This is a genomic window from Microvirga sp. VF16, assembly GCF_016864375.1.
Taxonomy (GTDB): Bacteria; Pseudomonadota; Alphaproteobacteria; order Rhizobiales; family Beijerinckiaceae; genus Microvirga.
This window is the reverse complement of sequence record NZ_CP069354.1, coordinates 2,410,800-2,525,327: the sequence shown is the minus strand read 5'-3', so window position 1 is coordinate 2,525,327 and position 114,528 is coordinate 2,410,800. Positions and strand designations below refer to the sequence as shown.

Genomic DNA, 114,528 nt, shown 5'->3' with positions numbered 1-114,528 from the left:
GCGGCGCAAAAGGCTGGCGATCGTCTCGTCAACCGCCCTTCCCTTGAGATGCGGCTGGCCGAGCGCGAGCGGACGTCGGAGGATGAAGTCGACCGTATGTGCCGGGTTGAGCGACGCGAACGGATCCTGAAAGATCATCTGGATGGCGCGCCGGTATTCCTTGAGGCTGACGGCCCCCTTCTCATTCAGGTCCTTGCCGCGAAACAGGATCTTTCCGCCATCCGGCTGATACTCGCGCATGACGAGGCGGGCGCAGGTGGTCTTTCCGCTCCCGGATTCTCCGACCAGCGCCACGGTTCGTCCGGGATGCAGCGCAAAGGTGATGTCATGGGCGGCCCGCACGGCCTTGCCGCCAAGCCCGAAGCTTTTGCTCACCCGTTCAAGTGCGATGATCGGCTCCTGAACCATCATCCTGATGCCCTTTCCAGCTTGATCGGATCCCCGTGCAGTGTCGGGAACGAAGCCCAGAGCTGCTTCGTGTAGTCATGCTGCGGCCGGTGGAAGATCTGTTCGGACGCGCCCTGCTCGACCAAGTTCCCGCGCAGCATGATGCCGATCCGGTCGCAGAACTGCACCATCAGCCCGAGATCGTGGGTGATGAACAGAACCGAGAAGCCGCGGCTGCGGCGCAGCTCGTCGATCCGCTGCAGGATCTCACGCTGGACGACCACATCGAGCGCGGTCGTCGGCTCATCCATCACCACGAGCTTGGGATCGAGAGCCATGCAGATGGCAATGACGATGCGCTGGCGCATGCCGCCCGAGAATTGATGCGGGTAGTCGCGCATGCGCTCAGGCGGAATATCGACGAGCCTCAGCATCTCGGCCGCGCGCTCCCGCGACTGCGCCTTCGAGTACCCGCGATGCCGCTTCAGCAGGTCGTGAAACTGAGCTTCCACCCTCAGGACCGGATTGAGGGAATTCATGGCGCTCTGGAACACCATGGCGACCTTGTGCCAGCGGAACTCCTTGAGGGCCTTGTCGTCGAGGTCGAGGACATCCTGCCCCTCGAAGAGGATCCTGCCTTGCCGAATGAGAGCCGGCGGCTTGTGCAGGCGGTTGATCGCATAGGCGATCGTGCTCTTGCCGCAGCCGGACTCGCCGGCCAGTCCGAAGACCTCGCCTGGAGCGATATCGAAGCTGACATTGTCGACGGCCCGGAAATCGGTCTTCGCTCCGATGTAGTCGATGGTGAGATTCTGTACGGAGAGCAGAGGATTGGCGATCATAGACGGCCCTCCCTGCGACGCATCATCAAGGACCAGCGCGACAAGGTATTGCCCGTGCGCAGGCGCGGATTGGCGATCTCATCGACGGCAAAGTTCAGCAGCGACAGTCCCGCTCCCAAGGCGATCAGGGCGAAACAGGGGCTCAGGATGTCCCACCAGGCTCCCACCTGCAGCGCCGAGGCATTCTGAGCGTTGAACAGCATCATGCCCCAGGAGACGGTCTTGGGATCGCCAAGCCCCAGGAATTCAAGGGTGGCCTCCGTGATGACCGCGAAAATCACGCTGCCGACGAAGTTGATCCCGACGATGGAGATCACATTGGGAAAAATCTCGAACAGCATGATGCGCCAGGACGGCTCGCCCAGCATCTCGGCCGACTTCACGAAGTCCTTCTGCTTGACGGACAAGGTCTCCGCACGCGTGACCCGCGCGCCCCAGGCCCAGGACGTGACACCGAGGATCAGGGCTATCACCCAGGGGCTCGCCTGTCCGATGAAGGCCGCGAGAACGAGAAGAAGCGGCAGGTTCGGCACCACGAGCACCATGTTCGTCAGAAAGCTGATGACCTCGTCCGTGCGCCCTCCCCTGTATCCTGCCACGATCCCGAGGACGGTTCCGACGGCCGTGATCAGCAGGCCGGCACCGAAGCCGACCGCCAGCGAGGTACGGGCACCGTAAAGGAGACGTGAGAACACGTCCTGTCCGATGCGCGTCGTCCCGAGCCAATGGTCCCAGCTCGGCGGCTGGTGCGGGCGCCCGACGCGCCGGGTCGGATCGTACTCCGTCAGCCAGGGCGCCGCGATCGCCAGAGCGACGATGATCGCGACGATGACGAGGCCAACCAGAGCTTTCTTATTATGTCCAAAACTTCTCAGAACCGCCCCCATGTCAGGCCCTCCGCAACCGCGGATCCAGCAGGACATAGCTGACATCCACGATGAAATTGGCCGTGAGCATGGCAAGGGTCATGATCAGCAATTGTCCCTGGATCACGGGATAATCCCGGGCGAGGATCGCCTGATACAGGGTGTTGCCGAGCCCTGGATAGTTGAAGACGACTTCCGTGACGAGGGATCCGCCCAGCACGGTCCCGATGGCGATGGCGAGACTGCTCACCGTCGGCAGAAGCGCATTGCGCGCCGCATACCAGAACATCACGCGACTGTCCGACAAACCCTTCGCCCGGGCCATGACGATGTAATCCTCGCCCAGAAGATTGATCATGTTGTTGCGCATGGTCACCACGAACCCGCCCGTCAGCACGATGGACAGGGTCAGGACAGGAAGGATGCCATGCCGGACGATGCTGGACAGATATTGCCACGAGAAAGCGGGATCCAGTCCGGGGTCGGCCGCATAGCCGGTCGGAAACCATTTGAGCTCGAAGCCGAAGATATAAAGGGCGACCAGCGACAGAACCATGGCGGGCATCGATGTCGCCATGATGGCCCCGACGGAGAAGACGACGTCGAAGGTGCTCCCACGCCTCCAGGCTGCCATGATGCCGAGCACGGTGCCCAGAGTGAAGCTGATGAGTGTCGCGGTTCCCATCAGGCCGACGGTCCAGATCAGCGCGCGGCCCAGCAATTCCGTCACGGGCAGCGGGAAGTATTTGATGGATCGACCGAGATCGCCCGTGAAGACACTTTGCAGATAAGTCAGATATTGCTGCCAGAGAGGACCGTCGACAAACCCGAAGGTCAGCTTCAAGGCTTCGAGGTTCTCAACGGAGAGATCGCTCCCCGCGCTCGAAAACATGATCTCGATCGGATCACCGGGCATGAGCCTGGGCAGAAAGAAATTGACGGTCGCAGCGGCGACAAAGGCCGCAAGATAAAATCCCAGGCGCCTGAAAAGAAAAGCCATCGAAACCTCAAATTGGGGAAGCGGACAAGCCGCTTCCCCACTGCGCTAGAGCATCGGACCCAAAAGTGGATTTGCACTTTTGGGATCCATCCGATGCTCTCTTCTTTGATGTGCGCATCGTTCGGCGCGGAAAACCGGGGCCACTTTTCACTGGCGTGGCCCTTCGGGTCGCTGACGCGGCCCTCTGGGTCCGCACGATGCGCTAGATCACTTGACCGGCTTGAGCGCCAGGAGATGGAGCAACCGGGCCGGGTTCTGGCGCGAGATCGTCGGGTTGACGAAGGGGTTCTCGCCGCTCGCCCAGCCCGTGAAGCGCTTGGTGTTGTACTGATACCAAGTGGCGCTGTTATAGACAGGGAAGAACGGGAGATTTTCCGCCACGATCCGCTGCGCGCCGTTCATGATGGTCTTCTGCTGGGCCTGATCCGGCGTCTGCGCGAATTTCACGATCAGACCTTCGAGCTCATCGTTGAACCAGCGCTGCGCCGTGAAGCGCGTCTTGCCGGCATCGGCCTTGGTGAAGGCGCGCTGATACATGTAGTAAGGGGTGGCCGCGACCGGAATGCTGTTGATGGCAGCATCGAAGGAACCGCTGATCAGGTTCTGCGACCAGACGGCCTCCTCGGGCGTTCCCATGCTGGCATTGATGCCGGCTTCGCGCAGCCCTTCGATGGCGATCTGCACTGTGTCGATCCAGTCGCTCCAGGAGTTCGGCACGATGATATTGAAGGCGATCGGCGTGCCATCCGGGTTGTCGCGGAAGCCATCGCGGTTCTTGTCGACATATCCGGCCTTGTCGAGCAGCGCCTTGGCGCCATCGAGATCATAGGTCGTGTATTTTCCGAGCTCCGCCTTCACCTTCGGATCGGACCAGATCTTGTAGACTTCGCCGAAGGCGGTCGGGTCTTCGTTCAGCGTCGGGTAGCCATAGCCCGCCACGTCGACCATGGCCTTGCGGTCCAGGGTCATGCTGACCGCGCGGCGGAAGTTGAGATCCTTGAACGCCTTGCGATTGTTCTCGTTGGATGTCTCCTGATTGAGCAGGAACTCCACCATGCTGCCTGCCGCATACCAGTACTTGTGATGCTGCGGGTCCTTGGCGACGAAAGTCTTCTTCACGTCGGGCAGGAAGGCCACGCCCCAATCGAGCTGACCGCCGGCGGACGCCGCCAGGATCTGATTGTTGTCGGCGAGCTGTGGGAAGCGCATGCAGTCGATGGCAAGACGGGCCGCATCCCAGTAATGCGGGTTGCGGCATTGATCGTAGGTCTGCGGGGTGAAGCGCGTCACCTCGGTCATCGGGCCGCTGCCGACCGGGGTCTCGTTGGCGAAGGTGACAGGCTCCTTGATGTCCTTCCAGACATGCTCGGGCACGATCGGGAGTGCGATCAGGCGGTCGACCGCAAGCGCGCTCGGCTGGCGAAGCGTGAAGCGCACGGTCTGCTTGTCGACCTGCTCGACCCCGCTGATGAACTGCCAGATCGAGACGAAATCCAGCGCCGGATATTGCTTGATGTAATTGTAGGTGAAGACGACATCTGACGCCGTCAGCGGCTTCCCGTCGGACCATTTCAGGCCATCCCGCAGCTTGAACTCAATGCTCTTGAGATCCTCGGCGAGCTTGTAGCTCTCCGCAAGGCGGTAATTCGGCCTGTTGTCGTCGAAGCGGTTGAAGACGATCAGCGGCTCGTAGATGAAGTCGAGCGTGCTCTGCCGAGCCGATGTCTGATTGAACGGATTGAAGTTACGCACCCATGTCGTTGCAGGCTCGACATTGACCGTGAGCACGGTCTGGGCGGCGGCGGGCAGTGTCAGGGCACCCAGCATCGTCATTGCCAGGAGTGCTGAAGATCGTTTCATTGATTTTCCCTCTTTTTATTCAACTTATTACGCCCTGGACAGCTCTATTGCGGAAGACGGGCGAAGATGTCTTCGACCTCCGCATGAAGCTGCCGAACATCGACTTTGAGCGAACCGAGGCGCCGCTTTCCGGCCTCGATCCGTGCCAGGGATTCCGCCGAAAGCGGACGGGCGGCCCTCGCTGCCGCAAGGCTCTCCGCCGTTGTGCCATGGCTGTGCAGGGCAATGTCGCATCCGGCATCGAGCGTCTGGCGAACGCGCTCCGGCAACGGTCCGCGCAGCGATTCCATGAACAGGCAATCGGAGATGAGCACGCCCTGATAACCGAGTTCGCCCCGTATGACGTCGTTGCAGATGACGGGCGAGATCGAAGCCGGCCGTTCCTCGTCATAGGCTGCGTAAACCACGTGGGACACCATGGCCCAGGGCGTGTCGATGAGATCCAGAAACGGCTTGAAGTCCGTTGCCGCGAGGACAGCACGGCTTTCGCGTACTACCGGGCGCTCTTTATGACTGTCGGCCGTGGCGCGTCCGTGGCCGGGAATGTGCTTCATGATCGGCAGGTTGCCCACCTCGAGCAGGCTGTCGACGACGACACGACCGAGCGCGGCGACCCGCTCGGGATCCGGGCCGAACGAGCGTGCTCCGATCACGGCACTGGTGCTCTCGAAGACCAGATCGAGCACGGGCGAGCACCCGCTCGCCAGTCCAAGCTCCGTCATCATGGTCCCCATGGCGTGCGAGGAGAGGCGTAAGGCGTGCTTGGCGAGATCCATGTCATGGTCGGCAAGACGAGAGAAGTCGCGGAACGAGCGGAACGACGGCCATGGGCCGGCGTCGAGATGCTGCACGCGCCCACCCTCCTGATCGGTGAAGATCGGTGCATCGTCCCGTCCGACGGCATCACGGAATTGTGCCACCAGGGCCTTCACCTGATCCGGCGTCTTCAGGTTGCGGCGCCCCACGAAGAGGCCGTACGGATTTGTCTCACGAAACAACGCGACCTCGTCGGCATCGAGAACCGGGTTCGGAATGCCGACGAAAAGAGCAAGTGGGACGTTCTGGGACATCGGACTCTATGTGTTGGAGGTGAAGTGCTTCGCACGCGACAGCGTCTATGGAACGGCGGCCGGTTTGGGTGTTCTCAGCATGTTGGTGTAGATCCCCTTGCCTGAGGCCGGAATCTCAATCGCGCCGACGGTGTCGATGTAGAAGCGCGTAGGACCGGGATCGCCGATGATGGCATAGGCATAGCCCATGCTCTTCATGGTAAGCAGCGTACTGTGCAGCAATGCGGCGCCGATCCCTTTGCCCCGAGACGCCTCTGCGACCCCGGTGGGCCCGAAGAAGCCTCGCGCAATCGCATCGTAGCACGCAAATCCGACAAGCTCGTCCTTGCTCAAGGCGATGAGACAGGAGGACGGCTGATGTCCGATGGCGACGGCGGCTTCACTCGCCCAGTTCTGGCTGAAGTGCCGTTGGATCCAATCGACGACGATGTGTCGTTCAGGCGCAAGGACCGGCCGGATCGTCAGATCCGTTCGCTCGGTTGGCTGCCCGAGGCTTTCAAACCCTGGAGCATATAGACTGACAAGCAGGTCACCCATGCCTATTCCACAATTGCATCATATCTGTTTTTATAGTGTACTATTAGGATCAACTCCGCCCATTCCGTCAAGCACGTTCTCCACTGCATCAAGCGACCCGACGAGCCTTTAATGGATTTGTTCGGCAAGAGAGGGCGCACGCCCAGGCGCGTTGCAAACGCAGGTTTGGCGGCAGTCAAGGAGGAAGGCCGTCAGGTGCGGGACGATCGTCTTTGACGGCGGTCATCCGCAAGAATGGGTCATCGGAGCATTGTTCGACGCCAAGCACCCGGGCTTGCGGCAACGGAACGGGTAAAGACGCGTGTGAAATAACTCTGCTCGCCAAAGCCGCAGATGAGGGCGATGTCGACCAGAGCAAAGTTGAGGACAGCAGAAGGCTTTTGGGCTCCCGCAGGCGAATATGCGTCAGATACTGATGCAGACTCATTCCCGTCGAGCGGCGGAAGGCCTCGGCAAAGTAGCTCCGCGTGAGGCGGCATTCGCTTCACGAGCCTCATCCCGAGGAGACACGTATAAAATGCTCAGCGTCGCTCGATATCAACGCACCGTGATGATGGCCGCATCCGACCATGATCTGACGTCCGGCAAGTCGCTCGTAATACCGTAATAACAGCAAGGGTCACTTGTCTTGCACACTTTTACCATTCATCGTCAGCATGCTCCACGGGACGACAGAATCGTCCAAGCCTGTTTCAGGTTCTGCAAGATTTCACCTCGCAATCAGGGGATCACTTTGCGGCATCCCCTCAGCAACAGGACTGGCCATGCCCATCAAAGCGTCTCCCACTCCCGGTTCAACGCTCGTCAGCCCCACCGATCACGCGCTGATCCTCATCGATTTCCAGTCGCAGATGTCGTTTGCCACGAAGTCCATCGACGCGGTGAATTTGCGCAACAATGCTGCATTGATCGCTGAGGCTGCGGCGGGCTTCAAAGTTCCGACGATTCTGACGACGGTTGCGGAAAAGAGCTTCTCGGGACCGATGTTTTCCGAGATTACCGATGCTTTCCCGGATCAGAAGCTACTCGATCGCACATCGATGAACACCTGGGAGGATTCCGCTGTCATCGACGAGGTGAATCGAATCGGGAAGGACCGGTTGGTCTTCGCCGGACTTTGGACGTCCGTCTGCATCGTCGGGCCGACGCTCTCGGCGCTAGATCAGGGCTTTGAAGTCTATGTCGTCACCGATGCCTGCGGCGACGTTTCGACGGAAGCGCATGAGCGGGCGGTTGAGCGCATGATCCAGGCCGGCGTCAGGCCGATGACCGCGCTGCAATACCTGCTGGAACTGCAGCGCGACTGGGCCCGCGCCGAGACTTACGACATGACGACCGGCATCGCGAAGAAGTTCGGCGGCGCCTACGGGCTCGGCATCATCTACGCCAAGACCATGTTCGGCGCGAGCGAAGGAGCACACGGCTCCGCCTCATCGGTCGCGGCCGAATAATCTGCCATCCTGGCAGGTGCGGGAGATATAATCCGGACCTGCCCTGCAACTTCACCATCACCTCGTCTGCCTTGATCGGCAGAAACGGGTGTAAACCTGGTATGTCCATGACTCACAATCGTCGCACGATTGTCGCCGGGATTGGTGCATTCGGGGCTGGATTTGCTCTTCCCAAAGGCTTGGAGGCCCAGACGATGCCCACGTCCGCCGACCTGATCCTGTTCAACGGCAAGATCGCAACCCTTGATCGCCAGAAGCCCGAAGCATCGGCGGTGGCCATCCGGGATGGACGCTTCATGGCGATCGGAGACGAGAGCGAGGTGATGCCTCTCGCCAGCCCCGAAACGCAGCGCATCGATCTCAAGGGACGACGCGTAATCCCGGGGCTGATCGACAGCCACATGCACATCATCCGCGGCGGTCTCAACTACAACATGGAGCTGCGCTGGGATGGCGTCCGCTCCCTATCTCAGGCCATGCGGATGCTCAAGGAGCAGGTGGATCGCGCGCCGGCCCCGCAATGGGTGCGTGTGGTCGGCGGCTTCAGCGAGCATCAATTCGCCGAAAAACGCCTTCCGATTCTCGACGAAATCAACGCTGTCGCTCCCGACACACCCGTTTTCATCCTTCACCTGTATGACCGTGCCCTGCTGAACGCAGCCGCCCTGCGTGCTGTCGGCTATACCAAGGACACGCCGAACCCTCCCGGTGGCGAGATCCAAAGGGACGCTCAAGGCAACCCCACGGGCCTGCTGATCGCAAAGCCCAATGCCACGATCCTCTACGCCACCTTGGCGAAAGGCCCGAAGCTTCAACCGGAATACCAGAAGAACTCGTCGCGCCATTTCATGCGCGAGGTAAACCGGCTCGGCGTGACCGGCGTGATCGATGCCGGCGGCGGATTTCAGAATTATCCGGATGACTACACGATCATCGAGGAGCTGCATCGCGAAGGGCACCTGACGGTGCGCCTCGCCTATAACCTGTTCACCCAGAAGCCGAAGGAAGAACTGAAGGACTTCGATACCTGGGCGAAGCAGGTCAAGCCGGGCCATGGTGACGATCTCTATCGCCACAACGGCGCCGGCGAGATGCTGGTCTATTCCGCCGCTGATTTCGAGGACTTCAAGGTCGAGCGTCCCGACATGCAGCCATCCATGGAGGGAGACCTTGAACCGGTCGTCCGTCTCTTGGTCGAGAACCGCTGGCCATGGCGCCTGCACGCCACCTATAACGAAACGATCACTCGGGCCCTCGACGTGTTCGAGAAGGTGAACCGGGATATCCCCTTCGATGGCCTGCATTGGTTCTTCGACCACGCCGAGACCATCGACGACCGCAACATCGACCGCATCGCGGCTCTCGGCGGCGGCATTGCGGTCCAACACCGGATGGCGTTCCAGGGCGAGGACTTCGTGGAGCGCTATGGCGACAAGGCTGCAGAACGTACGCCGCCGATCCGCCGCATGCTGGAAGCAGGCGTTCCCGTAGGCGCGGGCACCGATGCCACCCGTGTGGCTTCCTACAACCCGTGGGTTTCCCTGTCCTGGCTCGTGACGGGAAAGACCCTCGGAGGGCTGACGCTCTATCCGGCTGCGAACCGTCTCGACCGGGAAAGCGCTCTGCACCTGTGGACAGAGGCCAACACCTGGTTCTCGAACGAAACCGGCAAGAAGGGACAGATCAAGGCGGGACAGCTGGCGGATCTGGCCGTCCTGTCCGACGACTATTTCTCGGTCCCGGAGGATGCGATCCAGGACATCACGTCCGTTCTCACTCTGCTCGGTGGAAAGCCGGTGCATGGCGATGCCGAGTTCAAGGATCTCGCGCCGTCCCTGCCCCCGCCGATGCCGGACTGGTCACCGGTGCGAACCTATGGCGGATATCAGAAACGGGCCGACAAGCCCGACGAACGCCGATATGCGTTTGCTGCGGCGGCGTGCGCCTGTGCCAATAGTTGCGGAGTGCATGGCCATTCCCATGCCAGTGCCTGGGGCGCCAATCTGCCAGCCTCCGACACCCGCTCCTTCTGGGGCGCTCTCGGCTGCTCCTGCTGGGCGTTCTGACATGACCGATATCCGGAGCACGGTCACCGAAGGAACACCTTCTCCCCCGCCTGGTACCTTTGCGCCACTGCAGCACCGTCTCTTCGCGGTGATCTGGATTGCCACGGTGCTCGGCAATGTCGGCACCTTCATGAGGGACGTGGCATCCGCCTGGCTTGTCACGGAGATCTCCGCCTCTCCGGCCTCGGTCGCGATGATCCAAGCCGCCGGAACCCTTCCGGTCTTTCTGCTGGCCATTCCAGCGGGCGTCCTGTCCGATATCCTAGACCGCCGCCGCTTTCTGATAGCCATCCAGGTCATGCTCGGAACGGTAAGCTCCCTTCTTGCCTTCCTCGCCTGGTCAGGAACGGTCTCTGTCGAGACCCTCATTGTCCTCACCTTCCTCGGCGGAGTGGGTGCGGCGCTGGCGACGCCCGCCTGGCAGGCCATCACGCCGGAACTCGTTCCGAGATCCGACCTCAAAGGTGCCGTCGCCCTCAACTCGCTGGGCATCAACATCGCCCGCTCCGTCGGTCCGGCCTTGGGAGGTTTTCTCCTCGCTGCACTTGGAGCAGCAACCGTCTACGGTCTTGACGTTCTCACCTATATCGTTGTCGGAGGAGCTCTGCTCTGGTGGCGGCGCGAAGCCGATGTGGATGACGGCCTGCGGGAGCAGTTCGGAGGAGCCCTGCGGGCAGGGTTGCGTTATGCCCGGGCCAGCCACGATCTCCACCGTATCCTGTGGCGGGCCGTGCTGTTCTTCGCCTTCGCCAGCGCCGTCTGGGCACTCCTTCCCATCGTCGCGCGCCAGGAGATCGGAGGAGGCCCGAGCTTCTACGGCCTGATGCTTGGCAGCGTCGGAGCCGGTGCCATCGCGGGCGCCATCCTGCTTCCGCGGGCCCGCGCCCGCCTCGGGCAGGATCGTCTCATCCTGCTGGCGTCGCTCGTGACGGCAGGCTCGACCGCCCTGCTCGCTCTGACGAATTCCGAGATCGTGGCAATCATCGCAACCTTCGTACTCGGGATCGCGTGGATCGCGATGCTGACCACGCTCAACAGCATCATGCAGGCCATCCTGCCGAACTGGATCCGGGGGCGCGGCCTGGCGATTTATCTCACCGCGTTCAACGGTGCCATGGCGGCGGGCAGTCTCGGCTGGGGTTTTCTCGCTCAGGAAATCGGCACGGACGCAACCCTGATTGCAGCCGGCATCGGCCTTGCCCTCACCGCAGCACTGGCCCACAGGGCTCCCCTGCCCAGCGGAGAGGGCGACCTGACGCCCTCATTGCACTGGCCGGAGCCGGCCATGGCAGAACCCGTCGCGCATGACCGGGGACCGGTCATGATCACGGTCACTTATCGCGTCTCGCAAACGGATCGTCCCGCCTTTCTCAGAGCCGTCGAGCGTATGTCCGAAGGGCGTCGCCGCGATGGCGCCTATGCCTGGGGCGTCTCAGAGGATGCGGCCGATCCCGAGCACATTGTCGAATGGTTCTTCATCGAATCCTGGGCCGAGCATATGCGTCAGCACAAGCGGGTCTCGAAGGCCGATGCAGATATCCAGGTCGCGGTCAGGCGATTTCACCAGGGAGCGGAGCCTCCCCTCGTCCAACACTTCCTGGCGCTCGACAAGCCAGGCCGGCAACAACGTTGAAGCAAGCAGAAGGAGAGCACCCCATGGGAATGATCACGACGAAAGACGGCACCAAGATCTTCTACAAGGACTGGGGATCCGGGCAGCCGATCCTTTTTTCGCACGGGTGGCCGCTCACGGCCGATGCCTGGGACGGTCAGATGCTGTTCTTCGGCCAACAGGGCTATCGCGTCGTCGCCCATGACCGCCGCAGCCATGGCCGCTCGGACCAGACCTGGGACGGCAACAACATGGACCGGTATGCGGATGACCTGGCCGAATTGATCGAGAAGCTCGATCTGAGAAACATCATCATGATCGGCCATTCCACCGGCGGCGGCGAGGTGGCGCACTACATCGGCCGCCACGGTACCGGACGCGTCGCGAAGGTCGTTCTCGTCGGTGCGGTGCCGCCGCTGATGCTGAAGACCGACGCCAACCCAGAAGGCACGCCGATCGGCGTCTTCGACGGCATCCGCAAGAATACAGCCGACGACCGATCGCAGTTCTTCAAGGACCTCAGCCTTCCATTCTATGGCTTCAACCGCGACGGCGCGAAGGTCAACGAAGGCTTGCGCGAGTCTTTCTGGCTTCAAGGCATGATGGCCGGCATCAAAGGCGCTTACGACTGCATCCACGAATTCTCGGAAGTCGACTACACCGAGGACCTGAAGAAGATCGACAAGCCGACCCTCTTCATCCATGGCGATGACGACCAGATCGTCCCGATCAAGGCTGCAGCGGAAAAGAGCGCGAAGATCGTCAAGGGTGCCCAGCTCAAGATCTATCCGGGCAGCTCGCATGGCTTGGCGCAAACCGAGGCGGATAGGTTCAACGCCGACGTCCTCGCGTTCATCAAAAGCTAGCGCATCGTGCGGAAAAGTGGATCCGGTTTTCCGCGCCGAACGATGCGCCGCTTATAGGAGGGAGCATCGGACCCAAAAGTGGAATCCACTTTTGGGTCCGATGCTCTAGCATGAAGGTCTTGCTCGGACTGCTCCTCGCCTTCGGTGTCGGAATCGTGTGCCGTCTTGCTGAATTGCCCCTTCCGGCACCTTTGGCTCTCACGGGAGCGGCCCTCGTTCTGGCCATGTCGGCCGACTACCAACTCGTGGATCGCCTCGCGCCCCAGCGCGAAAACTGCGGTGGACCCGATGGTCGCACACGAGCCGCACGCATCGCGTCGGAGCGGCAGGCGGATTGACACATGGTTGCGCTTCTTGCCGGATTGCTGATGGCCTTTGCCATTGGAGCCTTCTGCCGCTGGTTCGACATACCGTCCCCTGCCCCTCCTAGGGTAGTCGGAGCCCTGCTGGTGGTTGCGATGACCATCGGCTTCCTGCTTACCGGGCACGTCCTCGAGGTTCGGTGAGCACGCGGCATTGCACCTCCGATCGCAGGCGGATCATAAGGACGACGGGGTGGCGGGCTCAAGTGACGCCCTCTGGTCGCAGGGGAGCGGTCATGCTCTAATAGGCCAGTGGCCCGCCCTACCGAGCCGAGGAGCCAGGAGGCCGTCATGCGGCCAGATCTGCGCGCGGACGATCCGCCTCGCGAGGCAGAACCTTTCATCGGTATACCCGGTCGTCCCTTAGAAGGGGACCTCGTTGCTGCACTGATGCGTCGCCACGAGGTCGCGGCAGAGCGACTGATCGGGTGGCTGCGCATGGCGATCGGCATATGCGTCTTCGTGACAGTGATTGCTGCAGACCGGGTGCTGCTTCAATTGACAAGCGTGTCGCTCGACCTGTTCGAGCGGAATGCCTGGATTGCTTCGCTCGGCTTCCTGTTAGTCGGTGCGGCCAGCATCGTGCTTGCGGTGCCACAGCGCTGGCACCACGGGTTCGCCTACATGTTCATGATGCTGGATGTCGGGCTCGTGCTCATCATCACGTTTCTTGCCATTGGCGAGCGCGGGTTGCCCGGCAACGCCCTGCCGTCCGCCCCTATCGCCTGGGCGGCACCGCTGGTTCTGGCCGTTGGAGCCCTACGCTACGACGTCAAGGTCCAGCTCTGTGCCATTGCACTTCTGGCGCTCGGCCTGATGGGGATCGCCATCGCGCTGGACCATCGCCTGGTCCTGGACGCTGCCGCTGTGGAGGCGCCAGCGTGGCACAGGCTGTTTTCGATGCCGGTCAATGTGATGCGGTTCGAGCTGCTGCTCCTGGCCGGAGCAGCCACAGCCTTTGGCATCATCCGCTCGCGACGGCTCTTGTCCTCCGCAGTCAAGGATGCCATCGGGCGTGCCAGCCTCTCACGCTTCCTCCCGGCCGAGATCGCACCCCGGGTGGCGGCGGGCGACGTCGATCTACGCCGTGGTCGCCGCCAGAGGGCCGTCATCGTCTTTGTCGACATCCGAGACTCGACCGGGATGGCGGAAGGTATGGATCCGGAGCGCCTTTCGCAATTCTTCACCGCCTTCAGGACCCGGATCTTGGGCTGCGTGCGCAAGCACCACGGATTCGTCGACAAGTTCATCGGTGACGGAGCCCTGATTCTGTTCGGCGTCCCAGACGAGAACAGCGACGACGCGGCACGCGCTCTTGCTTTCGCACACGACCTCATACGGATCGTCGAGGCTTGGAATGCGGCTCGCGAACTGCCTCATACCGTGCGAATCGGGATCGGCATCCATGTCGGCGAGGTCTTTTGCGGCATTGTCGGCGACGAGGAACGGATGGAGTTCACGGTGCTTGGCGATGCGGTGAACGTCGCCTCGCGTCTCGAGCAAGCGACGAAGCGGTATGGAGAGATGATCCTGGCCTCCGGTGCCGCCGTCGAAGGCTCATCGGACCGCGCCGCCTGGCGGGAAATCGGTCGCGAGCCTCTCGCCGGACGCAAGGAACCCGTAGCGATCTTTGCCCCTGCGACTTCCATCATGACCGGAGATGGCGGCATTCCTGTCGGTCCTCTCGGTTCGCAAAGCCCAGCTTAGGCTGAAAGGCTCATGCAACCCATTGCCTGCATCGAGGAGAAGCGCTTATCGATGCGACATGCGGCATAATCCTTTTGTCAAATTTTCCTGCTCAACTGATCATCATTAACCGTTGACTTGGCAGAACCCGAGGAGAGTGGAATGACGCCGAAGCCGTGCATCGTGTTAGGCGCTCCGGTACAGGAGGGCGCCGGCAGGCTTGGCTGCGATATGGGCCCGAGCGCTTATCGGACCGCCGGCCTGATTACCGAACTGCACAACCTCGGCTATGTCGTGGAGGACCGAGGCAACATCGTGCCCCGGCCGCTCCGAGACCTGCAGCACCCGAACGTGGCTATCAAGTCCCTGCCGGAAACCGTCGCCTGGACCGAGGCCCTCGCCGAAGCGGCCTACCTTGCGAGCGGTGACGGCATGCCGATTTTCATCGGCGGCGATCACAGCCTCTCGGCCGGCTCGATGACTGGCCTAGCCCGTCGCGCGACGGAAGAGGGGCGCGAGTTCTTCGTTCTGTGGCTCGATTCGCATCCCGATTTCCATACCCTCGGCACGACGACAAGCGGCAACCTGCATGGCGTGCCGATGGCCTACGCAACGGGCCTTGATGGGTTCGAAGGCTACTTCCCCGCTCTTGCCGCTCCGATTAAGCCTCAAAACGTCTGTATGATGGGCATCCGTAGCGTCGATCCGGCAGAGCGCGCCGCGTTGAAGACGGCTGGTGTGACGATCCACGACATGAGGGCCATCGATGAGAACGGCATCGCTCCGTTGCTTGATTCCTTTCTCGCGCGTGTTGCGGCGGCAGATGGTGCGCTCCATGTGAGTTTCGACGTTGATTTCCTTGACCCTGGCATCGCGCCCGGCGTCGGGACCACCGTTCCTGGCGGCGCGACCTTCCGCGAGGCGCATCTCATCATGGAGATCCTTCACGATAGCGGCCTCGTCGGCAGCATCGACCTGGTCGAACTCAATCCCTTTCTCGATGAACGTGGGCGCACGGCCCTGCTTATGGTCGATCTTGTCGCGAGCCTGATGGGACGGCGCGTTCTCGACCGCCCCACCCAGAGCTACCGTTACACGCCCAAGGTCGGTTGAGCCAATCAAGGTCCGCTTGGTGCCACGGTGCAGCACTTTACCGTCCTGGCATGTGAATGGCTCGGAATGCGCTTATTGTAGAGATACGCGCCATCGCCTGTAGCGGCGCGGTCATGGTTTTTTCCAGCACCGCGACTGACATGCAGGATACCAAGGGCATCGGCCACTAGGATTCCTCCTAAACGAGCCGACGGTGGAACCGCGTGAAAACGAACCGCTGCCTGCCGCCCGACGGGGTCTGATGATCCTCCTCGAACGCTTCAAGCAGATCAAAGTCGGGACCGAGAAGGGCCGCAATGTCATCCTGGCCGGCCCGCAATACAGGCAAGCCGCTGCATCGCTCCGGCCCGCCCAAGGCGAAGCCCGAAATTATGACGAACCCGCCCATTTTCACGGAGTGGCGAAGCGCTTCCGCATAGGCAGCGCGATCTCCCGACTCCGTCAGGAAATGCAGCACCGCCCGGTCATGCCAGAGGTCGACCACGAGATCGGGCTCCCATGTGGTGATGTCGGCAACGATGAAGCGAACACTGCGCCCGTCGCCGCCGAGGCGCACCTTGAGCCTTTCGAGGGCTGCGGCTGATACATCGAGTAAGACAACATTGTTGAGTCCTTCGGCGAGAAGGACATCAGGGAGGTGAGAGACCCCGGCCCCGACATCCAGGATGCATGCATCCTTCCGGAGGTTGCAGGCATGGATCAGGCGCAGTGAGGTCTCTGGTCTTGGCTGGAACCAGCTGACCTCATTCTCCACCTTCGTCGTGAAGACCTTGTCCCAGTGCTCGCTCCGTGCGCCGGTCATCACCGCCTCCCGGGGTATGCGTTCGAAACGATGACAGCGGCGACCATGACTTTCCAAGCTCCGGCTATGGTAAGCACCAATGAGATCAATCCCTCACAATGGCTCTCGTGGACGGCTCTCTTGGACCCGCCCGTTCGACGCCAATTTAGGACACATCCCCGCCCGAATGAGGGCTGACCGGGATCGGCACGGCGTAAAGCTCCAGGCGATGACTAACGAGCCGATATCCGAGCTGTCTCGCGATCTCTTCCTGTAACCTCTCAATCTCGGCGTTCCGGAACTCGATGACGGCGCCGGTTTCAAGATCGATCAGATGGTCGTGGTGCTTCTTCGACGCCCATTCATAGCGGGCATGACCATCACGGAACTCACGCCGCTCCAGAATACCCTCTGCCTCCAAACGTTTGACCGTGCGGTATATGGTGGCGAGCGCGACATGCGGGCACTGGGCGACGACACGGCGATGCAGTTCGAAGACGTCCGGATGGTCTTGAGCCTCCGAGAGAACCTGGGCAATCAAGCGGCGCTGGCCTGTCAGCCGCATTCCCTTCGCCCGGCACTGTGCCTCGATGCGGTTCGTCTGCAGCACGACGGCGATCCCATGAGCGCCTCGAGCACTTGCACGGGACCTGCTGACACTGTTCCCCCTGTCGCTCGGGTTTCGATGATCAGACTGCTTCGTCTCGCGAGCGGCCATGGCCATTCCTCGCTTGCTAGACCTTCACCAATACGGCAGTGGCATACATCAACGACAGACCGGCCACGAGTCCGCCAATGGCGGTGACCGGAACCGACCCGCTCTTCCATCGGTCGTCCAGGCGGTAGAGATAGGCGCCGACTTCTACGATGACCTGAAGGATGGCCCCGGCCCCAATCGCCAGCGCGAGCGCCGCCCAGAGCGGGCTGTAGGCAAGGCTACCGAGCCACATTCCCAGGATGGCCGGAGCGCCCGCCAACAGCGCCAGGCCGACGAAGGCTGACAGAGGCGGCGGCTCCTTCACAAGGGGCACCGCGATTCCGATGCCTTCGGTAACGTTATGAAGGGTAAAACCAAGCACGAGAAAGATCCCCAATCCTGCCGCCCCGGCCGCGAAGGCGGCGCCGATGGCGAGCCCCTCGCCGAGGTTGTGCAGGCCAATGCCGATGGCGATGTATGTCGCCAGCGCCAGCCCGGTGGGAGCACCACGGCGTCGGCCGATGACCCAAAGCAGAAGGAAACTGATCAGGGCCGCGAGGACCACCATCACAGGCCCCTGGAAAGCGGCTGCGGCCTCGCCTGCCAATTCGAGCGCATCCTCAAGCGAGTCGGCGAACAGGAAGGCGAGCAGGCCGATCGTGAGGGCGAGCAGAAAGCCCATGCCCTGCGATCCGACTCCGCGCAATGCCGGGTAGAACATCAGCCCGATGGCGACTGGGACGATACCGACAAAAGCTCCCAGCATTGCCTGCGGCACAAGCTGACTCGACTGAAACTCCGGCGTCCGCACCGCCACCGGGACCTCATGATCGAATGTGGTTCCCGTCTTCGTCACGACCCGAACCACGTGTGCGTCGCCAAGGGTCCAGGGGAAAGGGACGTGAATCCATGCGGTGGCGAGCCTGGGGAGGTCACCAGGGGGGGCCTGGGTGAAGGTCCAGTACGCATCATCGACCTGGACCTGCGCGATGGTCATAGGCTCGGAGCCGCCCGCCCGCACGAGAAGGTGGATGCCGGTGTTATCGAGGATACGACGCTCGAACGTCAACCGTTCGACGGGCGGTGCGCCGTTATTGAAGGCGCGCAACGGATCTGACAGCACAAGCCATGAAGCCGCGAGCCCCAGCAGGACCAAGGGCAAGGCGATCCACAACACGATGGCGTATCCCGGTCGCGCTCTGGACGCACCTGGGGCACCAACAGTTTCCGGACCCGCGATATCGTTCATGCGGCAGCCTCCACCACATCGAACATGCCCATCCAGCCGAGCTCGGTGAACTCTGACTGGTGAGCGTGAAACATGTACAAGCCGGTCTCATGGTCTCGGTAGGCGAACTCCACGATACCGCGCTGGGCCTGGCATTGCATGACCGTGTCGACAGTGCGCAATGTCGGCGTCAGGGTCGTACCGTGGTCGTAATAATCGAAGAAGTTGCCGTGCAGATGAAGCGAGTTGATCGGATCGAACTCGACTACGTTGACGAGGTAGATCCGTACCGGCTTGCCGCGAACGACGGTGATCGGGTGCTTGGCATAATGATGCGCAACTGTGTTGACGGCATAGACCTCGTTCTCGCCATCGAAGTTGGTGTCGAAGGCGTTCATCACCATGACGAACTCCTGCCAACCTTGGTTCTCTGGTGTGCCGAGAAGGCGTGAACGGGCAACTTCAGCCAGTTCGGGATGACGGGTCGGGTCGGGATCGATGACGAAGGCGCCGTACATGCCCTTGTGGATGTGCCGCTTCAACGGCAGCGAGTGGCAGTGATAGAGGTGGCAGCCGAAGGGAAGCGCATCGAACTCATACGTGAATTCCTCGCCGGGACCGATCTCGCCCGCACCAGGAATTCCGTCCATCCGTGCCGAATGGATGCCATGGAAATGGATGGAGTGGCGATGTGACCCGTTGTTGTGGAAGACAATGCGAACGCGGTCGCCTTCGGTGACGCGGAGGCTCGGGCCAGGTACCCGGCCATTGTAAGTCCAGGCTGGGAAAAGAATGCCCGGCGCGATCTCGATCTCCTTGTCCTCGCCGATGATCTCAAAGGTGCGGAGCGTGCGGCCGTCCGGCAGCGCCGAGACAATTCCGGTATCCCAGTCGGTCAGGAGCGATGAGGGGTCGAAGCCATTGCGGGTGGCATCGACATCGCCGACGGTGATCATGTTGCCATGGGCACTGTGAGAGCCATCCGGTGTTGCGTCTGTCGTCACAACAGAGTGGTCACCATGGTTCTCGTGCGATGTTCGACTGCCTGCGGCAATGCTGCCAAGCATCGAGCCACTCGCAGCGGCTGCACCGCCCCAAAGGAGGCTACGTCGACTGAGAGACTCCCGAAGCCAGGCGCGCATGGCTGCTCAGCCTTTTTGCTTTTGCAAAGCATTTGCAATTATAGCTCAATTTTTGGCCTGATTCAATCCGTTTGGCGATGCCTCAACCAGGGATAATGACTGGCGCGTCATGCGGAGCCGAGGCGTAGGCGCTGAATCCCCTGCTCTACAAAGGATTTGCATAGGTCGGGCAGGCAGTCCCAAAGGGCTTGCTTTGGTTTCGAGCGCCGTCTTAACCTTTGCGCCCGATTATCGCGACCCTATGACGGGTATTCGATTTCGAGAGCTTCCAAATTCTAGTGTATCGTTGATACGGAAAACCGGGTCCACCTTTCTGCACGGTGCGCTAGGAAAAGATACACACCCCGCGAAGAAGCGAGCGTCCACGAAGGGGATCCGGCGCGCGCTGCCAGGAATCCAACCGCGCTCCTGACGCCAATCTCCAAGCAACAAATCGAATCCGTGCACCCAGAGGTCACGACGGAACCTTCCGATTCAATATCGGATTACCGCGCAGGAACCTTCACGGAGATCCGACCGGCACCTACGCATCGTCAACGCAGACTGATCTCCACTCCGCTGACATTGGCATTGAATTCCAGCCCGATGTTGCGGCCGCGCAGTTCGAGAACAACCCCTCTTGCGTTCTGCAATCGGATGCCAGACGCGCCGCCACCGGCGGCGACCCCTGCTCCGACGGCCGTATAAGTACCGGCGATATCGGTTGCTCGGCGCAAATTGTAAGCCCGCCCGACTAAATCCGCCTTTGACACTCCGATCGTCGCGCCGACACTCAAACCGCCGACTCTCAACGGGTAGCGGCGACCATTGAAGACGAGCGTTCCTCGACCGCCACCGACGCCGACAATAAAGCCCGCTTTGGCAATCTCAATATGGACGGTTCCGGTCGCAGCCCATGTCGGTTTCGTCAGTACCGGCGCTAGCGATGCTGCAAGTGCGATCAAACCAAACCGAAGAGCACGTTGGAATTTGAGCATGGACGCCTTCCCTCCTCGCCAGCAAGGTGAACTTGAAACTCGTCATGCATCCATGCACGCACTTGGCCCTTCGGATGTCGCCAACTGGAGGGTCTCAAGTTTGTATGACTAGCACTGAACGAGCGATCCTGGTCGATGCCGGTATTTGCAGTTCCGCAGCGGTCGTCCCCACCGGTTGAAAGGCCGAGAGTTCCCTGCGCGGTTGTTCAGTTTTCAGTAATGCCGATCCATAGCCAATTTGCTTGACACTTTGGGACTGCGGCTTGGCATTTCGAGACATCAATACAGCTTTTGCATGATAGTTTCAATGATCGACAAGGCTTCTCATAAGTATTGATTGCTGCTCTGCAGAGATATGCTTAGTATCTAGGCCGTTCTAGGCAGAGTGCCTACTGGCAACACAAACTGCCAGTGGATCAAGGGGTTTTCATGAAAACGATCTTCCTTGCACTGGTAGCAAGTGCTTTTCTGACGGGCTGCATGTCCAGCGCGGAATCTGAATCCCATCTACCAAACTACGTTACGTCTCAAGCCTTCCAGGCCCCGGCAATCCGCAACGACACCTATGGCGGTGCTGCAATGCCGATGCGCGGCCTTCCTCGATAAACGAACGGTTCTAGATCATTGAGCGGCGCATCGTGCGGAAAAGTGGACCTGGTTTTCTGCACCGAACGATGCGCTCTTCAAAGAGTGGAGCATCGGATTGAATCCCAAAAGTGGATCCACTTTTGGATCCGATGCTCTAGGCTTCGTCATACGACCAACATTCGTCCAGCAAACAGGGATTCCTACAGACGGGCTGGTTTACGAAGTCATTGACCGAAGATCACGGGTGTCGCCGGGGCGATGCTCACCGCCCTCCCCTCTGATTCCGGTCGCGCATGGCCTGTCTGAGCACCTCAAAGATGACGGCTGTTGACCATCCGAACAACAGCACCCCGTTCATAGCCGCCATGGGTCCGAGCAGACGCCAGCGCTCCACCGGGACGACATCGCCATAACCGAGCGTCGTATAGTTGACGAAAGCGAAGTACAGGACATCGGCCCCGACAGGCGCCACGTCTAAGATCGCATAAGCAAGAGACCACGCTATCACTTCGGCGACATGCGCGACCATCAGAATCCCGACGGTTGTAACCATGACGGCGGCAAGCCAACCCTGAGACCGGCGGTGTTCCCACTTCAACGTCCTGCGAGCAGCACTCACCACCATTGCCATCACGATTGCATGAATGGCGATGTTACAGAGGCTGATGGAGCCACCCATGAGAAGCTGTCGCAGCATATCAATAACTATGGCGAAGCAACGGGAACCAAGTATAGTACGGTCGCGATGATGATGTAGAGAGCCAGTAGCTGAGCGCCCTTGAACCAGTTGGATTGACCGGTGGTCGCAACCGTCGCTCCGAGGAGCACTGCTCCGAACAACATCCACATCTCCGCTTGCGAGAAGACTAGTCTGAACTGTGTCTGCCCCATGGCTGGTGCGACCAGCACCAGCATAGGAGCAACGAACAAGGCGATCTGCACACAACTCCCCAGGGCTATGCCGATGCTGAGATCGACCCGGTTAGCCCTCCCCATCGCAATAGCAGATCCGGATTCCGCCGCGCCTCCAACGAGAGCAAGCACGATCACTCCCATGAACATTTGCGACATGCCCAACGCGTGACCAGCCTGCTCAGCGGCACCGACGAGGATCTCACTCATCCATGCGGCGCCGAGCGAAGCGAACAGCAATGTGGCAATGCCCCGCGCGAGACTGGAATGCTCGCCAGTTTCCTCGTCCGAGGTGAGAGCGTTCAATTCGACGAACGTCTCCGGATGGGTTCTCAAGGAATAGAGCAGGAACAGCCCATAGAGTCCAAGAAGGACGATCGCGACCACGAGGTCGAGCGTGGCGTGTACACCTAGGTGCGGCTCCGCTTCCAGGGCACGATGGAACGCACTCGGGAGCGCTAGGCTGATCCAGGCCAGCACCATGGTCGACGAATAGGTCCGGATGGCATTCGGGTTGTATTCCTGATTGTGATGGCGAAGGCCGCCAAGCAGGAAAGCGAAGCCGAGGGCCACCAGAAGGTTGGCGAGCAGCGCTCCGATGATCGAGGCACGGACCATTTCCAGCAGGCCAGCCCGCAGAGCGGCCAGGGCAATGATCAGTTCCGGAAGATTGCCGAAGGTGGCATTGAGGAGACCTCCGATGGTGGCGCCCGTGTGAACAGCGATCTGCTCGGTGCTCTGGACGATGAGCTTCGCAAACGGCACGATGGCCAGAGCGGCACAGAAGAAGACGACGCCAGCCGGGACAACGCTGGCGAGATCGAGGGCGGCGGAAACGGGCGCGAGAGCCAGAAGCCACAGGAGGGAGGGCCTGTGCGGCGATGGCTCGATCACCGGGTGCTCCGGTCCAAATGGCTTGCCCATCATGACTTCTTCCGTCGCCTCTTCCACTTCAAACTGGCAATCCCATTCATCGTCCGTTGACTACGGCGACGGAGCGGCCCTCCGACCTGGAGTTGAGCGACGTCAGCCGTTCTCAACCAAGGCCGCCGTCAGTCATCATTACCAACCACAACGAACACCGGTCGCAATTTTCGCAACAACAGCGGACATAAGGATACACTTCGTCACCCGCCTTCGATTTCATCCTGGTCTCGCCGTAACTCCGCGTTTGATCTGTCGAGGCGAGCATTTGACAGCTTTTGCCGTCAACGCATCACCCCAGACTATCGGTGGTTCGCCAAGCGGTCGGCGTTACGCCCGACCAGCGTCGGAAGGCGCGAGTGAAGGCGCTCGCCTCCGAATAACCCAGTGCCGCCGCGATCTGTCCGAGCGGCACCTCGGTGTCTTCCAACAATTGACGGGCGATCTCGAACCGGATCTCGTTCGTGATCGACCGATAACCCATGCCGCTGCCCTTCAGGCGACGGCTCAGGGTGCGGCGGTGAATCGCCAGCAGACCGGCAACGTCGTCTGCCGAACAGCGACGGCTGGTCAGCCGTGTGCGCAGCAATCGCCGGATGTCGTCTGAGAACTCAGATCCCGATCCACCCTTCAATTGGCCGATCCTCTCTTCCAGCATCGCCCGGAGCATGGGATCGGCGCCGCTGATCCGCACATGCAGATCTCGGGTCGGAAAGGCAATCGCGGCCATCTCGTGATTGAATCGAACCGGAGCCCGGAAGTGACGCCGGAAAGGCTCGGAATCGACCGGAATGGCGCGCGGAAGAAACACCTCCGTTGGATGCCAGGCGGATCCGCACAGGACGCGCAGTACATTGACTGAGGCTGCGATTGCACCGTCCGAGATCTGGTCCGCACTCTGACTCTCGGACCGGTACACGGCGTAGCTGAACAGCGCCATATCCCCGCTGATTGCCAGCGACGGGACAGCAACCCGGTCCTGGATGCTCAGATTCGATACCAGCGCCCGCAACGCGTTGATGACGGTCTCCGAATGCTGCATCAAGCGCCCGACCATGCCGAACGACAGGATGGAGGCACGCTTGCCGACCAGAAGTCCGAAATGAGGACAGTTGGTGCGAGCAACGCACAAGGTGAGCAGCCGACCTAGGGCCGCTTGGGGAATGACGTTCGTCGCATCGTCGAAGAGCCGCGGATCGAGGCCTGCATCCCGGATGACAGGATCGGGATCGACACCCAGCTCGCGCAGGGCCGGTCCGATCTCTTTTGCAATGCCAAGGTGGATGTAGCCAGGAGGAAGCGTCCATCCCGCCGGCGATATCGATGGGGTATTCAGTCCCCTGATCCTCGTTGACGGGAGCACGATGTCGTTGGTCATCGCTTCCTACCTTGAGCGCGTCGTGCGGATCGAACCGGATCCGCCATGCTATCAAGGCCCGAGGCTATCTGACGCCGCATGGTCAGGGTATCGGTAAAAACCCTGAAAATCCATTGGGTCATTACCCTGCGGCAGCTAGGGCATATCCTGGTAGCTGCACGTCGAAGAAGCGATGCGTCCTCGATCAGCGCGGGCAGACGTCCCAGAATCCCTGGCTGCGCTGAGGATTGGTGTAGTACCAGCAATATCCTGAAGCCGGCGCCTGCCCGGCATAGGCGGTCGCTGCCGCCGCCGTGACGAAACCGAGTGCGGCCCCGGCCGCGATGGCTCCACCCGGTCGCCACCAGTAGGATGACGGCCGATACCAGCCGCCTGGCGGCACAGGTGGCCGATAGCCAGGGCGAACTGCAACGTTGCCGCCGGGACCGCGTGCGACGGCACCACCATAAGCCCCTCGGGCAGCGACCCCGCCCTGCGGGCCGCGCGCGACAGCTCCGCGAGGACCTCTCGCCACCGCACCACCGCGGGGCCCGCAGACAGCCGCCCTAGCGTATTGCAGCTCCCGCTCCTGAAGGATTTCGAACAATCTCAATGCAGGTTCCGTGCGGGTTCCGTCCGCCATCGGGGAGTTTGCCACGGCCGGAGCCGATATGACTGGAAGCAGAGCGAGTGCCGCAGCCGATCCAATCGCCCTGAAGGCATACCATCCTGGATTCTTGCTGTGCATGGGCCTGTCCCTTGGCGATCTAACTCAATCGCTCCCATATCGCTGCTACCGAAGCGGTGGCGCGTAGAGTATGCCTCCCATGCTCCAGAGCTGGTTCAGTCCACGCGGGATGCCGAGTCGCGAATCGACGCCGAGATTCCGCTCGTAAATCTCGGCATAATTGCCGACGGCCCGCACGGCGCGCAGCGCCCAGGTATCATCCAGTCCCAGCATCTTGCCGAAGCTACCCTCCAGGCCCGCGAAGCGGCGCACATCGGGCTTGGCGGAAGTCGCTGCCTCGTCGGCATTACGGGACGAGATCCCGATCTCCTCCGCATTCACGAGGGCGAAGTTCACCCACTTCACAATGGTGAACCAAGCGAAGTCATCCGCGCGCGTCACCGGTCCGAGCGGCTCCTTCGAGATAACGTCCGGAAGGATGATGGCGTCGCCAGGGCGAGGAAGCTTCAGGCGTTCTGCGTAGAGCGCGGAGTGGTCCCGCGTCAGGACGTTACACTGACCGGACTGGAAGGCATTAAGGGTCTCTGAAGCAGTCGGAAAGGCGCGCTCCTCGAAGGTCATCGAGTTGGCCCGAAAAAAGTCGGCCAGATTGAGCTGACTTGTCGTTCCCGTCTCGACGCAAACCCTGGCACGATCGAGTTCCAGCGCCGAGGTCGCATTGAGATCGCGCATGATCATGAAGCCCTGTCCGTCATGGTAGGTGATGCCGGCGAAGGCCAAACCGAGGCCCGCCTCCCGCTCCAGAGTCCAGGTTGAATTCCGTGATAGAAGATCTACACGGCCCGCACGGAGGGCATCGAACCTCTCGCCCGCGGATAGCGGAACGAACGAGACTTTCGTTCGGTCGTCAAAGATGGCACCCGCGACGGCGCGGCAGAAATCGACATCGAAGCCCGACCACTCGCCCTGACCGTTGCGCTCCGAGAACCCGAACAGGCCCTCGCTGACGCCGCATTGCAGGACGCCGCGCTGCTTCACGGTCTCAAGAGTTCCGGCTGCCGCAGGCAGAGCCGAAACGCCGAGCACGAGAGCTACGAGACATGCCAAGGCCCAGCGGATATCAACTTTGGCTGCGTTCACCGTCATCTCCAATCTCCGTTCCGTGATGCATCGCAATCCCGGGCTAGAACGCCCGCGCTAGAGCATCGGACCCAAAAGTGGACCCACTTTTGGGATCCAATCCGATGCTCAATCCCTTAAGCGGCGCATCGTTGATGCGGAACCGGAGGTCCGCGTCAGCGAAAACCGGATCCGCTTTTCGCTGGCGCGGCCCGCTGGGTCCGCACGATGCGCTAGAGACTGGCGCCATGCCGCACCACGACCTTGGTGCCGACCGGCACCCGCTCGTAAAGATCGATGATGTCGCCATTGGCCAGCCGGAAGCAGCCCGACGAGATGGCATGGCCGATCGTCTCCGGCTGGTTGGTGCCATGGACGCGAAACACGGTCGATCCGAGATACAGCGCGCGGGCACCCATCGGATTGCCCGGGCCACCTGCCATGAAGCGCGGAAGGTAGGGTTGACGCGAGATCATCTCAGGCGGCGGGCGCCAATCGGGCCACTCGGCCTTGCGGCTGACTTGCACCAATCCAGACCACTGAAAGCCTTCGCGTCCGACCCCGATGCCATAGCGCAGGGCCCGGTTGTTGCCCTGGACCACATAAAGGAACCGTTCCGATGTGTGGATGACCAAGGTGCCGGGCGGCTCGCTGGACCTGAAGAACACGATTTGTCGGGCATAGGGTCCGTCCGTGATGACGACCTCCTCGGTCGAGATGCGCCCCGGCTCGTCAAGGACCTGGAGCGTCTCCCGTGAGGATGGCGTCGCCTGTGCTTCGGCCCGCTGGAAAGGAAGGCAGGCTGCCAGCACGCCCCATGCGACCACAGCCCAATAGGCCAGCGCTGGCCCGCCGAACTTCATTCGCAACTTTCGCAAAGTGCTGTCCTCCGCTTGCTGGGCAATCGATCGTCAGGCGCTGCAACGGACGTACACGAAGGTCCCGTAGCGCCGGTTCGCATCCGGATCGACGAAACGCATGAGCATGAGATTATCCGTCGCCGACAGGATCTCGCGATCCTGCGGGTCGCCTGGCGGTGCTTCGAAACCAAGGTAGGTTCGGCCCGATCTGTCCCCCTTGAGCCTGAGTTCATAGAGTTTCGAGTCGTCGGCAACATGCATCATCACGCCGTCGGTCGGCCCCTTCGCAATTGTGTAAGGCAAGTTGCACTGGGCACGCGCCTCGCGCTCGGTCCTCTGTCGATCCTTGTCGGTGTGGAACGACGCGACACCCCATCGGCCGATCAGTCGCTCGCGTGCAAAGGCCGCGGGAGCCTCGACATTGGCGGAGGGGGATGCCTCGCCTCCTGAAGAGACGCAGCCGGCGAGGATCGGCACAACGGCCGCCGCCACGACGAGCCCGCGAAGGACACCTTGATGCCACAGGAGAAACCTGAATTTCTCTGACGAGCTCACGGCCCCGCCGAGGTCACCATTACTTTTCATGCTTATGCCCGTGAGAGGTACTTCCGGTGGCACGTCCTGCTCCTGCGTCCATCAACTTGCACACGTCGGTGAGGCGAAAGCGGAAGGCCCGTCCCGAGGACCGACCCCTCAGTCCGCGCCGCACGAGATTACGGATCGGTGTTGTCCGTGCTGACCGCTTCCCCTTGCACTTGGTGCTCATTCTATCTGGGAGCCCAGACACTATGCAGGTTCACGCCTTCGTGCTTGACAGTTCGAGACGTGTGCTTGGCAGTTTGAGACAGTGGCGCATATCCTGCGGCCACGGCTCGGTGGCCCAAGATCACCCGCCCCCTCGTCTAGGGCAATGTTCGTCAAGGCGCGGCTATTTCATTTGCCAGCGGACGACCGGCTTCGAAATCCGAGATGCTTGCAAGGGTTGTCTCCAGAATTGTTCCGATAGCCTCGCGCGTAAAGAACGCCTGGTGCCCGGTGAGTATCACGTTTGGAAAAGAGACAAGCCGCTGGATCACATCGTCCGGGATCACGGTGCTCGACAGGTCTTTGAAGAAGAGGCCGGCCTCCTGTTCGTAAACGTCGATCGCAATCCCGCCGAGTTGGCCGGACTTGAGCGCTTCGATCGCCGCCTCAGTGTCGACGAGCCCGCCGCGGCTCGTGTTGATCAGAAGCGCCCCTCTCTTCATTCGAGCCAGCGAACGGGCATTGACGATATGATGGGTTTCCGGCATCAACGGGCAGTGCAGCGAGATGACGTCCGCTTCTTCGACCCCGTCGGCAGCGACGTAACGACCGCCGATTTTCTCGAACTCGGGCGAGTGTCTCACGTCATAGCCAATCACCTTGCAGCCAAATCCGGCCATGATCCGGGCAAAGATAATCCCGATCTTCCCAGTGCCAATCACAGCCACGGTCCGGCCGACGAGATCAAAGCCCATGAGCCCGTCGAGTTCGAAATTGCCCTCGCGCGTGCGATTGTAGGCCCGCGGGATCTTGCGGTTGAGCGCAAGAAGCAATCCGACGGCGAATTCGGCCACGGAGTTTGGAGAATAATCGACGACACGCACGACCGTGACGCCGAGATCCTTCGCTGCCTTGACGTCGATGTGATTGAAACCGGTCGAGCGCGTTGCAACCAATTTCGTGCCGCCGGCTGCGAGTTGTTTCAGAACATTGCCATCGACGGAATCGTTGACGAAAACACTGACTGCCGGGAACCCCGCTGCTAGAGGTACCGTCTCAGGCCCGAGGAGCATGTCATAAAAGACGAGGTCGTGCTTATGACTCGCGTTCAACTCATCTAGCAGTATACGCTCGTATTTCTTCGCGCTGAACATGGCAACTCGCATCGCACACCTCCATCCTGAGACCATCACGGTGCAGATCCTGGCTCCGCAGGACCATACAAAAGCACAATGTTCAACCCAATGCGGGCTTGCGCTAGGGTGTCGCGCTTCCACCTAAGGGCAACGGCATCATCTCTCATATCATCACGCGTTGCGGAGTCATAAAGTGGCAGTTCGCATTCCTCAGAGCTTATCGACCAGCTTCCAGCGGGAAACTGGCTGGAGCGTCCTCGAGTACGAGTTGCAGGGACAGAAGGCGCAAACTCTGGGAGCCCTGGGCGCTCAGGTCGAGCAGGCCCTTGCTGCATTACGGGCCTTTGATGCCGGAACGCACGGATCGGACCGGGACCATCGGCGTGTTGCATTGCTGGACGAGGCTGCCGACCGTGTCTGGGTCTTCATGATCCAGCGGGAACTGTGCGGGCTTCGGAACTGGGAGGCTGTGGTGAGGGACTACAGTATTCCACGCGAAGTCCTAAACCGGGTTGGGCAGGTCAAGCGCAAGCCAGACTAGAGCCGTTTCCACTGACGTGGAATCATCTCTGCTTCTTGGTTTGCCGCATTCTTTGACGGCGAACCGGATCCACTTCGCCGAAAAATGCTCTAGATTACCAAGACCCGTTGAAACCATCATTCCCTGCGCCTCGATGTCCGCAGGGCTCAAAGTATTCAGTTACCCGGCAGGGGAACAGCCAAGCCCACCTTGACGCGGTCCATGGCGACAAAGGTGCGGAACCTCTTCACGTTGTTGTTGCCGAAGAACAGGCGACGCGTGAGCGCCTCGTAGGCTGTCATTGTCGGCACCACGACCACCAGCACGAAGTCAGCCTCTCCGGTGACGTAGTAGCACTGCTGCACCTCCGGAACCAAAGCGAACTCCCGTTTGGCGGCATCGATCAACTCCGCCGTCTCGCTGATCACCTCGACCTCGACGAAGATCGTGATCGGCTGCCCGACCTGGGCCGGATCGATGACCGCGACATTGGCCTGGATGACGCCGGCCCCCTCCATCCGTCGGATGCGGCGCTGCACGGCCGGGGCTGACAGGTTGACGGTTTCTCCGATCACCCGCTGCGGGGTGGAATTGTCCCGCTGCAGGATGTTCAAGATGGCCAGATCGAAGGCGTCCAGGGTGACCGGAGATAAAGGCTTGGACACTGGGGACTCCATTCATGCGAAAAAATCTTGCGTTCGAGGGGCGTAAATAGAGCGCCTTTCTCATGCTTGGTGCAATATCTTCTCGCCATCTTAGCCAAGGACAGCGATGTTTCTTCCCAACCAGCACCCCGACTACCGCAAGCCTCTTGACCTGATCGATGCCGAAATCTTGGGCGTGAAATCGGCCGAGGACGTCGAGCGGTATCTTGCCCATCGCGACAACCATGTTCCGACGCCCCTGCACGCGCTCATGGCCCTGGCCGGCGAACTCGGCGTGGGCGCCATCCACATCAAGGATGAGGGCTTCCGCCTGGGCCTCGGCAGCTTCAAGGCCTTAGGCGGCTCCTACGCGGTCATCCGGCTCGTGCTGGAGGAAGCCAGTCGCCAGCTCGGGCGGCCGGTCGATGTCGCTGAGCTGCACGCACCCGAAATTCGTGGCATTGCGTCCGGGATGACTGTCGCCTGTGCCACCGACGGCAATCACGGCCGCTCGGTTGCTCAGGGGGCGCAACTTGTCGGCGCCAGGGCTGCCATCTTCGTTCATTCCGGCGTCAGCGACGAACGTGTGGCGGCCATCGCTCGTTTCGGGGCGCACATGATCCGGGTCGAGGGCACCTATGACGACTCGGTCGCAGAGGCTGCCCGTGTCGCGTCCGAGAAGGGTTGGACGGTCGTTTCCGACACCTCCTGGCCGGGCTACGAACGCATTCCTGGACTGGTCATGCAGGGCTACACCGCCATGGTGCGTGAGGCCCTGCGCCAGCTTCCCGAACCGCCGACCCATGTGTTCGTGCAGGCCGGCGTCGGCGGTGTCGCGGCTGCCGTCGCGGGCCATCTCGCGCTCGTGCTCGGCGACCGGCGCCCCACCTTCATCGTGGTCGATCCGGCACGCGCCGCCTGCCTCTTCGAGACCGCCCGCGCGGGCCATCCGGTCAAGATCGAGCATGGCGAGCCCACGGTCATGGCGATGCTCGAATGCTACGAGCCGTCCCTGGTCGCCTGGCGGGTGCTGTCCCGCGTCGCCGACGCCTTCATGACCGTCGACGAGGAGGATGCGGTCGCGGTCATGAACCGCCTGGCTCATCCACAGGGGAGCGATCCGGCCATCGTGGCGGGCGAGAGCGGCGGTGCGGGTCTTGCCGGCCTCGTTCGCGCGGCCGAGAGTCCAGAGATCAGGGCTGCGCTCAACCTCACTGAAACGTCCCGCGTGTTCGTCATCAACACCGAAGGCGCCACGGATCCAGAGCGCTATACCGAATTGGTTGGAAAGCGACCGGATGCTGTTCTGACCAGAGCCGCAAACCGAACCGTAGGATTGCACGCATGACCGCGCTCTCGATCAACGCGGAGCGCCTGCTCGGCCGCCTCCGGGAACTCGGGCAGATCGGCAGAGACGGTGACGGCCGATTGGTGCGGCTTGCTGGCTCCGACGCCGATAAGGCCGGGCGCGACAGCTTTGTTGCCTGGATCCGCGATGCGGGCCTAGAACTTGCTGTCGACCGGATCGGCAGCATCTTCGGGATCTGGAGACATGCTGATAATGCCGACAGGGCCCCCATCCTGCTCGGCTCGCATATCGATACCGTCATCAATGCCGGCATCTATGACGGCTGCTATGGCGTGCTCTCGGGGCTGGAGGTGATCGAGACCTTGAGGGCAGCCGGGTACTCCTCTGCCCGGCCCATCGCGGTCGCAGCCTTTACCAACGAGGAAGGCGTACGTTACGCGCCCGACATGATGGGCTCGCTCGTTTATGCCGGGGGATTTTCGGTCGAGGAAGCACTGGCGACAATCGGCACCGATGGCACCGTTCTCGGGGCGGAGCTGGAACGGATCGGCTATGCCGGCTCCGTTGAGCCTGGCTTCCTCAAGCCGCATGCCTATCTCGAGCTGCATATCGAGCAGGGACCCGTGCTGGAGCGCGAGGGCGTGCCCATCGGCGCGGTCGAGAACCTTCAGGGCATTTCCTGGCAGCGCGTCACCATCGAGGGTGAGGCCAATCACGCTGGCACGACGCCGATGTCCATGCGCCGGGATGCCGGCCATGCCGCGGCCCGCGTCGTCGCCTTCCTGCGCGACCGGGCCCGCAACGCAAACACACCCACCGTCGCCACGGTGGGCTGCATGAGCTTCGAGCCGAATGCGATCAACGTCATTCCCTCCCGCGCCGTCTTCACAGTAGACCTGCGCGATCCCGATGAAGGATGTCTCCAGGCAGAGGAAGCGGCCCTTGCCTCCTACTTGAAGGAATTGGCGGCGGCTGAGGACGTCACGATCTCGGTCGAGCGGCTGGCGCGATTCGAGCCAGTGACATTCGACAGGAGGATCGTGGAGCTGGTGGAAGATGCTGCCCGGAGGCGCGGACTGGCCTCGAAACGGATGACCTCGGGCGCAGGCCACGATGCCCAGATGATCGCCCGGATCGCGCCCTCGGCCATGATCTTCGTGCCGAGCATTGGCGGGATCAGCCACAATCCGCGCGAGCACACGCCGGATGCCGACCTCGTTGCGGGCGCCAACATCCTGCTCGACGTCGTCACCCGCCTTGCGGCCCAATAAGGAGAAACCCATGTCCATGGATCTGAGCGCTCTCGAACGGGACATGACTGCCTGGCGGCGCGATCTGCACGCTCATCCTGAGTTCGGGTTTGAGGAGAAGCGCACGAGCGCCTTCGTCGCCACGAAACTAAGGGAGTTCGGTCTCGATGATGTCGCCGAAGGCGTGGGCGGCACGGGAGTTGTGGGCACGCTCAAACGCGGCAGCGGCAACCGGGCTATCGCGCTTCGCTCCGACATGGATGCCCTGCGCATCACCGAACAGGGAACGCAGGATTACCGCTCGCAGGATCCCGGCACGATGCATGCCTGCGGGCATGACGGCCACACGGCCATGCTGCTCGGCGCCGCCAAGCTCCTCGCCGAGGAAGGCGGCTTCGACGGCACCGTGCGCTTCGTCTTCCAGCCTGCCGAGGAATGGGGCAAAGGCGCGCTCGCCATGCTGGCCGACGGGCTGATGGAGCGCTTTCCCTTCGACGAGATCTACGGCCTGCACAACATGCCGGGTCTTCCGGTCGGGCACTTCCAGACGCGTGTGGGACCGATCATGTCGGCGGAAGACAATTTCGAGATCGTCCTGAAAGGCGTCGGGGGTCACGCCGCACGCCCGCACTGGGGCAACGAGGTTCTGGTCGCAGCCTGCGCCACCGTGATGAACCTCCAGACCATCGTGTCCCGTCGTCTCAGCCCGACCGACATCGGCGTCGTCTCGGTAACCGAGCTGATCACCGACGGCACCCGCAACGCATTACCCGGGCTTGCGAGCATTCTTGGCGACGCCCGCAGCTTCCACGCCGAAATCAGTGCCGAGATCGAGAAGCAGATGCGCATTATCGCAGAAGGGACGGCCCTGACCTACAACGTCGCCACTGAGGTAACCTACACGCGTGAGTTCGTGCCGCTCCTCAACAATGCTGCCCTGGTGGACGAGGCTTTCGCAGCGGCCCGGACAGTGTTTGAACCGGAGCATGTCTCGACCGCCCGCGAGCCCATGACGGGATCGGAGGACTTCGCCCAGTTCCTGCAACATGTGCCCGGCTGCTTCGTGTTCGTCGGTAACGGCAAGCATTCCGCGCCCCTGCACAATCCCGCTTATGACTTCAACGATAAGGGACTGCTTTACGGCGCACGCTTCCACGCCGCCATCATCCGACAGCGTTTGCCATCGGTGTGACGGATCCAGCCTATCGAAGCCGAGGAGAAACCGCATTTTCGGCGAAGCGGATCCGCTTCGCCGAAAATGTCCTAAGCGGCGTCAGGGGGCCTCGACCTGCGCGACACCATCGCGAGCGGTGACCTTCCCGCGCTTCAGCACCATTTTACGCGGACGGCGGCTGACGACGGCTTCGGCCAGTGTCTCACCGTCGAGCAGAACGAGATCCGCCCAGCAGCCCGGTTGCAGGCCATAATCGTCGATGGCCATCATCCGTGCACCACCGAAGGTGCAGGTGTCGAGCGCGAGCGCGACCTCATCGTCGCGCCGCAGGTTGTTGCGCAGGCCGACGAGGAGCGCGCGCTCCAACATATCCGGATTGTTGTACGGCCCCCAGGTGTCGCGCACGCCGTCGGAGCCTGCCGCGACGACGATGCCCGCTTCCGTCAGCCGCTTGACGGCGGGAGCCGGCCTGGAGGCGGGTGCCGTTGTCAGAATGTGGATCCGCGCCTCAGCCAATGCATCGATCAGCGCCGTAACATACTCTTGATCGGTCATGCCAAGGCAGAAGGCATGGCTCACGGTGACCTTTCCCTGCAGGCCCAGGGCCTTCGTGCGCTCGATGATCAGCTCCATGGAGAACGCCCCCAACTCCGCCGGCTCATGGAGATGGATGTCGACCGGCACGCCATAGCGCTCGGCGAGACCGAACACGACGTCGAGATGCCCCTTCGGATCACGATCGATCCCGGCGGGATCGAGCCCGCCGACGACTTGGGCGCCGAGCTGCAGCGCCTTCTCCATGAGTTCGACCGTGCCGGGCCGGATGAGCATGCCGCTTTGCGGAAAGGCTACGAGCTCGATATCGACGATGTCCCGATAGCGCTCCCGCGTCTTGAGAACGCCCTCGATGCCTGCGATTCCGACTTCCGTGTCCACGTCCACATGGGTCCGGATGTGCGTCGTACCAAGGGAGGCGGCGAGCACCGCTTGGCGGGCCGACTGGCGGGCGGGATCGATGCCGAGAATTCGCCGCTGCGTTCGCTCGTTCTCGATCTTGTCGATAAGCCGAGGGCCGACCTCGTTCCGGTACCAACCCATGCCGAGGAGCGTCTTGTCCATGTGCGTATGGGCTTCGACCAGCCCAGGAATCAGAATGGCCCCAGCGCCATCCAAGACCTCAGCGCCTTCCTCGACATTCCGGCCGTAATCGGCAATCCGCCCATTGCGGATCGTCACGGAGGTTGCCTCGCTGCCCATCGGGCGGACGTTGCGGATCACCAGGGTATTCATCAAGGCCCTCGCTTTTCAGATCTCGACTAGTGCGGCACTCCTTTAAGATATTGCCGCGCTGCAAAATTTGTATACAGTTGTGGATACACAAACCAGTGAAATCTGCCCTTCCTGAGCAAAGAGTTTTGTGGAACATAGTTCGTCCCCTGAGTTGTCCAGCAAGCTTCGATGAACGCGCCCGTTAGAAAGCCCAAATCAGTCACCGGCACCCGGAGCGACTCCGTCTATGCCGGTCTTCGCCGTGCGATCATCGAGCAGGCCCTGATGCCGGGCGACAAGCTGACCGAGGACGTGATCGGCGACAGATTCGGCGTCAGCCGGACGATCGTCCGGACGGCCCTCGCGCGCCTTCATGCCGAAGGGCTTGTCGACATGCAGCCCAACAAGGGCGCCACCATCGCCCAGCCCAGCCTGTCGGAGGCCCAGGACGTCTTCGAGACGCGGATGTGCCTGGAGCGGCAAGTCCTTGTCCGACTTGCAGAAAAGGTCACGGACAAGGATATCGAACGGCTGGAACAGCACGTGGCTCTTGAGACGAAAGCCAACGCTCACGATGGACCGGCAGCAATTCGTCTGGCGGGCGAATTCCATATTCTGCTGGCATCCCTGTCAGGTAATCGTGTTCTTGCACGATATGTGGACGAGGTGGTTTCGCGCTGCTCGCTGATCCTGGCGCTCTACAGCCGGCCCCATTCCTCGGATTGCTCGATCAACGAGCACCAGCAGATCATCGACGCCCTCCGCGCCCGGGACAGCCAAGCCGCCATCGACGCCATGGATCACCACCTTAGGGCCGTCACCGACAGAGCGCTTCTGTCCTCCAATTCCGACAAGCATCGCGACATTCGTTCCATCCTTGACCGCTACGCTTCCTGACAGCCGGGCGTAGCGCCTTCCAGAACAATCAATAGCCGTCGATAGCCCCTCAGGCGCAGGGTGCCGGCTCTCGGCTGCCCGCATTTCATTCCTGGATGACGAAAATTTCGCCGTTGGCGGAATTGACGCTTCAATTTTTGTATGCAATTTTTTTCCATCATTGTATCCAATAAAGAATCCAATCCAGAGGATCTGTGGAGGCCAAAAAATGAGAACCAGATTTGCTGTCAGCCTGACCGTCGCCGTCGGCGCCCTCATGGGGATGCCGGCAGAGGCCAAGACCCTGAGGTGGGCCTCGCCCACGGACATCACGACGCTCGATCCCTATGCTCATACGGAGAGCTTCACGACGAGCATGCTGCACCATGTCTTCGACCCACTGGTGCGCCGCAGCCGCACCCTGGAGCTGGAGCCCGCCCTGGCGGTAAGCTGGAAGACGGTGAAGCCCGACACCTGGCGTTTCGAGCTGCGCCGGAACGTGAAGTTCCACAATGGCAATCCCTTCACGGCGGACGATGTGGTCGCCTCGATCAACCGCATCCTCGATCCCGGCGCCCGGGCCCGTGGCAACCTCGCGACCGTGGTCAAGGCGGAAAAGGTCGACGACTTCACGGTCGATATCGTCACGCAGGGACCCTACCCGCTCCTCCTCAACGATCTCGCCGGCATCTACATCCTCGACAAGGAATGGATGGAGGCCAACGGAGCCCTGAAGCCTGGCAATATCGCAACCGGCGTCACCACCGCCGCCTCGACCACCGCCATCGGCACAGGACCATTTAAGGTTGAATCCTACAAGCCCGATGCCGGCACGACCTTCGTGGTCAACCCCGACTGGTGGGACAAGCCCCAGCACAATCTCACCCGCATCGAATTCAAGCCGGTGAAGTCGGACGCCACCCGCGTCGCCGCGTTGCTGTCGGGCGAGCTCGATCTGATCGCACCCGCACCTCTCCAGGATCTGCAACGGATCTCCTCGTCCCAAGGCTTCAAGGTGATCGAGGAGCCGTCCCTGCGCCTCATCATGCTGTCGCTCAACTTCCGCCCTGAGCTGAAGGCGATGCCGGGGCAGAAGAATCCGCTGCGCGACCTCAAGGTGCGCCAGGCCATGTGGCACGCCATCGACCTGGAGACGATCAAGAAGCGCGTGATGCGTGACAAGTCGCGCAATACAGGTACGCTCGTCGCACCGCCCGTCCCGGGCTATGCGAAGGAGAACGACACGCCCCTGGCCTATGATCAGAGCAAGGCTAAGCAGCTCCTGGCGGATGCCGGCTACCCGAACGGGTTCAAGACCAAGCTGAACTGCCCGAACGATCGCTACATCAACGACGAGCAGACCTGCGTCGCCATCGCGTCCATGTGGGCAAAGGTCGGGATCCAAGCCGAGCTCCAGACCGAGTCCCGTGCAACCTACTTCCCGCGCCAGGATCGCGGTGAGTTCGACGTGTCGATGGTAGGCTGGGCGACCCTGCCGCCCATGGACGGGTTCAGCGTCCTTTCATCCCTGCTCACCGAGCAGAAGGACGGTTATGGCGGCTCGAATGCCGGCGCCTACAGCAATCCTCAAGTCGAGGAGCTGACCCGCAAGGTTGCCGTCGAGCTCGACGAGACCAAGCGCCGGGCCATGATGGTGGAGACGTTCAAGGTCGCGCGGGACGATGTGGCGTACATCCCGCTCCACCAGCAGCCCGTGGCCTGGGCTGTCCGCGACGGCGTCGACGTTCCGCAGTTCCCGGACGAATACGTCCGCCTGTGGTTCGCCACCGTCAAGTAAACCCGCAGCAGGAGACGCGCGGCTCGCCTGATCGAGGCGGGCCGCCGGGGAAACGCCCATGTTCAAAGTCCTCCTCTCCCGGTTGGGCCAAGCCGCTCTCGTCATGCTCGTCGTGTCGGCGGTGTCGTTCGTGATGTTCCGCTATGTCGGCGATCCTGTCGCGACCATGTCGCGCGAGAACGCCTCCGTCGAGGAGAAGGCGGAACTCCGACGCTCCCTCGGCCTCGATCAGCCGCTGGTCGTCCAGTATGGCCGCTTCCTGAGCCGTACCCTGAGCGGCGACCTGGGGATCAGCTATCGTAATCAGCGCCCGGTCACGGAGCTGATCGCCGAACGGCTTCCTGCGACGCTGGAACTCGTGATCGTCGCGACGATCCTGTCGCTCGCCCTCGGCATTCCGCTCGGAGTGCTCTGCGCACTCAAACCCAACGGTGTCGCTGCGCGGCTGGTTCAGGCCCTTTCGCTCATAGGCATATCAACCCCCACCTTCGTGACCGGCATCGTGCTGATCCTGGTCTTCGCCGTATCTCTCGGCTGGCTACCCTCCTTCGGACGCGGTCAGGTCATTAATCTCGGCTGGTGGTCGACAGGTTTTCTCACAGTCAGCGGCCTGAAATCGCTTCTCCTGCCCGGCATCACGCTCGCCCTTTACCAGCTCACCCTCATCATGCGTCTGGTGCGGGCCGAAATGATCGACGTGCTGTCCAGCGACTACATCCGCTTCGCAAAAGCGCGTGGATTGCCGACCCGCTACATCCACTTCCGACTAGCTTTGAGAAACGCCCTCATGCCGGTCATCACGGTCACCGGCCTTCAAATCGGCTCGCTCATCGCCTTCGCCATCGTGACGGAAACCGTCTTCCAATGGCCGGGCATGGGCCTTCTCTTCATCCAGGCCGTGAGCTTCGTCGATATTCCCGTCATGGCGGCGTACCTGCTGTTCGTCGGTCTGCTCTTCGTCCTCATCAACACCGTCGTCGATATCCTCTACGCGGTGGTCGATCCTCGCCTGCGCACGAGGTCCGCATGAAAACGCTTGCCTCCACTCCCAGCCTGTTCATCCGCCTCGGCGCTCCGATCTCGGTGATCGTTGCCGCGATCCTGGCCCTGGTCCTCGTCGCCTGCGCGCTTCTGGCTTCCTGGATCGCGCCATACGATCCGACCGATCTTGCCTCCTTCGAGCTGATCAACGCGGAGCTGCCGCCCGCCTTTACGGCCGATGGCGATCCTCGCTTCCTCCTTGGCACCGACAACCAGGGCCGCGATCTTCTCTCGGCCATGCTCTACGGCGCGCGCGTGTCCATCGCCATCGGCGGCGGTGCGGTTCTGCTCGCGGCCACCCTTGGTGTTACGCTGGGGCTTCTCGCCGGCTATTTCGGCGGCAAGGTCGATGCCCTGATCATGCGGATCGCCGACGTGATCCTGAGCTTTCCCACCATCCTTTTGGCGCTTCTGGTGAGCGGCATCGCTCGGGCAATCTTCCCCGGAGCGGCGACGGCGGAATGGGCACCGATCATCCTGATCTGCGCCATCGCCATTCACGAGTGGGTGCAATATGCCCGCACCGTGCGGGCGGCCACCATGGTCGAGACGGCGAAGGATTATGTCCGCGCAGCCAAAGTCATCGGCCTGCCACCACGGCGGATCATGCTGCGGCACATTCTGCCGAATGTGATGAGTCCGGTCCTCGTCATCTCCACCATCAATCTCGCGGCGGCGGTGCTCACCGAGGCGACCTTGTCCTTCCTCGGGGTGGGCATGCCTCCGACCTACCCCTCGCTCGGCACGCTCATCCGGATCGGTAATGAGTTCGTCTTCTCAGGGATATGGTGGATCGCCCTCTTCCCGGCCCTGGCCCTCGTGATCCTCGTCCTTGCCGTCAACATCGTCGGCGACTGGCTCCGCGATCGCTTCAATCCCAAGCTGAGGGTTAAACGATGAACGCGCAATCCACCCCCGTTCTCGCGATCGACAGCCTTCGGGTCGAATATCCTCTCGCCAATGGAAGCGTTTTCACGGCCGTCGAAAACGCATCCCTCGTCATCCGTCCAGGTGAGATCCATGCACTGGTGGGCGAGTCCGGCGCCGGCAAGACGACCATCGGCAACACCGTGATGGGGCTCCTCGAAAAACCTGGACGCATCGCCGCCGGCAGCATCCATATCGACGGCAAGAGGTTCGACGCCGCCAGGGGCTCGGCCGAGGGCATCGTGCTCGGCCGCGATGTCGGAGCCGTGTTTCAGGACCCGATGACGAGCCTGAATCCGCTCTTCACGATCGAGAACCAGCTGACCGAAGCCATGCGCTTCCACCTCAGGCTCGACAAGGCAGCCGCCCGCTCCCGTGCGCTGGAGCTGCTCGAGGCCGTGGGGATTCCCGAGCCGAAGCGACGTCTCAAGGCCTATCCCCACCAATTGTCCGGCGGTCAGCGCCAGCGCGTCGTGATCGCAGCTGCTCTATCCTGCAATCCTAAACTCGTGGTCGCGGACGAGCCGACGACAGCGCTCGACGTGTCGGTCCAGGCTCAGATCCTGAAGCTCCTGCGGGACTTGGCCGACAGCCGCGGCATCGGCATCCTGCTCGTCACCCACAACATGGGCGTCGTCGCTCAGATCGCCGATCGCGTCACGATCATGCATCGCGGCAAGGTCGTCGAGACCGGGATGACGGAAGAGGTTCTGCGCCGGCCCAAGGCCGCCTATGCCAAAGCGCTGATCGGCGCCGTGCCGCGCATCGACCAGCGCCTCGACCGCTTCCCGGTTCTGGGTGACGAGGGCAAAGGTCGCGCGGAGCAGGCCCGTGAGGAACTGCGCGCGAAGGCCGAACGCTCGGACGCGGCCACCAGCGAAGCACCCATCCTGTCGGTCGAGAGCCTGTGCGTCGACTACACCACCAGCGGCTGGCTTCCGGGCTCGCAAGGTCATCGCTTCCGCGCAGTGGATGGCGTCTCCTTCTCCGTTCGCAGCGGCGAAGTGTTCGGCCTTGTGGGCGAATCCGGCTGCGGCAAGACGACCATCGCCAATGTCGTGTCGGGCCTCGTACGCCCCACAGCGGGCCGCGTGCTCTATCGCGGCCAGAGCATTGCCGGCGAGGGCGCGACTCGCCGGGTCGGGCCCCTGCGTCAGGCGATCCAGATGATCTTCCAGGATCCCTATTCGTCCCTCAACAGCCGCATGCGGATCGGCTCGATCCTGTCCGAGCCGATCCTGTTCTATCGCCTCGCTAATACTCGCGCCGAGGCGGCGGGCGACGTCGCCCGCCTTATCGAGGCGGTCGGACTCGAGGCGGAAGCCACCGAGCGCTTCCCGCATGCGTTTTCCGGCGGGCAGAGGCAGCGCCTCTCGATTGCACGGGCACTGGGCGCGCGTCCGAAGCTGATCGTCTGCGACGAGCCGACATCGTCCCTCGACGTTTCAGTGCAGGCGCAGATCCTGAACCTGCTGAAGGACCTGCGCGACGCCACCGGCCTGACCCTTCTGCTCATCAGCCACGATCTCGCCGTGGTGCGCCAGATGTGCGACCGCGTGGCCGTGATGAGACAGGGACAGCTGTTGGAGCAAGCCGATTCCGAAACCCTCTTCGACGCGCCACAGCATCCCTACACCCAGGAACTGCTATCTCTCGTTCCCACCCTCGACCGTATTCGCGGCGAATCCAAAGCAGCCTGACCGACCGGAGTTTAGTGCATGGCCGATATCATCATCACCAACGGCATCGTCGTCACGATGGACCCGCAGCGCCGTGTCATCGAGAACGGTGCTGTTGCCATCGAGAAGGATCGGATCGTCGCCGTCGGCACCACGGAAGAAGTCCTAGCCGTCCATCAGGCCTCGACGATAATCGATGCCAGCCGCAAGATCGTCATGCCCGGCCTGATCGACGGACATGCCCATGCGGGTCACGGCTTCATCAAGACCATGGGTGGCGGCAACGGCGACGATTGGTACGAGGCCTGCCATCAGGCCTACACGGTTGCCTCGACACCGGAATTCTGGCGGGCCGAGGCCCGTCTCGCGGCGCTCGAGCGCCTGCGTTTCGGCGTGACGACGGGTGTCTCTCTCCTGGGCGGCGGCGACACGATCCTGCGCACCGACGAACCCGTCTATGGCAATGCCCATTGCGAAGGCGTGCGCGAGGTTGGCACCCGCTCCGTCGTCGCCGTCGGCCCGACCCGGCCACCGCATCCGCGCACCTATGCGCGCTTTGTCGACGGAAAGGCCGTCGAACGTCCGGTAACCTTCGAAGAGCAGTTCGAGACCTGCAAGACTCTGATCGAGACCTGGCACGGCACCCATGGCGGGCGGCTCAGCATCGCATTGATCACGCCGACCTTGCGCGCCGAGCACGCCGACGAGCTCGGACATGCGAACCTGGAGGAGGCCAGGCGCCAGGCGCGCATGACGGCCGATCTCGCACGCGAGGCGGGGCTCGTCTTCACGCAGGACGGGCACACGAAAGGCAGCGTTGCCTATGCGAATGAACTCGGAATCCTCGGGCCGAACTCTCTCCTCTCGCACTCCACGAACCTCACCGACGATGAGATCCGGATCGTTGCAGACACAGGCACCAGCATAGCCCACAACCCGAGCGCAATTGCGTCCATTCTCGGCCGTTGCCCGGTTCCTGAATTGCTGGAGGCGGGAGCCAACGTGTGCCTTGGATCCGACGCCACGGCACCCGACCGTTCCGGCGACATGTTCCGCCACATGCAGCAATGCATGCATTATCACCGAACCTATTTCAAGGATCCGACATGGCTTCCGCCGGGCCGGGTACTGGAGATGTGCACCATCGATGCTGCCAAAGCGCTCGGGATGGAGAAGGAGATCGGGTCTCTCGAAATCGGCAAGAAGGCCGATGTGGTGCTGCTCGACCTGCGGCGTCCGCATCTCTATCCGCTCAACATGCCGGTCTTCCGACTCATCTATTTCGCTAACGGCAACGACGTGGATACCGTCATCGTGGACGGCCGCATCGCCCTTCAGGACCGCAAGGCCGTCCTCGTCGACGAAGGCGAGATTCTCGACGACGCGCAGCGCGAGACCGAGGAGATGCTCGACCGCACCGGCTTCCGGTACATGCTGGAAACGCCCAAGATGTTCTGGCGTCATGTGAGGGCAACGGACCAGATCGGAACCTGATGCCCTGAGTTTTCCGGCGCGCTTATATGCGCCGCTTCTTGCGACTGCAACCGAACCAACCGTGCCGGTCATAATCCTGTGGCTGGAGGGATAAGTCATGCTCACGCGAAATGATCTCGAGGCGAAGAGGGTGGAGGCACTGCGCAGAAAAGCGCGGCACGGCTCTCTTGTCGTCTCCTTCACGATGGCATGCGTCATCCTAGCCGCGATAAACCTGCGCCCTGCCCTTACCTCGACTGCGACCATGGTGACCGAGATTCAGCAGAGTCTTGGCCTGAGCGGCGCGTGGATCGGCATTCTGACAACCATGCCCGTGCTCTGTTTCGGCATCTTCGGGCCGCTCGCACCGTTGCTTTCCGCAAGGTTTGGCCTTGAGCGCGCCATTGCGCTGCTCCTCACGGGCCTTGCCGCCGGGCTTGTCCTTCGCGTGTTGCCCAATAGCATGGCCCTCTTTGCAAGCACTCTCCTAGCCGGCGCGGCCATCGGCATGGCAGGCGTGCTGCTGCCCGTGGTGATCCGTCGCCGTTTTCCCCACCGCCTTGGGCCGATGACGGGCCTCTATACGATGATCCTGAGTGTGGGCGGTGCCAGCGCTGCGGGCCTTACGCCGATCTTCGAACGGGTTTGGCAATCATGGACACTGGCTCTGGCGAGCTGGAGCATCCCTGCCCTCGTCGCCGGTCTGCTGTGGAGCGGCCTCGCCTTTTCCCGGTCCGCAACGACCGGCACCGCGCCTCTTCCGCGCTTCTCGCTGCTGCTGCGCGACCGCCTTGCCTGGTATGTCACGGCCTTCATGGGGCTCCAGGCAGGTCTCGCCTTCATCGTTCTGGGCTGGCTGCCGACATTGCTGCGCGACCGCGGTCTCGACGTGCTGAATGCCGGCGTCGTCACCTCCGTGTCGATCCTGGCCCAGACGGTAACAGCCCTGCTCGTCCCATCGCTCGCAACACAGCGCGTTTCACCGCGGCTGCTGATCGTGCTTGTTCTCTCCGCCACCTGCATCGGCTTTCTAGGACTGCTCTACGCCCCGCTTCCGACGCGGCATCTTTGGGCGCTGATCCTCGGATTGGGCCAAGGCGGCCTGTTCGGTCTCGCGCTGCTCTTCGTCACCCTCCGGGCTCCGACCGCAGAGGTGACCGCGATGCTCTCGGGCATGTCGCAGAGCATCGGCTATCTCGGCGCATCCCTGTGTCCCTTCGCCGTCAGCCTGCTGCGGGGCGGGCCCGATCCCTTCATCGGCCCCGCCGTCATGGTGGCGGCGGTCACGGCTGCCTGTACCTGGTGCGGATTCAAGGCTGCCGCCCCGGCTTACGTGCTGCCGCACCTCAGACACGGCTGATTGACCCGGGCACTTTCTCGCATCTGCTTTACCAAGAGAGTCCATTGAGTTTCGGCTAAGGTATCCGTGCGCTGTCCTAGAAAACCGACCCAGAGCGTTTTTCGGCGAAGCGGATCCGGTTCGCTGTCAAAAAATGCGGCAAACCACAGAGAAGAGATGATTCCACATCAGTGGGGACAGCTCTAGCAGTCATTAGCGCATTGTACAGAACAGAGGATTCGCATCAGCGAAAAGTGTCTCCAGTTTTCCACGCGAGACGATGCGCTCTTCAAGAAGGGAAACATCGGAATAAACCCCAAAAGTAGATCCGACTTTTTGGTCCGATGCTCGAGAGCCAGGATATCGAGAAGCAGCTCAATCCTGGCTCAAGGAATGCGTCAGGTCCACTGTCGAACCTACTCCTCACGGAACGCTTTGGTCATATTGTCGGTGATGGGCTTGGTGAGATAGGAGAACACCGTGCGATACCCTGTTCGAATGAGGCCCTCCACCGGCATGCCTGGGACAAGCTTCAAGCTCCCGAGGCGGTCCCGCTCACCATCGGCAAAGGCCACCCGCACCGGATAATACTGTATGCCGGAGCGCTCGTCCGTCACCAGATCGGCCGCAATCAGGCTCACCCGGCCCTTGAGTTCCGGCGTGGTCCGCTGATTGAAGGCCGAGAGCCGCAGCACCGTATCCAGTCCGGTCTGCAGTTGATCGATATCCTGGGGCGACACCTTCACCTCGATCGAGAGTTCATCCGCCTCGGGAACGATCAGCATCAGCGGTTCCCCGGCATTGATGACGCCGCCAACCGTATGAACGATCGACTGGTGCACGACGCCGTCCTGGGGAGCGCGGATGTCGATGCGTTTCAACTGGTCCTCTGCGGCAACCTTGCGTTCGACGAGCTCGGCCATCTTGGCCTGAACCTCTCGCAGTTCCTTGGAGACCTCGCTTCTGAGATCCTGCTCGATCTGGATGATCTGGAGCTCCGTCTCGCTGATCCGGCCTTTGGCCTGTGCGATGTTCGAGATGAGCTGTCCGCGTTCTCCGCGCAGGCGTGTCTCTTCCCGCTTGAGCGCCGTCACCCGGGTGATCGGAACCAGATTTTTGCGCCAGAGCTGTTCGACACCGGTCAGTTCGTCCTGGATCAGTTGGATCTCATCGGCCTTGGCCGAGGCCTGCAACTTCAATCCATCGATCTGCTCCTGGAGCTGAGCGATGCGCTCGTTGAACTGCGCCTTCTGACTGGTCCGAACCGCGCGACGATACTCGAAGACATGAATTTCGCCCTGGATCAGCTTTGCAAGCTCCGGGTCATCAAGGCGGCTTTTCAACCCGGATGGAAAGGCAACTTTCTCTATCCCGTCGCGCTCGGCTTCGAGCCGGCTCTGGCGAGCGGCCAACTCGTCCAGGCTCTTGGCCACCATCGCAAGATTGGCTCGTGCCACCGTTTCATCGAGACGGATCACGACATCTCCGGATCTGACTCGGTCGCCGTCGCGAGCAAGGATCTCACCGACGACGCCGCCTGTCGGATGTTGGACCTTCTTGACATGGCTGTCGACCACGATCGCGCCCGGCGCCACTACGGCGCCGGAAAGCTCGGTTACGGCCGCCCAACCGCCGAGGCCGCCAACAAGGAAGAAGGCGGATGAGAGGCCGAGCAGCGAGTAACGGCGGATCGCCGTGCGGGCACTGACCTTGTTTGCAGACTTCATGACATCCCTCGAGATTTTAGACGACTTTCAGCGGAGCGACGGAAGCCACCCGTGGCTCGGGTGCTTGCGAAGCCGGAACCGGACGCAGCACCTTGCTCAGCACCTCTTCCTTCGGGCCGAAGCTTTGCACGCGCCCCTCGCCCATCACGAGCACCAGATCGACGCCGGCCAGCGCGCTCGGTCGATGGGCGATGACGATGACGATGCCACCGCGCGCCCTGATGCTCATGATCGCGGCCGTCAGAGCCTGTTCGCCCTCGTTGTCGAGGTTCGAGTTCGGCTCGTCGAGCACCACCAGGAAGGGATCGCCATAGAGGGCCCGTGCGAGAGCGATGCGCTGACGCTGTCCGCCCGATAGAGCGGTTCCGGCCTCGCCCACCTGGGTCTCGTAGCCGTCCGGGAGCTGGAGGATCATCTCATGCACATTGGCAGCCTTGGCGGCGGCGAGGATCGCCTCGGATTTTGGATTGGGCTCGAAGCGGGCGATGTTCTGCGCCACGGTACCGGCGAAGAGCTCCACATCCTGCGGCAGGTACCCGATGTGACGCCCGAGATTCTCCGGCAGCCATTGCTCCAGCGCTGCACCGTCAAGGCGGACCTTGCCGCGCCAGGTCGGCCACACGCCGACGATCATGCGGGCGAGCGAGGACTTGCCGGACGCGCTCGGGCCGATGATGCCGAGCCCGCTGCCGGCCTCCAGCTCGAACGCCACGTCCTGGACGGCAAAGCGCTGTCCACCCGGAGCACCGGCTCCTGCGTTCTCAATCGACAACACGGACTGGGGCGCCGGGAGTTTCAGGGGCTCCTCGGCATGTGAGTTCTCCTCAAGCAGAGTCTTGAGCCGCCGCCAGCCCTGGCGGGCACTGACGAAGCCCTTCCAGTTGCCGATGGCGAGTTCGACCGGCGCCATGGCCCGCGAGGTGAGGATCGAGCTGGCGATCATGATGCCGCCCGTGGCCTGGCCGTCGATCACCAGATAGGCACCGAGCGCAAGCACGGCCGATTGCAAGAGCATCCGCAGCACCTTCGACAGGGCGCCGAAACCGCCCGCCACATCGGAGGTCCGCTGCTGGTGAGCCAGATAGCTGGCATTGGCGTCGCCCCAGCGGACTCCAATCCGCTGGGCCATGCCCATCGCCTGCACGACCTCCGCGTTGCGGCGTGCACCCTCCGAGATTCCGTTGCGGACGAGGGCCGCACTCACGGCGGCTTTCGAGGCCTCCTTGGTCAGCAACTCGGTCAGCAGGGTGATGACCACGAGAAGCGATGCACCGCCCAGCGCCGCGAAGCCGAGCCAGGGATGGAAGGCGAAGCAGATGAACAGGTAGAGCGGCATCCAGGGCAGGTCGAACAGCGCCGACGGCCCGCCGCCGGCAAGGAAGGCCCGCAGCTGGTCGAGGTCGCGCAGGGGCTGCTGCCCGTCGCCATCGACCTTGCCCTTGAGAGGCGCCTTGAGCTGGCCCTGGAAGATCTGCTGGCTCAGATCCTCGTCGAGCGCTGCGCCGACGCGCGCCATGATCCGGCCGCGGAGCATATCGAACAGGCCTTGAAAGAGATAAAGCACCACGATGATGACGGAGAGGCCGACCAGCGTCGGAATGCTGCGACTGGGCAGAACCCGGTCATAAACCTCCATCATGAAGATCGAGCCCGAGAGGTAGAGCAGATTGATCAGGCCACTCAACACAGCGACGCCCAGAAAGGCACCGCGACAGGAGGCCAAGATACTGAGACGTTTTTTAAGCGAGCCGGTCATCGCCATTGCCTCGACGGATGGTGTCGTTGTGGTGCTTCGATTGAGTCTTGAGAAACTCACACCGATGTTTTGATAAGGATCCCGCCGGGAGCGTTGGGGGCATGCTCCCGGCGGGGCCATTCGATCTCAGGCCAACCGCATCAGAAGACGAAGTCGCTGTTGTCGAGATCGGATACCTTGACGCCCTTCAGGACGAGGATGTCGGAGCCGTGCACAATCTCGACGTTGTTGCCCGATTGCATCAGGCTCAGGTCGGACAGGCTGTCCACCCCGGACAGGCTTCTCGCATCGATCTTGTCGTGACCGTTGCGGAAGTCGGTGACGGTGTCCCAGCCACCGTTCTTCTCGAAGACGAAGGTGTCCTGGCCTGAGCCGCCGGTCAGCTTGTCATTCCCGGCCCCGCCCTTAAGGAGGTCGTTGCCAGAGCCGCCCTCGAGACGATCGTCGCCAGAGCCGCCCTTGAGGCTGTCATTGCCCGAGCCGCCATAGAGACGATCCTTGCCTTTGCCGCCGTCGAGATGATCGTCGCCGATCATACCCTTGAGCGTATCGTGGCCGTCTTCGCCCCAGAGCCGGTCGTTTCCAGACCCGCCATCAAGCTGGTCATTGCCAGACCTGCCGTAGAGCTTGTCATTGCCCGCTCCGCCGGAGAGCCGGTCGCTGCCTGCCCCACCGTCGAGTCGGTCATGGCCTTCCTTGCCCCAGAGCCGGTCGTGTCCAGACCCGCCGTAGAGCTTGTCGTGGCCGTCCTGACCCCAGAGCCTGTCATGGCCGCGACCACCCCACTTGACCTCGTTCACCGGACCTTCATCCACAGGAACCTCAACCGGAGGCTGCTGAACCGGGGGCTGCTGGACGGGCGGCTGCTCGACCGGAGGCTCCTCGACCGGCGGCTCCTCGACTGGAGGCTCCTCGGCCGTGCACTCCCGAACCATGGGCCGCTCGGAGCACGTATAGGTGATTTGATGGTCGGTGCTTGTCAGTGTGGTGATGCCCTCGTCGTCAGTCTCCTCCGTATAGTCGTCAATCGACATTCCCGGAGGCAGCTCGATCACATCCTGAGCGCGTAGTGTGCCCACGATGGTGTCCTTGCCGCCGTTGGAGCGGAAGACGATCCGGTGTGCCGAGGCCAAAGCCGAGATGTCCACCGTGTCGTCACCGGCAGTGCCGTCGATGGTGATCGTGTTCAACGCCAGACTGGTGGTCGTGAAATCACCGAAGATCTGCACCGTGTCGCCCGCGCCGGCACCTTGCGGGCCGCCGGGAACCGGGTCGGCCGTCTGGTTGCCGATGCGGATCTCCTCGATGTTGTCGAGCTCCGCGATGATCGAGGTGGTGCCCCCCACAGTACGGGTGACGACGATTTCCGTGTTCGCAGGCAGGCTCGGCATGCCGAGAACCTGTTCCCAATAGGCCTTCGTGTAGACCCGGAAGGTTTCCTGCTCACTTGCTCGCGTACCGACGGCGAACGTGTCAGTACCGAAGCTGCCATCGACCTTATCGTACCCGTCCGTATCGCCGGACCCATTGGCGTTCCAGACGATTCTGTCGTTGCCGGTGCCGGCGTTGACGACGTCATCGCCGGTACCTCCGGTGATCGAGTCATTGCCATCACCGCCATCGAGGGTGTCGTTACCCGAACCGCCGTTGACAGTGTCAGCTCCGCCGCCAGCAGCGACGATGTCGTTGCCGCCATTTGCGTTGAAGGTCGTACCGTTAGCATTACCAAGGAGGATGTCACCAACAATGGTGCCGTCGATTGATCCGGCGGTATCCCAAACGATGTCAACATCGGCAGAAGAGGTGAGGCTGCCGTCGCTGATCGTGTAGGTGAAGTCCTTGGTGTCATCGGTATCGGTTCGTGCGGCAGTAACGTCTCCCGAGGATGCAAAGGTGATGGAGAAGTTCGCGTCGTTCTCGGTTGCTCCGGTGACGTTCAGGACATTGCCCTCTGCATCCGTGTCGTTGGCCAGCATCATCCACTCAGGCACCAGGATACTCCCGGCGATGTTGGTGAACACGTTGTCGGTTACCGCGAGTGGAGCGTCGTTCAGCGCAGTCACGTTGACGGTCGCTGTGGCGACGTTGCTGTTCAGCAGGCCATCATTGACGGTGACCTGCAGGATACGGGCAGTCGTTGCCGGGTTCTCCGAGGTGTTGGAGTATCGCACCTGTTGGATCGCCGTCCGGTAGTTGGCGATGGATGATGTGCCGGTCAGATTCAGGATGATCTGTCCGGGAACAGTGGTGCTGTCGATCGACAACCCGATACCGCCTGGAAGACCGCCGGCGACCGACAGGACATCACCTGCGCTGGCATTGGTGAGAACGACCCGTGCCGAATTGATGGTTGTGCCATCATCTGTAATCACTGCACCGGCAGCAATTGCAATGGCAGGGCCATTTTCTGTGTAGGCGGTTACGTAGTTGTTACCCGGTGTCCCAGGAACAGTCGTGGTCGTGGTCGTAGTCGTAGCAATGTTGAAGTTGTCGATAGTGACTCGTTCGTTCGCGCCGTTGATTGCCGTTGAGACAAATCGGATGGCAGAATTTGCGCCAGCTCCGGTCAGGTTTAGATTGAAGGAACTTGATCCTGCGCCAGTGAAGAAGTTTCCGGAGTTGCTGTTGATCGTCTGCAATACGGTGTAGTTCCCTACTGCGAATGATCCGGTCTGAGAATATTGCACTTCGACCGTCTCGCCGGCGTCGAGATTCTCAATACCGTTCAAGCGATCATAGTCGAACGACAATGTCGCGTTTGTGACACCGCTGAGATTGACAGTGCGCGTGATCGACGCACCGTCGCCGGCGAGGAAGCGCAACTCGTTCGTGCCATTGCCAGCTCCTGCATCGATCTGGATCTGGCCCGTCGTCACGCCGTCGTCGTCATTGGTCTCGTCCCAAGGAGTTGCTGTCCAGTTCACAGAGCCGTTGCTGTTGCTGTGCGAAGCTGTGTCAAATGTATCGCGATAGGCCTGTGGGGTCGTCGTGGTGTTGGTGACGGTGACGTCGCCATGAAGATCCAGCGTCGGCGCCAGCAGCGAGATGTCCTGATCGGTGAAGTCCAGGATCTCGACATTGCGGATCGTGTCCCTGCCGTCGGTCGCGAGGCCGCGGACATGGTCCACGATTACCGTGCCGTCCGGATTGAAGGTGATGTCGTAATCGGCACGCGCACCGGAGAACACGGCCCTGTCGACATCGGCGATGCCGTCGCTGTCGGTGGTCTCGCCGAGCGCTTCCTGCGTCGTGCTGTTCCTGATCGTCCGCACGATGGCGAGCTGGCCCGGATTGATCGTGCCGTTGAACATGCTCGCCGCAAGGGTCGTCATGCTCTTGTGCAGCGCGATCGGTGTGCCGGTGTGCTCCGTATCGCCGGGTGCGAAGACTCCGATCTGCACATCGAGCCAGCTGTCGCCGTCGATGATGTCGTCGCCGGCCTGGCCCGTGATGCGGTCGCTGCCGTCGCCGCCCAGGATAATGTCGCCACCGTCGAACGACGTCACACCGGCGCCGAGCAAATCCTGAAGCCCCTTGATGAGAGCGATGCCCTCGGCGTCGAGCACGCTACCGAGATAGCCTGTGCTGCCACCTTGAGACAGAGGAGCACGGTCCGCAGCCACGTCGTTCGTGCCAGTCAGAATGTCGTTGAACTTCGTTCCCGAAAGGCCTTCCACCGACTCGTACTCATCCAGCGCTGCATTCTGCGGCACCGTCGGCGCCTCGTCGAAGATGATCGGGATGGAGAGGTCAGCGTTCACTCCGAGCGTATTGTCCTTGTAGGTCGCCCAGTCGAAGCCGGACATACCCACCATCTTGCCGCGGCCTGCGCTGCCCACCATGATGTCGTCGCCGCCTTCACCGATGAACTCGTCGAAGCCGCCATCGCCAAGGAACACGTCGTGGCCGTCGATACCATCATGCGCGAAGACTTCGTCGAAGTTGTCGCCCGGGGCACCGTCGAAGGTACCGGTTTCGATCCAGTCATTGCCCTCGTTGCCGAGGATCCGTTCGGCATTCTTGTTGCCGTAGATGAAGTCGTTGCCGGTACCGGCGAAGACTTCCGAGCCCATGTCTGTGCCGAGGAAGATGAAATCCTGGCCGTCATTGCCCATCACCAGGTCAAGGCCAGGACCGGCATGAACCACGTCGTTACCGGCGCCGGCCTTGATGTTGTCGTCACCGCCGCTGTCGACGATGATATCATCGCCGTCACCACCATTGATGATGTCGTTTCCGAAGTTGCCCTCGAGACGGTCGTTCCCTTTATCGCCGTAGAGCGTATCGTCACCAATACTGGCGATGATCGTATCGTTCGCGTCGGTGCCGCCGAGCACAACATGCTCGTCGCCGTTATAGCGCAGATAGTTGGTATCGGGTCCGGACGTTGCCGGATTGTTGCGAATGACCACCTGGCTCAGAATGCCGCCGCCTGTTGGATCGCCGGTCTCCAGGTCTCCATCACCATCAAGGTCGTTGAACTGCTTGGTTGCATCGACCTCGAGGATCAGGCCCGGTGTCGAGAACACGTCTGACGGCAGATGGGTCGCGTCGGTATTGCGCATGATCATGGCGGCGAAGGAATTATTCTCCATCTCGCCGAACAGATGCAGGCCGTCGAGACGCTGCAGGTAGTAGAAGCGGTCGCCGCTCTGAAGCTTCTCCATCTGAACTTCGAAGACGAAGTTGAAGGTGGAGCCGAGCATGCCGCCGAAGGGCATGATCTCTTCTGCAAGACCTCCGATCCAGAGGTCGACATTGTTGAGACCGCCGAGCGAACCGCCGGCATATTCACCGGTTGCATTGAGGAAATCGGCTGCATCGGCCGGGACCTCCAGGCCCCCGAACGACTGACCAAGGATCAGTGTCATCGCGGCGTCGCGCTTGCCCTCAACCGTGGTTTGGCTGGTAATCAGCTCGTGCGTTCCATAGGCTGCTACAAAGTTGATGATCGAGGCCTCATGCTTGAGATGCCCGGCGAAATCGACCCAACTCTCATAGGGCTTGAGCAGTACATCCTGGTTGGTGGCGGCATAGAATTGAGCGCGCGCCTCGTTGAGAGATGGCACGCCGGTGTCCCGGCCGCGGGCGAGGTTGATGGTCGCAAGATCGAGCGGCAGGCCGAGCAGGTTGTTGCGCAGCGCGGTCGTCACGAACTCGTCGATCTCATTGCCGACCTGCCGGGTCATGCCCCGGATGATGGCGCCGGCCGCGATGTCGTCGGTGATCGCATGATTGGAGTCGAAGTTGACCGGATTGAGGAAGCCGTCGATGAGGCCGATGTGGTTTCCAACGAAGGTGGGGCTAAAGCGGTCGATGGATTCGGTCAGCATCGAGTGACCGAACCGATACACGACATGTGCGAATTCCGCGATGATATCCGGGTTGATCGTGGTGTCGAACCCGTCGGGAACGAGGAATACGTTGATGTTGGGCTGGACCTTTCGGGCGAACTCCTCGAACACGAGATGCTGATACTGCATTTCGGTGCCGAATTTCGCCGCCTGGAACAGGCGCTCGCCATCCCAGACGAGACCGGTAAGAGAGGCTGGGACCTCGGTCACGTCGGACGCCAACCATTCGTTGAGGAAGGCCACGGCTTCGGCCTGAGAGGCACCATTGTCCAGCATTTCCTGGGCGTCGGCCAGGACGACCTCCTTGGTGTGCTCGACGAGCCGGTTATGTTCGGCATGGAACACATGGTGGACCGCCGTCAGGCCGATATTCTCGTTGACGCGGCCGTCGCCGGCGATGAAGTGCGCGTCAAGCAGTTCGTTGTCGTACTCGGTATCGCCGTTGCCCGGGTTGCCCAGGCCAATGGTGATATCGCCGTCGGCAATCTTTCCGATCGGGACAGCCTCATGGGCGATGTCCGCGAGGAAAGCGTGACCGGTGCGAAGGGCTCCCGCGACCGTCGGGTCGACCGGGCTGCCCGGCGTTCCGGAGATGACGATATCGTCGGCCGTGTTCGGGATGCCGTCAGCACCAATGCCTGTGATCACCTGCGCGTAGCCGGCCGCATTGGGGATGAAATTGCCATACTGGTCGGTTCGCAGGAGCGGCACGTTACCGACATCGAAGTCGGTCAGCTTGATGCCGAGCATGAGCGCTTGGGCCTTGACCTCGCCCCAGGTGGCCATGCCGCCATTGGCACCTTCGATCAGCATGCCGGTTGCGACGGGCCTCCCGTCTTGCACCTCATATTGACGCAGAAACACCTGATGCGAGGCATGCGAGGTGTAGGTCTGGTTCTGGTCGACATACGACGTTGTTGTGTTCACGGGACCGACATCGTCGGCCGTACCCATGATGTTGTCTGCTCCGGCAGAAACCGTCGCACGCGTCAGAACCATGAAATTCGTGTGGCTGCCTTCGACATAGAGCGGATCATCCGGCTGCAGCGGAATGAAGACGGTGCCGCTGCCGCCCTTGTTGACGAGATCGAGCCCGTGATCGAAGAACTGGCCGAACAGGGTGAACCATGAGTTGAACGGCGCCGACAGGCCTTCGTCCGGAGCGACCGCGGGAAGGTGCACGTTGTCGCCATCCATTGCGATGCCGAACGGCACAAGCGCCGTGTCACGCACGACCCGGGCAGCGTTCAGATTCGTCACCGTTACGGCATGGGCCGCGGTGGCCTCAGCCCACGCATCAAGGGCAGCTTGCTCCTCGGCGGACGGTTCGGTGTCGGGATCACCATCGCCCAGCTCCTCTGCCGCAGCTTTGGCATTCTGCATGACGACACGGGCCTGGTATTCCGCATCCCAGGCCGGCTTGAAGGCCTGGTAGATGGCCGTCACAGCCGGCAAGTCGGCCATCGGGTTGGCCGAACCGGCGCGTTCCAAGGCCGTCAGGATTGCTGCCGGATTTCCCAGTGTCTGATCGACGAGCAGATTGGAGATGGTGCGCAGGCTCGAGTCGAAAACGAGGGAATTAGGATCGTTCGATGGATTGTAGTTCGGGGCCGTCGGCATCGTGGGAGCCGGGCCAGGGCCATCGGGATCGAAGGTCGTTCCGTCTGCAGGACGATACACCGGCGTGAGCTGTTCGGGGAACGCGCGGCCCGCTGCACCCCACTGCTCCTGACCGGGGAGGAGGTGGTTGTAGGAACCGTCCACAGTCCGCAAACCCCATGCCACGTTGTAGGCAGGGATCAGGCCGTCCTCGCCATACAAGGGCTGACCCGCGGCATGCGCTTCAGCGATCTTGATTTGAGCGAGAATGAAGTCCAAGTCCGAACGAATATAGGCGACCATAATAAAGCCCTCAGCCCTATGTAATTGAGAAGGACACAATCATAATGAGCAGAAAGTCAGGCTTTTACTATTTTGACTGAGGTCTAACTCATGTTTTTCTAACGTCTTTACTCGACAGGACCAAAGTTAGTTGCGACGTCAGACTTTGGTTTGTCTCACTCGGATGCTTTCACGGCGCGTTCGGCTGGGAAGCAACTGCACGTCTGACTTTCAGTAAGAAAGGAGCGCCCTGGCCTTCGCCAGACCTCGCCCTTATCAACACTGGTTTGTAGCCACCAGGTCGCCTGTGAGCTCACCTTTCACCATATCGAACGATTGAGCGAACTGACTTCGCGGATCCGAACCGCTCCCGCCCTGACAATGACAGCGGGCCACCTCATGGAGTTGAGCATCAGCTGAGACCTCTACGCCGGTCTTAACGCTCCCGCTTTTTCCTCACGGGTGATTGGTCATAAGCTCAACAGCATCCTGCCTTTTGGGCTAGCTCTTTTTCGCCACCGAATGAGGTTCATAGTTCTCTTCATTTATATTGTTCTTTCACAAGAACATGGACATCATCTTTGGAATGGCTCAATTTTACGATCAAAAGGAGATAAGGCCATAGTACTCGCCGCATACACCGCGGTAGATAGGGCTCAACCTTCAAAGCCGATACATAATTCAACCAGCAAGACTCCAAAGAATGAAAAGATTTGACTGGGCAGTGATGACACTCGCTGCCCCAATATAATACGCGTGTTCAATACATGTTCGTCTTGGAGAGGAACTCAATGTTAAAGACGATTCGGGTAAGTATTGTCGACGATCAGCCTCTTTTTCGAGACGGTGTAATACATACTCTTAAGACGCAATTGGACATGGAAGTCGTGGGACAGGGAGCTTCGAAAAGAGATGCAATGCGAATAGCGCAGGAGAGCACACCAGATGTGATCATCATCGGCATGAGTTTACCGGATGATGGGCTTGAAACTTTCGACGCGATCATGACCAGTTACCCACTCGCCAAAGTATTGCTCCTCTCAGACATGTCCGACGAAGATCGGATCTGCGAGGCCATAACAAGAGGATTGCATGGCTATCTTCCGAAAAGCACTGGCGGCGCCGGACTGGTAGATGCAGTGCGAGCGTTAGACCAAGGCATAGGCTGTATCTCACCGACCCTTGCTCCAAAGCTCTTGATGTACAAACAGACCGCTCCAAACACGTCAAAACCCAGGGACCGGCTTAAAACCCTTACACCGAGGGAGCGGCAAATCTTATCAATGCTAACTGGCCTTAGTAACAGACAAATTGGTGACAAGCTCGAATTGAGCGAAGGCACCGTCAAATACTACGTCACGAGCATCATGAACAAGATTCAGGTCCGCAATAGGGTAGAAGCTGCTCTATTTGCTCGATCACAAGGTGTCACGCATCAAGGCTGTGATGAAGAGTACACAATTAGTGTCGATTTCGGGAACCTTGACACTAACGTGGTAGAATATCGATCTGACAATCGATTATCATAATTCTGACGAGACGGTACACGTTTTGATATCGCAGAAAGGCTTTGATTGGGCAGCGACATATCGAACTTCCGAAAGAGAACTGATCCATACCCTGCCGGCAAAACTTATTCCGCCGTTCTCCATGGGCGCAGATCCAAAGACCGAAGAAGTCTTCAAGGCATTGGTCTTTCGCCAACGCCGAGTCTCAGACATCGACGGGTCCAATAGACTACGCCTTCATTACTTGGGCGATAGCTTACCGAAGCGGTTGGCAGGATAATCCAGGAAATTCAGTGTAGCTTCACGCTGCTCTCGAACTCACCCCATAGCTGCGTGGGGATCAGCGCTGCCCCGACACGGTTCGTAGCGCTGAATTTCTTCAGGATGTTGGTCACGTGGAACTCGATCGACTTGTCCGTAAGATCCAACTTCTCGCTGACTTTACGAGTGGTCAACCCTTCGGAGATCAAGCTCAGTATACGTTTCTCAAGCTCAGAAAGCGATAAAAGCGGGTTTGCCTGCACCTGCGCATTATTCGACAATAAGCGTAATGCGAGGTCAGGAGACATGAATGATCCGCCGGCCTTCACGCTTGTCACGGCCATAATTATATCTCGAGCATCGATCCCTTTGAGGATATAGCCCACGGCGCCAGCCTCAAGTGCGCGCATCACGTCGTCGTCGTCCGCTGAAACAGTCAGCATTACGACCCGGGGAGCACTTGGAAGATCTCGGATCGCGCGTGCTGCCTCTATTCCATTTCCAGGCATCGATATGTCGAGCAAGATGAGATCAGGTGCGTGAATTCTCGCAAGCTCGATCGCATCCGTCGCTGAGGCACCTTCGCCAACGATCTCGATCATGGGGTCAAGTGCGAGCGCCCGTACAAGCCCAGCCCGCAACAGCGCATGGTCATCCACCACAACAATACGGGTTTTTTCAACCATCTTGGCTTTCCTCAGCGATAACAACGGTCATTTCAACTTTGGTCCCCCCACCCGCCCGCTGGCTCACGCAAAAGACACCGCCCAAGCTCTCGACTCTTTCTCTTAATCCGATAAGACCCAAGCCGAAATCCAGACCATTCATGCCGCTGGTGCTCATTCCTCCATCATCCTGCACGACTAGATTTAGAGCGGCGTCATCGAGCCTGCACATCACTGTCTGACCGTTGCCGCTCGCATGGCGGAAGGCATTGTTGAGCCCCTCCTGGAGGAAACGGTAAGCGCATATTTTGATCGCATCCGTGAGGACACCTGAAATCTCACCGCAATGAACGACAACCTTCGTTCCAGTGCGCCGCTCGTGATCAGAGACCACTCGTTTGATGATATCAGGGAGCGGCAATCCTTCTATCTCCGGCAGTATCAGTCCTTTTGATACAGTTCGGATGTCACGAAGAGCATCTGAGAGGACGCAGCTCAAGGCCCCCAGCTCCTTCTCCCGTTCCGCGGGTGCTTCGGCGCGCCTAACGTGCTCCACGGATAGGGCTGCCAAACCAATGAGCTGCGCAGGACCATCATGTAAATCCGCACCAATTCTCCGCAAATTGTTCTCGGTCAGCTCGGCAACCCGGCCAGAGGCACGCTGGGCCCGATCCTTGAGGATGCGGTTGTGTCGGTACATTTGTTCAATTTCTACCAATCGCTCTTCGAGTTGCCGCTTCTGGAGCAGGATAAGCTGGTTGCCCCGGTAGACGATACCGAACAGACCTATCATGATAAGCGAGGTTGCCCCCCCGATTGCCAACCAACTTTTGAGACGCAGCCACCAAAGCTCGCGCTCGAGGGATGCAGGACTCTCGTGAATCTCAGCGACGGCAATGACGCGGCCTGAGCGATCCTCGCGAATGGGAATGTAGATTTCTAGATACTTACTGCTGATCGCCCGGATCAGATGTTCTCGAGCATTCAAATCGATGTACTGTGCAGAAACCTCCCCTTTCAGGGCTCTTACAAGTCCGTCGGGCGGAGGGAATCTCTGACCAACCAAACCTGGTGTCGTTGAATAGGCGACGAGTCCACCCTCCCTCCAGATCTCTAGATACGGGAACCGCTGCCTAAACTGATCTGCTCCAAGTAAACGATCCAACTCGGCTGCCTGCTTGGCAGGCAAGACTTTCTCTGTCACCAGGTCTTGAGTGAGCGGCTCGAGAATGCTGTCCAGGAGGAGAGCCGTTGCAGAGGCAGTGTTCTCGATTGTTGCTTTCGATACAATCTCGGCCGTGAACAAGCCAGCGGCCATCATTGCCACAAGCATAATGACGCTGCCAGTCAGTGCGAACTGGCGGGTCAGGCTCGCGGGAACTCGACTTAGACTCCGGCCGTGCGTCCTTGTCGGTGACACCCACTCTGACATCGTTGCCCCGAATGTGGCCCCAGGAAGCGTGAAGGTACATAGGGGTAAGTTTTCCTGCAATCGACCTTGGTCGGATACGGGACTGGACTTTCGTCCAGACGAGTAGCCTTCCTTGCAATAGAGATGCAGAACAAGACGGATCGAGCTTCTGCGGGAATCTCCAAAAGTTCTGTCTATATAATGCTTTAGCACCGAGTTGGGCCGCGCCGATTTGTCGACTCAGCCTCATATGGCCAAAGATGGGATGCTTGATTTGCGAGATATCTCTGTCGAGTTACTCCTTTCGATCGCGCTATGCTGTTCGTGAAATGGGCGCTACCCCGGCACCCGGAAACATTCTTCAGGCGCGCTTCCCGGGGATCATAAGCATCATTCGGACCTCTCAGCGGCACCTATCGGAACAGACCGTTTCCCACCCGGCAGACTTTAGTTGGCACTCCATCGGACTTCAGTCCGTATTGCACCCCACCGCTGATCCACTCATCGTTAAGATGGTCGGAAATGGCTGTTGTCACGGGGGCTTCAATGGTTGCAGACAGACAATGCAGTGGTGCACTTCCGTTTCCACGATGCTGGGCAAACCTCACTGACACTTTCGACACAAGGGTCACTCCAGACTTAGCTTCATTACCTCCAGGGCTTTCAGGATGGACTTCGGTAACGGCCCGATCCGGAGCAACGTCTCCAGATTATGGTCAATTCTTCACGTCAGCCCTCGAGCGCCTGCAGGCCGAGCGGCGCTACCGCGTTTTTGCCGATATCGAGCGCTTGGCCGGCCGCTATCCGCAGGCGATCTGGCATGCCCCGGACGGTCCCCGTCCGATCACCGTCTGGTGCTCCAACGACTATCTCGGCATGGGCCAGAACCGGGACGTCACCCGCGCCATGGTCGAGGCCGCCTGGCGCCTCGGCACCGGCGCCGGCGGCACCCGCAACATCTCCGGCAACAGCAATCCCATCGTGACGCTCGAGGCCGAGCTCGCCGACCTGCACGGCAAAGAGGCGGCGCTGGTCTTCACCTCGGGCTATGTCTCGAACCAGACCGGCATCGCGACGCTGGCCAAGCTGATCCCGAACTGTCTGATCCTGTCGGATGCGCTCAACCACAACTCGATGATCGAGGGCGTGCGCCAGTCCGGCTGCGACAAGGCGATCTTCCGCCACAACGATCTCGAACATCTGGAGGAGTTGCTCCAGGCCGCCGGCGAGAGGCCGAAGCTGATCGTGTTCGAGAGCGTCTATTCCATGGATGGCGATATCGCGCCCATCCGCCAGATCTGCGACCTGGCCGAGCGCTATGGCGCCATGACCTATATCGACGAGGTCCATGCGGTCGGCATGTATGGCCCGCGCGGCGCTGGGCTGGCGGAACGCCTCGGGGTCATGCACCGGATCGATGTGATCGAGGGCACTTTGGGCAAGGCGTTCGGCGTCATGGGCGGCTATCTGACCGGCACCCGGGCCGTGATGGATGCCATCCGCAGCTTCGCGCCCGGCTTCATCTTCACCACCGCCCTGCCCCCGGCCGTCGCCGCGGCCGCCACCGCCTCGATCCGGCACCTCAAGAGTTCACGGACAGAGCGGCAGGCCCAGCAGCTTCAAGTCGCCAAGGTCAAGGAAGCGCTGATCCACGCCGACCTGCCGGTACTGGCGACCCCCACGCATATCGTGCCGGTGATGGTCGGCGATGCGGAAGCCTGTAAGGCGGCCTCGGACCGGCTGCTGAACAAGCACGGCATCTATATCCAGCCGATCAACTATCCCACCGTGCCCCGCAGCACCGAGCGGCTGCGCATCACGCCCGGTCCTCTGCACTCGGACGATCACATTGCGGCCCTCACGGAGGCCTTGACTGACACCTGGAAGGCGCTCGGCCTCTCCTTCCGGGGACTCGTGCTCGATGCGCGAGAGCGCATGAAAACAGCTCGGCGAGTGGGGCGCAGACAGTGATCCGTACTGCTCTTCTCCTGCTCACAACACTGACCGCCGGCGGTCTCTGGTACGTGTTGGCAGGAGCGGAAGGACAGGCCTCGGCTCGAGCCTCCGTGGCCAAAGTACTAGGGACCTCAAGTCAGACTTCCGAGCCTCCGGCATCAGTCCAGACTTCGCTCTCGCAGAAGAGCCCACCTTCAGTCGCCGTGATCACTGCTCCTGTCCGGGCAAAGGCGATACCTATCACACGGACGAGCATCGGCTGGATCGAACCAACGGCACGGGTTACTGTGCGGGCCCGCATCGATGGCACCATTGTTGAGCGGCACATTCATGACGGCGCAGAAGTTGCTGCTGGGGATCTTCTGTTTCGCCTTGACGATCGCGAACTCCAAGCGCAGATCGCTCGCGGCGAAGCAGTTCTGAATCGCGACCGAGCCGTGCTGGCCAAAGCGCAGGCTGCGCTCAAGCGAACCCAGGAGTTGCTGGCCCGCTCCGTCGCCACCCACACCCAGGCCGAAGAGGCCGCCGCCGAGGTCAGGATTGCCGCGGCGAATGTTGCCGCGAGTGAGGCGACCCTGGACATGGATCGGACCAGGCTGGGGCACACTCGGATCACTGCCCCGATCAGTGGACGTGCCGGTGTCGTGCAGGGGAGCGAGGGCCATGTCGTGCGCGGCTCCGATCCATCCGGGGATGGATTGGTCACCATCACACGGATATCACCCTTGCAGGTCTCGTTCTCCTTGCCTGAGCACGACCTTCCTTTGCTACGTGCGGCCCTTGCGGGCTCCGAGGACAAGGGCCGCGTTCGAGTTTTTGCCGGTCGGGACGGTCAACTCTCCGCAGAGGCGGAGCTGACATTCATCGACTCGTCGGTCGATGTCGGTTCAGGCACCATTCTCGTCAAGGCCACCCTGAAGACCTATGACGGACTATGGCCAGGTCAGTATGTTCGTGTTGAACTGACGCTCGGTATGAATCCCCAGGCGGCGGCCGTTCCCCTTGTCGCGCTGCAGACGGGACACAGCGGCCCTCATGTCTTCGTCGTTGGAAGGGGCGATATCGTCGAGATGCGGCGGGTTCAGCCTCTCGATACAAACCATGACGAGGCCGTCATCACCGAAGGGCTCACGCCCGGCGAGCGCGTGGTGGTCGAAGGCCAGGCTCGCCTGCGCGACGGCAGTTTGATTGTGGAGGCGGCCTTGGCCCCAGCACCGGTGTCTCAGGGCTCCCGCACCGCCGATGCCCGGCCCGTGCGCCCATGAATGTTTCGGCCCCCTTCATCAGACGGCCCGTTGCCACACTCCTGCTGACTGCGGCCCTGACCCTTACCGGACTTCTTGCCTATCGGCATCTCTCTGCTGCCGCCCTGCCCCGCATTGATATCCCCACCATTTCCGTCTCGACCTCGTTTCCCGGTGCGAGCCCCGAGACCATGGCGACCAATGTCTCGACGCCATTGATCAAGGAGTTTTCGACCATCCCGTCCGTTCGGGAGATCAGTGCAACCAATATTCAGGGCGCGTCCTCGATTACTCTGGAGTTTGCGCTTGAGCGCGACATCGATATGGCGGCGGCAGATGTCCAATCCGCCATCGCCCGCGCGCAGCCACAGTTGCCGATTGAGATGGCGAGCCCGCCAATTCATCGCAAGCTCAACCCTGCGGACGCTCCGGTCGTGCTGATTGTCCTCAGAAGCGACACGTATCCTCTGTGGCGGCTCGATGCGTTCGTTCGTACCGTGATCGCCCCACGCTTGTCTGCGGTTGCCGGGGTCGCCCAGGTCACAATATCCGGCAGCCAAAAGTATGCGGTACGCATCCAGCTTGATCCGCTGACCCTAGCGGCCCGTGGCATCGGCGTGGACGAGGTGGAGCGCGCCGTCCGCGCCGCCAACGCCCAGACGCCCGTCGGCTCTCTCTCAAGATCAGACCAGAAGCTCACCATCGAGGTCTCAACCCAGCTCGGTGACGCACGCGCCTGGCGCGATCTCATTGTCGCGAACCTCAAGGGACGGCCTGTTCGCTTGGGCGACATCGCCAATGTGATCGACTCCGTTGAGGACGATCAGCGCGCCAGCTGGCACAATGGCTCACCCGCGCTAGTTCTGGCAGTGCAGCGCCAGCCCGATGCCAGCACGATTGAAGTGGTGGACCAGATTCGGGCAGCCCTGCCCGGTATCCAGGAGGAGCTCGGGCCTGGCGTATCCCTCACGACGATGAATGATCGCTCTGTTTCGATCCGCGCAGCCATCCAGGATGTCACCTTCACCTTGGTGCTCACCATCGGTCTCGTCTGCGCCGTCCTTTATCTCGGCATCGGCCGTCTTGCCACAACTCTGATCCCCAGTGTCACCATCCCGGTCTCGATTGTGGCCACCTTTGCGGCCATGTACGCCCTCGGTTTGTCCCTGGACAACATCACGCTGCTGGCCCTGACCCTTTCGGTTGGTCTCGTGGTTGATGATGCCATCGTGGTGACCGACAACATCGTACGGCACATTGAGGCTGGAACACCGCCCCACACGGCAGCCCTGAAGGGAGCGAGGGAGGTTACCTTCACGGTCATGTCGATCACTGCATCGCTCATCGCGGCGTTCATTCCATTGCTGCTGATGGATGGCGTGGTCGGGCGCATTCTCAGCCCATTCGCCATCACGGTCTCGATCTCCCTGGCGATTTCCGCTCTGATATCCTTAAGCCTTAGTCCAATGCTCGCCGCCCGTCTGCCCGGTGCCAGACAGCAGGAAGACGACCGCCACAACCTGGCGTATCGTGCGATGTCGGGACTGACACACTGCTATGGCGTATGCCTCGGCTTGGGCCTGCGGTTTCGTTTACTGATGCTGATCCTGTTCCTCGTCAGCCTTGTCGCCGCCGGCTGGATGTTTCGAACCATTCCCAAAGGCTTTCTCCCGCAGGAGGATATCGGACAGGTCATGATCTCGACCCGCGCGCGCCAAGACGTCTCCTTCCCGGCCATGGTCGAGTTGCAGCGGCAGGTCGAACAGGTGCTGCGCGCCTCCCCTCACGTGGCCGAGGTGGTTTCAGAGATCGGCGCGACAGCCACCACAAGCCTCAATGAAGGGCGTCTGTTTGTGGAGCTGAAAGCCAAGGCCGAGCGGCCACCACTCTCGCAGGTGCTGATGGATTTGCGCCGGGATCTGGATCCGCTACCCGGAGTCGAGAGTCTTGTCACAACTGCCCAGAATGCCCGGATGGGAAACCAGTCTGGCCGAAGCGCATACCAGCTTACAGTGCAAGCTCAAACCCTTGCTGAGCTGCAGCACTGGTCCGCACGGCTCGCTCATCGGATGAGCCAGGATGACATGTTCATCGCCGTCCAGGCGGATGCACAGGAGACAGCCCTGCACGCCGCCATCCGCGTCGACCGTGATAAGGCACGCCAACTCGGAATCACGACCGAGCAGTTGCGCTCCACTCTGCACACCGGTTTCGCTACGCGGCAGGCCGCGACGATCCGCGACAGTGCGGACAGCTATCAGGTTCTGATCGGGTTTGATCCCCGCCTTGCCCGAACGATGAACCCACTCGAGCTCGTGACCATTCGGTCGGCAAGCGGCGTTCTGGTCCCGCTTTCATCCTTTGCCACCATTGAGCGAACGGCGAGCCCGCGCTCCATCACCCAGCTGGGGCAGCGGCCGGTCGTGACGATCTCCTTCGATACACCGACGGGGGTTTCGCTTGGTGAAGCCGTAAATCGGATCAAGGCTCTCAAGGTCCAAGAGGGCGTTCCTGCAAGTGTAACGACCGGATTCGCCGGAACGGCTCGCGTCTTCCAGGACATGGTGCACAATCAGCCGCTGCTGCTCGCGGCGGCGATCCTGACGATCTACATCGTCCTTGGCATGCTGTACGAGAGCCTTGTACATCCCATCACGATCCTGGCTGGGTTGCCGGCCGCCGCCATCGGAGCGGTCGCCGCTCTCCACCTATATCAGATGGAATTGGACATTATGGGGCTGATTGGCATCCTGTTGCTGTTCGGGATCGTCAAAAAGAATGCCATCATGATGGTCGACCAGGCGATTGTCCGTCAGCGAGAAGGCCTCTCACCGTCTGATGCAATCCGGGAGGCCTGCCTGATCCGCTTTCGCCCGATCATGATGACCACTGCCGTGGCGCTGGCTGGTGCCATTCCGATTGCCATTGGTTATGGCGCAGGCTCTGAGCTCCGTCAGCCGCTTGGAGTCGCGGTAATTGGGGGCTTGGTCGTGTCACAGTTGCTCACTCTCTACATCACGCCGGTACTGTACCTTTACCTGGAGAAGATCTCTGACGCTGCACGGCGACTGTTCTGGATAAGCAAAAGACACCCAGCATAGCGGAAGATTCTATGCGGGTCGGATGTCGGTCCTCGTACATCATCCGGCTTAGGCGGGCACCAATCGAGCAAAGATGCTGACGTCCAGAAGCGTTACGGCCGATCGGTATGAGGTAATGGCGCCTCCGCATGCACGCGTGGGGGTCCGCTCAGAGGAGCCTCACTCTCCTTCGCAAGGGCTTCAGCTTCGTGGCGGTGTCCAAGGATTTCATAGCCGAGAACTGTGACGGCCGGTGCGAACATAAGGATCACAAGGCAAATCGCCATGTCGACACCGGCGAATGCCACAATCACCGCAAGCGTCGCTACCGCGGCGGTTCCGACCAGCAACCAGACATGAAAGGGATCGAACCGGCCGACAAGATAGGTGTAGAGCGCATAGATCGATCCGAGAAAGACGCCGACCGGAATGGCGACACTAAGCACCGTCGCAGGCGCGCCGATATGGGCCTTGTGCTCAAGAAAGTAGGCTGCAACATGCAGCCCGGCGCCTGTCGCAACGATGGCGGTAACGATCACCATTTGACCGTAGCCCCAGACGAAGGACCGGTTGCGGTGGGCGTGGAGGATCTGCGCCGACGGCAGCATATAATAGACCCACCACATGCCGAAGGTAAGCCCAATGCCAGCGAGACAGACCAGCGCCGCATCTACGGTCCACCCCTGTCCCTCGACCACGGCCGACAGCGTCGCGAGCGTTCCCACGACCCCCTCGCCGAGGGCGATGATCGCAAACAGGCCGTGGCGTTCGACAATATGATGGACATGCCAGGGCGTGCCTCCGTCCCTGTTCTCGGCGATTAAAGGTCCCGCCAGTTCGATGAGCGCGAGGGTGCAACTGAGGATCAAGGTCACGCCGAGCGAGAAGTCGAAAAAGATCAGCACCGCCCAGCCGAGCTGGGCGATCGAGATGGCGACGGCATAGGTCAGGCAAGCACGGCGCCGGGCGGGGTCCTGCTTGGCCGCACGCAGCCATTGGAACACCATGGCGACGCGCATGATCACATAACCGAGCACCATCACCGAGTTGTCGAGGTGTTCGCCGTGCTCAATCGACGCGAACATGCGCGGCAGACCGATGGCCAGGATCAGCACGCCGATCATCTGCACCATGGTGACGAGGCGAAAAATCCAGTCATCCGTATCATAAGCCGAGGAGAACCAAGAGAAATTGACCCAGGCCCAGCAGATGGAGAAACTCGCGAAACCGAAGCCGATCAGGGCAGCGGCGTAGTGGCCCTCCGCCAGCGCATGGGCGAATTGGGAGGCCGCGAGCCCAAAGCTGACGACGAACGTCAGGTCGAACAGGAGTTCGAGCGGGGTCGCGACGCGGTGAGCCTCGTGCGGGTCGCGGCCGCCCATTGGTCGGGTATGATGGTGGAGTGTCTCGGAGCCGGTCGGCGTGGCGTTCATAAACCGTCTCTCGTTGGTGTCCCTAGGGGCAACGCATTTGCGAAAGCGGGGACCGTCACGGGCCAAGGAACCCGACGTTCCGCGGTCCCGATTCTAAAGTAGGCCTAACTGTTTGGCCACAGGGACAGCGCCGGCCAGCCTGCCGGCGGTACGGGCCTGCATTGCGGACGAAATTGCCCCGTGACTGTTGCCCTGCCATTTAACGATCTCTGAGCTACGGCCTTTCTCCGGTTGGCTGCAAGGCAAGAACGGCTTACTGAGGGAACGGCACCCGCGTCCATAACTCGTTGAACGCAATGCTGTCGAAGAACGCTGACGCATTGGTGATCTTTCCATCGCGCAACTGAAGGAACCAGGCATAAGTATTGGCATAAGGTACGCCATCCTTGGCCGTGCCACTCGCGTCGAAGAAGACGATCACGGTATCGCCGTCTGCGTACATCTGGCGAATGGTCGGCTTGAGACCGACGCTCATGCGCGCGTTGAAGGGCCGGATGACTTCGCCAATGAAGGCTTCACGGCTGCCATAGGTTTTCGAAGCCAGCGAATTCCCGGTTATAGTCCACTTCACATTGTCCGCAAGCAGGTCGTAGGGACTGCCGGTACCGGCCGCCCAAGCGTCGAACCCAGGCTGGATAATTGCCTTGTTTGCAGCTTGAATATCGCCTGTCTGGGCTAGGCTGTCTTGAGCACCGGCGATCGGCACCAATCCAGCTACGGCGAAGGCCATGGCGCCGCTGACAGTCCTGCGCTTCGCCGGTTCTGGCATTTTCGTGCTCATCTCTCGGTTCCTTTCAAAAAAGGTCTTGTGACTACCTCGCCCTCTGAAAGTCGCATCGTCTTTAGAACTGCCGGCGGCGGAGATGGCCCGCCGCCGAAAGGTCAGATCTGATTGTCCCAGGCTGCGAGCTGATGGTTTCGCAGCATGTCTTCGATCTTTTTCGGCACCACGTTGCGGAACTTGCCGCTATCGGCGGGAACGATCTCGATCATCCGGTCGATCATTTCCTGCGGGTCCATGCGTCCTTCCGGCGTGGCAAAGAAGTCGTCGAAGCCCCTGCGCAGATCGGCCCGCTTGGTGAAATGCTTATCGTCGTCCAACCAGCGGAAGGGGTTGTCGGCCATCGTCTCGTTGTAGCCGGTGTAGTACGCGCCGGGATTGATCGTCTGGACCTTGTACCGTACGGCGAAAGCTCCTGTTGCAGCGCCTCGGCGATCGATTCCAGCGCATGCTTGGTCGAGACATAGGTTCCCAGTTGGCCGGCGTGAACAGGCCGCCCATGGACGAGGTGAAGACGACCTTGCCCCTCTTGCCCTCCGACACCCAGCGGCGCACGACACCCTGGGTGAGCACCAATGGCAGGAAGACGTTGACCTCGTAGTTCTTGCGGACGAGATCGACGGGTATCTCCCAGACAGGCCCGGCCTCACCCATGCCAGCGTTGTTCCAAAGCACGTCGAAGTCCCATGTCTGCGCCTGGGCGATGTCATAGGGATCCGTCAGGTCGAGGCGTTCGACCCGGAAATTCTGGAGCCCCAGCGCCTTGGCTTCCTCGCGCAGCGGAGTGACCTGCGACGAGACCTGGGTGGTGGCGATAATGTTGTGGCCGTTCTTCGCCATGCCAATGGCGGCGCCCTTGCCGAAGCCGGCCCCCGCGCCGGTGATTAGAATGGTCTTTGACATACGTTGCTCCCGTGGTTTTGGAAACGGAGGTGAAAGCGGGCTCGTCTCAGCGAGTCAGAGCTTCGAAGGCCGCAAAGCCCGCGTGCGCGACTTCAACATCCTGCGCGACAGTGCCGCCGGATACGCCCAGAGCTCCGATGACCTCTCCATCCGGTCCCCTGAGCGGCATGCCGCCGCCGAACGGAGCCAGGCCGCCATTTGTCAGTTCCAGCCCTGGGGCAGGAGCGCCCGGCTTGCAATACTCCCAGACGGCCTCGCTGTTGGCCTGAAACAATACGGCCGTCGAGGCTTTGCGCATGGCAATGTCGATGGATGCCAACACCGCCCCATCCAGGCGCATGATATCGACGACTCAACCCGGTTGAAGGACGAACGGCCTCCTTGCCAGGGCCCTGGCGCAAGTCGTCCCCTTTCGGAGCACTTCCGATTGGCGTGGAACCGGAGGCTGGGCGCGATGCGTTGAAGCTGTGCCATTCCACGCGCGGGAGGTCCGCATGATCCGCTTCGTGTTCACGGTCGTGGCGTTTGCGTGCAGTGTGGCAGTCACGGGCTCCGCCAGCGCGCAGACCGGTGCCTTCCCTGGCCGAGAGCCCGCCAGCTTCTTCGAGCGCCTGTTTGGTGGGCCGATCTCCCCGACCGCGCGGCGGCTGGTCGCCTGGGCCGGCGCCCAGCGTCCCGGCACCATCGTCATCTCCACCAGTCAGCGCCGGCTCTATTTCGTGCTCGGTACCGGACAGGCCATCCAGTACGGCGTCGGCGTCGGGCGCCCGGGCTTCACCTGGACCGGAATCAAGACGGTCAGCATGAAGCGGGAATGGCCATCCTGGAGCCCTCCGGCCGCAATGCGCCGCCGCCGCCCCGATCTGCCGGGCTACATGGAAGGTGGCTTGGGCAACCCGCTGGGCGCCAGGGCGCTTTATCTTGGCTCTTCCATGTACAGGATTCACGGCTCCAATGAGCCGGAGACCATCGGTTATGCCGTCTCGTCCGGCTGCATTCGGATGACCAATGCCGACGTCATCGATCTCTACAACCGGACCCGCATCGGCACCAGGGTCGTGGTATTGCGCTGACATACGCTGGGATGGAATCTTGTTTCTCTCGCCAGTATTCAGCCGACAGACGTGTGGACCGTGCCGGCAGCCATCCCTGACAGGCTGACGTTCAACACTCCGCCAGCAAGATATCCAGATCGGCCGTGGAGCGTTTGCCGAGGTCATCGGCGTTGGTGTCCAGGAATTCACTGGCGGCTCGACGCCCCTCCGCTCGCAGCATCGACACGAAGTCCCACTCGCCATTGAGCTTCGACGATGCCCCGAATTCCGCCAACATGTCGCTCCTGATCCGGTGCGTCCGCATCTGTGCCCAGCGAGCCCCCTCTCCCGTCCCAGGATCAGCCACCTGGCGCAGAAGGGCGATCATGCGAAGTTCCTTCATCAAGGGAGAGTTGAATGAAATCTCGTTGAGGCGGTTGAGGATGTCGGTGGCCGTGCGCGGCATCTCCCTCCGCTCGGGCGGATTGATCTGCACCAGGATGGTGTCATGCGCGTCGCTCTCACGGACCAATGGCGTGATGGTGGGATTGCCCGCATAGCCACCATCCCAATAGAACTCGCCGTCAATTTGAATGGCCGCGAACATGGTTGGAAGGCAGGCGGACGCAAGAAGCACATCGGGCGTGATCTCGCCATTCCGGAAGATACGCCCGCGCCCGGTTCGAACACTCGTCGCCGTGACGAACAACTGGATCGGGGACTGGCTCAGACGGTCGAAATCGACGCTCTCGGCCAGAATTTGGCGCAGCGGATTGAAGCCCGATGGGTTGAGGTCGTAGGGTGAGAGAAGCCTTGATGCCAAGTCCATTGCGACATAGGCCGGGGATGTGTCGAGCGTCCAGCGGCCCATCAGGCGGTCCAGCGGAGATCGTTGCAAGGGGCTGAAGGCCGCGGCGCGCGACACCCGCCGCCAGTATCGGTCAAGCGCATGGCGGGCTCCTTCGGCACCACCCTCGAGCCAGCCATCGGCCAGCACGGCGGCGTTCATTGCACCGGCCGATGTGCCTGAAATGGCCGCGATGCGAAGCCAGGGCTCCTCGAGAAGCCGATCCAGAACCCCCCAGGTGAATGCACCATGAGATCCCCCACCCTGGAGGGCAAGATCGATCAGGACCGGACTTCGTTTCATTGGGTGTCTCCGCCGAGCCTGAAACTCTGAGGAAGATCCGCTCCAAACGTCGTGTCAGCAGGCTGCGACAGGTCAAGTCGCCGCGGCGTCAGTGCCGTGGCATGTCGAAGCCAGCCTCATTTGTTCTGTCTGGAAAGCTATCATGAGAGCGTCGGCCTGGATACGCTCGGCGCCATCATCCTGCGCCAGAAGCTGCCTCGGCGAGAGCTCGAATCTCGACTGGCAACATGCCAGCACGTCCGATCCGTATCGAAGTCTGCGTCGGAGCCAATCATCTCAGCCGTCAGTTGCTGGCTTTGATGTCAGTGGACATTATGGCGAGAGACTCGAGCCTTCCGGGTGTCTCGCAATGTCAAGCCGATGGCCCTGACGGTCAAGCGGACGGTGCAGAATGGCGTAGTCTCATCCTCATACGGTCGCCGTCGAAGAGAACCGCCGGTGCGGCAAGGAACCGTAACTCGCTCAGACGTGCCCATGTTGAGGAGGATAATTCATGCCTCACATATCCGCCTCCCTTGTTGCCCTTATCGCTATCGCATCCGCAATCATTCCCGTGCATGCGGAGGCTCAATCCCGCGATCGACTGGTTGGTCAGAGCAGTCCTCTTGTCCTGAGAGTGAGACCGCGCGGCTCGTCTGGTCAGATTCCTTTGTATCTCGTCGGTTCAACCTACGAGCCCAGGAATGCCTTTGATCCGATCGAGCTTGTCCCTCCGCTTGGCCCTTCGGCCAATAATCTCACGATCGTTCTGCCGATCTCGTCCGCGAGTTGTCGCATCACGCAAGTAAATGCCAGTCGGTTCGCCAGTCCCGGCTGCCTAAGCCGGAACCAATGATGATCCACAGGCCGACATTCGGGCAAGGCGTACTCTAGGCAAGTAGAGTTCATTGAACGCGGCGGCATTGTTCGGACGTGGCATGCCCCCGCGTGGGCCGCCCATGCAGCGACCCGAGCAGCAAGCCCCAGGTGACGGATTGGTCCGCTATCGTGCGCACTCCACGGGCACCCGATAGATGCCATCAACGAGTACCGTACGGCCGGGCACCCCGTTTCTGCCTTCTGCAGACAGCATGGGATAATCTCAGAGTCTACGGATGTTGTCGCAGTCACCATATCCAGAAAGCAACACTCAAGGGTAAACCTTCTGGTTCTCCCCACCGCTCTCGATTCCTGCCTTGACCGCGGGTGCTGCCTCGGCTGCTATGAGCAGGCTGGGAGAGACAAGGGATCAGCAATCCAGGGGGAGCAATGCGTTACCTTCCGCAGTGGCTGTCGTGTAGCATCATGGTTCCGGTTGGCCTCCTCATCGGAGGCGCAAGCAACGCCTTCGCCGCAGACTTGGGGACTCCTGCTCCACCGCCCGTGATCGAGGCTCCCCCCGTGCCGGGGTGGACCTTCCGCTTCGTGCCCTATGGCTGGCTCACCGCCTTGGACGGCACCCAGACCGTGCGCGGACGCTCCGTGAAGGTCGATGCCAGCTTCATCGACATCGTCGAGCACAGCGACACGCTCGTGGCCCTCATGGGCGACTTCGAGGCCCGCAACGGCCCGCTTGCCCTCTTCACCGATTTGGTCTGGAGCAAGATCGGGTTCGAGGGCGGCGATCTCCGCACCCGCGCCCTGGCGCCAGGCATCACGGGAACGTTCGGCGCCTCGCTCAAGCTCGACATCGAAATGGCCATCGCCGAGGTCGGCGCCGCCTATGAGGTCGCCCGCTCCGGCCCAGTTGCTTTCGATATCCTCGGTGGCGCCCGCTACTGGTACCAGGAGGCGGACCTGTCGTTCGCCATCGCGGGCACGGTCGACATCGGCGACCTCCAGGTCGCAGGGGCTCGGGCCTTCGCCCGCTCCGGTTCGGTCGACTGGCTCGACCCCATGATCGGCGCACGGGTGCGCTACACCGTAGCGCCGGGTCATGAGCTCCTCCTGCGCGGCGACATCGGCGGCTTTGGCGTTGGCAGCGATTTCTCCTGGCAAGCCATCGGCGCCTATGGCTTCGAGTTCGGCACCTACCAGGGCATCACGTTCTCGGGCGTGATCGGCTACCGGGCGCTCTACGTCGACTATGTTCAGGGCGAAGGTCGGCGGCGCTACGAGTTCGACATGCTTCAGCATGGACCCATCCTTGGCCTGAGTATGCGGTGGTAACCCGACATGCCCGGAATGGCTGGATCTCCAACGCCGTGCTTAGTGACCTGTCGGTCAGCAAAGGGGAAAAGCAGGAAGTTTGGGTGAGCGGCAGGAAGGTCCACTTTGAGCTTGCCAGCGAACAGTTTCAGAGCCTTTCGCACCTGCTGAAAGTCCGCTTTCGGGACTGATTAAGGTGAAGACGAGCATGCACGTTCTACCCCGTGCCGAACGCGCCACTCAAATTCCCCGCTGCGTGTTACGACACTTCCGAATTTTCATTCAGTTCTCCTATTCGCTCCTGGTCGACACCCGAGCTCGGAGAGACCTGCAGGAAATCCGTCAAAGAGGCTCTCACGTGATCCATGGCGATGCGGGCTGAGGGCGTCATCCGCTTATGTTGCGGGACCAGAATCCCCAGGCCACTTCCGGCCAGTTGAGGTTCTGCCAAGGGCACATGAACAAGCTCCCCCCGTCTGATCTCGTCCAGAAATCCGATGGGGCTGAAGAACCCGATGCCGAGATTTCTCAGAATGACTTGCCGCATGAACTCGATCGAATTCGAGACGATGCGCGGCTCGAGCCTGGCTCCGGACTGGGCAAACTGCGTCGTCATGATCGCGTCGAGAAGCCAGCGGTCGTGCAGCATGACCACCGGGTGCTTGGCGCATTCGGTCAGCGTCACATTCTTGCGACCGGCCAGTGGATGATCCGGCCGCATCACGGCACCGACCGAGGTGGCAAAGGTATCCGTCACCTGGACGCCTTCGAAGCGCCGGTCGGTGAACAGCACTCCGAAATCGGTTCGGCCCGATCGCAGCTCCTCCGCAATGTCACTTGGGTTCACGACGAGCACCGTGAACGTGACTTGTGGGTAGGCGGTTGAAAGCTCCTCGACCACGCGCGGCATAAACCGCAGCGCCAGGGACTCGAGGGAGATGATCCTAACGTGGCCGGTAATGACGCCGGACAGGCTAGCCATCTCCGCCTTGATCCGCTGAAAGTCCGACATGGTGTCGCGGATGTGCCGGAGCAGAACCTCGCCGGCGGCGGTTGGAACAACGCCGTTGGGACGGCGCTCGAACAAGGGCGTCCCCAGATCCTCCTCGAGCTTGAGGATCTGCCGGTTCACCGCCGACGAAGCGACGTTGAGGGCCTCGGCAGCACGGCGAATAGAGCCGAGCCGGGCGACCTGATCGACGTAACGTAGGACGGCGGCGTGCATCAGAGCCTCCTCGGGGGCGCTGCTTTTTCGGCATCGCCTCTGGCGAAATTTAATGCTTCCGGAGATCGCCTGCGCAATCGATAATTCGTCCTGCACCACCCAGAAAATCAGAAAAACACCAGAGACAGGTGCGTGAGCCCAGATGCGGCCGGTCGGCGGCTGCCAGGCAGGAGGAAAACATGAAAGACGGAACTCGGCTTTCACGCCGTACGGTCCTCAAGGCATCGCTTGCTGGACTGGCCATGACCCCCGGATGGGCCCGCTTCGCCCATGCCCAGCACAAAACCACAACCGTCAATTTGCAGCTCGGCTGGCTGGCCAACAATAACCAGCTCGGCGAGGCCTGTGCCAAGAACCTCGGCTATTACGAGGAGGAAGGCATCAACCTCGTCATCCAGCCGGGCGGCCCGAACATCGATGGCGTCGCCGTCGTCGCCTCCGGCCGGCACGAGATCGGTCAGGTCTCTTCGAGCCCGTCCCTCATGCTGGCGGCCTCGCAGAAGATTCCGGTCAAGTGCATCGCGGTCGGGGCACAGGAGCATCCTTACGCCTATTTCTCCCTGCCGAAGAACCCTGTGCGGACACCGCAGGATCTGGTCGGAAAGAAGGTCGGCATCCAGGCGACCGCCCGCGTTCTTCTCAACGCTCTGCTCAAGAAGCACAACATCTCGGAAAAAGATCTCCAGATCGTCGTGATCGGCTCGGACATGAGCCCTCTGCTGACGGGGCAGGTCGACGTGGTCTCCGGATGGCTCACGAACACGACAGCCCTGAAGCCCCTCGGGCCCGACCGCATTGACCTTCGTCTGTGGGACGCCGGCGTCCGCCTCTATGCGCTGCCATATTATTCAACCCAGAGCCTGATCGAGAAGAAACCCGACATGCTCGCGGGCTTCCTCCGAGCCACGGCCAAAGGCTGGGCTTACGCCCGTGCGAACACCGACAAGGCGGTGGACTTCCTGGTCAAGGAATATCCGAATCTCGTCCGCAATGACGAGCTGGAGGCGAGCCAGAGCTTCCTGAAGTTCGCCTTCAACGGCGCAACCAAGGCCAATGGCTGGGGCACCTTCGATAAGGGGGTATGGCAGGAACAGATCGGTCTCTACGACGAGCTGAAGCAGTTCACCGCCGGTGCGCCGAAGCTCGATGACGTCGTCACGACCGCGATCCTCGAGAAGAGCGCGGACGGTCGTCCGAAGATCGGGTGAGGATGCCATGCTGAACACGATGAGCTATCAAGCCCAAATTCATCCTTCGCTGGCCGCCACTGCCCTTCCGGCCGTGGAGTGCCAAGGCGTGACAGTGCGCTTCACGACCGAGCGCGGCACGGTGACAGCGTTGGAGAACATCGACCTGACGGTGCCTCAGGGCAGCTTCCTGAGCCTGCTGGGTCCCTCGGGTTGCGGCAAGTCCACTCTGCTGCGCGTCGTGGCCGACCTGATCGCTCCCACATCCGGCAAGATCCGGGTGAATGGGGAGGCTCCCGAGGTCGCCCGCCGCAACCGCGAGATCGGCTTCGTCTTCCAGGATGCCGCTCTCCTGCCATGGCGGACAGCATTGGAAAACGTCATGCTCCCACTCGAGGTTGGAGGGGTGCGGCGGTCGAGCAACCGTGACCCGAGAGAACTCCTGGCCCTGGTCGGTCTCTCGGGTTGGGAGGAAGCATATCCGCATGAGCTCTCCGGCGGCATGCGGCAGCGCGTGTCGATTGCCCGTGCTCTCGTGTCAGGACCGAAGCTCCTCCTGATGGATGAGCCATTCGGCGCTCTCGACGAGATCACCCGCGACCGGCTCAACGAGGAGCTCTTGCAGGTCTGGGAATCGACCGGAACGACCATTCTGTTCGTCACCCACTCGATCTACGAGGCGGCGTTCCTGGGTCAGGAGGTTCTCCTTCTGGCAGCGCGTCCTGGCCGCGTGCGCGAATTGGTCGACGTGAACCTTCCTACCCCCCGGCGCCTGCCTCAACGGGAAACCGCCGAGTTCGTCGAACTCGCCGGACACCTGCGCCGTGTTCTGGAGACGTGCTGATGAGCCAGACAGTCCTTTCTCCTGCCGTATCCGCGGTCAACTTCGGTGGTGCCTTCGCCAACGACGAAGCGGAACAGGCACGCTTCATTGCCGCTCAGCGGCGCCTCGCCTGGCGCAAGCGGTTATTGCCCATCGTCGCTATCTTAGGACTGATCGTCCTCTGGGGTGCGGTGGTCGCGGTGTTCGACGTGCAGCCGTTCATCGCTCCATCACCCTGGGCCGTAGCAAGCGTTCTGGTTGCGAAGGCCGACATCCTGTTCGCCAACCTTGTGCCGACAGCAACCGAGGCAGTGCTTGGATTTCTGCTCGGCAATCTGATCGCAATCGTGATCGCAACCGCATTCGTCTACAGCAAGGCTGCGGAGGAAGCCTTCTTCCCTGTCGCCGTGATGATCAACACCATTCCTGTGGTCGCCAAGGCGCCCATCCTGGTGCTGCTGCTCGGCAACGGAATGGAACCGAAGATCGCTATCGCGGCGCTGGTTTGCTTCTTCCCGACGCTGGTGAACATGACCCGCGGCCTGCGTGACGTGAATCCACAGGCGCTCGAACTCATGAAGGTTCTCTCGGCCAGCCCGCGCGAAGTCTTCTGGAAGCTTCGGGTCAGAAACTCGCTGCCGTACCTGTTCTCGGCGCTCAAGATCGCCGCCTCCATGGCCGTCATCGGCGCCATCGTCGGCGAGTGGATCGGCTCTACGAATGGCATCGGCGCTCTGATCATCCAGGCCACGTACAACTTCGACTCGCCGCTGCTCTACGCCACGATCGTGGTCGGCTCCACCTTCTCGGCCGTGTTCTTCGGTCTGGTTTCGATGCTGGAGCGTCGCCTGCTGAAGTGGAACACCGCCCGCGCGAACTGATGCGCCGGCCCTGCAACAAGGACAAGTACAATGACTTCGACTCGTGACTTCATCTCTGAAGACGGTGGCTCTGTGCCTGTCGCCGCTCGCGCCAATCTCGTCGTGGTCGGTGGCGGACCGGCAGGTATCTCCGCTGCAGTGGCGGGCGCCCGCCAGGGCCTCTCGGTCATCCTGCTGGAACGCTATGCCTATCTCGGCGGCCTTGCCTCCGGTGGCATGGTTCTCGTCCTTGATGACATGTGCAATGGCACCGAGATCAGCGTTCGGGGCCTCTGTACCGAAATGATCGACCGCATGGAGCGGCTCGGGCTTTGCGTCACGCCACCGGAGGAAGAACGCGTTTCGGATTGGAATCTGTGGCGCAAGTGGTCCCGCTGGGGGGTGTTCGACTTCCACTCGCACCAGAAGCCGCAGCCGATCTGCTACGCCGCTGCCTTCGATCCCGACGGGTTCAAGCGCGTCGCCAACGATATGGTGGCGGAAGCCAAGATCCAGCTGCGCCTGCACTCCTGGTTCTCGAAGACCATCGTCGAAGACGGTCAGGCGAAGGGTGTGATCGTCGAGAGCAAGGAAGGACGCCAAGCCATCCTGGGCGACGTCATTGTCGATGCAACGGGTGACCTAGATGTCGCCGCCTCTGCCGGCGCACCCTTCATCAAGGGTAGCTACATCGTCACGACCGTGTTCCGCCTTGGCGGCGTGAATGCGGAAGAGGCGGAGCGGTTCGAGTTCGAGGAGCCCGACGCCTTTCACGCCATCGACCGTGAAGCCAAGAAGATCATGGGTGGTTCCTGGGACAAGTGGTGGCTGAAGACTCCGCTGCCGGGAATCGTCTGGTGCAACTGCCCGCACATGGTGAACCATGACGGGTTGAGCGTCGCCGATCTGACCCGGGCCGACTTCGAGGGCAGAACCCGCATCGCGGCGCTGCTGGAGTTCGTCCGCGCCAAGCTGCCGGGCTTCCAGAACGCCTTCATCGTCGATGTGGCGCCCCAGCTCGGAATCCGGCAGACGCGGCTCCTGGAAGGGCAGTACGTGATGACCAAGGAGGATGTGGCACAGCGGCGCCATTTCCCGGACAGCGTGGCCCGTGGGCGCGACTACTACTATCCTTACCGCTCGCTTCTGCCTCAGGGGATCGACCAGCTGTTGGTCGCAGGGCGTCACTACTCGGCGACCTCGTCGGCGCAACGCATCTCGCGCGAGATTCCCCCCTGCATGGCCATGGGCGAGGCGGTCGGCGTGGCAGCGGCGGTTGCGCTCGAAGCGAACACCTCCGTTGGTCTCATCGATGTGAAATCCCTGCAGGCCCGCCTGAGGGCGCAGGGCGCCGACCCCGGCGATGTTCCCGCGTCAAACGCGACAACTGAAATTGTGGAGGCCGCAGAATGAACGCCCATACCACTACGCCTGTGGCGCAGCCGCTCACCGGTATCAAGGTCATCGACTTTACGCAGGTGATGCTTGGCCCCTGCGCCACCCAGGTCCTTGCCGATTACGGCGCGGACGTGATCAAGATCGAACGGCCCGGTGCGGGCGACCTGTCCCGGACCTCCATCGCCGATGATCCGGACGGATTGAACAATCCGGTGTTCTGCAGCCTGAACCGGAACAAGCGTTCGATTGCCCTCGACCTGCGCAATCCGGCCGGCAAGGAAATCGTGTACAGCCTGATCCGCAACGCCGACGTGGTGGTCAACAACTTCCGCGCCGGCGTGATGGAGCGCATGGGCTTCGGGTATGAGGATCTGGTTAAGATCAATCCCCGGATCATCTGCGCCTTCGGATCGGGTTTTGGGCAATCTGGTCCATTGTCCCACAAGGGCGGACAGGACGTGCTGGCTCAGGCCCTCTCGGGGGTCATGGCGCGTCGAGCCGATCCGAGCCTGCCGCTGTCGATCTATCCGACCGCGCTCGCCGACTACACGGCCGGAATGCACCTCGTGCAGGCCATCCTTCTCGCCTTGCTGCAGCGGGAAAGGACAGGCGCGGGTCAGCAGGTGTCGGTGTCGCTCTATGACTCCATGCTGGCCATGCAGATGCAGGAAGCCGCCATGTGGCTCCAGCGCCGCCGCGACCTGAACTGGGCGGCCTTCCCGCTGACGGGTGTCTTCGAGACGACCGATGGTGCCCTCGTGCTCGTCGGCGCCTTCAAGGCCAATCCGCTGCGCGATATCTGTGCGGCCCTTGAGCTTCCTGACCTGTCCGAGGAGGCACGGTATGCCACCTTCGCCGGACAGGTCGAGCACAAGGCGGACCTGCAGGCCCGGTTCCGGGAGCGCTTCCGCTCCAACACCACGGCCTTCTGGCTCGCGCGGCTCGAGGAGCAGGACCTGTTGTGCGCTCCGGTCCAGAACCTTCCGGAGGCGCTCGCGTCGGAGCAGACGGCTACGAATGGGACCGTCATCGAGCTCGACGCGACGGCCGAGGGAATTAACGAACCTGTGCGGCTGATCGGGACGCCGCTCACCATGAGCGCCTGCGGCTTCCAGATCCGCCATGCGCCCCCGAGCCTGGGCGAGCATGGGGAGGAGATCCTGCACGAACTGGGCTACGACAGCGCGCGTATCGAAGACCTCAAGCGTGAAAGGATCGTAGTATGAGCGTCCTATACGAGGTCACGAACGGGGTTGCCCGTGTCACGATCAATCGTCCTGATCGGATGAACGCGGTCGATCAGGAAACCGAGGCCGCCTTGATCGAAATCTGGGAGCGGATCCAGCGCGATCGCTCCGTCCGCGTGGTTGTGTTGACCGGTGCCGGCGAGCGTGCGTTTTCGGCCGGTGCCGATGTGAAGTCCGGCAGCGGTTCGTCCGGTCTCGAGTACTGGGCGGCGCCGCGGCCAGGCGGGTTCGGCGGCATTGCCCTGCGCGATACGCTCGATGTTCCTGTCATCGCACGAGTCAACGGCCACGCGCTGGGTGGAGGGTTCGAGATGGTGCTCGGCTGCGACATCGTCGTGGCCGCCGAGCATGCGTCGTTCGGGTTGCCCGAACCCCGGATCGGACGGTTGGCCCTCGACGGCGGCATTGCGGTTCTGCCGCGTCGGATCCCTCACGTGTGGGCGATGGGGATGCTGCTCACCGGCAGGCGGGTCCCTGCCACGGAGGCCCTGCGCTTCGGCCTCGTCAACGAGGTTGTCGCCGGAGCGGAGCTCGATGAAGCCGTGGAACGCTGGGTGAACGATATTCTGGCCTGTGCGCCACTCTCCATCCGCGCCATCAAGCAGATGGTTCGCGCAGGCAGCCGCCTGACACCGCAGGAGGCGCAAGGCCTGCGCTTGCCCGCCTTGGTTGAGGCCCTGCAGTCGCAGGACCAGGATGAGGGGGTGCGTGCGTTCCAGGAGAAGCGCGCCCCGGTGTGGCAGGGCCGATAGGGAGGCTCCGATGGCCTATGTGATTGCATCCGCCTGCATCGACGTGAAGGACGGGGATTGCCAGACAGCCTGTCCCGTGGAGTGCATCTACGAGGGCGGGCGGATGATGTACATCCATCAGGACGAGTGCATCAGCTGCGGTCTCTGCCTGTCGGTTTGCCCTGTACAGGCGATCTTCGATGAGGCCGATCTGCCACCGCACGAAGCAGGGTTCCAGGCGATCAACGCGGAGTTCTTTGGTCCTGACGTGACCGGCTGGGGCAGTCCCGGCGGTGCTTCGCCGAAATTTATCACCAACCGCGATCATCCGATCGTGTCTGTTTACGCGGCTTCCTCGGCTTCTATTGACGCAGCCTGAAGGCCGGGTTCACAAGAGGGCTCAAGACATGCTCGATTCCAAGACATCCGAGGCTATCCCGGAATGCGGTACAGGGCGGCGTTTATCTGGCGTGATCGCGGCCATTGCGACCCCGATCACCTCGACAGGCGAACCCGATATTGATCGCTTCATCGCTCTCGCCGAGCATCTCCTGTTTCACGGCTGTGACGGACTGAATATTCTCGGCACCACAGGTGAGGCCACATCGTTCACGCGTGAGCAACGTATGGCTCTGATGTCGGCAGTGGCCGATGCAGGCCTGCCTCTGCATCGACTGATGGTTGGCACCGGCGCGGCAGCAATCAGGGACGCACTTGTGCTGACCCGACATGCCGCAGAGATCGGCTTTGCGGGCGCCCTCGTGCTGCCACCGTTCTATTACAAGGGTGTGTCGGATGACGGGATCATCCGCCTCATCGAGGCGATCGTCGAGGAAACCCGATTTCGGCCCATTTCGATCTACCTGTACCATTTCCTCGTAATGTCAGGCGTGCCGTATACGGTCGATTTGGTCCAGCAGCTTCGATCCGAGTTCGGCGAGCGCATTGCCGGCGTGAAAGATTCCTCGGGCGATCTTGATTATGCACGACGGGTGGCGGCACTCTCTCCGAGCCTGCAGGTCTTCCCGTCCAATGAAGCGGTCCTGCTCGAAGCGCGTGCTGGCGTATTCGCCGGATGTATCTCAGCGACTGCCAACCTGAACGCGGATCTATGCGCACGGGCCTTCCATGACGGTGACGAACGGGCCTTGGCCGCAGCGGTGTCAATCCGGCGGATTTTCGATGGCCGGCCTCTCGTTCCCGGAGTCAAGGCCGTCCTGGCCCATATTCATCACGATCCGTCCTTGGCGGTGCCGTTGCCGCCGCTCGTTCCATTGAGCGAGAATGAGCGCCAATCCGTCGTGGAGGCATTCGAATATCATCGGAGCGTGCCGCATTGAAGAGTTGACTTGCCTATGCCGGTCCTCGCCCGACTGCCGGTACGGTGCGTATCGGCCTGATCCTCCAGTTCGGATCCTTCATACCTCGTTGGCACTCCAGGCTTAGCTCTCAGGCTTGCCCTCCACCTACGCGATTGAGCGTGATCAGTCGATCCGGGCCCATTTCCTCAAGTGAGTTGATGCCGAGAAGACCCATGTTGCGGTTGATCTCCGTCGACAGAATACTGATTGCTTGGCTGACACCAGCCTCGCCTCCGATTGCTGCCGCATAAACGAACGGGCGGCCGACGAACACGAACGTTGCGCCGAGGCCAATGGCTTTCAGCACATCGGAGCCTCGCCGTACACCGCCGTCCATCATGACTGGGATTGCCGCTCCCACGGCATCCGCAATGTCCGGCAGGACGCGGAGAGGCGAGACCGCGCCATCGAGTTGCCGGCCACCGTGGTTCGAGACGACGATGCCGTCGACGCCGCTGTCCCGGGCAATGCAGGCATCCTCCCTGGACATGATTCCCTTGACGACCAAGCGTCCCTTCCACCGATCGCGGATCAGTTCCAGATGATGCCAGTTCAAGTGGTCCTTGGCGCCGAAGTCCCGCATCACGCTCTTGGCCAGAATCGGTGCGCCACGCGTCGCGTGGGAATTCTCGAAGTGGGGCATGCCGTGCCTGAGCAACGTTCGCAGGAACGTGTTCAGCGTCCAGTTCGGCCGTATCATGCCATCCCAGGCAAGGCGTAAACTGGGACGAAGCGGAGTGGAGAAGCCGCTTCGAATGTTATTCTCGCGATTGGCCAGAACTGCCGTGTCCACGGTCAGCACGAGTGTCCCAAAGCCCGCCTTCTCCACCCGCTCCAGCAGAGCGAGGATCCGGTCCGGTTCACCCGGCAGATATGCCTGAAACCAAGCCGCAGGATTCGCCTTGACGACGTCCTCTAGACGAATGAGGGAGGATCCACTCATGATCATGGGGATATTCGCCTGCCCGGCTGCGCATGCCAGGACCAGATCGCCGCGGTAGGCGGACAAAGCGCTGATGCCCATGGGAGCGATCCCGAAGGGAGCCGCGTATGTGCGGCCGAACAGTTCGACGCTCTGCGTTCGCTTGGACACGTCGACGAGCACCCGCGGGGCAAAGCCGAACTCCTCGAATGCCGACCGGTTATCGCGGAGGGAGGCATTGGTTTCGGCGGCGCCCGAGACGTATCCGAAGATCGGCCGCGGCAGGTGGCGGCGTGCCGCAGATTCGAAGTCGTCGAGTGCCAGAATCCGGCGAAGGCGCCGCGGGAGAGCGGCAGGAGGCGTCCGCACCGTAGCCTGGACAGGCGTTGCTTTGAGGTCCGCCGTGGAACGGTCAAGACCGCGCGGCATGTCAGAAATCCCCATGGCCTTCTTGTCTTTGATGTCTCGTGGATGAGGGACAGAGCCGTGCCTTCGCAAAGCTTACGCCGCTTCGAGTGGAAGGCCCGGCTGGGCGGTGGCTCCAACCACGAATTGTTTCAGGCCTCCTCCTCAACGAAAGCTTCCTCGCGGGTTTTGCGGATGGCTGGCACCAGGAGCAAGATGAACAAGGCCACTGACGCAATGAGGAGGGTCAGGCTGATCGGCCGCTCGATGAAGACACTCGGGCTTCCCTGCGAGATCAGCATGGCGCGTCGCAGATTCGTCTCTAGCAGAGGTCCCAGGACGAAGCCGAGCAACAGCGGGCCGGGCTCGCATTTCGCCTTGCGGAAAAGATAACCGAGGAAGCCGAAGCCGACCGCGAGAGCGACGTCGAACGCCCGGTTGCTGACGCTGTAGACGCCGACGCAGCAGAACAGCAGGATCGCCGGGTAGAGCAGACGGTACGGCACCGTCAGAAGGCGAACCCACAGGCCGATCATCGGCAGATTGATGACGAGCAGCATGAGGTTTCCGATCCACATGCTGGCGATCAGTCCCCAGAAGAGATCGGGCTGATTCTGCATGACAGACGGACCGGGCGTGATGCCATGGATGGTCATGGCGCCGAGCAACATCGCCATGATCGCGTTTGACGGAATGCCAAGCGTCAGCAACGGAATGAACGATGATTGGGCGCCGGCATTGTTGGCCGCCTCCGGAGCCGCCACACCTTCAACGGCCCCCTTGCCGAACTGTTGCGGGTTGCGGGACATCTTCTTCTCGAAGGTGTAGGCGCTGAACGCACTGAGCGTCGCCCCGCCGCCGGGAAGAATACCGAGAAAGGTTCCAAGGCCCGTTCCCCGGAGAACCGCGGGCCAGGCTCTACGGAAGTCCTCGCGGGTCGGCCAAAGACGGGTGATCTTGGACGCGATCAGACCGCGGAGTTCCGGGGATTCGAGGTTGATGATGATCTCGGCGATCCCGAAAAGCCCGACGGCAATGACGACGAACTCGATACCGTCAAAGAGTTCCACGGCACCGAAGGTGAGGCGCTCGGACCCGCTGTTCACGTCCGTCCCCACCCATCCGAGAAGAAGGCCGATGCAGATCATGCCGATGGCTTTGATCACCGAACCGCTGGCGAGAACCGTTGCGCACAGCAATCCGAAGACCGTCAGCGAGAAATACTCCGCCGGCCCGAACGAGAGCGCAAAGCCCGCGAGAGTCGGTCCCGCAATCGCCAACCCGATGGTCGCGACGGTTCCCGCGAAGAACGAACCCAGGGCAGCGATGGCCAGGGCCGCCCCTGCCCGGCCCTGCTTGGCCATCTGGTAGCCGTCAAGTGCGGTCACCACCGATGACGCTTCGCCTGGCAGGTTCACCAGGATGGCCGTCGTCGATCCGCCATACTGCGCGCCATAGAAGATACCCGCGAGCATGATCAGCGCCGCCAGCGGCGGCAAAAAGAATGTGATCGGCAGGAGGATTGCCAGGGTTGCCGTCGGGCCGATTCCTGGCAGGACGCCAATGAGCGTGCCCAGCAGGGCGCCAATGAGACAAAACAGAAGATTGGTCGGGGTGACAGCCGTGCTGAACCCGAGAATGAGTGAGTCGAACAATTCCATCAGAACGGCCCCAACGGCATCTGGACGCCCAGTCCAATGATGAAAACGAGGATGCCGAAAATCGTCAGCACCACGATGGAAGCGGCGATCTCGCGAAGGCGCGTCTCAGGATCGGCCAGACTGCCGATGCCGATGAGCCATGCGGCCGCGATGATGAAGCCAAGGGATCCCGCTGCGTAGGCAAAACCCGCGACCGCGACGAGAATGATCAGGAGCGGGCGCAGCCGAACGACACCGAGAGGTTCGCCGGAGCGCAGGAGTCCCATGATTGTCACCCCGAGGCCGATCAGCAGGATCAGCGCCGAGACGATCAGCGGAAGGTAACCCGGACCCATCATGGCGGCATTGCCCATCCTCAGGTCGCGCCCGGCCCAAAGGCCGAGCGCTCCCACGACGATGAAGATCAAGCCAGCAAGAAGATCAGGTTGGTTACCTTTCCGCCCGAGTGTCGAGCGGCTGGCCATTATTGCACCCAGGGTGTCTTGTTCCAGATGTCCTGGAACGCTTGGAGGCGCTTCGGCATCTGCTGCTCCCATTCCTCGCCCGACAGATAGGCGAGCGGAAGGGCAAGCTTCTTGGCCTGTTCCTTGAACTCAGGATTGTCGACGACCTTCTTCACCGCATCCGAGAACTTGGTGCGGATGTCGGCTGGCACGTCCCGGCGCGCGGCAAGACCACGCTCCGAGCTCATGAAGACCTCGATCCCCTGCTCCTGAGCCGTCGGGACGTCCGGCGCCTCAGGAGAGCGCTTGTCGCCAAAGTGGGCTAGCGGACGAACGCTGCTCGTGTCGCCGCTCGCGAACTCGCTGACGTTCAGGCCGCCCGTCGTGATGTGATTGCCGAGAAGTGCGGTTCTCGTTTCACCCGCGCCGGGGAACGGCACGTGCGTCAGGGACACGCCGGTTGCCGATTCCAGCAGGATCATGGCCAAGTGGTCATCGGTGCCGACGCCGGAGCTGCCGACCGACACGGACCCAGGTTTCGCCTTGGCCTGTGCAACGAGTTCCTTGAGCGATTTGATCGGGGAGTCGGCCTTCACGACGTAGGCCGTCGGATCGTCGACGATGCGCGCCACGGCCTGGATGCTCTTCGGATCATACCGCAGCTTGCGCTGCACCTGCATCGACAGGTAGCCGGGCGTGTTGATGAACGAGAAGGTGTAACCGTCCGGCTTGGCCTGGGAGAGGTAGGTATAAGCGATCTCACCCGAAGCGCCGGGCTTGTTGACGATCACGATTTTCGCGCCCAGTTCCTTCTCCAGGTACGGCTGCATCGCGCGAGCCATGACGTCGGTGCTTCCGCCCGGGGCGAACGCCACGACGATCTCGATGGGACGGTCTTTCGGCCACTCGGCGTAAGCGGCCGTTGCGGTGGCGCTCACGGCGAGCGCGCCGATGCACAGCGTTTTAAGAACCTTCAGCACAGTTTCCTCTCCTTATGATCACTGCTGATCGGGTTTATTCGCCTCAGGCGCGAGCAGATGCGCGTGGCCTGCGGGTCGAATTCTGGTCCTCGGTCTTTCCGCCGAGCTGTCGTGTGAGTTCGTTGGCAATGGATCGCAGCGGCTCCAGATGGCGCGCAACAGCGTCTCCATCGAACCGTCCCGTCGGGCCCGTCACGGCAAGGACCCCGGCGAGCTGTTGGCCAATTCGGAACACTGGATAAGCGACGCTACCGACTTGCGGATCGCGCTCGCCGAACGTTGCATAGAAGTAGTCGCCACGGATTTGATCGTAGATTTCCCCGGGCTCGCCACTGAAGGCGAGGAGCACGCGTCCGGGCGCACCGCGGTCGAGAGGCAGCAGATCACCCGTCCGGGCATGGTGTCCAATGGATTGCGGCGAATCCACGCGGAACAGGCAGACGCGCATGTTGCCTTCCCGAACGTAGAACGCCGCGCTTTCCCCGGTCTCCTGCGCCAGGCGCCGAAGTGCTGGCTGAACGTAGTCCTCAATCCGGAAGCCAGCTTGGTAAAGGGTTCCCAATCGAGCGAGCTTCGGTCCCAGACGCCAGGTCGCATCGTCGTTGCGGACGAGGTATCCGGCCCGAGCAAGTGACTTCGTGAAACGGAGAACAGTCGGCTTCGAAAGGCCAACCCGTCGTGCCAACTCCGCCAGACTGAGGGATCGGTCGTCAATCGTGAACGCATCGAGCACGGACAAGGCACGCTCGACTGCGATCACCCCACCCTCTTCCCGCGCTTCGATATCCAAGGCTTGCCTTGCCATGATCGTTTCACTCTGCGTAACGCCATTTCTCACTATGAAATACCGCGGAAATGTGCTTCTGTCAAAGCATGCCTTCACGCAAGAAAATTTCGTGGGGCGACTGTCATGTGTTCATCAAGCTTTTGAGGCCTGAAGACTGCGCTGCAGTTCGACGGAAAGACAGGCCGTGAAATGGGAGAAGAAAGTGCTGGTAAATCAGCCTGAGGAAGCGGCGCCGATGGTGACGGCGCAATCAGACCAGCGGCGGGCCGTGCTCATCACAGGCTCCGCCCTCGCAGGGGAAGCTGTTGCTGCCTTGGAAGCGCATTGCCTGCAGACCTACTACTGCCCGCCCTATGCCTCATCAGACGACATTGCGAAGCTCGCGGCAGAACTCCAGATCGAGGGACTGATCGTCCGGCAAGGACAGGTCAATGAAGCAGTCATTGGCGCTTCGCCGCGTCTCAAGGTGATCGCAAAGCATGGTACTGGAGTCGACAACATCGACCTTGAGGCCGCCGCCCAGCGTGGCATCCCGGTTCTTCGGGCGCTCGGCGCCAACGCCCGTTCGGTGGCAGAACACACCATCGCCCTGATGATCGCCTTGCTGAAGGACATCGTGCCGCTGGACCGAGCGGTCAAAGGCGGTGAATGGCCCAAGGCAAGTTATGTCGGGCGCGATCTTGCGGGTGCGAAGTTAGGTCTGGTGGGCTTCGGCGCGATTGGCCAGGAAGTTGCGACGCTGTCGCGCGCATTGGGAATGATCGTCACGGTCTTCGACCCATACACGCCCGAACTGCCGCAAGAAGTCAGGCGTGAAACGGATCTCGACACACTCCTCGAGACATCGGACATCGTCAGTCTGCATTGTCCGCTAACGGCGGAAACGCGCCACCTCATCAATGCCGAACGTCTCGACAGAATGAAACCGAGTGCCTTTGTCGTGAACACGGCGCGTGGAGGCATCACCGACGAGGATGCACTGGTTAAGGCATTGCGCAGTGGCACCATAGCGGGAGCTGGGCTCGACAGCTTCGCGGAAGAGCCACCTCCAAAAGACAGCCCGCTCTGGTCACTCCCGAACATCATCGTGACGCCGCACACGGGCGGAGCGGCAAAGGGCGCCATGCGGGCCATGGCGGAAACAGCCGCGCGTCACATCATCAGCGTCCTGGACGGTGATGGCCCCGACCTCAAGAGTGTCGCGAATCCGGCGTTCCAGGCCGCCGCACGCTAGCCGAGCCGACACGACGCGGCTCCATCATCCCGATCTCCGCGTCGTGTTCAGAACCACACAAGATCGTGAAAGGGAGCATTTAGAGTGACCATCGGATTCAGAGTTCTACCCCGCCAGCGAAGGGTCGATGTGGAAATTGTCCAGCAGTTTCGGGAGTTGCCCGTGGCCAACGTGAGCGATGTCATGTCGCGCATGACGGCTGGCGGCACGCGGCTGCGTCCTCTCCATGCCGGCGGCGTTCTCGCCGGCCCTGCGCTGACCGTGAAGACCCGTCCGGGTGACAACCTCATGGTGCACAAGGCTTTGCAGATCGCAGAACCGGGCGATATCATCGTCGTCGACGCCGGAGGTGACCTGACGAACGCCATCATCGGCGAACTCATGCTTGCCCACGCCGAGAAGATCGGCCTCGGAGGAATCGTGATCAACGGTGCAGTGCGCGATTACGGTTACATCCGCGTCGGCAAATTCCCTGTCTTCGCGGCAGGCGTGACGCATCGCGGTCCCTACAAGGACGGCCCGGGCGAAATCAACGTACCAATTGCCATTGATGGAATGGTCGTTGAACCCGGCGACCTGATCCTCGGCGACGACGATGGCCTGCTCTGCGTCCCCTTCGGCGACACGGCAACGATCTATGCAGACGCCAAAGCAAAGCAGGAAGCCGAAGCGAAAATCATGGCGGCAACCCAGGAAGGACGCGTGTCCAAGCCATGGGTGGATGAGACGTTGAAGCGACTGGGGTGCGAAGGAATCTAGAGCATCGGTCCCAAAAGTGGATTCGCACTTTTGAAATCCAATCCGATGCTCAATCCCCTAAGCAGCGCATCGTTCGAAGCAGAAAACCGGATCCACTTTTCACTGGCGTGGCCCTTCGGGTCCACACGATGCGCTAGCCTCTGATGTCCGAACGACCGGCTGCTTCAGCCGGTCGCTCCCTTCATGCTCCCGAGTCCATTTCAAACTCGCTAATCGCGGTCTCGGGCCTCATGCTCTCACTTCACGAAGGTCTTCGACAGGCCGACCGTACGGTCGACGATCATCACCACCGCAAGGGTGAGCAGGATCAGCAGGACCGACACGCTCGCCACCAATGGATCGGCTCGGCTCTCCACATGGTGGAACAGCTCCACCGGCAGAGTGGTGAGGCGCGGCCCAGTGAGGAAGAGCGTGATGACCACTTCATCGAAGGAGACGAGGAAGCACAGGGCCGTCGCCGCCACGATGCCGGGCGCCATCATGGGCAGCGTCACGCGCCGGAAGACTGTCAGTGGACGTCCGCCAAGTGTCGAGGCCGCTTCCTCACAGGCGAGGTTGAGGTTGCCGAGGGTCGTCGCCAGCACGCGCAGGGCATAGGGCAACGTGATCACGAGGTGGCCGATGATGAGGCCCGGGAAGGTACCGAGAAAGCCTACAGATGCGAAGACGATGAGAATCGCGAGCCCCAGCACAATGGTGGGGAGCAGCAGCGGTGCGGTGAAAAGGTTGTAGAGGAATGCCGATCCGAAGGTCCGCATCCGCACGATCACGTAAGCGGCTGGGATCGCGACCGCGAGCGAGATCACGGTCACGATCGCGCCGAGCATCAGGCTCGTCCAGAAAGCGGAGATCATCTTCGGATTGTCCGCGAGCGCTGCATACCAGCGCAGGGACCAGCTCTCCGGCGGGAATGACAGGATCTGCTCGCCACTGAAAGAGATTGGCACGACGAGGATCACGGGTGCCAGCAGGAACAGGAACAGGAGTGCCACGAGGATCTTCATGGGCACCGAGGTTTCATTCGCTTCCATGAGAGGCTCCTAGTCGATAGCGCGCAGGACGCGGGCATAGGCTCCAAGCGCGGCCCCGAAAATGATCAGAACGAGCATCGAGAGTGTCGCGGCGAGCGGCCAATTCAGGGTGACGATGGCCTGGTCATAAATCTCGGTCGCGAGCAAGAAGACCCGCCCTCCCCCGAGCAGCTTCGGGGTGATGAAGGAGGACACCGCCAGCACGAAGCAGAGAAGGCAGCCAAGCGCGATGCCGGGCAGCGTCAGGGGCAGGATCACCCGCCAGAATGTCTTGGCCGGCGAGGCGCCAAGCGTCATCGCCGCCTCCTCCACCCGTGGATCGAGACGCCCGAAGCCGGCGAGCAGCGACAGGATCATGTAGGGCATCAGGATCTCGGTCAGGCCGATGATCACACCGGTCGTGTTGAACATCAGCCGCGGCGGCGTGAAGCCCATCGCCGCGATGGAGCTGGCGATCGGCCCCTGCTCGGAAAGAAGCGCGATCCAGCCATAGGTACGCACCACCGCGGAGGTGAGCAGCGGCGAGATGACAAGAACGGTCAGAAAGGTGCGCCACCGTCCGGAGCTGCGGTGGAGATAAAGCGCGATTGGATAGGATACGACGAGGGTCGCCAGCGTGATGCCGAGGCTCACGGTGATCGAGTTGACGATCAGCTCGACATAGAAGGAATCGCCGAAGAGGCCGGTCCAGTTGGCGAGCGTGAAGGTTTCACGCACGCCACCGCCGGTCAGGGCTTCGTTGAACGACATCCGCGCCAGGTTGAGGACCGGCAGGATGAACCCGATGGTGTTGATGATTGCGATGGGAAGGAGCAGAGCCATCGCGGTTCCTGTCCGGCCGAGGGCCAGACGGGGCATGGCGGGAGCCGTAGGGGCAGCGATTGCCGTCATGCGCCCCTCCCGAACACCATCGTATCCTCGATACGCCAGAGCACGGCCACGGGCGTCCCGACCTTCCGGAAGCCGCGCCCATGATCGGAGGCGGCCTCGACGACGATCTCCGTACCGTCCACGTCGACATGATATTGAAGCAGGTCGCCGATGAAGGTGACACGCGTCAGGCGCCCGGCGATACGGTTCACTCCGTCGGCGGCTACATCCTCGCCAGAGCCTGCCTCGACGAGTTTCATGCGGTGCGGGCGGATCATGATCTCGACCTTGCCGCCCGGTCGGCCGGGTACGCGCACGTCCATGGAGCCTATGGCGACGCGACCATCCCCATGGGCCGTGCCCTCAAGGCGATTGGTGCGGCCGACGAAGGAGGCAACGAACGGGGTCGCCGGATGCTCGTAGACGTCGACGGGTGTTCCCACCTGTTCGAGCTTGCCGCCGCGCATGACCACGACCTTGTCGCACATGCTGAGCGCCTCGACCTGATCATGGGTGACAAAGACGGCCGTGATGCCCAGGCTTTGCTGAATGTCACGGATCTCGTTGCGCATCTCGTCACGCAGCTTGGCATCGAGATTCGACAACGGCTCGTCGAGAAGGAGGATCGAGGGGCGGATCACGAGAGCGCGGGCAAGGGCCACACGCTGCTGCTGCCCGCCCGAGAGTTCGCGTGGCTTGCGCTCGGCGAGCGCCTCGAGGCGCACCATGGCGAGCGCCTCCTTGACGCGCCGCTCGATCTCAGGCTTCGGCACGGAGCGCATCTCGAGCCCGAAGGCCACGTTCTTCGCCACGCTCATATGGGGAAACAGGGCATAGGACTGGAACACGAGCCCCATGTCGCGCCGGTAGGGCGGCATCACCGTGATATCATGCCCACCAACCACGATGCGTCCGTCGGTCGGCTTGATGAGGCCGGCGACCATGCGCAGGGTCGTTGTCTTGCCGCAGCCGGACGGTCCGAGAAGCGCCACCAGTTCTCCCTTCGGAACCGACAGGTCGAGGGTTGCGACGGCGACGGCGTCGCCATAGCGCTTCGAGAGTCCATCGAGGCGCAGGTGCACGTCGCGATCGTCGGATACAATCGGGCTTCCGGAGCGGATTGTCTGATGCATCATGGCTTTCTCCAGCGGGCGTTCGGCTGCGGCAGGTGCGGTTAGCGGCTCAGCGGAATGACGCGGCGGCGCCATTGCTCCGTGATCGCATCGCGGATTCCAGCAACGGCGATCCAGTCGATGGCGATCATCCTGTCCATCGAGCCGGCCGCCGTGCGGGCCAGTGCCTCCTTGGAGATCTTCTCCTGCGCCTTCGTGTTGGTCGGCGCGTAGAACATCGCTTCCGTGAACGCCGCCTGGGTCTCAGGCTTGAGCGCATAGTCGATGAATGTCTTCGCGGCGTCGCCCGCCGGCGCATTCTTCACCAGATTGATCGTGTTGATCTGGAAGCCGCTGCCCTCCTGCGGCAGGACCACGCCGAGCTTGCCGCCGGACGTGTCCGCATAGACCTGCGCACGGGCGTTCCAGCCGATGCCGAGAGCCGCCTGGCCGTTGGCGATGGGCGTGTAGACGTCGGGCTTCGGGTCCCAGGTCTGTACGTTGGGAGCGACTTCGCCGAGCTTCTTGATACCGGCATCGACGGATTTCTTGTAGTCCTCCTGACCGGCCATCTTGTTGGCGATGATCGTAAGCGTCGTGCCCTGGATGTCGGGTACCGCCGGGATCGTGACCTTGCCGGCATATTGCTTGTCCCAGAGAGCGTTCCAGGAGGTGGGCTGCGTCTTGACCTGATCCTTGTTGTAGAGAAGGACGAGATTGTCGAAGGTCACCGCGACACCGCCGACACCCTCGATGCGGGCGGTCGGATATAGGTCGGCAACGTTTTTCGAAACGCTCTCGTCGATCTTGTCGAACAGGCCCTCGTCGGTGGCCGCCTTCGAAACGGACACGTCCATGATCATGACGTCGATCTGCGGCGCGGCCTTCTGAGCGCGGAGCGTCCCGAGCATCTGGGCCGAATTCGGCATGCCGTAGAATTGGACCTTGATGTCCGGGTGAGCCTTCATGAACGGCTCGATGACCGCCTTGGTGTAATGATCCTGGAAGATGCCGCTATAGGCAGCGAGCGTCACCGTCTTCGTCTGGGCCAGGACGGGCGTACCGGCGACAAAAGCCATCGCCGACACACCGACCAGAATACGCAGCTTCATCATCGACTTTGTTTCCCTCTGATTTTTGACTGCTCTTCCCGAACCGGCGCGTCAGGCGACGCGCCGGGCCTTCTCTTCCACGAGACGCGTCGCGCCGGAGATATCCGGCAGCTTCTCGCCATTGCGAAGCCGCTCCAACAGCTTGATCTCGGCTTCCTGCATGCCGATCGCCCGCTCGGCGACGGCCTTCGCCTCGGCCGGGTCGAGGACGATCACGCCGCTCTCGTCGGCCAGGATCGCATCACCCGGCTCGATCACCTGGCCGCCGACCGTCACGGGCACGTTGATGGCTCCCTCGAGGCCGAGGATCTTGGTGGTGATCGGCGACGGGCCGCGGCACCACATGGGCATCTCGACCCGGCGGATTTCCGAGAAGTCGGTGGCCGGGCCGTCGACGATGCCCGCCTTGACGCCCGCGATCTTCATGGAATGCGTGACGACGCCGCCCCAGCAGGCATGCTTGTCGTCGCCGCAGCGATCCACCACCACGATGTCGCCCGGACGCACGAGCTTGGTAAGGTAATGCAGGATCGTGCTGTCCGCATGCGGCAGCCGCACGGTGACGGCGGTGCCGGCAACGCGCTTCTCAGGCAGGACCGCGCGAAGCTCGCGGTCGACGAAGCCCGAATGGAGGAAGTGCCCGACGGTGGCGGTCTCGACCTTCTCCAGCAGCGCGATCAGGTCCTGAGAGATCTGCTTCGGCATCTCATTGACAGTGAACATGCGCGCGCTCCTCAGGCCAGGACGTGATGCTGGGCGACCGGAACATTGCGGCGCACGTGCTCGATATAGTCGAGATCGAGGCGTGCACTGGTGGTCGCGACCTTGTCGGAGCATTGAGCAACGATGTGTCCCCATGGATCGATCACCATGGAATGGCCCCAGCACCACTTCTTGCCGTCCGCATGAGAGAGCACCTGTCCGACCGCGAGGAAGTAGGTCTGCGTCTCGATAGCGCGGGCGCGAGCCAGCATCTCCCAATGATCCTTGCCGGTCATCAGGGTGAAGGCCGCAGGCAGCACGATCACGTCGGCACCCGCATCACGCAGCTTGCGAAACAGCTCGGGGAAGCGGATGTCGTAGCAGATGGCGCAGCCGACGGTGACGTCTCCAACCTTGTAGGTAACGACGTCCTGGCCGCGGCTGATCGTGTCCGACTCGCGGTAGCTCATGCCGCCCGGGATATCGACATCGAAGAGGTGGATCTTGCGGTAGCGAGCAAGCTCTTTCCCATTGGGGCCGAATACCAGGGTGGTGTTGTAATGATTGTTGCCCTCGCGCTCGACGACGCTGCCGGCGTGGATGGTCACCCGATGCTTGGCGGCAAGGCCCGACATAAGCTTGTAGGACTCGCCGTCGGGGAAGAATTCGCCATTGCCGTGGATGTTGTCCCGCCCCTCGCCGAGATAGGCATAGTACTCAGGAAGAACGATGAGATCCGGCGCCTCCTCGGCTACCGCCTTCTCGATCATCGCAGCGGCGGTTTTCAGATTCTCCGCCTTGTTGTTCTGGGAATTCATCTGAATTAGACTGACTTTCACGTCACGGCCTCCTTTGAACCTATGGCCAAATGTGAGCGTGCCGTGCCCGCCGGGACAAACGCGAAATACTTTTCCTGGAGCCTAAGTTTTCCTTGTTCGGCACCGCACAAACGGTGTGCTGTACCGTTCATCATTAGCCTACCAGGACGCTCCGTCGGTCTGCGCCAATGAGAAACTGTGGGCGACGTCCTGCGCCATTTGCGCCATCACGGCCGAGATCAGGTTATCCGGATGGTCGGAATAGACTGCGTGGAAACCGAGCGGCGGAAAGGCTGGCGTCACATCGAGCGCTACCAGCTTTCCGGTCGCGAGCTGCTCCCGCACGATCACGGTAGGCAGTGGCGTTATACCGATGCCGTCCTGCGCCAGCCGGATGATGGTGGCGAGGGAATTGGAATTGTATATCGTCGGATCCTCGATCCCTGCGTCGGCGAGCTGCCGCAGAATGCGGTGATGAGGCACGCTGTCCTTGGAATAGGCCAGGATGGGATGATCCGCGACCTCCGCCAGGAACAGTGGCTTGTTAGGGAGGCCAAGCTTCGGGCTAGCGAGCCAAGTGCACGCGAAGGTGCATAGATCGAGATTGATGATTTCGGGGGCGATCACCGGCCCCATGATGAGTGCAAGGTCGATACGTCGTTCGGCAACCTCACGGGCGAGATCAAGACTCGTGTCGGTATTGAGATCGATGGCGACGCTCGGATAGCGCGCCCGGATGCGCTCGATGAACTGCGGCAGCCAAGCATGAACGATGGAGTCGATCGTACCGATCTTGATCGATCCACGCAGGCTACCGGGATCGCTGACGGCCTCCCGGAACTCGTTGGCGACCCGCACCAGTTCCTCGGCCTTCGGCACAGCCTGCTGCCCTAAGGGGGTGAGGCGGACGCAGCGGACATCACGCTCGAAAAGACGGATCCCTAGGTCCCGTTCCAGGGTCGCAATACGGTTCGAAATTGCCGCTTGTGTGGTGTGAAGCCTCTCGGCTGCTGCGCTAAAGCTACCCAGCCTCGCGACCCAGAGAAACGTCTCGACGAAGCGTAGGTTCATTGCCGAACAGCCTTTTGGTACGAAACTTCCCCCTCAGAAGCTAAAGGCACCCCTGCAAGCGATGCAAGTCATCGATATGTCTGAGAAGCACGGTGACCATTAGACGAGATGTGGTCAGCCGATGGTACAGTCGTATTGCTTGTTCTTGGGCCTGTTTTGTCGCCCATGGCGGCAGCAAGATCGCCGCATGCCTGATCCCACCCTGAGGACAAGACCATGCGGATGATCCCACGAACGAGCTTCATCGCCACCGCTGCCGCCGCCCTCGCCCTCGCGAGCCCGACCGCGTCCGCCCACGGACCGGAGCACAGCACGGCGGCGCCGGTGTCGCAGACCGCTGATGCGCCGGCCCTCGGCGAGACGGTGAGGACGGTCTTCGAGCGCGCCATCCCGCACATCCCGGGCAAGCGCCTGATCGCCCTCGAGGTGACCTACGCTCCGGGCGGCAAGTCGCCGTCCCATTACCACTCCAACTCCGCCTTCATCTATGCGCATGTGCTCTCCGGCGCCATCCGCAGCCAGGTCAATGACGAGCCCGCCAAGGTCTACCGGGCCGGCGAGGGCTGGTACGAGGATCCGGGCGCGCACCACCGGGTGAGCGAGAACGCCAGCGCCCACGAACCGGCCCAGCTGCTCGCCGTCTTCATCATCGACCGCCAGGATGATGCCCTGGTCATCCCGGACCAGAAGCAAGGATCGGCCCGATGACCCAACGGATGAACTATGCCGCCGCCGCCCCGGGCGGCATCAAGGCCCTCGGCGCCGTCTATGGCTATGTCGCCCAGAGCGGCCTGCCGGCCGCCCTGATCGAGCTGGTGTATCTTCGCATCTCGCAGATCAACGGCTGCGCCTATTGCATCGACATGCACAGCCGCGACCTGCTCAAGGCGGGCCTGCCGGTTGACAAGCTCGTGCTCGTCCCGGCCTGGGACGAGGCCGGGCCCCTGTTCAGCGACCGGGAAAAGGCGGCGCTGCGATGGGCCGAGGCGGTCACCCGGGTCAGCGACACGCAGGTGCCGGACGAGGCCTATGCCGCGGCCCGCGCGGCGTTCAGCGAGAAGGAGCTGGCCGACCTGACGATCGCCATCGGCCTGATGAACGCCTACAACCGCCTGGCGATCAGCTTCCGCGTGCCGCCGCTCGCCGCAGCCTCCGCCGCAGCGGCATGAGATCCGCCAGGACGCATCAGACAGATGCAAGGAGATCCAGATGGATACCAACAGCGTGATCCATGACACAGGTCAGCACCAAACACGGCCGTCCATGATGGCTTGGCGTGTGCATGAGTTCGGCCCACCGGAGACCATGCAGTTCGAGCGCGTTCTCATGCCCAATCCCGGCCCCGGCGAAGTCCTCGTCAAAGTGCACGCCGCCGGGGTTGGTCCCTGGGACGCCTGGATCAGGGCTGGAAAGAGCGCCCTGCCCCAACCACTCCCCCTTACCCTGGGCTCCGACCTGTCCGGCGACATCGAGGCCGTTGGGCCCGATGTTAGCGACCTTCGCATCGGCGATCAGGTCTATGGCGTCACGAACCCGCGCTTCATCGGTGCCTACGCTCAGTACGCGCTGGCTTCGGCGGAAATGATCGCCCACAAGCCGACCTCGCTCACCCATGTCGAGGCGGCCTCCGTTCCCGTCATCGCCGTGACGGCTTGGCAGGGGCTGTTCGACCAAGCGCGCCTCCAGGCCGGCCAGACGGTCCTCATCCACGGGGCAGCCGGTAATGTGGGCGCCTACGCGGTGCAACTCGCCCGCCGTGCCGGCATCCGAACCATTGCAACGGCCGCCACTGACGACGTCGCATTCGTGCGCGAGTTGGGGGCGGATGCGGTGGTTGACTTCCGGGCCAATCGTTTCGAGGACGCTTCTCGGGAGGTGGACGCCGTGTTGGATCTGGTTGGGGGCGAGACGCAGATGCGTTCGTTCCAAGTCTTGCGCCGTGGCGGCAGACTGATCTCGGCCGTCTCTCAGCCGGATCAGGATTTTGCAAAGAGCTATGGCGTCGACGCGACCTTTTTCCTGGTCAACGTCACAACCGAGCACCTGACGGAGATTGCAGGCCTCATCGATAGGGGCGACCTGAGGACACGGGTGGGCACGGTCATCCCCCTCGCAGACGCACGCGAGGCACATCTCATGCTGGAAGGCATTCGACCGCCGCCGAAGGGAAAGATCGTTCTCACGGCGGGAACGACATGAATGGTCAGTAGGCAACGCGGCTGGATCCCGTGCGATGCCTCCTTTCTTGATGAGACCATCGTGCGGACCCGGTTTTCGCTGACGCGACCCTCTGGGTCCGCACGATGGTCTAGCCTGCCCCTTCAGCGAAGCCGGCTTGCCGCGACGAATTCGAGCAGCTTGATGCAGTCCTTGCGAAGCGTGCGTTCGGAATAGTTCGTGATGCCGAGCAGCAGTCCCCGCTGAGCGGGAGAAGACAGATACCACAGTGAAAGCGGCACTGGCGCCATCCCGTATTGCAGAGCCCGTTCGGATGCAGCCACGTCGTCATAGTGCGGAGGAAGATCGAGCCGCACCGCTAGGCCACCATCCGTATCCACCGCATGATCCGACGGCGCCAGCTCGCGGAGCATGTCCGCCAGCCTCTGCCGACGGGCGGCATAAAGGCGCTTCATCTTCCGCAGGTGACGCAGGTAATGCCCCTCGCGCAGGAACTCTGCGACCGCATGCTGAACTGCAACGGCGGGCGCCGGGGCAAGGCAGGCGGCGGTTTCTGCGAATGCCTTCGCCAGATGGGACGGCACGACCATGAAGCCGAGGCGCAGAGACGGGCTGATGGTCTTACTGAACGTACCGATATGCAGCACCCGGCCGTCCCGGTCGATGGAGGCCAGCGCCGGCGCGGCCCGGCCCCGCAACTGCAATTCGCCGAGATAATCGTCCTCGATGATGTAGGCGTCCTGTTGTGCCGCCCAGGCGAGTAAGGCCCTGCGTCGGTCGAGCGACATGGTCATTCCCATTGGGGCTTGCTGGCCGGGCGTGACAACGGTGAGAGCGGCGTGCTGCGCAACCGATACTCCCTGTCGAACGTCGATGCCCTCGTGGTCCAAGGGCACCGGCACGATGTTCAAGCCGGCAATCTGGAGCGCCGCCCTCGTCAGGGGAAAGCCGGGATCCTCGAACCAGGCACTAGCACCCTCCAGCTTCAGGGTTCGCACGGTAATCCCGATGGCGCCGGCGAAGCCCGCCGTCACCAGGACTTGATCGGCATTGCATTGCAGGCCTCGGGCGATGGCCAAGTAAGAGGCGATCTCCTGCCTGAGGGCGGCCTCGCCCCGTGGGTCGGGGTAGCTGACCGGATGCAGGGATGCGGTGCGGGTGTTCCGCAACATCACGCGGGTCCACAGCTTGAATGGAAATGCATCCTGCGAAGGCACACCCATCTGAAATGTCGAGGGCCGATGACTGAAGTCCGGAAACAATGTTGGGAACGGGTGGCTGATCGATTGCTTGGGCGGCTCGTGCGGGGCAGGCGGTATCTCGGCGACCCATGTGCCGCTGGCGCCACGTGAAATGAGAAGCTGCTCGTCGAGCAGGCGTTCGTAGACAATCCGGACCGTGCCCCGCGATACGCCGAGCTGCACCGCAAGATCGCGCCAGGATGGCAGCCGAGCGCCTGCGGCCAGCGTCCCCTCGCGGATGGCGTCACGAAGGCCCGTATAGATCTGGGAGGAGAGTGACGCCTTGCCCCCGCGCTCAAGGGTGAAAGATAGTGTGCGCATCTGTTTGACCTCGCCCACTTCTGAAAACCGCCGTGAATCTGTTTGCGACAGACCGCCGCGCGTTCTGGTGAGGTTTGTCCAGACCTATGATGGTCTTACCCACCCGAACCGCCTGGTCATATCCAAATTCCGCGTCCGGGGAATGTCCAGAGACGCCGGTTGTCTTTCAGAGTAATTGGTCACTGCGAATGCCGCCGTATCCCGTGGCGCGACAGGAGCAAGGGCATCCTCGTCAGCAGATCGTGAAGATCGTCGTTCCCCTCTTCGTCGGTCAGCGTCACGGCAAGCGAATGAAGCGTAGCAAGATGGATTTCCGGCCGAGCGACGATGGTCCACGGCCCGATCAGGTGTCAGAAGCCCGAAAACAAGGCAGGTTTCAGGGTACGATCGCCGAGGCTTTGTCAGGTCTTGATTTTCGGACGATTTTCGCGCGGAGTTTCAGGGTTCCTGCGCGAAGCAGAGAATGGCGACTCCGGTAGGGCTCGAACCTACGACCTGCCGCTTAGAAGGCGGCTGCTCTATCCAGCTGAGCTACGGAGCCATCCGGCTGAAGGCCCTGGCCTAGTGAGTCCAAGGGCCTACGCGGTTGAACTTGAAGTTGTCTGAATAGGAGATTGTCCGCCGCTTGACCTCGTGCGGTTCTTCGACCCGATAGGCGATGCCTTCGCGCTCGGCATAGGCGATGGCCTCCTCCTTCGTGTCGAACCAAAGGCGCAGTTGCTGACGCATATCGCCAGAACTCGTCCAGCCCATGAGGGGCTCGATCTCGCGGGGCTTGTCCTGCTCGAAAACGAGAAGCCACTGCTTGGTCCGGGCCATGCCGGACTGCATTGCGGACTTGGCGGGCTTGTAGATCCGTGCAGGCATAGGTTTCGGACTCTCTCCAAGACTCAACCGCTGAAGTTGGTCGGGGCGGCAGGATTTGAACCCGCGACCCTCTGCTCCCAAAGCAGATGCGCTACCAGACTGCGCTACACCCCGTTATCCTCAACAGCTTGGTTTCTCTATCGATTTGAGAACACCTAGGCAAGCCCTCGGTTTCGCCGAAAGGAGCGAAAAGGAGCCCGTGGGACCTTCATGGGACCGAAAGTCCCAGGGAAATGCCAAACAGATGTTCTGCGCATGTTCCCCTCCACCCAAAGGGACGGGTAAGAGGTTCATCCTTGGTGGCTTAACAAAAAGGGCCGCTGCAAGCAGCGACCCCCTTCATGAGATATCCCGTTCAGGATCGATTCTGGAGCGTGTGGAGCTTTGCTCTAAGCCGCCTTGACGTCCTGGAGGAAGGTCGTGACCTCCCGGCCGAGATCGGCGGAATGGCGCGACAGCTCCTGCGCCGCGCCGAGCACCTGGCTCGCCGCCGCCCCGGTCTCGCCGGCGCCCTGGTGCACATCGCCGATGCTGCCGGTCACCTGTTCGGTGCCGCGCGCCGCCTCCTGCACGTTGCGGGCGATCTCGGCCGTCGCCGCTCCCTGCTCCTCCATCGCCGCCGCGATCGCGGTCGAGATCTGGCTCATCTCGGTGATGGTGCGGGCGATCTCCTGGATCGCCGACACCGTCTGCTGCGTCGCCTGCTGCACCGAGCCGATCTGGGCCGAGATCTCGTCCGTCGCCCGGGCGGTCTGGCTCGCCAGCTCCTTGACCTCGGTCGCCACCACGGCAAAGCCCTTGCCGGCCTCGCCGGCGCGGGCCGCCTCGATGGTGGCGTTGAGGGCCAGCAGGTTGGTCTGGCCGGCGATGGTGTTGATCAGCTGCACCACGTCGCCGATCTTCGCGGCGGTGGTGGCTAGGTCCTGCACCGCCGCATCGGTGCGGCGCGCCCCCTGCACCGCCCGCTCGGCGATCTGCGAGGATTGGGCCACCTGGCTCGCGATCTCGCGGATCGAGATCGACAGCTCCTCGGTGGCCGCCGCCACCGTCTGCACGTTGGCCGAGGTCTGCTGAGCGGCCGAGGACACGGTGACCGATTGCTGCGTCGTCTGGCCGGCAATCGCGGTCATCGACTGGGCGGTCGCTTCCATCTCGGTCGCGGCCGAGGACAGGCCCTGCGTCAGCGCCGAGACGTTCGTCTCGAAGCGCTTGGTGAGCTGGTCGAGCATTTCGGCCCGGCGCATCTTGGCCTGGTTCTCCGCTTCCTGCTCGGCGGCGAGGCGGCGGGCCTCGATGGCGTTGTCCTTGAACACCTGCAAGGAGCGGGCCAAAGCGCCGACCTCGTCCCGGCGTTCGGTGCCGCTCACGTTCACCGCAAGGTCACCGTTCGCCAGCTGCCCCATGGCTGCCGTCGTCGCCGAAAGTGGGCGGACAACGCCGAGGATTGTGATCGCACAGAGCAGTCCGATCGCAAGGCTCAGGCCAGCTGCAGCAGAGCCGATGAGCCACCACTTGGTGTCTGCGGCAAGAGCGTTAGCCGCATCCTTGGACTGTTCAAGCTCAAGCGCGATACCCTCGATGCTTGTGGTGATCTGTTCGCGCAGCTGTCTACGCAGATCCCGGGCAGATCCATTGGTGATGAGCGTTGCCTTTTCGTCATCGCGCTGCATAGAGGCGGCGAGGCTCTGCTCCAACGTCTTGAAATAGTTGAGGGTGGCGTCTCTCAGGTTCTCATTGAGTTTCCGAAATTCGGCAGAGCTGGATAAATTAATCAGCTGATCCAACTCACCCGAAGCCTTCGCGACGGCGTTTTTATAGGCAGTCTCGACGCTCTTGACGCGATCCGGCAGGTTCTTCGGGGTGAGGATCATCCCCTTCTCCTGGATCGAGGCCTCGTTGATCTGCGTGTTAATGCTCTGAACCAGGCTCAGGCGCTTGGCATCATCGTTCACGAGATCCTGCGTGTCGGCGGCCATGTTGTTGAGGCCCGAAACAGCCATGACGATCAGGCCAACGGCGATGGCAACGAAAACCGTCACCGGAATTGCTATCTTCGTGAGAAGCTTCAAATTGTTGAGGAGTTTCATCGTCCTTCGGTGGCCTGCCCATTTGACCTCGGGAGGCGCACGCCCCCGTGGCGCGCAAAAATACAGGCTGTCGGGAAATAACCATCGAAGCTTGCCCGAGGCTGAAAAGCGTTAGTTCAGCGGTATTCCCTGCGCTGCGACACGGGTCAGGCGGAACCTACCCGAAATGCTCTATTCTTCCGAGGTGTCCCATACCTCTCATGACCATTGACCAAGCCCTTCCCTGCTTCAACGATAAAGCCATAATCCGAACTCCGATCCAGGTTTGCCCCTACGGATCGAAACTCGGCGCAACCCTTGGGAGGCGCCATTTTTTTGGATCCCAATGAGTTCGACTTGCCGGATTTGATGGCATCTGTTCGCCAAGAACATTTTCACGACAGCTTCCCTCTGTATTGAGAGTTCCTTCCTCAAAGGCGGAATCGCAAGCATGAGTCACTGGATACCTGAGCGCCGATCGAGTCAGCGCCATCTCACGCATCTGGAAGGATGGATTGCGAGTGAGACCGCTCAGGAACGGATTGAATGCATGATCTGGGACTTGTCGGAAGCCGGCGTGCGCCTCGTCGTCCCCCCGCCGGCCGATGTTCCTTTGGAGTTTGAGCTTCAGATTCCCGCTGAAGATGCGAGAGCGAAAGTTCGATTGGTTTGGACCACCGGCATCCATTATGGAGCAAGGTTCATGGACTAGAGCAGCCCCCAAAAGTGGGTGCACTTTTGGGATCCATCCGATGCTCATTCTTTATGCTGGCGCATCGTTCGAGGCGAAAAACCGGATCCACTTTTCGCTGACACGACCCTTCGGGTCCGCACGATGCGCTGGAACCCCTTTGAACGAGGTCGTCGCTCGTGCAAAAAAGATTGGAAAAGGCCTCTCCGGCCAGTCGATTGCCCGGCTCGATCCTGGCGTGGTGACGGCAAGCTTCGGCGTCGTCGAGTGGGGAGTCCGTGAGAAGGATTTGTCGAGTCTGTTGGGGCAGGCCGACGATCTGCTGTACCAGGCAAAAACGCAGGCCGTAATCAAGTAGCGACGTCGATGGTGTAAGGGTACATCAGCGCTTGAAGATCGGATGCTCCACCCGATCGCCCGGCTTGATTCCGAGCTTGGCCGCAGTGCCGGCATTCAGCTCCAAAACGGAAAGAACCGGCTCGCCCGAAGGGATGGTTCGGGTCGACAGCGGTTCGGTATTGGCCGCGATCCGGGCGATCGTCCCGTCTGCGCGAATGAACAGCATGTCGAGTGGCAGATAGGTGTTCTGCATCCACATGGACACGGGCTCGACCCGTCCGAAATCGAACAGCATGCCCTGATCGGCCGGCATGGATCGGCGGAACATTAGTCCCTGCGCGCGGTCGGCGTCGTTGCGGGCAACCTCCACCCGGAAGGTCTGCCGCTGCCCGCCCTGCGTGGCGACAGACAGGGTCTCGAATGCCTGCGCGTAAACCGCACCGGCGATCAGGGCGAGAAAGCCTAAGGCCGCGAACGCCGGCCGGACACGCGACAGCACTGACAGACTCATCAATGGGAATGCGGCAGGGCCATGTCGGCCAAGCGAACCTCGGCGGCCATCAGGCCTTTCGAGCCATCGCCGAAGCGGACGAAAACGCGCTCTCCCGGCTTCAACTCGGCAATACCGTAACGGCGCAGCGTTTCCATATGGACGAAGATGTCCGGCTTGCCTTCCCCTTGAGTCAGGAAGCCGAAGCCGCGCAGGCGGTTGAACCACTTCACGACCGCCGGCTCCAGCCCGCTGGTCGGCACGACCTGGACATGGGTCCGGGGCAGCGGAAGCTCCGAGGGATGCAGCGCAGTGGATTCATCCAGCGAGAGAATGCGGAAGGCCTGGAGGCCGCGCGGACGCTGAACCGCCTCGACGACGATGCGAGCACCTTCGTTGGCGGCCTGATATCCATCCCGACGCAGACAGGTCACATGGAGCAGAACATCGGGCATGCCATTATCGGGAACGATGAAGCCGAAGCCCTTGGCAACGTCGAACCACTTGATACGGCCGCTGACCTGGACGAGCTCAAGAGCGCTCTCTTCCGAAGTCGGCTGAGCGACCTCGCGGTGGCCCTGATCTAAAGAGGAATTCTCCTCGCGGAGACTGAAAGAATTGGAGCCGTAATCGCCAGTCATGAAATTACCCAAACTCGAATCATGAACCCGATTCTTAATAAGAGGATAACATCGTCCTGAATCAGGGGAAGCCAGAAACGCGCATCAGAGGGCGATGAAATTTTTGGCAGCCCGCATGTTCTTGAATTTATAGCACAAATACTGAAAAGACCGAGCCGATCTCCGCATGGATCACAAGATCGGCAACGTCATCTAAGGGGGTGGGATCCCGATTGACGATCACGAGCCGTGCTCCGTTTTCCTTGGCCAGGGCCGGAAAAGCCGCTGCCGGATAGACGACCAAGGACGATCCCGCGACCAGAAAGAGGTCGCACGATGCCGTAAGATTCTGTGCCCGCCGCATCGGCTCCTCCGGCATGGCCTGTCCGAAGGAGATGGTCGCCGCTTTCAGGATGCCCCCACAAATCCGGCAATCTGGAGGCCAACCATCGGCATCAAAACATTGTCTCACCCAATCGAGTTCGTGACGCCCACCGCAGCTAAGGCATTTGGCGTAGGTGCCATTGCCGTGCAGCTCGATGACCTGATCCGCGGCGAGGCCCGATTCCTGATGAAGACCGTCGATGTTCTGGGTGATCACAGCCGGCATTCTCCCGGACGCGACGAGAGAAGCGAACGCGAGATGCCCTTGGCTTGGGCGGGCGTCGCGATAGAGATCGTCCATCGCGAATTTCCGCCGCCATGCCTCCCGGCGCGCTTCCGCGCTATGCCGGAAATGCTCGAAGGAAATCGGCTTGTGGCGCATCCAGGGGCTGCCGGGAGACCGGAAATCGGGGATGCCGCTCTCCGTCGAGATCCCAGCGCCCGTGAAGCCCGCGACGACACGAGCACCTTGAATCATGTCCTGTAATGTGGCGATTGACGCAGCAAGGCTCTCGGTCATCTCACTCACATAAGGCTTGGAGTCCGAGAGGGAATGCCACGACCGATGAGACAAGCAGACTTGAGCGCCCCCTCTCCGCGAGCCCGAACCACCGCATCCCAGCGCTGGGACGCCGTCGATGTCGCCCGCGGCATCGCGATTGCCGCAATGATTGTCTACCATTTCAGCTGGGACCTGAGTTTCCTGCAACTGATCGGAACCAACATCCTGCAGGTCCCGGCCTGGCGCTGGTTCGCGCGCGGGATCGCCGGCTCGTTTCTGATGCTTGCGGGTTTCGGCCTGGCGTTGGCCCATGCTCAGGGTTTTCGGCGCATACCGTTCCTGAAGCGTCTCATGAAGGTCGGTGGCGCGGCCCTGGCTGTGACCCTGGTGACGTATTTTGCCTTTCCTGAGAGCTACATCTTCTTCGGCATTCTTCACTGCATCGCCGTCTCGAGCGTTCTGTCCCTGCCCTTCTTGCGATTGCACCCTGCCCTCACTCTGGCCTTTGCTGTCTTCTGTTTGCTCGCCCCCTGGCTCTTCACGAGCCCCGCCCTCGACGCCCCCTGGCTCGATTGGCTCGGCCTCGGCGCCTCCGATCCGGTGACGAACGATTATGTGCCGATCTTTCCGTGGTTCGGGCTCGTACTTATCGGTGTGGCTGCGGGAAAGCTGATGTTGGCTCAGCAAGAGACGCTCAGTCTTGCACGCTGGCGCGCTGACAACGTGTTCTTCCGGACATTGGTCTGGGCCGGGCGCAAGAGCCTGCCGATCTACCTGATCCACCAGATCGTCCTATTGGGCGCACTCTACGGCGTCGCACAGATCGTGGGTCCCAACCCATCGGCAGCCTGCCAGCGGATCTGCCTGATGCAGAACGGCAATCCGGCCCTGTGCCCTTCGGTCTGTTCGTGCATCCTGCAGCAGGTCCCTGAGCGAGACCTCTGGCAAAGGCTTCTCGCCAACAAGGCTGCGCCTGATGACAACACGCGGATTTCCCGCGCCGCGCAGCGATGCATGCGTCAGAGCCCGCCTTCGTAGAAATATCCCTACACGTCATGGCCAGCCTTGTGCCGGCCATCCCGATTGGAAGAGCGTCGCGTTCTCCAGAAGCGAAATCACCGGCACGAGGCCGGTGATGACGTAGAGGTGTGACGGAGTCGCCGTATTACATCGTCTAAACCACGTTCAGCCGGGTTTCCTTCGAGCTCCGCTCAGCCCTCGCCTCCGCCAGCAGGCAGAGGAGTTCGAAGGCGATGGAAGCACCCACCAGCGCGGTGCCACCGGACTGATCAAGCGGCGGCGACACTTCGACCATGTCCGCGCCCACAAGGTTCAGGAGCCGGAAGCCGCGAACGAGCTGGAGCGCCTCGCGGCTCGTAAACCCGCCGATCTCAGGCGTGCCGGTTCCTGGCGCGAAGGCCGGATCGATGGAATCGATGTCGAAAGTGAAATAAGTCGGCTCCATGCCAACCACCCGGCGCGCCTCGGCGATGGCATAGGGAATGCCCTTCTCCACCACTTCTTCCATGTCGATGATGCGGATGCCCTGATCGAGCGCCCACTGGCGTTCATCGGCGGAATACATGTGCCCGCGAATGCCGATCTGCACCATGCGCTTCGGATCGAGCACGCCATCCTCGATGGCCCGGCGGAATGGCGTGCCATGCGTGAGCTTCTGACCACCGAAATAGGTGTCCCCCGTATCGCTGTGCGCATCCACATGGATCATCCCCATGGGCCCGCTCTTCGAGGCCAGCGCGCGCAGGATCGGATACGAAATGATGTGATCGCCGCCGATGGAGAGAGGTGTCACGCCTCCTTGGTAGAGATAGGAGATTTCAGCCTCGATGCGGCGAAGCGTATCCTGCACGTCGATGGGATTGACCGGCACATCGCCCACATCCGCGCAGGCGCAGAGATCGTACGGCGCAACCAGCGTTCCGTAATTGACGAGACGCATCAGCGAGGAGGCTTCGCGTACTTGGCGCGGCCCAAGCCGTGTGCCCGGACGGTTTGTGGTTGCCCCGTCGAAAGGGATACCGAGGATGGCGATGTCGATCTCGCCGGGGGCCTGCCTTGGTGAGAGATGAGGCAGACGCATGAAGGTCGAGATGCCGGCAAAGCGCGGCACCACCATTCCGGACAACGGCTGATAAGTCTCCAGGCGCTGCTCACGGGTCGCAGGTTGCGTCTCTTTCTTGAGGTTCTGTGCCATCAATCTTGGTTCCTGAGCATCAATGAACGGCGCCGGCGAAAACACGTTCAATCCGTTCCATCCCCCAATCGATCTCATCGCGAGTGATGGTGAGAGGCGGCGCAAAGCGCAGAACCGTGTCGTGGGTATCCTTCGAAAGGACGCCGTTTTCGAGAAGCGCGTTGCAGACCGACCGTGCGGAAACGACATTCGTATCCACTTCGACACCGACCCAGAGGCCGCGGCCGCGTACGTCCTTCACGATATTGCTTCGCATGGCGCGCAGCCGGTCTTGGAGATATCCACCCATTTCGGCACTGCGTTCGACGAGATGTTCGTCTTCGATCACGGCCAGCGCTTCCAACCCGATCCTGGCCGCCAACGCGTTGCCGCCGAAGGTCGAGCCATGGGATCCGGGATTGAAGACGCCCATGACCTCACGCGTGCCCACGAAGGCCGAGACCGGATAAACACCGCCGCCCAGCGCCTTGCCAAGGATCAGGCCGTCCGGCTTGATGTCCTCATGCTGATGGGCGAACCAGCGGCCCGTGCGACCGAGGCCCGACTGGACCTCATCGAGGATCAGCAGAACGTTGTGCCTGTCACAGATGGCACGCAGGTCTTTCAGGTAACCCTCCGGCGGCACCACGATGCCCGCCTCGCCCTGAATCGGTTCGATCAGGACCGCGCAGGTGTTGCCCGTGATCGCCTGCTCGATCGCCCCTGCATCCGCGAACGGCACCAGCTTGAACCCGCCGGAGAAGGGGCCGAACCCCTCGCGATAAGACTGATCGGACGAGAATCCGACGATGGTGGTCGTGCGGCCGTGAAAATTGTTATTCGCGACGATGATTTCCGCATGATCCCGAGGGATCTTCTTCTTGGCATAACCCCATCGTCGCGCAGCCTTGATGGCTGTCTCGACGGCTTCCGCACCCGTGTTCATGGGCAGGGCCATGTCGAGGCCCGTGACCTGGACCAGGCGCTCCAGAAACGGCCCGAGAAGTTCCGTATGATAGGCGCGGCTGGTGACGGCGAGCCTCGAGGCCTGCTCCATCATCGCGTTCAGAATGCGCGGGTGGCCATGGCCGAGGCTGACCGCCGAATAGGCGCTCATCATGTCAAGATAGCGCCTGCCTTCCGTATCAGTAACCCAGACGCCCTTCGCCTCCCTCAGGACGACAGGCAAGGGATCGTAATTAGCTGCGGTAACCGAGCGTTCGAGAGCGATGAAATCCATGGAAGTCCTCCATGGATAAGCTTATGGACGTCCCATTCCGGTTGAGGCTGAAATCTCAGCCCGCCACAGCCGTTTCTGTCGTATGATCCGGCATTCGGGATCAATCCCGGTTGTCGGCTACCGGATAGCCCTCGAAGTCTCTCAGGGTTTTGAGGACGAAGGTGGTGTGGATCCGGCCGATTCCGAAACCGGGATCAGCCAGATAGGCCTCTGTGAGGGCTTCGTACGCCGCGAGCGTCGGCGCCACGATCCGGGCGATATAGTCGTATTCGCCGTTCACCACCTGTAGTTCGATGACAGCAGGATTGGCTGTCAAAGCGCGCTCCAGCCGCTGCCGGGTACCGGTCGAAGGATCGCGCATGCTGATCCCGGCCAGCGCGATGATGTCGTGTCCGAGGGCGGCTGGCTCGATCAGGGCTGTGTAGCCTCGGATCACCCCCTTCTGTTCCAGACGCCTGACCCGCTCGAGACAGGGGCGCGCCGAAAGGCCGACCCGTTCCGACAGAGCCTGGTAGGTGATGCGTCCGTTATCGCGGAGCGCATCGAGGATCATCAGATCGATCCGATCGAGGGAGGGTTTGACGCTGCGGCTCAGCAGCTTCGAGGGCGGCTTCATGGTTCAGCTCGAACGGGACCCATGAGAATGAGGAATGGATCCAATGACAGATTGTCAGGTCTCTATCCTACGAATGACGAACCATGCAATTCCACCAAGGCCGCAGGCAAGCTCCCTCTTGATTGCGCACAATGATAGCCCTGACCTCACAAAAGGTTGAAACCGGCCACGGTCTTTGCCAACTAGTAGCGGCCGGTCGATGGGCGAGCTTGCGATGCTTCCCATTCACGACAGGATTGGAGGTGCTATTGTGCTGCGGGATTATCTCATCGATCTTCCTCTGATCGCCATTCTACGAGGCCTGAAGCCGGAGAATGCCGAAGCCGTGGGTCACGCCCTGGTCGAGGCTGGCTTTCGCATCATCGAAGTCCCGCTGAACTCACCGGAGCCTTTCCGCAGCATCGAAATCCTGGCCAAGACCATGCCGGAGAACGTGCTCGTCGGCGCCGGGACCGTCCTCGACCCTGATCAGGTCAATGGCGTCCATGATGTCGGCGGCAAGCTGATTGTCATGCCGCACGCGGATGTCGACGTCATCCGGCGCGCCAAGGAAAACCGGCTTGCTTGCACCCCTGGCGTGGCAACGCCAACGGAGGCCTTCGCAGCCCTCAAGGCAGGTGCCGATGCCATCAAGATCTTCCCGGCCGAGGCCATCCCTCCCGCTGTCGTGAAAGCCTGGCGGGCCGTGTTGCCGAAGGACACGCTTGTCCTGCCGGTCGGAGGCATCAAGCCGGACAATATGAAGCCCTATGTGAATGCCGGCGCCAACGGTTTCGGGCTCGGCTCGGCCCTCTTTACGCCCGCCATGCCGGTCGAAGAGATCCGCCGCAATGCCCACGATTTCGCGGTGGCTTGGCAGAATCTACGCTCAGCCTGAGCCGCAGCCGGCGTTTATTCTGAACGACCTGAGCAGGAACCCGTCGGAGAGAAAGCCGTTCTCACGGGGCAATGCTTGTTCATGGAGTTCATGATGAAGAAAACGGTACTGATTCTTGCAGCTGCGCTGCTCAGCACAGCTGCCGTCGCTCAGGACACCACGACAACCATCAAGAAGGAGGAAGGCATCTTGGGAAGCCAGACCACTATCGAGCGCAAGACGGAGCCGAGCACGACGTCTTCCACTACCGTAACGACTTCTGATCGACCGCTAGGCTGCTCTACGGAGACCAAGCAGAAGACGGACGAATTCGGCGACACGACGACCCAGAAGAAGACCGAGTGCTGATCGGTTTCTCACTATCTCTCAGCAGGGCCCGGCCATCGCGCCGGGCCTTTCTTGTGCTTGGAATCTAGCGGCGCCGGCCGCCCTGCCCGCCGCGGAAGAACGGAACGGTCAGGAGCCGCCGCCCGGTTTCGTCGGTGATTTCCAGCTCAATGTTGCCCGCATCGGCCAGCTCGTCCCGAAGCTCCTCGACCGTGGCCAAGGCCTCGGCACGGGCCGCGTCGAGGTCGGGCAGCTCGATCCCCTCCTCGTCTTCATCGACGTCGTAACCGTCACGGATGTTGAAGAAATATCGCGGCATGGGAGTTCAGCTTTGGAATAGAGTTTGGCGGTAAGAACGTCTTTGACGGCAGCAGGTTCAATCCATCGCCTGCTATCTCATATATACGCCTTTTCGAGAAATGATGACGGTTCTGAATGGCCTAGGAGGCAGGCCCTCCGTCAGAATTTTAGGATCAGGTTCATTCTTTCCGCCGAGTGGCCGGCCAAAACCACGTCCTTGGCGCGCTCGGACAGCTTGATCTGGCCGCGGCCCATTCGCTTCGCCTCATAGAGCGCCTCATCGGCGTCGCCATAGAGCTTCTCGAAGGTGTCGGACGGACCGCGAAGGGCGATTCCCGCCGACATCGTCACCTGAACAGCCCCTCCTGGCGTGATGATCGGCGTCCGCTCGACGGCGCGCAGCAGATCGCCGATGGCATCGACGATCCGTTCGACAGGTGTGGTCGAGGAAATCAGGGCAAATTCCTCTCCACGCATATGGCCGACCAGACCGTAATCCGACAGATGCGCCTCCATGGTCTTGCCCAGCATCTGAAGCACGAGGTCGCCGGTCCGATGGCCATGGCTGTCGTTGATGGCATTGAAATGGTCGATATCCGCGATCACCAAGACCATCGCCTGCCGAGCCGGGGCCTTGCTTGCCTCGATCAAAGCCCGCCGGTTCGGCAGGCCGGTCAGGGGATCGGTGCGGCTGATTCCCTCCAACCGCCGCTTGGCCTCCTGCAACTCCCGCTGAGCCCTGCCGAAGATGTAGGAAACGGGAATAGCAATCACACCGACCGTCAGGGTAGTAACCACGAATGTCCGCGCCACCGCTGTCCATGACGTAAAGAAAACCAATTGGATGGTGATGTCGGCCGAAAGCGAAACGGCGAGGGCGAAGAGCGTGACCATCACGACATATCGAACGAGTTCTTCCTGGCTCGTGATCGTCGGCATAGTCAGCTGTTGAACGAGATTACGTAATGTCAGCACAGTAATATTGCCCCGATGCGAACTTTATAGCAGAACCCGTTACTCTATCCAAGCGTGCTTGAATACCGGTATTTCTACGTATTCGACATCATTCGCGGCCGGTCACACGATCCAGGAAAACTTTCCTTGAAATAAGAAGGGAGTACCACGCACGCTGCACCATGGAGCTTTTTCGGAGAGAGCGCGTTAATTGGCACGCCAAGGGTAATCGCGGGTCAACCGTTAGGGACATGTCATGATCCGTTACCCTCTCGCCCCACTCGCGATCCTTGGCGCGATCATCGCGCTTGGGATCACGCCGGTGAGCGCCCAATCCTCCTGCGGTCCGCGCGAGCACCTCGTGAAGCTGCTGTCAGATCAGTACAAGGAAGATCCGATCGGCATAGGCCTCGCCCAGCCCGGACAGGTGCTTGAAGTCTTCGCCTCTTCGAACGGATCCTGGACGATGGTCATGACCAGACCGGACGGCAAAGCCTGCCTGATCGCCGCCGGACACAATTGGGAAATGGTGACCAAGATCAAAGGCAGTCCGATTTAATTTCGACCGCGCGGGACACGTCCAGCTTAAGCGGGGATCTATCGAACCTTCGAGGTCATCGGAGCACTATTCACGATGCTGAAGAGAGACAGTTTTTCAGGATTGTGGAATGGCGCGCCCTAGGGGAATCGAACCCCTCTTTCCTGCGTGAAAGGCAGATGTCCTAACCGATAGACGAAGGGCGCGCAGTCCTTCGGGGCGGTGCCGCCTCCGAAGTGGGCGAACCTATAGATGGGTTCGTGATGCATCGCAAGCACCAGATTTGAATTATTCCGGCCTCGCCGCATCCATGATCCGAACCTCGACCTTTTCGTTGCCGCCCCAGCGATCGATGGAGAGAGTACCCGCCACATGAAGCGGGTTGCCGATGGCCTGAGACAGGATATTTCCGAGCGGCTGACCGGCGGCGCGGAAGGCGATTCCGCCGATGAAACTGCCGTCCCCACCACGAAGCTTCACACGCATGTGCCCGCCGCTGCCGACTTCCCGCGCCTCGATGAGACGATGCTGCGGGAAGACGAAGACCGGCTCCGGCTGGCCCTGGCCGAACGGCCCTGCCCGCTCCAGAGCGGTGACAACGGCAGGCTGAGCACCAGCCGCCGTAAGAGTCGCATCGATGGCGAAATTGTCCCTCAGCCGCATCGTGCTCACCGGCTCGATGAGCTTTTCAGTGATGAAGGCGAGGAATTGCTCCAGATCGACGGCCTGGATGGTCACGCCGGCCGCCATCATATGGCCGCCACCTTTGATGGCGAGCCCTGCATCGACGGCCGCCCGCACTGCAAACCCAAGATCGACGCCGGGCACCGAGCGGCCCGAGCCGGTCGCCGTGCCGTCCGGATTCAGGGTAAAGGCGAAAGCCGGGCGTCGAAACCGCTCCTTGGTGCGGGCGGAAATCAGGCCGACGACACCTGGATGCCACTCGGCCGAAGCGGTCACGAGAACCGGCAAGTCAGGCATGCGCTCCAGCGCCATCATGGCCTGCGCCTCAGCCTCAGCCACAGCGACGACCTCGATGGCCTGGCGTTCGCGATTGAGCCGGTCGAGCTCGGCGGCAAGCCGCCCGGCCTGGACCGGATCCTCCGTCAGCAGGAGCCGCGATCCCAGAGCCGCGTCGCCGATGCGCCCACCGGCATTGATGCGAGGTCCGACGAGATAGCCGAGATGCCAGCTTTCCGGCGCCCCGGCGAGACCTGCCGTATCGAGGAGCGCCGCCAGACCCACCCGTCGGCGGCTCTTCATGATGGCGAGGCCCTGGCGCACGAAAGCCCGGTTGAGACCGATGAGCGGCACCACGTCGGCAACGGTCGCCAAGGCCACGAGATCGAGGCTGCCCATCAGATCCGGCTCAGGCCGCCCTTGGAAGAAGCCGCGCAGCCGTAAGACCCGGTTGAGGGCGACGAGGAACAGGAACACCACGCCGGCCGCGCAGAGATGGCCGAGGCCCGAAAGATCGTCCTGGCGGTTCGGGTTCACGATGGCGAGCGCCTCTGGCAGCTGCTCCGGCGCCTGGTGGTGATCGAGAACGATGGGATCGAGGCCAAGGCGCTTCGCCTCGGCCAAAGGTTCGATACTGGCGGTGCCGCAATCCACCGTCACCAGGAGATCGGCGCCCTGCTCCTTCAGGCTCCGGATGGCATCGACATTCGGGCCATAGCCTTCCGTGATCCGGTCCGGGATGTGGATGGCGTAGTCCAATCCGCAGGAGCGCAGATACTCGGCGAGCAGCGCCGCGCTGCAAGCGCCATCCACGTCGTAATCGCCGAAGATCGCGACCTTCTCGTTGCGCAGCACTGCATCGGCCAGCCGAGAGGCGGCAACCTCCATGTCGGTGAGTCCATGCGGATCGGGCATGAGATCGCGTAGGCGCGGATTCAAAAAGCCTTCCGTGTCATGGATGCCCACGCCCCGCCCTGCGAGCACGCGGGACAGGACGTCCGGCAGGCCATGGGTCTGGGCGATGGCAAGTGCGATCGTGCCCTGAGCGGCATCGCAGCGCTCGACCCAGGTGCGCCCGAGGGCGGAATTGGTGACGCCCAGGAAGGGTTTCGGCAGGAGAAGAGGAGATGATTCGGTCACAGCGGGACTCTTAGCCGCGAATTGTGGTCAAAGCATCCTGGGAGAATGATCGCACCTTCTCCGCATTGTCATTACCGGCCGGAGTGAAACGGAGGAGGGAATCCATGGCGCTGTGTGGGTGGATCCCCTTTCCCTCGCCTGCGGCTCGCTGTGGATGACAGGACATCATCCAAACAGATGGCGGTACTGAATGAAGCCGCTGCGGCTGGCGACTTTGTCGTAGAGCGCTTGGGCGGTCGTGTTGGTTTCGTGCGTCAGCCAATAAACCCGGCTTGCGCCATGGGCCTTTGCCTTCTCATACACGGCCTCGATCAAGGCCCGCGCCACACCCTGCCCCCGTGCCTCCTCGGCCGTAAACAGGTCCTGCAGGTAGCAGTAATCAGCCGTGGTCCAGGTGGATCGGTGGTGGAGGTAGTGCACGATACCGACGATCCTGCCATCGAGAACGGCCGCAAGGCCATGGATGGGCTCAGCAGGATCGAGGAACCGGCGCCACGTCGTTT

General features: G+C 61.6%; 102 protein-coding genes, 3 tRNA genes and 1 pseudogene (2 of these 106 running past the window's edge). 45 read left to right on the top strand and 61 right to left on the bottom strand.

Annotated features, from left to right (window positions below; all coding sequences use genetic code 11):
- The 7 genes from JO965_RS11925 to JO965_RS11895 all read right to left on the bottom strand — a co-directional run.
- Positions 1–411, bottom strand: the start of a protein-coding gene (locus JO965_RS11925; RefSeq protein ID WP_203443814.1) for an ABC transporter ATP-binding protein. Its footprint begins 498 nt before the window's first position; the window shows 411 of its 909 coding nt (coding positions 1–411); it begins with the start codon at positions 409–411; its stop codon lies off the left edge, out of view.
- Positions 408–1,226, bottom strand: a complete 819-nt coding sequence (locus tag JO965_RS11920) for an ABC transporter ATP-binding protein (RefSeq protein WP_203444159.1) — start codon at positions 1,224–1,226, stop codon at positions 408–410. Before JO965_RS11920 ends, JO965_RS11925 begins: the two co-directional genes overlap by 4 nt.
- Positions 1,226–2,116, bottom strand: coding sequence for an ABC transporter permease (locus JO965_RS11915; RefSeq protein WP_371826857.1), 891 nt, complete (start codon positions 2,114–2,116; stop codon positions 1,226–1,228). Before JO965_RS11915 ends, JO965_RS11920 begins: the two co-directional genes overlap by 1 nt.
- Before the next feature lies 1 nt (position 2,117).
- Entirely contained in the window at positions 2,118–3,095 is a 978-nt protein-coding gene (locus tag JO965_RS11910; protein WP_203443813.1) for an ABC transporter permease, read from the bottom strand.
- 207 nt (positions 3,096–3,302) lie between these two features.
- Positions 3,303–4,955 carry an ABC transporter substrate-binding protein gene (locus JO965_RS11905; protein ID WP_371826856.1) on the bottom strand — a complete coding sequence of 551 codons (1,653 nt, stop codon included), beginning with the start codon at positions 4,953–4,955 and terminating at the stop codon, positions 3,303–3,305.
- A gap of 44 nt (positions 4,956–4,999) precedes the next feature.
- Positions 5,000–6,025, bottom strand: coding sequence for a glycoside hydrolase family 3 N-terminal domain-containing protein (locus JO965_RS11900; RefSeq protein ID WP_203443812.1), 1,026 nt, complete (start codon positions 6,023–6,025; stop codon positions 5,000–5,002).
- 45 nt (positions 6,026–6,070) lie between these two features.
- Positions 6,071–6,562, bottom strand: coding sequence for a GNAT family N-acetyltransferase (locus JO965_RS11895; RefSeq protein ID WP_203443811.1), 492 nt, complete (start codon positions 6,560–6,562; stop codon positions 6,071–6,073).
- A 770-nt stretch (positions 6,563–7,332) separates the two neighbouring features.
- Between JO965_RS11895 and JO965_RS11890 the strand changes: the two genes are divergently transcribed.
- The 8 genes from JO965_RS11890 to rocF all read left to right on the top strand — a co-directional run bounded on the left by JO965_RS11890 (position 7,333) and on the right by rocF (position 15,718).
- Positions 7,333–8,013: a hydrolase gene (locus JO965_RS11890; RefSeq protein ID WP_203444156.1), complete on the top strand. Its 681-nt coding sequence runs from the start codon at positions 7,333–7,335 to the stop codon at positions 8,011–8,013.
- Positions 8,014–8,207: 194 nt separating this feature from the next.
- Entirely contained in the window at positions 8,208–10,079 is a 1,872-nt protein-coding gene (locus tag JO965_RS11885; RefSeq protein ID WP_246776829.1) for an amidohydrolase, read from the top strand.
- 1 nt (position 10,080) lies between these two features.
- On the top strand, positions 10,081–11,712 hold the full coding sequence (locus JO965_RS11880; RefSeq protein ID WP_203443809.1) for an MFS transporter: 1,632 nt from the start codon (positions 10,081–10,083) through the stop codon (positions 11,710–11,712).
- Positions 11,713–11,735: 23 nt separating this feature from the next.
- Complete coding sequence (locus JO965_RS11875) at positions 11,736–12,557, top strand: alpha/beta fold hydrolase (RefSeq protein WP_203443808.1); 822 nt, start codon at positions 11,736–11,738, stop codon at positions 12,555–12,557.
- 110 nt (positions 12,558–12,667) lie between these two features.
- A complete protein-coding gene (locus tag JO965_RS11870) occupies positions 12,668–12,895 on the top strand; it encodes a XapX domain-containing protein (RefSeq protein ID WP_203443807.1) in 228 nt (75 codons plus the stop codon).
- A 3-nt stretch (positions 12,896–12,898) separates the two neighbouring features.
- Positions 12,899–13,063 (top strand): DUF1427 family protein, encoded by a 165-nt coding sequence (locus JO965_RS11865; protein WP_203443806.1) that lies wholly within the window; start codon positions 12,899–12,901, stop codon positions 13,061–13,063.
- A 147-nt stretch (positions 13,064–13,210) separates the two neighbouring features.
- On the top strand, positions 13,211–14,626 hold the full coding sequence (locus JO965_RS11860; protein ID WP_203443805.1) for an adenylate/guanylate cyclase domain-containing protein: 1,416 nt from the start codon (positions 13,211–13,213) through the stop codon (positions 14,624–14,626).
- Between the two features lie 141 nt (positions 14,627–14,767).
- Positions 14,768–15,718 (top strand): arginase, encoded by a 951-nt coding sequence (gene rocF, locus JO965_RS11855; RefSeq protein ID WP_203443804.1) that lies wholly within the window; start codon positions 14,768–14,770, stop codon positions 15,716–15,718.
- Between the two features lie 178 nt (positions 15,719–15,896).
- On the opposite strand, the gene JO965_RS11850 is transcribed toward rocF, so the two are convergent.
- The 5 genes from JO965_RS11850 to JO965_RS11830 form a co-directional block, all read right to left on the bottom strand.
- Positions 15,897–16,520, bottom strand: a complete 624-nt coding sequence (locus JO965_RS11850) for a class I SAM-dependent methyltransferase (RefSeq protein WP_203443803.1) — start codon at positions 16,518–16,520, stop codon at positions 15,897–15,899.
- 145 nt (positions 16,521–16,665) lie between these two features.
- Positions 16,666–17,064 (bottom strand): Fur family transcriptional regulator, encoded by a 399-nt coding sequence (locus tag JO965_RS11845; RefSeq protein ID WP_246776876.1) that lies wholly within the window; start codon positions 17,062–17,064, stop codon positions 16,666–16,668.
- Between the two features lie 169 nt (positions 17,065–17,233).
- The gene (locus tag JO965_RS11840; RefSeq protein WP_203443801.1) at positions 17,234–18,445 is read right to left on the bottom strand and encodes a metal transporter; all 1,212 of its coding nucleotides are present in this window, start codon (positions 18,443–18,445) and stop codon (positions 17,234–17,236) included.
- Positions 18,442–19,566, bottom strand: a complete 1,125-nt coding sequence (locus JO965_RS11835) for a multicopper oxidase domain-containing protein (protein ID WP_203443800.1) — start codon at positions 19,564–19,566, stop codon at positions 18,442–18,444. Before JO965_RS11835 ends, JO965_RS11840 begins: the two co-directional genes overlap by 4 nt.
- Positions 19,567–20,099: 533 nt before the next feature.
- On the bottom strand, positions 20,100–20,543 hold the full coding sequence (locus JO965_RS11830) for a hypothetical protein (RefSeq protein ID WP_203443799.1): 444 nt from the start codon (positions 20,541–20,543) through the stop codon (positions 20,100–20,102).
- A 429-nt stretch (positions 20,544–20,972) separates the two neighbouring features.
- Here JO965_RS11830 and JO965_RS11825 point away from each other — a divergent pair, with 429 nt between their 5' ends.
- Positions 20,973–21,149 carry a hypothetical protein gene (locus JO965_RS11825; protein ID WP_203443798.1) on the top strand — a complete coding sequence of 59 codons (177 nt, stop codon included), beginning with the start codon at positions 20,973–20,975 and terminating at the stop codon, positions 21,147–21,149.
- A 244-nt stretch (positions 21,150–21,393) separates the two neighbouring features.
- On the opposite strand, the gene JO965_RS11820 is transcribed toward JO965_RS11825, so the two are convergent.
- The 8 genes from JO965_RS11820 to JO965_RS11785 all read right to left on the bottom strand — a co-directional run bounded on the left by JO965_RS11820 (position 21,394) and on the right by JO965_RS11785 (position 28,901).
- On the bottom strand, positions 21,394–21,828 hold the full coding sequence (locus tag JO965_RS11820) for a potassium channel family protein (protein ID WP_203443797.1): 435 nt from the start codon (positions 21,826–21,828) through the stop codon (positions 21,394–21,396).
- A gap of 8 nt (positions 21,829–21,836) precedes the next feature.
- Positions 21,837–22,970 carry a calcium/proton exchanger gene (cax, locus tag JO965_RS11815; RefSeq protein ID WP_203443796.1) on the bottom strand — a complete coding sequence of 378 codons (1,134 nt, stop codon included), beginning with the start codon at positions 22,968–22,970 and terminating at the stop codon, positions 21,837–21,839.
- A gap of 289 nt (positions 22,971–23,259) precedes the next feature.
- The gene (locus JO965_RS11810) at positions 23,260–24,345 is read right to left on the bottom strand and encodes an AraC family transcriptional regulator (RefSeq protein ID WP_203443795.1); all 1,086 of its coding nucleotides are present in this window, start codon (positions 24,343–24,345) and stop codon (positions 23,260–23,262) included.
- A 184-nt stretch (positions 24,346–24,529) separates the two neighbouring features.
- Positions 24,530–25,072, bottom strand: coding sequence for a hypothetical protein (locus JO965_RS11805; protein WP_203443794.1), 543 nt, complete (start codon positions 25,070–25,072; stop codon positions 24,530–24,532).
- Between the two features lie 45 nt (positions 25,073–25,117).
- On the bottom strand, positions 25,118–26,158 hold the full coding sequence (locus JO965_RS11800) for an amino acid ABC transporter substrate-binding protein (protein ID WP_203443793.1): 1,041 nt from the start codon (positions 26,156–26,158) through the stop codon (positions 25,118–25,120).
- A 206-nt stretch (positions 26,159–26,364) separates the two neighbouring features.
- On the bottom strand, positions 26,365–27,000 hold the full coding sequence (locus JO965_RS11795) for a L,D-transpeptidase (protein ID WP_203444155.1): 636 nt from the start codon (positions 26,998–27,000) through the stop codon (positions 26,365–26,367).
- A gap of 42 nt (positions 27,001–27,042) precedes the next feature.
- Positions 27,043–27,576, bottom strand: coding sequence for a hypothetical protein (locus tag JO965_RS11790; protein WP_203443792.1), 534 nt, complete (start codon positions 27,574–27,576; stop codon positions 27,043–27,045).
- 332 nt (positions 27,577–27,908) lie between these two features.
- A complete protein-coding gene (locus JO965_RS11785) occupies positions 27,909–28,901 on the bottom strand; it encodes a 2-hydroxyacid dehydrogenase (protein WP_203443791.1) in 993 nt (330 codons plus the stop codon).
- A 163-nt stretch (positions 28,902–29,064) separates the two neighbouring features.
- Here JO965_RS11785 and JO965_RS11780 point away from each other — a divergent pair, with 163 nt between their 5' ends.
- Entirely contained in the window at positions 29,065–29,412 is a 348-nt protein-coding gene (locus tag JO965_RS11780; protein ID WP_203443790.1) for a DUF6665 family protein, read from the top strand.
- A gap of 155 nt (positions 29,413–29,567) precedes the next feature.
- Here JO965_RS11780 and JO965_RS11775 read toward each other — a convergent pair whose 3' ends face one another.
- Positions 29,568–30,056, bottom strand: coding sequence for an Lrp/AsnC family transcriptional regulator (locus JO965_RS11775; protein ID WP_246776828.1), 489 nt, complete (start codon positions 30,054–30,056; stop codon positions 29,568–29,570).
- Positions 30,057–30,162: 106 nt separating this feature from the next.
- Between JO965_RS11775 and JO965_RS11770 the strand changes: the two genes are divergently transcribed.
- The 3 genes from JO965_RS11770 to JO965_RS11760 are packed head-to-tail and all read left to right on the top strand — an operon-like array spanning position 30,163 to position 33,786.
- On the top strand, positions 30,163–31,383 hold the full coding sequence (locus JO965_RS11770; protein ID WP_203443788.1) for a diaminopropionate ammonia-lyase: 1,221 nt from the start codon (positions 30,163–30,165) through the stop codon (positions 31,381–31,383).
- The gene (locus JO965_RS11765) at positions 31,380–32,615 is read left to right on the top strand and encodes a Zn-dependent hydrolase (protein WP_203443787.1); all 1,236 of its coding nucleotides are present in this window, start codon (positions 31,380–31,382) and stop codon (positions 32,613–32,615) included. The genes JO965_RS11770 and JO965_RS11765 overlap by 4 nt, the downstream gene beginning before the upstream one ends.
- A gap of 10 nt (positions 32,616–32,625) precedes the next feature.
- The gene (locus JO965_RS11760) at positions 32,626–33,786 is read left to right on the top strand and encodes a M20 aminoacylase family protein (RefSeq protein WP_203443786.1); all 1,161 of its coding nucleotides are present in this window, start codon (positions 32,626–32,628) and stop codon (positions 33,784–33,786) included.
- 81 nt (positions 33,787–33,867) lie between these two features.
- On the opposite strand, the gene JO965_RS11755 is transcribed toward JO965_RS11760, so the two are convergent.
- The gene (locus JO965_RS11755; protein WP_203443785.1) at positions 33,868–35,058 is read right to left on the bottom strand and encodes an amidohydrolase family protein; all 1,191 of its coding nucleotides are present in this window, start codon (positions 35,056–35,058) and stop codon (positions 33,868–33,870) included.
- A 168-nt stretch (positions 35,059–35,226) separates the two neighbouring features.
- Here JO965_RS11755 and JO965_RS11750 point away from each other — a divergent pair, with 168 nt between their 5' ends.
- The 7 genes from JO965_RS11750 to JO965_RS11720 all read left to right on the top strand — a co-directional run bounded on the left by JO965_RS11750 (position 35,227) and on the right by JO965_RS11720 (position 44,191).
- Positions 35,227–35,934: a GntR family transcriptional regulator gene (locus JO965_RS11750; protein ID WP_203443784.1), complete on the top strand. Its 708-nt coding sequence runs from the start codon at positions 35,227–35,229 to the stop codon at positions 35,932–35,934.
- A 208-nt stretch (positions 35,935–36,142) separates the two neighbouring features.
- Complete coding sequence (locus JO965_RS11745) at positions 36,143–37,711, top strand: ABC transporter substrate-binding protein (RefSeq protein WP_203443783.1); 1,569 nt, start codon at positions 36,143–36,145, stop codon at positions 37,709–37,711.
- A 58-nt stretch (positions 37,712–37,769) separates the two neighbouring features.
- Positions 37,770–38,741 (top strand): ABC transporter permease, encoded by a 972-nt coding sequence (locus JO965_RS11740; RefSeq protein WP_203443782.1) that lies wholly within the window; start codon positions 37,770–37,772, stop codon positions 38,739–38,741.
- Positions 38,738–39,652, top strand: a complete 915-nt coding sequence (locus JO965_RS11735; RefSeq protein ID WP_203443781.1) for an ABC transporter permease — start codon at positions 38,738–38,740, stop codon at positions 39,650–39,652. Before JO965_RS11740 ends, JO965_RS11735 begins: the two co-directional genes overlap by 4 nt.
- Positions 39,649–41,379 (top strand): ABC transporter ATP-binding protein, encoded by a 1,731-nt coding sequence (locus tag JO965_RS11730; RefSeq protein ID WP_203443780.1) that lies wholly within the window; start codon positions 39,649–39,651, stop codon positions 41,377–41,379. Before JO965_RS11735 ends, JO965_RS11730 begins: the two co-directional genes overlap by 4 nt.
- 18 nt (positions 41,380–41,397) lie before the next feature.
- The gene (locus JO965_RS11725; protein ID WP_203443779.1) at positions 41,398–42,852 is read left to right on the top strand and encodes an amidohydrolase family protein; all 1,455 of its coding nucleotides are present in this window, start codon (positions 41,398–41,400) and stop codon (positions 42,850–42,852) included.
- Positions 42,853–42,949: 97 nt separating this feature from the next.
- Complete coding sequence (locus JO965_RS11720; protein WP_203443778.1) at positions 42,950–44,191, top strand: MFS transporter; 1,242 nt, start codon at positions 42,950–42,952, stop codon at positions 44,189–44,191.
- A gap of 395 nt (positions 44,192–44,586) precedes the next feature.
- Here the strand turns inward: JO965_RS11720 and JO965_RS11715 are convergent, their stop codons facing one another.
- The 3 genes from JO965_RS11715 to JO965_RS11705 all read right to left on the bottom strand — a co-directional run bounded on the left by JO965_RS11715 (position 44,587) and on the right by JO965_RS11705 (position 54,909).
- On the bottom strand, positions 44,587–45,897 hold the full coding sequence (locus JO965_RS11715) for an HlyD family type I secretion periplasmic adaptor subunit (protein WP_203443777.1): 1,311 nt from the start codon (positions 45,895–45,897) through the stop codon (positions 44,587–44,589).
- A 16-nt stretch (positions 45,898–45,913) separates the two neighbouring features.
- Positions 45,914–47,653: a type I secretion system permease/ATPase gene (locus JO965_RS11710; RefSeq protein WP_203443776.1), complete on the bottom strand. Its 1,740-nt coding sequence runs from the start codon at positions 47,651–47,653 to the stop codon at positions 45,914–45,916.
- Between the two features lie 140 nt (positions 47,654–47,793).
- Complete coding sequence (locus tag JO965_RS11705) at positions 47,794–54,909, bottom strand: peroxidase family protein (RefSeq protein ID WP_203443775.1); 7,116 nt, start codon at positions 54,907–54,909, stop codon at positions 47,794–47,796.
- Between the two features lie 770 nt (positions 54,910–55,679).
- Here JO965_RS11705 and JO965_RS11700 point away from each other — a divergent pair.
- Positions 55,680–56,417: a response regulator transcription factor gene (locus JO965_RS11700; RefSeq protein WP_203443774.1), complete on the top strand. Its 738-nt coding sequence runs from the start codon at positions 55,680–55,682 to the stop codon at positions 56,415–56,417.
- Between the two features lie 269 nt (positions 56,418–56,686).
- On the opposite strand, the gene JO965_RS11695 is transcribed toward JO965_RS11700, so the two are convergent.
- A complete protein-coding gene (locus JO965_RS11695; protein WP_203443773.1) occupies positions 56,687–57,343 on the bottom strand; it encodes a response regulator transcription factor in 657 nt (218 codons plus the stop codon).
- Positions 57,336–58,655 (bottom strand): sensor histidine kinase, encoded by a 1,320-nt coding sequence (locus tag JO965_RS11690; RefSeq protein WP_203443772.1) that lies wholly within the window; start codon positions 58,653–58,655, stop codon positions 57,336–57,338. Before JO965_RS11690 ends, JO965_RS11695 begins: the two co-directional genes overlap by 8 nt.
- Before the next feature lie 822 nt (positions 58,656–59,477).
- Between JO965_RS11690 and hemA the strand changes: the two genes are divergently transcribed.
- From hemA to JO965_RS11675, 3 genes are read left to right on the top strand one after another with little or no spacing between them, the layout of a single operon-like run.
- Positions 59,478–60,704 carry a 5-aminolevulinate synthase gene (gene hemA, locus JO965_RS11685; RefSeq protein WP_246776875.1) on the top strand — a complete coding sequence of 409 codons (1,227 nt, stop codon included), beginning with the start codon at positions 59,478–59,480 and terminating at the stop codon, positions 60,702–60,704.
- Positions 60,701–61,954 (top strand): efflux RND transporter periplasmic adaptor subunit, encoded by a 1,254-nt coding sequence (locus JO965_RS11680; protein WP_203443770.1) that lies wholly within the window; start codon positions 60,701–60,703, stop codon positions 61,952–61,954. Before hemA ends, JO965_RS11680 begins: the two co-directional genes overlap by 4 nt.
- Complete coding sequence (locus tag JO965_RS11675) at positions 61,951–65,034, top strand: efflux RND transporter permease subunit (protein ID WP_203443769.1); 3,084 nt, start codon at positions 61,951–61,953, stop codon at positions 65,032–65,034. Before JO965_RS11680 ends, JO965_RS11675 begins: the two co-directional genes overlap by 4 nt.
- A 92-nt stretch (positions 65,035–65,126) precedes the next feature.
- Here JO965_RS11675 and JO965_RS11670 read toward each other — a convergent pair whose 3' ends face one another.
- The 4 genes and pseudogenes from JO965_RS11670 to JO965_RS11655 form a co-directional block, all read right to left on the bottom strand.
- Positions 65,127–66,446, bottom strand: a complete 1,320-nt coding sequence (locus tag JO965_RS11670; protein ID WP_203443768.1) for a low temperature requirement protein A — start codon at positions 66,444–66,446, stop codon at positions 65,127–65,129.
- A gap of 253 nt (positions 66,447–66,699) precedes the next feature.
- Positions 66,700–67,227, bottom strand: a complete 528-nt coding sequence (locus tag JO965_RS11665; RefSeq protein ID WP_246776827.1) for a nuclear transport factor 2 family protein — start codon at positions 67,225–67,227, stop codon at positions 66,700–66,702.
- Between the two features lie 101 nt (positions 67,228–67,328).
- Positions 67,329–68,130 (bottom strand): annotated as a pseudogene (locus JO965_RS11660) (SDR family oxidoreductase).
- A 46-nt stretch (positions 68,131–68,176) separates the two neighbouring features.
- A complete protein-coding gene (locus tag JO965_RS11655; RefSeq protein WP_246776824.1) occupies positions 68,177–68,452 on the bottom strand; it encodes a heme-binding protein in 276 nt (91 codons plus the stop codon).
- Between the two features lie 172 nt (positions 68,453–68,624).
- Between JO965_RS11655 and JO965_RS11650 the strand changes: the two genes are divergently transcribed.
- Entirely contained in the window at positions 68,625–69,203 is a 579-nt protein-coding gene (locus JO965_RS11650; RefSeq protein WP_203443766.1) for a L,D-transpeptidase, read from the top strand.
- A gap of 91 nt (positions 69,204–69,294) precedes the next feature.
- On the opposite strand, the gene JO965_RS11645 is transcribed toward JO965_RS11650, so the two are convergent.
- On the bottom strand, positions 69,295–70,314 hold the full coding sequence (locus JO965_RS11645; RefSeq protein ID WP_203443765.1) for a patatin-like phospholipase family protein: 1,020 nt from the start codon (positions 70,312–70,314) through the stop codon (positions 69,295–69,297).
- 1,248 nt (positions 70,315–71,562) lie between these two features.
- Between JO965_RS11645 and JO965_RS11640 the strand changes: the two genes are divergently transcribed.
- Positions 71,563–72,462, top strand: a complete 900-nt coding sequence (locus JO965_RS11640; RefSeq protein WP_203443764.1) for a hypothetical protein — start codon at positions 71,563–71,565, stop codon at positions 72,460–72,462.
- 238 nt (positions 72,463–72,700) lie between these two features.
- On the opposite strand, the gene JO965_RS11635 is transcribed toward JO965_RS11640, so the two are convergent.
- Entirely contained in the window at positions 72,701–73,666 is a 966-nt protein-coding gene (locus tag JO965_RS11635) for a LysR family transcriptional regulator (protein WP_203443763.1), read from the bottom strand.
- 179 nt (positions 73,667–73,845) lie between these two features.
- Between JO965_RS11635 and JO965_RS11630 the strand changes: the two genes are divergently transcribed.
- Genes JO965_RS11630 through JO965_RS11595 form a run of 8 tightly spaced genes read left to right on the top strand, consistent with a single transcriptional unit; the run spans position 73,846 to position 81,252 of the window.
- Positions 73,846–74,874 (top strand): ABC transporter substrate-binding protein, encoded by a 1,029-nt coding sequence (locus JO965_RS11630; protein ID WP_203443762.1) that lies wholly within the window; start codon positions 73,846–73,848, stop codon positions 74,872–74,874.
- 19 nt (positions 74,875–74,893) lie between these two features.
- Positions 74,894–75,697 (top strand): ABC transporter ATP-binding protein, encoded by an 804-nt coding sequence (locus JO965_RS11625; protein WP_203444153.1) that lies wholly within the window; start codon positions 74,894–74,896, stop codon positions 75,695–75,697.
- Complete coding sequence (locus tag JO965_RS11620) at positions 75,697–76,557, top strand: ABC transporter permease (RefSeq protein ID WP_203443761.1); 861 nt, start codon at positions 75,697–75,699, stop codon at positions 76,555–76,557. Before JO965_RS11625 ends, JO965_RS11620 begins: the two co-directional genes overlap by 1 nt.
- Positions 76,558–76,587: 30 nt before the next feature.
- Positions 76,588–77,949 (top strand): FAD-dependent oxidoreductase, encoded by a 1,362-nt coding sequence (locus JO965_RS11615; RefSeq protein ID WP_203443760.1) that lies wholly within the window; start codon positions 76,588–76,590, stop codon positions 77,947–77,949.
- Positions 77,946–79,160: a CaiB/BaiF CoA-transferase family protein gene (locus tag JO965_RS11610; RefSeq protein ID WP_203443759.1), complete on the top strand. Its 1,215-nt coding sequence runs from the start codon at positions 77,946–77,948 to the stop codon at positions 79,158–79,160. The genes JO965_RS11615 and JO965_RS11610 overlap by 4 nt, the downstream gene beginning before the upstream one ends.
- The gene (locus JO965_RS11605) at positions 79,157–79,933 is read left to right on the top strand and encodes an enoyl-CoA hydratase-related protein (RefSeq protein ID WP_203443758.1); all 777 of its coding nucleotides are present in this window, start codon (positions 79,157–79,159) and stop codon (positions 79,931–79,933) included. Before JO965_RS11610 ends, JO965_RS11605 begins: the two co-directional genes overlap by 4 nt.
- 10 nt (positions 79,934–79,943) lie before the next feature.
- Positions 79,944–80,291 (top strand): 4Fe-4S binding protein, encoded by a 348-nt coding sequence (locus tag JO965_RS11600; RefSeq protein ID WP_203443757.1) that lies wholly within the window; start codon positions 79,944–79,946, stop codon positions 80,289–80,291.
- 28 nt (positions 80,292–80,319) lie between these two features.
- Complete coding sequence (locus JO965_RS11595; RefSeq protein ID WP_203443756.1) at positions 80,320–81,252, top strand: dihydrodipicolinate synthase family protein; 933 nt, start codon at positions 80,320–80,322, stop codon at positions 81,250–81,252.
- 109 nt (positions 81,253–81,361) lie between these two features.
- Here JO965_RS11595 and JO965_RS11590 read toward each other — a convergent pair whose 3' ends face one another.
- The 5 genes from JO965_RS11590 to JO965_RS11570 all read right to left on the bottom strand — a co-directional run bounded on the left by JO965_RS11590 (position 81,362) and on the right by JO965_RS11570 (position 86,489).
- Positions 81,362–82,624, bottom strand: coding sequence for an alpha-hydroxy acid oxidase (locus JO965_RS11590; RefSeq protein WP_246776822.1), 1,263 nt, complete (start codon positions 82,622–82,624; stop codon positions 81,362–81,364).
- Positions 82,625–82,752: 128 nt separating this feature from the next.
- The gene (locus tag JO965_RS11585) at positions 82,753–84,261 is read right to left on the bottom strand and encodes a tripartite tricarboxylate transporter permease (RefSeq protein WP_203443754.1); all 1,509 of its coding nucleotides are present in this window, start codon (positions 84,259–84,261) and stop codon (positions 82,753–82,755) included.
- On the bottom strand, positions 84,261–84,725 hold the full coding sequence (locus tag JO965_RS11580) for a tripartite tricarboxylate transporter TctB family protein (protein WP_203443753.1): 465 nt from the start codon (positions 84,723–84,725) through the stop codon (positions 84,261–84,263). The genes JO965_RS11585 and JO965_RS11580 overlap by 1 nt, the downstream gene beginning before the upstream one ends.
- Complete coding sequence (locus JO965_RS11575) at positions 84,725–85,684, bottom strand: tripartite tricarboxylate transporter substrate binding protein (protein ID WP_203443752.1); 960 nt, start codon at positions 85,682–85,684, stop codon at positions 84,725–84,727. The genes JO965_RS11580 and JO965_RS11575 overlap by 1 nt, the downstream gene beginning before the upstream one ends.
- A 43-nt stretch (positions 85,685–85,727) precedes the next feature.
- On the bottom strand, positions 85,728–86,489 hold the full coding sequence (locus tag JO965_RS11570; protein WP_203443751.1) for an IclR family transcriptional regulator: 762 nt from the start codon (positions 86,487–86,489) through the stop codon (positions 85,728–85,730).
- Between the two features lie 184 nt (positions 86,490–86,673).
- On the opposite strand from JO965_RS11570, the gene JO965_RS11565 reads away from it, so the two are divergent.
- Complete coding sequence (locus JO965_RS11565; protein WP_246776821.1) at positions 86,674–87,705, top strand: hydroxyacid dehydrogenase; 1,032 nt, start codon at positions 86,674–86,676, stop codon at positions 87,703–87,705.
- An 84-nt stretch (positions 87,706–87,789) separates the two neighbouring features.
- Positions 87,790–88,464 (top strand): RraA family protein, encoded by a 675-nt coding sequence (locus tag JO965_RS11560; RefSeq protein ID WP_203443750.1) that lies wholly within the window; start codon positions 87,790–87,792, stop codon positions 88,462–88,464.
- 236 nt (positions 88,465–88,700) lie between these two features.
- On the opposite strand, the gene JO965_RS11555 is transcribed toward JO965_RS11560, so the two are convergent.
- The 7 genes from JO965_RS11555 to JO965_RS11525 all read right to left on the bottom strand — a co-directional run bounded on the left by JO965_RS11555 (position 88,701) and on the right by JO965_RS11525 (position 95,180).
- Positions 88,701–89,495 carry an ABC transporter permease gene (locus tag JO965_RS11555; RefSeq protein WP_203443749.1) on the bottom strand — a complete coding sequence of 265 codons (795 nt, stop codon included), beginning with the start codon at positions 89,493–89,495 and terminating at the stop codon, positions 88,701–88,703.
- A 9-nt stretch (positions 89,496–89,504) separates the two neighbouring features.
- The gene (locus tag JO965_RS11550; protein ID WP_203443748.1) at positions 89,505–90,386 is read right to left on the bottom strand and encodes an ABC transporter permease; all 882 of its coding nucleotides are present in this window, start codon (positions 90,384–90,386) and stop codon (positions 89,505–89,507) included.
- Positions 90,383–91,501 (bottom strand): ABC transporter ATP-binding protein, encoded by a 1,119-nt coding sequence (locus JO965_RS11545; protein ID WP_246776820.1) that lies wholly within the window; start codon positions 91,499–91,501, stop codon positions 90,383–90,385. Before JO965_RS11545 ends, JO965_RS11550 begins: the two co-directional genes overlap by 4 nt.
- 38 nt (positions 91,502–91,539) lie before the next feature.
- Complete coding sequence (locus JO965_RS11540; RefSeq protein WP_371826875.1) at positions 91,540–92,589, bottom strand: ABC transporter substrate-binding protein; 1,050 nt, start codon at positions 92,587–92,589, stop codon at positions 91,540–91,542.
- A 51-nt stretch (positions 92,590–92,640) separates the two neighbouring features.
- Positions 92,641–93,312, bottom strand: a complete 672-nt coding sequence (locus tag JO965_RS11535; RefSeq protein WP_203443746.1) for an RraA family protein — start codon at positions 93,310–93,312, stop codon at positions 92,641–92,643.
- An 11-nt stretch (positions 93,313–93,323) separates the two neighbouring features.
- Complete coding sequence (locus tag JO965_RS11530) at positions 93,324–94,130, bottom strand: carbon-nitrogen hydrolase family protein (protein WP_203443745.1); 807 nt, start codon at positions 94,128–94,130, stop codon at positions 93,324–93,326.
- Positions 94,131–94,268: 138 nt separating this feature from the next.
- The gene (locus JO965_RS11525; RefSeq protein ID WP_203443744.1) at positions 94,269–95,180 is read right to left on the bottom strand and encodes a LysR family transcriptional regulator; all 912 of its coding nucleotides are present in this window, start codon (positions 95,178–95,180) and stop codon (positions 94,269–94,271) included.
- Positions 95,181–95,396: 216 nt separating this feature from the next.
- Here JO965_RS11525 and JO965_RS11520 point away from each other — a divergent pair, with 216 nt between their 5' ends.
- From JO965_RS11520 to JO965_RS11510, 3 genes are all read left to right on the top strand, one after another.
- A complete protein-coding gene (locus tag JO965_RS11520) occupies positions 95,397–95,888 on the top strand; it encodes a cupin domain-containing protein (protein WP_203443743.1) in 492 nt (163 codons plus the stop codon).
- Positions 95,885–96,349 carry a carboxymuconolactone decarboxylase family protein gene (locus JO965_RS11515; protein WP_203443742.1) on the top strand — a complete coding sequence of 155 codons (465 nt, stop codon included), beginning with the start codon at positions 95,885–95,887 and terminating at the stop codon, positions 96,347–96,349. The genes JO965_RS11520 and JO965_RS11515 overlap by 4 nt, the downstream gene beginning before the upstream one ends.
- 94 nt (positions 96,350–96,443) lie before the next feature.
- A complete protein-coding gene (locus JO965_RS11510; protein ID WP_203444150.1) occupies positions 96,444–97,379 on the top strand; it encodes an NADP-dependent oxidoreductase in 936 nt (311 codons plus the stop codon).
- A gap of 122 nt (positions 97,380–97,501) precedes the next feature.
- Here the strand turns inward: JO965_RS11510 and JO965_RS11505 are convergent, their stop codons facing one another.
- The 5 genes from JO965_RS11505 to JO965_RS11485 all read right to left on the bottom strand — a co-directional run bounded on the left by JO965_RS11505 (position 97,502) and on the right by JO965_RS11485 (position 101,874).
- Entirely contained in the window at positions 97,502–98,920 is a 1,419-nt protein-coding gene (locus JO965_RS11505) for a PLP-dependent aminotransferase family protein (protein ID WP_203443741.1), read from the bottom strand.
- Positions 98,921–99,384: 464 nt separating this feature from the next.
- Positions 99,385–99,461: transfer RNA gene (locus JO965_RS11500), tRNA-Arg, on the bottom strand.
- Between the two features lie 20 nt (positions 99,462–99,481).
- The gene (locus JO965_RS11495) at positions 99,482–99,787 is read right to left on the bottom strand and encodes an ETC complex I subunit (RefSeq protein WP_203443740.1); all 306 of its coding nucleotides are present in this window, start codon (positions 99,785–99,787) and stop codon (positions 99,482–99,484) included.
- A gap of 37 nt (positions 99,788–99,824) precedes the next feature.
- A tRNA-Pro gene (locus tag JO965_RS11490) sits at positions 99,825–99,901 on the bottom strand.
- Positions 99,902–100,176: 275 nt separating this feature from the next.
- A complete protein-coding gene (locus JO965_RS11485; protein WP_203443739.1) occupies positions 100,177–101,874 on the bottom strand; it encodes a methyl-accepting chemotaxis protein in 1,698 nt (565 codons plus the stop codon).
- Positions 101,875–102,304: 430 nt separating this feature from the next.
- On the opposite strand from JO965_RS11485, the gene JO965_RS49330 reads away from it, so the two are divergent.
- Both JO965_RS49330 and JO965_RS11475 read left to right on the top strand, forming a co-directional pair.
- Complete coding sequence (locus JO965_RS49330) at positions 102,305–102,565, top strand: PilZ domain-containing protein (protein ID WP_203443738.1); 261 nt, start codon at positions 102,305–102,307, stop codon at positions 102,563–102,565.
- Between the two features lie 40 nt (positions 102,566–102,605).
- Complete coding sequence (locus JO965_RS11475; RefSeq protein ID WP_203443737.1) at positions 102,606–102,902, top strand: diguanylate cyclase; 297 nt, start codon at positions 102,606–102,608, stop codon at positions 102,900–102,902.
- Between the two features lie 24 nt (positions 102,903–102,926).
- Here the strand turns inward: JO965_RS11475 and JO965_RS11470 are convergent, their stop codons facing one another.
- The 3 genes from JO965_RS11470 to JO965_RS11460 all read right to left on the bottom strand — a co-directional run bounded on the left by JO965_RS11470 (position 102,927) and on the right by JO965_RS11460 (position 104,897).
- Positions 102,927–103,394 (bottom strand): DUF192 domain-containing protein, encoded by a 468-nt coding sequence (locus tag JO965_RS11470; protein WP_203443736.1) that lies wholly within the window; start codon positions 103,392–103,394, stop codon positions 102,927–102,929.
- Positions 103,394–104,014, bottom strand: a complete 621-nt coding sequence (locus tag JO965_RS11465; RefSeq protein WP_246776818.1) for a cold-shock protein — start codon at positions 104,012–104,014, stop codon at positions 103,394–103,396. Before JO965_RS11465 ends, JO965_RS11470 begins: the two co-directional genes overlap by 1 nt.
- Before the next feature lie 127 nt (positions 104,015–104,141).
- Positions 104,142–104,897 (bottom strand): Sir2 family NAD-dependent protein deacetylase, encoded by a 756-nt coding sequence (locus tag JO965_RS11460; protein WP_246776817.1) that lies wholly within the window; start codon positions 104,895–104,897, stop codon positions 104,142–104,144.
- Positions 104,898–104,957: 60 nt separating this feature from the next.
- On the opposite strand from JO965_RS11460, the gene JO965_RS11455 reads away from it, so the two are divergent.
- Positions 104,958–105,917 carry a DUF1624 domain-containing protein gene (locus JO965_RS11455; RefSeq protein WP_203443735.1) on the top strand — a complete coding sequence of 320 codons (960 nt, stop codon included), beginning with the start codon at positions 104,958–104,960 and terminating at the stop codon, positions 105,915–105,917.
- Between the two features lie 136 nt (positions 105,918–106,053).
- Here JO965_RS11455 and speB read toward each other — a convergent pair whose 3' ends face one another.
- The 3 genes from speB to JO965_RS11440 all read right to left on the bottom strand — a co-directional run bounded on the left by speB (position 106,054) and on the right by JO965_RS11440 (position 108,929).
- Positions 106,054–107,094, bottom strand: a complete 1,041-nt coding sequence (gene speB / locus JO965_RS11450; protein ID WP_203443734.1) for an agmatinase — start codon at positions 107,092–107,094, stop codon at positions 106,054–106,056.
- 19 nt (positions 107,095–107,113) lie between these two features.
- Positions 107,114–108,313, bottom strand: coding sequence for an ornithine--oxo-acid transaminase (gene rocD / locus JO965_RS11445; RefSeq protein ID WP_203443733.1), 1,200 nt, complete (start codon positions 108,311–108,313; stop codon positions 107,114–107,116).
- A 100-nt stretch (positions 108,314–108,413) separates the two neighbouring features.
- A complete protein-coding gene (locus JO965_RS11440; protein ID WP_203443732.1) occupies positions 108,414–108,929 on the bottom strand; it encodes an Lrp/AsnC family transcriptional regulator in 516 nt (171 codons plus the stop codon).
- 214 nt (positions 108,930–109,143) lie between these two features.
- On the opposite strand from JO965_RS11440, the gene JO965_RS11435 reads away from it, so the two are divergent.
- On the top strand, positions 109,144–109,806 hold the full coding sequence (locus JO965_RS11435; RefSeq protein ID WP_203443731.1) for a 2-dehydro-3-deoxy-6-phosphogalactonate aldolase: 663 nt from the start codon (positions 109,144–109,146) through the stop codon (positions 109,804–109,806).
- A gap of 90 nt (positions 109,807–109,896) precedes the next feature.
- Positions 109,897–110,154 carry a hypothetical protein gene (locus JO965_RS11430; RefSeq protein ID WP_203443730.1) on the top strand — a complete coding sequence of 86 codons (258 nt, stop codon included), beginning with the start codon at positions 109,897–109,899 and terminating at the stop codon, positions 110,152–110,154.
- A gap of 64 nt (positions 110,155–110,218) precedes the next feature.
- Here the strand turns inward: JO965_RS11430 and JO965_RS11425 are convergent, their stop codons facing one another.
- Entirely contained in the window at positions 110,219–110,452 is a 234-nt protein-coding gene (locus JO965_RS11425; RefSeq protein ID WP_201837568.1) for a hypothetical protein, read from the bottom strand.
- A gap of 140 nt (positions 110,453–110,592) precedes the next feature.
- Entirely contained in the window at positions 110,593–111,372 is a 780-nt protein-coding gene (locus JO965_RS11420) for a GGDEF domain-containing protein (RefSeq protein WP_203443729.1), read from the bottom strand.
- Positions 111,373–111,643: 271 nt separating this feature from the next.
- Here JO965_RS11420 and JO965_RS11415 point away from each other — a divergent pair, with 271 nt between their 5' ends.
- Positions 111,644–111,946 (top strand): hypothetical protein, encoded by a 303-nt coding sequence (locus JO965_RS11415; RefSeq protein ID WP_203443728.1) that lies wholly within the window; start codon positions 111,644–111,646, stop codon positions 111,944–111,946.
- 110 nt (positions 111,947–112,056) lie between these two features.
- Here the strand turns inward: JO965_RS11415 and JO965_RS11410 are convergent.
- The 3 genes from JO965_RS11410 to JO965_RS11400 all read right to left on the bottom strand — a co-directional run.
- Positions 112,057–112,131: transfer RNA gene (locus tag JO965_RS11410), tRNA-Glu, on the bottom strand.
- Between the two features lie 82 nt (positions 112,132–112,213).
- Complete coding sequence (recJ, locus tag JO965_RS11405; RefSeq protein WP_203443727.1) at positions 112,214–114,025, bottom strand: single-stranded-DNA-specific exonuclease RecJ; 1,812 nt, start codon at positions 114,023–114,025, stop codon at positions 112,214–112,216.
- A gap of 165 nt (positions 114,026–114,190) precedes the next feature.
- Positions 114,191–114,528, bottom strand: the 3' portion of a protein-coding gene (locus JO965_RS11400; RefSeq protein WP_203443726.1) for a GNAT family N-acetyltransferase. The gene runs 106 nt beyond the window's last position; the window shows 338 of its 444 coding nt (coding positions 107–444); its start codon lies beyond the right edge, outside the window; it ends in the stop codon at positions 114,191–114,193.

What these genes read in the sequence shown, in the direction of transcription:
- JO965_RS11915 (WP_371826857.1), bottom strand. Translation starts at nt 2,116, where the DNA reads ATGGGGGCGGTTCTGAGAAGTTTTGGACATAATAAGAAAGCTCTGGTT.
- JO965_RS11910 (WP_203443813.1), bottom strand. Translation starts at nt 3,095, where the DNA reads ATGGCTTTTCTTTTCAGGCGCCTGGGATTTTATCTTGCGGCCTTTGTC.
- JO965_RS11905 (WP_371826856.1), bottom strand. Translation starts at nt 4,955, where the DNA reads ATGAAACGATCTTCAGCACTCCTGGCAATGACGATGCTGGGTGCCCTG.
- JO965_RS11900 (WP_203443812.1), bottom strand. Translation starts at nt 6,025, where the DNA reads ATGTCCCAGAACGTCCCACTTGCTCTTTTCGTCGGCATTCCGAACCCG.
- JO965_RS11895 (WP_203443811.1), bottom strand. Translation starts at nt 6,562, where the DNA reads ATGGGTGACCTGCTTGTCAGTCTATATGCTCCAGGGTTTGAAAGCCTC.
- JO965_RS11885 (WP_246776829.1), top strand. Translation starts at nt 8,208, where the DNA reads ATGCCCACGTCCGCCGACCTGATCCTGTTCAACGGCAAGATCGCAACC.
- JO965_RS11880 (WP_203443809.1), top strand. Translation starts at nt 10,081, where the DNA reads ATGACCGATATCCGGAGCACGGTCACCGAAGGAACACCTTCTCCCCCG.
- JO965_RS11875 (WP_203443808.1), top strand. Translation starts at nt 11,736, where the DNA reads ATGGGAATGATCACGACGAAAGACGGCACCAAGATCTTCTACAAGGAC.
- JO965_RS11870 (WP_203443807.1), top strand. Translation starts at nt 12,668, where the DNA reads ATGAAGGTCTTGCTCGGACTGCTCCTCGCCTTCGGTGTCGGAATCGTG.
- JO965_RS11865 (WP_203443806.1), top strand. Translation starts at nt 12,899, where the DNA reads ATGGTTGCGCTTCTTGCCGGATTGCTGATGGCCTTTGCCATTGGAGCC.
- JO965_RS11860 (WP_203443805.1), top strand. Translation starts at nt 13,211, where the DNA reads ATGCGGCCAGATCTGCGCGCGGACGATCCGCCTCGCGAGGCAGAACCT.
- rocF (WP_203443804.1), top strand. Translation starts at nt 14,768, where the DNA reads ATGACGCCGAAGCCGTGCATCGTGTTAGGCGCTCCGGTACAGGAGGGC.
- JO965_RS11850 (WP_203443803.1), bottom strand. Translation starts at nt 16,520, where the DNA reads ATGACCGGCGCACGGAGCGAGCACTGGGACAAGGTCTTCACGACGAAG.
- JO965_RS11845 (WP_246776876.1), bottom strand. Translation starts at nt 17,064, where the DNA reads ATGCGGCTGACAGGCCAGCGCCGCTTGATTGCCCAGGTTCTCTCGGAG.
- JO965_RS11840 (WP_203443801.1), bottom strand. Translation starts at nt 18,445, where the DNA reads ATGAACGATATCGCGGGTCCGGAAACTGTTGGTGCCCCAGGTGCGTCC.
- JO965_RS11835 (WP_203443800.1), bottom strand. Translation starts at nt 19,566, where the DNA reads ATGCGCGCCTGGCTTCGGGAGTCTCTCAGTCGACGTAGCCTCCTTTGG.
- JO965_RS11830 (WP_203443799.1), bottom strand. Translation starts at nt 20,543, where the DNA reads ATGCTCAAATTCCAACGTGCTCTTCGGTTTGGTTTGATCGCACTTGCA.
- JO965_RS11825 (WP_203443798.1), top strand. Translation starts at nt 20,973, where the DNA reads ATGAAAACGATCTTCCTTGCACTGGTAGCAAGTGCTTTTCTGACGGGC.
- JO965_RS11820 (WP_203443797.1), bottom strand. Translation starts at nt 21,828, where the DNA reads ATGCTGCGACAGCTTCTCATGGGTGGCTCCATCAGCCTCTGTAACATC.
- cax (WP_203443796.1), bottom strand. Translation starts at nt 22,970, where the DNA reads ATGATGGGCAAGCCATTTGGACCGGAGCACCCGGTGATCGAGCCATCG.
- JO965_RS11810 (WP_203443795.1), bottom strand. Translation starts at nt 24,345, where the DNA reads ATGACCAACGACATCGTGCTCCCGTCAACGAGGATCAGGGGACTGAAT.
- JO965_RS11805 (WP_203443794.1), bottom strand. Translation starts at nt 25,072, where the DNA reads ATGCACAGCAAGAATCCAGGATGGTATGCCTTCAGGGCGATTGGATCG.
- JO965_RS11800 (WP_203443793.1), bottom strand. Translation starts at nt 26,158, where the DNA reads ATGACGGTGAACGCAGCCAAAGTTGATATCCGCTGGGCCTTGGCATGT.
- JO965_RS11790 (WP_203443792.1), bottom strand. Translation starts at nt 27,576, where the DNA reads ATGAAAAGTAATGGTGACCTCGGCGGGGCCGTGAGCTCGTCAGAGAAA.
- JO965_RS11785 (WP_203443791.1), bottom strand. Translation starts at nt 28,901, where the DNA reads ATGCGAGTTGCCATGTTCAGCGCGAAGAAATACGAGCGTATACTGCTA.
- JO965_RS11770 (WP_203443788.1), top strand. Translation starts at nt 30,163, where the DNA reads ATGTTTCTTCCCAACCAGCACCCCGACTACCGCAAGCCTCTTGACCTG.
- JO965_RS11765 (WP_203443787.1), top strand. Translation starts at nt 31,380, where the DNA reads ATGACCGCGCTCTCGATCAACGCGGAGCGCCTGCTCGGCCGCCTCCGG.
- JO965_RS11760 (WP_203443786.1), top strand. Translation starts at nt 32,626, where the DNA reads ATGTCCATGGATCTGAGCGCTCTCGAACGGGACATGACTGCCTGGCGG.
- JO965_RS11755 (WP_203443785.1), bottom strand. Translation starts at nt 35,058, where the DNA reads ATGAATACCCTGGTGATCCGCAACGTCCGCCCGATGGGCAGCGAGGCA.
- JO965_RS11750 (WP_203443784.1), top strand. Translation starts at nt 35,227, where the DNA reads ATGAACGCGCCCGTTAGAAAGCCCAAATCAGTCACCGGCACCCGGAGC.
- JO965_RS11745 (WP_203443783.1), top strand. Translation starts at nt 36,143, where the DNA reads ATGAGAACCAGATTTGCTGTCAGCCTGACCGTCGCCGTCGGCGCCCTC.
- JO965_RS11740 (WP_203443782.1), top strand. Translation starts at nt 37,770, where the DNA reads ATGTTCAAAGTCCTCCTCTCCCGGTTGGGCCAAGCCGCTCTCGTCATG.
- JO965_RS11735 (WP_203443781.1), top strand. Translation starts at nt 38,738, where the DNA reads ATGAAAACGCTTGCCTCCACTCCCAGCCTGTTCATCCGCCTCGGCGCT.
- JO965_RS11730 (WP_203443780.1), top strand. Translation starts at nt 39,649, where the DNA reads ATGAACGCGCAATCCACCCCCGTTCTCGCGATCGACAGCCTTCGGGTC.
- JO965_RS11725 (WP_203443779.1), top strand. Translation starts at nt 41,398, where the DNA reads ATGGCCGATATCATCATCACCAACGGCATCGTCGTCACGATGGACCCG.
- JO965_RS11720 (WP_203443778.1), top strand. Translation starts at nt 42,950, where the DNA reads ATGCTCACGCGAAATGATCTCGAGGCGAAGAGGGTGGAGGCACTGCGC.
- JO965_RS11715 (WP_203443777.1), bottom strand. Translation starts at nt 45,897, where the DNA reads ATGAAGTCTGCAAACAAGGTCAGTGCCCGCACGGCGATCCGCCGTTAC.
- JO965_RS11710 (WP_203443776.1), bottom strand. Translation starts at nt 47,653, where the DNA reads ATGACCGGCTCGCTTAAAAAACGTCTCAGTATCTTGGCCTCCTGTCGC.
- JO965_RS11705 (WP_203443775.1), bottom strand. Translation starts at nt 54,909, where the DNA reads ATGGTCGCCTATATTCGTTCGGACTTGGACTTCATTCTCGCTCAAATC.
- JO965_RS11700 (WP_203443774.1), top strand. Translation starts at nt 55,680, where the DNA reads ATGTTAAAGACGATTCGGGTAAGTATTGTCGACGATCAGCCTCTTTTT.
- JO965_RS11695 (WP_203443773.1), bottom strand. Translation starts at nt 57,343, where the DNA reads ATGGTTGAAAAAACCCGTATTGTTGTGGTGGATGACCATGCGCTGTTG.
- JO965_RS11690 (WP_203443772.1), bottom strand. Translation starts at nt 58,655, where the DNA reads ATGCTTGTGGCAATGATGGCCGCTGGCTTGTTCACGGCCGAGATTGTA.
- JO965_RS11675 (WP_203443769.1), top strand. Translation starts at nt 61,951, where the DNA reads ATGAATGTTTCGGCCCCCTTCATCAGACGGCCCGTTGCCACACTCCTG.
- JO965_RS11670 (WP_203443768.1), bottom strand. Translation starts at nt 66,446, where the DNA reads ATGAACGCCACGCCGACCGGCTCCGAGACACTCCACCATCATACCCGA.
- JO965_RS11665 (WP_246776827.1), bottom strand. Translation starts at nt 67,227, where the DNA reads ATGAGCACGAAAATGCCAGAACCGGCGAAGCGCAGGACTGTCAGCGGC.
- JO965_RS11650 (WP_203443766.1), top strand. Translation starts at nt 68,625, where the DNA reads ATGATCCGCTTCGTGTTCACGGTCGTGGCGTTTGCGTGCAGTGTGGCA.
- JO965_RS11645 (WP_203443765.1), bottom strand. Translation starts at nt 70,314, where the DNA reads ATGAAACGAAGTCCGGTCCTGATCGATCTTGCCCTCCAGGGTGGGGGA.
- JO965_RS11640 (WP_203443764.1), top strand. Translation starts at nt 71,563, where the DNA reads ATGCGTTACCTTCCGCAGTGGCTGTCGTGTAGCATCATGGTTCCGGTT.
- JO965_RS11635 (WP_203443763.1), bottom strand. Translation starts at nt 73,666, where the DNA reads ATGCACGCCGCCGTCCTACGTTACGTCGATCAGGTCGCCCGGCTCGGC.
- JO965_RS11630 (WP_203443762.1), top strand. Translation starts at nt 73,846, where the DNA reads ATGAAAGACGGAACTCGGCTTTCACGCCGTACGGTCCTCAAGGCATCG.
- JO965_RS11625 (WP_203444153.1), top strand. Translation starts at nt 74,894, where the DNA reads ATGAGCTATCAAGCCCAAATTCATCCTTCGCTGGCCGCCACTGCCCTT.
- JO965_RS11620 (WP_203443761.1), top strand. Translation starts at nt 75,697, where the DNA reads ATGAGCCAGACAGTCCTTTCTCCTGCCGTATCCGCGGTCAACTTCGGT.
- JO965_RS11615 (WP_203443760.1), top strand. Translation starts at nt 76,588, where the DNA reads ATGACTTCGACTCGTGACTTCATCTCTGAAGACGGTGGCTCTGTGCCT.
- JO965_RS11610 (WP_203443759.1), top strand. Translation starts at nt 77,946, where the DNA reads ATGAACGCCCATACCACTACGCCTGTGGCGCAGCCGCTCACCGGTATC.
- JO965_RS11605 (WP_203443758.1), top strand. Translation starts at nt 79,157, where the DNA reads ATGAGCGTCCTATACGAGGTCACGAACGGGGTTGCCCGTGTCACGATC.
- JO965_RS11600 (WP_203443757.1), top strand. Translation starts at nt 79,944, where the DNA reads ATGGCCTATGTGATTGCATCCGCCTGCATCGACGTGAAGGACGGGGAT.
- JO965_RS11595 (WP_203443756.1), top strand. Translation starts at nt 80,320, where the DNA reads ATGCTCGATTCCAAGACATCCGAGGCTATCCCGGAATGCGGTACAGGG.
- JO965_RS11590 (WP_246776822.1), bottom strand. Translation starts at nt 82,624, where the DNA reads ATGCCGCGCGGTCTTGACCGTTCCACGGCGGACCTCAAAGCAACGCCT.
- JO965_RS11585 (WP_203443754.1), bottom strand. Translation starts at nt 84,261, where the DNA reads ATGGAATTGTTCGACTCACTCATTCTCGGGTTCAGCACGGCTGTCACC.
- JO965_RS11580 (WP_203443753.1), bottom strand. Translation starts at nt 84,725, where the DNA reads ATGGCCAGCCGCTCGACACTCGGGCGGAAAGGTAACCAACCTGATCTT.
- JO965_RS11570 (WP_203443751.1), bottom strand. Translation starts at nt 86,489, where the DNA reads ATGGCAAGGCAAGCCTTGGATATCGAAGCGCGGGAAGAGGGTGGGGTG.
- JO965_RS11555 (WP_203443749.1), bottom strand. Translation starts at nt 89,495, where the DNA reads ATGGAAGCGAATGAAACCTCGGTGCCCATGAAGATCCTCGTGGCACTC.
- JO965_RS11550 (WP_203443748.1), bottom strand. Translation starts at nt 90,386, where the DNA reads ATGACGGCAATCGCTGCCCCTACGGCTCCCGCCATGCCCCGTCTGGCC.
- JO965_RS11545 (WP_246776820.1), bottom strand. Translation starts at nt 91,501, where the DNA reads ATGATGCATCAGACAATCCGCTCCGGAAGCCCGATTGTATCCGACGAT.
- JO965_RS11540 (WP_371826875.1), bottom strand. Translation starts at nt 92,589, where the DNA reads ATGAAGCTGCGTATTCTGGTCGGTGTGTCGGCGATGGCTTTTGTCGCC.
- JO965_RS11535 (WP_203443746.1), bottom strand. Translation starts at nt 93,312, where the DNA reads ATGTTCACTGTCAATGAGATGCCGAAGCAGATCTCTCAGGACCTGATC.
- JO965_RS11525 (WP_203443744.1), bottom strand. Translation starts at nt 95,180, where the DNA reads ATGAACCTACGCTTCGTCGAGACGTTTCTCTGGGTCGCGAGGCTGGGT.
- JO965_RS11520 (WP_203443743.1), top strand. Translation starts at nt 95,397, where the DNA reads ATGCGGATGATCCCACGAACGAGCTTCATCGCCACCGCTGCCGCCGCC.
- JO965_RS11515 (WP_203443742.1), top strand. Translation starts at nt 95,885, where the DNA reads ATGACCCAACGGATGAACTATGCCGCCGCCGCCCCGGGCGGCATCAAG.
- JO965_RS11510 (WP_203444150.1), top strand. Translation starts at nt 96,444, where the DNA reads ATGATGGCTTGGCGTGTGCATGAGTTCGGCCCACCGGAGACCATGCAG.
- JO965_RS11505 (WP_203443741.1), bottom strand. Translation starts at nt 98,920, where the DNA reads ATGCGCACACTATCTTTCACCCTTGAGCGCGGGGGCAAGGCGTCACTC.
- JO965_RS11495 (WP_203443740.1), bottom strand. Translation starts at nt 99,787, where the DNA reads ATGCCTGCACGGATCTACAAGCCCGCCAAGTCCGCAATGCAGTCCGGC.
- JO965_RS11485 (WP_203443739.1), bottom strand. Translation starts at nt 101,874, where the DNA reads ATGAAACTCCTCAACAATTTGAAGCTTCTCACGAAGATAGCAATTCCG.
- JO965_RS49330 (WP_203443738.1), top strand. Translation starts at nt 102,305, where the DNA reads ATGAGTCACTGGATACCTGAGCGCCGATCGAGTCAGCGCCATCTCACG.
- JO965_RS11475 (WP_203443737.1), top strand. Translation starts at nt 102,606, where the DNA reads ATGCTCATTCTTTATGCTGGCGCATCGTTCGAGGCGAAAAACCGGATC.
- JO965_RS11470 (WP_203443736.1), bottom strand. Translation starts at nt 103,394, where the DNA reads ATGAGTCTGTCAGTGCTGTCGCGTGTCCGGCCGGCGTTCGCGGCCTTA.
- JO965_RS11465 (WP_246776818.1), bottom strand. Translation starts at nt 104,014, where the DNA reads ATGACTGGCGATTACGGCTCCAATTCTTTCAGTCTCCGCGAGGAGAAT.
- JO965_RS11460 (WP_246776817.1), bottom strand. Translation starts at nt 104,897, where the DNA reads ATGACCGAGAGCCTTGCTGCGTCAATCGCCACATTACAGGACATGATT.
- speB (WP_203443734.1), bottom strand. Translation starts at nt 107,094, where the DNA reads ATGGCACAGAACCTCAAGAAAGAGACGCAACCTGCGACCCGTGAGCAG.
- rocD (WP_203443733.1), bottom strand. Translation starts at nt 108,313, where the DNA reads ATGGATTTCATCGCTCTCGAACGCTCGGTTACCGCAGCTAATTACGAT.
- JO965_RS11440 (WP_203443732.1), bottom strand. Translation starts at nt 108,929, where the DNA reads ATGAAGCCGCCCTCGAAGCTGCTGAGCCGCAGCGTCAAACCCTCCCTC.
- JO965_RS11435 (WP_203443731.1), top strand. Translation starts at nt 109,144, where the DNA reads ATGCTTCCCATTCACGACAGGATTGGAGGTGCTATTGTGCTGCGGGAT.
- JO965_RS11430 (WP_203443730.1), top strand. Translation starts at nt 109,897, where the DNA reads ATGATGAAGAAAACGGTACTGATTCTTGCAGCTGCGCTGCTCAGCACA.
- JO965_RS11425 (WP_201837568.1), bottom strand. Translation starts at nt 110,452, where the DNA reads ATGCCGCGATATTTCTTCAACATCCGTGACGGTTACGACGTCGATGAA.
- JO965_RS11420 (WP_203443729.1), bottom strand. Translation starts at nt 111,372, where the DNA reads ATGCCGACGATCACGAGCCAGGAAGAACTCGTTCGATATGTCGTGATG.
- JO965_RS11415 (WP_203443728.1), top strand. Translation starts at nt 111,644, where the DNA reads ATGATCCGTTACCCTCTCGCCCCACTCGCGATCCTTGGCGCGATCATC.